Below are 114,207 nucleotides of genomic sequence, written 5' to 3' on the forward strand. Positions count from 1 at the left end.
GGCGGCGGACTCGATATGCTCGACCCGGCCACCGGTAAGTTCCGCAATTTCCGCCATGTGCCGGGCGATGTTTCCTCGCTCAGCCACGACAACGTGTTTGCGCTGCACGAGGACGCCCAGGGCCGCATGTGGGTCAGCACGGCCAAGGGCCTGCACGAAATCGTCAGCGGCCCATCCGGAGCCATCCGCTTCCGCAGCTATCCGATCGATACCGGCGCCGATGCGCTGACGCCGCACTCGATCCTGCACGACGAGTCGGGCAAGCTGTGGATCGGCACCGTGCCCGGCCTGATCCGTCTCGATCCAGAGTCCGGCCGGTATGACCGCTATACCGCCACCGACGGGCTGACCGCCGGCTTCGGGCTAGGTGCGGCGTGGCGCGCGGCGGATGGCATCCTGTACTTCGGCGGCACCAAGGGCCTGACCGGCGTGGAGCCGGCCAGGGTGCGCGCCGTGTCGGTCGCGCCGCAGGTGGCGATCACCGATATCAGCGTGCTGAACCAGTCGCTCACGACCAGGCGCGGCGGCAGTGTCCTGGAGGGCAGCGTCAACGCCCCGCGTTCGCTCACGCTGACTGCGCAGGACCTGGTGTTCTCGGTCGAATTCTCCGCCCTGCACTACACCAATCCGCTGGCCAATACCTATGCCTACCGGCTGGTCGGCTTCGACAGCGACTGGGTGTACACCGGCGCGGAGCACCGGCTCGCCACCTATACCAACCTCAATCCAGGCCGCTATCGCTTTGAAGTGAAGGCCGCGAATGACCGCGGCGTCTGGAGCGCGCGCGCCGCGTCCTTCGACGTGGTGATCCTGCCGCCGTTCTGGGCGACCTGGTGGTTCCGCGCGGTGGCAGGCTTCGGCACGTTCGCGCTGCTGGCAAGCGTGTACGGACTGCGCGTGCGCAGCCTGAAGCGGCAGCAGGCGCGCCTGCGCGACCTGGTCGCAGAACGCACCCGCGAGCTCGAACTGACGAATGCGAAGCTGGAAGAGCTGACCACCACCGATGCGCTGACCGGCGTGACCAACCGCCGCGGCTTCGACCATGCACTGCAGCGCGAATGGCGGCGCGCGACGCGCACCAGCGGCAAGGTCGCGCTGGCAATGCTGGACGTGGACCATTTCAAGAGCTACAACGACCGCTATGGCCACCAGGCCGGGGACCAGGCGCTAAAGGCCGTGGCGGCGGTGATTTCAGCGCATGCGCGCCGCACCACCGACCTGGTGGCGCGTTACGGCGGCGAAGAGTTTGCGCTGCTGGCGCCGTCCGCCAACCTGGTGCAGGTCATGAAGATGGCGAACGATATCTGCGCCGCGCTGCGCGAGCTGGCGCTGCCGCATGGCGGTTCGCCGGAAGGCATCATCACGGTCAGCGTGGGCGTGGCCGCCATGGTGCCGTCCCCGGACGACAAGCCCGAGGCGCTGGTCGAACGCGCCGACCGCGCGCTGTACCGCGCCAAGCTTGGCGGCCGCAACCGCGCGGTATGCGAGCAGGATGCGCGCAGCACCACCACTCCTGCCTGACCCGCCAGGGGTCCTCTTCGCAAACGCTAGTGCTGCCAGTTCTTCCTGGCGGCGGCTTGCTCCTGTGTGGCGTTGAGCGGGTCGCCCTCGATGCGCTCGTCGATGGCTTCGAGCACGGCGGGCGGCATCTCCGTGCCGGCCTGTCGGTAATCGCCGCCAGCCGCGCCGCCCTCGGCGACGACCGGCAACGTCCAGCGCCCGCCCTCGCGGCAGGCCAGGCCGGCCGTCTGCTGGTGGGTGAAGCTGCGGCAGTAGGCGCCGTTTTTGGAAACGAAGGTGACGCCGATGCGCGTGCCGCCCTGCCCGCTGCTGGCCAGCTTGTTCGACAGGGCATCCTCCAGGCCGGCCTGGGCGACCAGCACGCCATTGCTGCTGGCGATGTCGGACTCCGGCGCGCTCTCCCGGCCGGCCATCACGCCGATCAGCGCGGCGGCGGCGATGCCGCCAAGCTGCATCCAGCTGCGCCGCTGCGGCGGCGGTTGCCGCTTCGCTTCGCGGGCCGCGCGTGCCAGGTCGATCGGCGTGACTTCCGGCGGCAGCTCCGTGCGTGGACGCGCTGCCTGCTGGAGCCGCTGCGGCACCGGCTCGTCCACCACCGGCGCGAACGCGGCAAAGACGTTGTCGCGCAAGGCGCGGTGCTGCTCGACGCGCGCCGCGATGGACTGGTCCGCGCGCATCGCCTGTTCGATGCCGGCACGGGTGGCCTCATCCAGTTCCCCGTCGGCGTACGCCATCAGGATTTCGTCGCTGTACTTCATGCTGTGTCCTTCGTTGGTCCGGCCAGGATCGCCTGCAGTGCCTCGCGCGCTCGCGCCAGGCGGCTGGTCAGCGTACCGACCGGGATGTCCAGTGCCTCCGCGGCCTCCTTGTACGGCAGGCCGTCGACCAGCACCAGGCCAATCACCATGCGGTGGTCTTCCGACAGCATGCTGATGGCCTTCTGCACCGCGATCCTCTGCTGGTGCGCTTCCGCCGATTCGTCCCCGACGTGCTCCCCCGCTTCCTCGGGCGCGAACACGCGGTCGCGCCGGATGCGGCTGCGCACCTCGTCGATCCACGCGTTCTTCACGATCCGGAACATCCAGCTGTCCAGGCGCGTGCCCGGCTCCCACTGCTCGCTGCGGGTGAGCGCGCGTTCCAGCGCCACCTGCACCAGGTCGTCCGCATCCTCGCGGTTGTAGGTCACGGTCCGCGCGAAACGGCGCAGCCGTGGCAGCAGCTCGGCGAGTTGGCGGTGGAAGGCGGCAGCGTGGTTGGACATGGCGTTACAGGTAAAACGCGCGGCGGATGGATTTTCTTCCGTGTCCCGTTCGTTTTATTTACATGGACTGCTTATATTATCATCGGACAATGAAACGAATCCGCACCCTACTTGCCCTCACCGCCCTGCTGGCGGCCTCGCACGCGCAGGCCCAGCTTGGCCTGCCGCGGGTGCAGCTGCCGCTGCCGTCGCAGGTGGGGCCGATCGACACGGGCCGCCTGCGAGAACCGCTGCAGGCGCCGCTCGACATCGTGCGCGACGTGTCGCGCCTGCGCCTCGATACCGTGACCGGCCTGCTGCAACGCCACCGCGATGTGCTGGAGGCGGACCCGCGCGGCGAACCCGTCGTGCGCCGCGAGATCCTCGCGTTTGCGCCCTCTCCGGCCGGACTGGCGGCGGCCGCCTCGCTTGGCATGGCCGTGGTACGCGAAACATCGTTCGGCGCCGGCGGCGAGCAGATGGTCGTGCTGGGCGCGCCCGCATCGCTGTCCACGGCGGAGGCGCTGGAACGCCTGCGCGCGCTCGACCCGGAGGGCATCTACGACTTCAATCATATCTATACAGGCAGCGGCGCGCCGGGCGAGCTGGCGCAGCCCGCGGCCGGTGCCGCGCCGGCGGCCGCTGCGGACGCTCCTGCGGTGGGCCTGGTCGACAGCGGCGTGGATGCAAGCCACATCACGCTGCGCGACGCGGCGATCCAGCGCTGGGGATGCAATGGCGAGGCCAGGCCGGCGACGCACGGCACGGCCGTCGCTGCGCTGATGGTCGGTTCCGCGCAGCGCTTTCGCGGCGTGCTGCCGCGCGGGCGCCTGTACGCCGCCGACATCTACTGCGACAGCCCGACCGGCGGCTCGGCCGAGCGCATCGCGGGCGCGCTCGCGTGGATGTCGCGCGAACGGGTCGGCGTCGTCAACCTGAGCCTCGTCGGGCCGCACAACAAGCTGCTGGAGCAGGTGGTGCGCCTGATGGTCCGGCGCGGCCACCTGATCGTGGCGGCGGTCGGCAACGACGGTCCGGCCGCGCCGCCGCTCTACCCTGCCAGCTATCCGGGCGTGGTGGGCGTGACCGCGGTGGACAAGCGCGGCAAGCCGTTGCCGGAAGCTGCGCGCGGGCCGCAGGTCATGTTCGCTGCGCCCGGAAATAATATGGTCAGCGCGGATGCCGGGAATGACGGCTTCCGCCAGGTGCGCGGCACCTCGTTCGCCGCCCCCATCGTGGCGGCAATGCTGGCCACCGATGCGCAGCGGCCCGATCCCCAGGTGGCCAGGCTGGCGCTTGCGCGCCTGACAGCGCGCGCCGTGCGGCCCGATACCGCCAGCGTGTCGAACGCGCTTGGCTACGGCATCGTCGGCGCCGATTACCGGGTCGATCCCGCCCGTTTTCGCTAATTTGAAAAAAATTTTCAAACCGATGGATTAAACCCCGGATGCGGTTCGTTTTCCTTGCATCGGCAGCGGATTGTCCGCGCCAGTTAAGGAGAACAGAACATGAAACACGCATTCGTCATCAAGCAAATCGCTTTCGCAGCTTCCCTCGTCATCGCTTCGTCCGCACATGCGCAGCTGCTTGGCGGCGGCGGCCTTGGCGGCGCGCTCGGTGGCCACGGCGCCATCGGCGGTTCGCTGTCCGGCATGGGCGGCCTGAACGCTCCTGCCATGACCCGCCCCGACCTGCAGATCGACCGCACCGCCGGCCGCCTCGAACGCGTCCGCCGCGACACGACGGCACAGGCCGAAGCCGCGGCAAACGCGGCGCGGCGCAATGCGGGCCAGGTGAACGGCTCGGCGAACGGATCCGGCAGCGGCAGCCTGGCGGGTGCCGTGGACGTGCCGGCTGGCCCGTCCGGCTCGGCCAGCGGCGATGCGCAGCGCACTGGCAGTGCCGGCATCGGCAAGTCGGTGGGCGGCCAGTTGCTGGGCAGCGCCAGCACTGCCGGCAGCGGCGCAGCCGATGCAGCGGGCAACGGCGACATGCAGAAAAGCGGCGGCCTGGCGCTCGGCAAGTCGGTGACCGGTGCAGCGGAAGCGGCGGGTAACGGCAGCGCGGAAAAGCGCGGCGGACTGGCGCTCGGCAAATCGGTGACCGGTGCAGCGGAAGCGGCAGGTAGCGGCAGCGCAGAGAAGCGCGGTGGACTGGCGCTCGGCAAATCGGTGACCGGTGCCGCGGATGCGGCGGGTAACGGCGGCGCGGAAAAGCGCGGCGGACTGGCGCTCGGCAAATCGGTGACCGGTGCAGCGGAAGCGGCAGGTAGCGGCAGCGCAGAGAAGCGCGGTGGCCTGGCGCTCGGCAAGACCCTGAATGGCGCCGGCAGCGCGGAAGGCTCGGCACAGAAGACTGGCGGCCTCGCTCTCGGCAAGTCGGCCACGGGCCAGGGCGGTGCCGAAGGCGGCGCGCAAAAATCCGGCGGCCTCTCTCTGGGCAAGTCGGTCAGCGGCGAAGCGAGTGGCGAAGCAAACGGCGAGGCTGCGGTGAGCGGCGGCCGTGGTGCGCTGCGCGGCATCGCGCAAGGCGCGGCGTCCGGTGCGCGCAACCAGGCGAATGCGGCACGCGAATTCGGCCAGGCGACTGCGGCCAATGCGCGTACGACGGGCAAAGCGACTGGCGAGGCAGCGCGTCGCGGCGCCGGCAGCATGGGCGGCAGCGCAAGCGTGTCGGCCAGCGGCAGCGGCAAGGCGTCCGGTTCGGCTAAGGGCGGCAAGGGCCAGGGCGAGTAACGCAAGCGCGGGGACGCACGTCGCGCTGGCGCGCAGGTGCGGTCCCTGCTGCCATTTTCTGTGTGTGGTGGGCGGGGCTGTCCGATGGGCAGTCCCGCTTTTTTCATGGAGTGCTGTGCGCCGGACGTGGGCGCGCAAACAGCTTATGAAGGGATGAGCCCGTGTTCGTCGAGCAGGTCGTGCATCAGTTCCAGCCGGATCAGGGGATTGTCGAGCGTGAGCATGTCGTGCTTCTGCTGGTTCGACAATGGCAGCAGGTCGCACCAGCGGTTCGACACCCAGCCGCAGTCCGCGAGCAGGAATGGCGGCAGCAAGGGCCAGCGGTCTTCGGCGATGCCGGCCAGCGAGACGATGACGCGTTCGAGCGCATCCGCGGCGCCTTGCAGCTCGGACGGAATCCGGACGGGGCGGTCGTCTTCCATGGTCTCGACTTCCGCGTACCACAGCCCCGCGGTGCGCTGTTCGGAGGACACGATGTTGAAGCGCGAACCGCCGCGGCACACGATGCGCAACAGCCCCGGCGTGTCCGAGACCGAGTGCGTGACGGTGGCCAGCGTGCCTGAGTGCACGAAGCGCTCCAGCACGTCCGGCTTGCGGATTTCCGAGCCCTGCGTGAGCAGCACCACGCCGAAGGGCTTATCCTCCAACATGCAGCGGGCGATCATGTCCAGGTAGCGAACCTCGAAGATCTGCAACCGTAAGGTCCCGCCCGGAAACAAGACTGTATTCAGGGGAAATAACGGGATGGAAAGCCGCTCGCTCATGGCCCTCATGATGACAGAATCGCGGACGGTATCGCGCACCGTAGATGTGCGTTTACCGCCACGGCGGCCGCGAGCATGGGCGTCCCAGTGGCGGGCCCGCCCGCTGCGCGCCAGCCGAAAAATGGGTAAGCTGTGTCCAGTCGGGTTCGCAACGGCGCCCAGCCAGACCTGGTGGTGCAGGATGAACAAGTTCTTTCAAGAGGTACTGCGGCCCGATGCCCTGGACCGCGAACTGGTCCATAAACACGAGGCCGACATCGAATTCATGCTGCCCCGCGTGGGCGCAGTATTCGGACTGTGCATCGTGGCGTTCGCCGGCTGGGACTTCATCGTCGAACCCGCGATCGCAATCCAGTCGCTGGCGATCCGCACAGTGGCGGTACTGCTCGCATTCCTCATTTTCTTGCCGTCGGCGAAGCGTTTCGGGCCCGAGCAGCGCGCCGGCTTCATGTTCGCCGTCTATCTATGCGGGGTGATGCTGGCGGAAGTGCGCAGCACCCTTCCCTCCAGCATCGCCGGCGTGACCGCGTGCCTGGCCACCGTGTGGCTGGTATCGATCCGCATTCGTACCTTCGTGGCGATGGTGGCGATTCCCTCGGTCCTGTTCACGGTGCTGGTGTTCACCCGGCTGCCGATGATGGAAGCGCTGAATGCGCTGATGATGTACGTGGTGTCGCTCATCATCGCGCTGCTGGTGATGGTGACGGCGCGCCAGTTCCGCCGGCGATCGGCCGCCCTGCGCGCCCAGCTGCTAAGCACCGCGCGCTACGACAGCCTGACCGGTGTCTGCAACCGCGGCTACATCCTCGAACTGGCCCTGCGCGAACTGGAGCTGGCGCGGCGCCACGCGCGTCCTCTGGCCGTGGCCATGCTCGATATCGACTACTTCAAGCGCATCAACGACACCTACGGGCACGATGTCGGCGACAAGGTGATTCGCGAAGTGGCACGCGCCTGCGTCGAGCACCTGCGCGCGACCGACCACTTCGGCCGCTTCGGCGGCGAGGAGTTCATCGCCGTGCTGCCCGAGATGGACGCCGCTGCGGCCGTGCAGTGCGCCGAGCGGCTGCGCGCGGCGATCGCGGCGGTGGCGGTGCCCACGCCGCAGGGAGAGGTGCACGCCAATGCCAGCATCGGCGTGGCGCTGCTGCCGCCGGGCGGCACGGCCGACTGGCAGGCCCTGCTCAAGCAGGCGGACGTGGCGCTGTACCGCGCCAAGGCGGGCGGCCGCAACCGCGTGGTGCTGAACGAAGACGCGATCGCTCCGCGGTGATACTCCCCCCGGGTATGCCGCACACGGCAACGGCAGCAAAAAAAGAGGGGGGGTATGCCGGCAAACCGCGTTCCGGGCCGCATACCCCCCCTGCATGGGAAGGCGATGGCCGCAAGCGCGTTCCGCAGGGAGGACTGCAGCCGCCAGGCAATCTCTGGTAACCTGCCCCCATTCATGAAAACCGCCCTCATCATCATCGGCGCGATCTCGGTCGTACTGGCAGTCCTGGGACTGTTCCTGCCGCTGCTGCCGACCACGCCGTTCCTGCTGCTCGCGTCGGCCTGCTTTGCGCGCGGCTCGGACAAGATGCACAAATGGCTGCTCAACCACGGCCTGTTCGGCGCCTACCTGCGCAGCTACGAGGAAGGCAAGGGCATCCCCTTGCGCGGCAAGATCGTCGCCATCACCCTGCTATGGGTATCGATGACGGTGTCGATGGCGATGGTGGGACAGCTTGCGCTGCGCCTGCTGCTGGCCGCGATCGGGCTGGCAGTCACCATCTACCTCTGGAAATTCGTCCCCACCCGCATCGGCTCCCCGGCGCCCTGAACGGCAGCGCCGTCGGCATCAGCGGCGCCGCAGGATCGAGCCGAGGATGCCGCGGATGATCTCGCGTCCCACCTGCGAGCCAATGCTGCGCGCCGCGGACTTGACCATGGATTCGACCGGCGTTTCGCGGCGGCGGCTGCCGCTGCTGCCGCCCAGCATGCCATCGAACATGCCTGGTTCGCGCGCCGGCTCGGGCTGCGCGCGCGGGCGCGCTTTCGGCGCCGGCGCTTCCTGTTCCTCGACGCGGCGCGACAGGATCTCGTGCGCCGATTCGCGGTCGACCGTCTTCTCGTAGACGCCGGCGACCAGCGACTGCGCCATTACTTCGGCGCGTTCCGCCGCGCCGATCGGGCCGATCTGCGATGCGGGCGGCAGGATGAACGCGCGCTCCACCATGCGCGGACTGCCCTTCTCGTCGAGGAAGGACACCAGCGCCTCGCCCACGCCCAGTTCGGTGATCACTTGCGCCGTATCGAGCGCCGGATTGGGTCGGAAGGTCTCGGCGGCGGCCTTCACCGCTTTCTGGTCGCGCGGCGTGTAGGCGCGCAACGCATGCTGAACGCGGTTGCCCAGCTGTCCCAGCACCGTGTCCGGGATGTCGAGCGGATTCTGGGTGATGAAGAACACGCCCACGCCTTTCGAGCGGATCAGGCGCACCACCTGTTCGATCTTCTGCAGCAGGGCCTTGGGCGCATCGGCGAACAGCAGGTGCGCTTCGTCGAAGAAGAACACCAGCTTGGGCTTGTCCAGGTCGCCCACTTCCGGCAGGTTCTCGAACAGTTCGGCGAGCATCCACAGCAGGAACACGGAGTAGAGCTGCGGCGCGTGCAGCAGTTTGTCGGCGGCGAGGATGTTGACCACGCCCTTGCCGCGCGCGTCCGTCTGCAGCAGGTCGTCGATGTTGAGCATCGGCTCGCCGAAGAAGCGGTCGCCGCCCTGCTCTTCGATCGCCACCAGGCCGCGCTGGATCGCGCCGATGCTGGCCGGCGAGATGTTCCCGTAGGTGGTGCGGAATTCGGCAGCATTGTCGCCGACGTGACGAAGCATGGCACGCAGGTCGGCCAGGTCGAGCAGCAGCAGGCCGTTGTCGTCGGCGATCTTGAAGACCAGCTGCAGCACGCCTTCCTGCGTGTCGTTCAGGTTCAGCATGCGCGCCAGCAGCAGCGGGCCGAGGTCCGAGATGGTCGCACGGACCGGGTGGCCCGCTTCGCCAAACACATCCCAGAAGGTGACCGGGCAGGCCGACCACGCCGGCGCATCCAGGCCCAGCTTCTGAAGCCGCGCCGCCATCTTCTCCGATGGCTGGCCAGGCTTGGCCATGCCGGACAGGTCGCCCTTCACGTCCGCCATGAACACCGGCACGCCGATGTCGGAAAGCGCCTGCGCGATCACCTGCAGCGTGACGGTCTTGCCGGTGCCGGTCGCGCCAGTAATGCATCCGTGGCGGTTGACGAGGTTCGACAGCAGTTCGAGGACGGCCGGCGGCTGGGTGGCTTGGGCGATGGGAAGCGCTTTTGGCATGGGATTCTCGCGGTGGTGGCCGGACCATCCGGCTCATGCACGTGAGTCTACAACGAAGTGCGCAGCGCGCGCCGCGTCAGGGGAGCGTCCCCGGCTTTCAGGCGCGCGGGGCCGGCGACTAAGGACCGGGCTTGCCTGCCCTGCGCCGCCATTCGGCCACCTGCTCGCCCGCCGTGGCCAGGTCGACGTGGCGCAGGCCGGGCAGCGAGCAGCGCGCCAGGCCCACCGCCGTTCCGCCGCACCACAGTTCGACGCCGGGCGGCCGCGTCGCGGACAGCTCGGACAGGCCGGCGAGCATCTGCTGCGTATTGCTCGCGATCGAGAACGACAGGGCCACGACGTCGGCCTGCCCGGCGGCGCGGGCGATGTCGGCGACCGGCAGGCTGACGCCCAGCGGGACGCAGTGCGCGCCTTCCAGCGTGAATATGGCTTCGGCCATCAGCAGGCCGATGCTGTGCTGCTCCTGCGGGAAAGTGGTCAGCACGATGACCGGGCCGCTGTGCCCGGACGCCGGGATGCCGGCGATCCCGACGCGCAGCACGTTCTGGAGCACTTCGGTGAACAGGTGCTCCTCGTAGACCTGGAAGGTGCCGCGCTCCCAGCAATCGCCCACCGCGGTCACCAGCGGCGCTGCGATCTCCAGGACGAAGTCGCGCAGGCCGCGCCGGGCCATGGCTTCCATCAGGCCGGTGCGCAGCGACACGATGCGGTGCAGGCGGCAGTCTTCCAGATAGGCCGACAGCTCTTCGGTATGCACGCCGCGGCTCCACGGGCCCTGCCCTTCGAAGGCACGTTCGGAGAGCGCCGCCAGTTCCTCGCTGCCCAGCGCCAGCAGCTTGCCGGGGCGGTGGCCCTTGTCCATCAGGCGCTTGATATGGCGCAGCCGCGCCACCTGGTCGGCCGGGTAGAGGCGGTCGCCGTTGGCATCGCGCAGGGGCCGGGGAAAACCGTAGCGGCGCTCCCAGACCCGCAAGGTGTCCTTGCCCAATCCGGTATCGCGTTCGACTGCCGCGATGGGCAGGTTGATCATGTTGTTGGTGGCGCTCATAGCGGTGCGAATTGTACCCTCAAATTTGTCCTAGACAAATGTTGACATCAGGAAATAAACGTTTTAGTATGCACATCTTTCATTGACCGGTTACGTGATCCGCCATGCAAACTGCCCTGCGCACTGCCCTCCTGACCCTCCTGCTGGCCACGGCCGCCGTGCATGCCGCCCCGTCCGTGCCCAAGGCCGGTCCAGCCGACCAGGAATGGAAGCTCGGCAAGGCGCTGCCTCACCCAGCGGACAACGCCGCCACGCCGGCCCGGGTAGCGCTGGGCAAGGCGCTGTTCTTCGATCCGCGCCTGTCGGGCAACGGCACCGTGTCCTGCGCCAGCTGCCACCACCCTGGGCTGGGCTGGTCTGACGGCCAGAAGAAGTCGATCGGCATCAACGGCCAGCGCCTGGATCGCGCGGCGCCCACCATCGTCAACGTGGCCTTCAACACCCAGTTCATGTGGGACGGACGCGCCAGGTCGCTGGAGGACCAGGCCACCGGCCCGCTCGCCTCGCCGCAGGAGATGTCGACCGACTTCCAGCACATGAAGCTGATGCTTGCCTCGCTCGAGGGCTACCGCACGATGTTCGCCGCCGCCTACCCCGGCGAAGCGGTATCGGAGCGGACCGTGGCGAAGGCGCTTGCGGCGTTCCAGCGCACGGTGGTCTCGCGCGACTCGCGCTTCGACCAGTGGCTGGGCGGGAAGCGCGGCGCGATCACGCAGCAGGAGTACCGCGGCTACCAGCTCTTCAAGGGCAAGGCCAACTGCGCTGCCTGCCACTCGGGACCGAACTTCACCGACAACGGCTTCCATAACATTGGCGTGGCGCAGGGCGGGCATGAGGATGTGGGCCGCTACAAGCTGCGCGCGCTGCCTTCCATGAAAGGCGCGTTCAAGACGCCCACGCTGCGCGACGTCGCCCTCACCGCGCCGTACTTCCGCGACGGTTCCGCCGCCACGCTGCGCGAGGTGGTCGAGCACTACAACGCGGGCGGCGCGCAGCCGGCTCCGGCCAACCTGTCGCCGGAAGTCCGGCCGCTGCAACTGACTCCCGCCGAAGTCGACGACCTGGTCGCATTCATGAAGACGCTGACCGGCCGCCAGAAGCCGGTCACGGTTCCCGTATTGCCGCAATAACGCACCCTCTCCCCACCAGCAAAGGAATCACCATGAACATCCGCGTTCCCGCCCTCGCCGTCGTCGCATGCCTGCTCGCGCACACCGCCCACGCCGGTGAACATATCGTGTCTCAAAAGGGCAAGGCCTTCTCGCAGCCGACCATCAAGGTCAAGGCCGGCGAGTCGGTCAAGTTCGTCAACGACGACGCCTTCTCGCACAATGTGTTCTCGCTGTCCGAGGCCAAGAGCTTCGACCTGGGCACCTACGCCAAGGGCGCATCCAAGAGCGTCACCTTCGACAAGCCGGGCAAGGTGGAAGTCGAGTGCGCGATCCATCCGGACATGCGCATGACGGTCGAGGTCAGCAAGTGATCACGCGCGCCGCACTGGCGGCCGCCACACTGCTCTGCATGGCCGGAGCGGGCGCTTCGTCCCCGCAGGCCCCCGCGGCCCAGCCGGGCGCGCAGACGGGCGCACTGCTGCCGCGCGACAGCCGCGACGCGGCGGTGTTTCGCGGCGGCCTGGTGTACAGCAGCTATTGCGTGACCTGCCACGGCATCAACGCAGACGGCAACGGCCGCGCGGCCCGGCTGTACACGCCGCGCCCGGCCAACCTGCGCACCACCGACAAGAACGATGCCTATGTCGAACTGATCGTCCGGAAAGGCGGCGAAGCGATCGGCCGCTCCGCCAAGATGCCTCCATGGGAAGAAGAGCTCACCAATGAACAAGTTCGCGATGTCGTTGCCTTTATCCGTTCCATCAACGCGCAGTAAGGCGGCCGCGCCGGCGCGCGATCCGCTACTGTTCGCGCCCGGCGTGCGGCTGTTCCGCCGTCTTGATTTCGGCGCCAAGGCGCTGCTGATCTCGGCGGTGCTGGCGCTGCCTGCGCTGCTGCTGGGCGCCAGCCTGGTGCGTTCCAGCGCACAGGAACTGGCGCATATGCAGGATGAGCTGGACGGCCTGCGGGTGGTTGACGCCCTGCTGCCCCTGATCGAGACGACCAGTGCCCAGCGTGACCTGGCCATGCAGGCCGCACGCGGCGGCGCAGCCGGAGAGGACAGAGCCCAGGCCTACGCCGGCCATCACGCCAGGGTGCTCGCAGCGCTGGCCTCAACCAGCCGCCCTTTCGCCGATCGGGAAACGGTGGAGCGCATTCCGGCCCTCCTGCCTGCCCTGCCGCAGCCCGGCACCGATCCGGTGGAGGCGCTGGAAATCCACTCGCAACTGGTCGCCGACCAGCTGGCCCTGCTGAAGGCGGTGCGCTCGGCTGCACACCTGGCGGAGGACAGCGACGGCGTCAACCGCGCACTGCTGCACGCGGCGCTGGCCGGCGTGCCGGAGCTGAACGACCGCATCGCCTTCGTCCGCTCGCTCGGCATGCATGCGATGCAGGCCGGCGCCATCGATCCCGCGCAGCAGCGCATGCTCACCGACCGCCTGCCGCTGCTGGAATACCTGGAAGCGGAGCTGTATGAGGATGCGCAAGTCGCGCTGACGGCCGACCCCGCGCTGGCCGCACGCCTGGGCAAGGAACTGCCAAGCGCCTCCGAACTGCGTGCACTGGCGCGGCGCTACCTGCTGGGCGACGTTGTCAGCGGCGACCCGGCACGCATCGACCGCGCTGCGGGCCGCGCCATCGACGGCTTCCTGTCGCTGCAGCGCACGGCACTGGCGATCGCGAGCGCGCGGCTGGAACAGCGCGCGGACAAGGTAGCCGGCCAGCGCAACCTGCTGTTCGGCGTGGTCGCCGGCAGCTTCCTGCTGGCCGCCTACCTGTTCTGGTCCTTCTACCTGGTGACGGGCGGAGGACTGAACCTGGTGAAGCTGCACCTGCGCGAAATGGCGGCCGGCGACCTGCGCCACCGGCCGGCGGAACCGGCCGGCACCGACGAAGCGGCCCAGGTTATGCGCGACCTGCGCAAGGCGCACGCGGCGATCCGCAAGCTCATTCTCAGCGTGCACGACTCGGCGGACCAGCTCACTGCAACCAGCGCCGAAATCGCGGGAGCGGCCAACGACCTGAACGACCGCACCCACGAATCGGCGACGCAGCTGGAAGACCAAGCCGCATCGATGGAGCAGATCCGCTCCCAGGTCAGCGGCAATGCCGAGCGTGCGCAGGCCGCCGCCGTGTTCGCGGGCGAGAACGCGGCAGTCGCGGCGCGCGGCGGCGCGGCCATCGGCGGCGTGGTGGCGACCATGCGCGACATCCAGGCCGCCTCCGCGCGCATCGGCGACATCGTCAGCGTCATCGACGGCATCGCGTTCCAGACCAACCTGCTGGCGCTCAATGCCGCGGTCGAAGCGGCGCGGGCCGGCGAGGCGGGCCGCGGCTTCGCCGTGGTGGCGGCGGAGGTGCGCGGCCTGGCGCAACGCAGCGCGCAGGCTGCCAAGCAGATCGAAGTGCTGGTGCGCGACACGGTGGCGCGGATCGATGCCGGCGCGCGCGCAGCCGGGGAAGCCGGGCAGACGATGGAATCGGTGGTCGGCAATGCCGACAAGATCACGCACTTCATGGGCGAGATCGTGACCGCCGCGCGCGAGCAGTCGATCGGCGTGGCGCGCGCCGGCCGGGCAGCGGCGGAACTGGACGACAACACGCGCCAGAACCTGGCGCTGGTGGAGCGCACCAGCGCCACCGCGGAGTCGCTGCTCGAACAGGCGGACCAACTGCAACTGCATTTAAGCCACTTCAAGTTCGTGGCCTGATCCTTTTGCCGCAGGCTGCACAAGCGCGGGTAATTCGTTTACGCTGGGAGTTTTTAACCAGGAGTAGTGGACATGAAGAAGATCATGGCGATGGCGGTGCTGGCAGCTGGTTTCCTCGGTGCGGGCGCCGCGCTCGCGCGCTCGGATGCGGACAAGGCCACGGCGCAGGACGTGGCGACCACCTGGGTGGCGATGACCGATGCCGCCAAATACGGCGACAGCTGGGACAAGGGCGGCGCAATGATGCAGTCGATGGTGACCAAGGAGCAGTGGGAAGCCGCGCTGACGCAGGTGCGCTCGCCGCTGGGCGCGGTCAAGTCGCGCACGCTCAAGTCGGCGGACTACACCACCACGCTGCCCGGCGCGCCGCAGGGCGAGTACGTCGTCATCAAGTATGCGACCTCGTTCGAGAACAAGCCGGACATGACCGAGACCATCATCCCCATGAAGGACAAGGACGGCGCCTGGCGCGTCTCCGGCTACTTTATCAAGTAAGAGTGCCGCGGCTTGCGGGCCCGCTCGTGCGGACCGCAAGCCCGGAACGGCGCGCGGTCAGCGCGCGTGGATGCTGTCGATGGTGTAGCTCCACTTCATCTGCCCGCGCACGGTCGGCGACGCCTTGTCGAAGGCCACCAGCTCATCGAAGTCGCGTGCATGACCCGGCGGGACCGTGGGGGCGATGCGGGCGCTGCCCTCCCCGATCGTCACGCAGGTGGGCGCGGCGGGAGCCATCGTGCAGTCCTCGACCTTGACCGTGAAGGCGATGCCAGTCAGCGTGTGCCGGGGCGACCGGTTCACCACCCGGCCGGACAATCGGTATGAGTTCGCGTAGCCCGGCTTGAGCGACACGTCCGACATCTGCAGCTCCGACGGCTTGATCCGGGTCAGCGACTCCTCCGTCTCCTTGCGCGTCTCCATCTGCTCGAACACGATCAGCACGATCGCGCCTGCGATCAGCAAGCCCGCAACGATGCGGAACGCGACCGACTTGATGAGGATCGCGGCGATCACGAGACCGATGAGGATACCGAAAAACAGAGCCATGAATTATTCCTGGGCCGACGGGAAAAGGAACATTCTACTCATGCGGCATGGATAGCGGGTGACTATCCGGCCCTGTCACTGCACTTTGAGCTGCGTGAGCGCGAAGCCGATCTGCTCGATCGCATCGACCGCCTTGTCCAGGCTGCGGAAGATGCACGGCTGGAGCGTCTGGACATCGAGCAGCATGCCCGCGTCGCCGCGCGCGCCGGCCAGGCGCAGGGTCCATTCGTTCTTGCTCATCGGGACGCGCACCAGCAGTGCGCCAGTCAGGAGGCCCAGCGAAAAGTCGCGGCGGGCCTGTTCCATCGTTCGATTACATTCAACCATGTGCGGGATCCGGGTGCCAAAAGCGCCCCATCATATCCGCCCGGGCAGGACTGCGGAAGGCCTTCGACCGCAGGATTCGACGTCGCCATGGCACGTTCGTTATGCGCCCAGCCTCTCCAGCGCCGCCGCCGCATCCGCGGCTCCCATCGTCCTCGCATAGTCCAGGGCCGTCATTCCCCGCGCATCGGCCGCATCGAGCCGGGCGCCGCGACGCACCAGCAGCTCCACGATTTCCACGCGGTTGAACATCGCTGCGAACATCAGCGCCGTCTTCCCGTCCGGTCCCGGGCTCTCGACGTCGGCGCCATGGTCCAGCAGCGCCAGCACCATCGGCACATTGCCCTTGAAGGCGGCGCCTGCCATCGGCGTCTGCCCCATATCGTTCGGCACCGAGGGATCGGCGCCATGGTCCAGCAGCAGGTTCGCCGTCTCCAGGTGGCCGTGGTAGCTCGCCAGCATGATCAGGCTGTCGCCGCGCTGGTTGCGGAAGTTGGTCGGTGCGCCCTTTTCGATCAGGGGCCGCAGCGTGCGCGCGTCGCCCGCGCGCACCAGTTCGAACATGTCCTGGATGAATTCCAAGGTTTCGCTGTCCATGGACCTGCCGCCTGCGGCGGATGTCGTTTCGCTGTGCACATATCCTCCCTGCAATAAAGCTGAGCTGAAAGTGTACGTGAGCACAGCCGATAGAGACGCACAATCAAACTCACCAGTCCAATTAACTTCCGCACCTTGATTGCAGCGTCGCGCGATCGGCAATGCGATGCGAGCAGGCCGCTACAGGATAAGTACGCCTGCGTCATCGCACGTTGTCCCAACGTGGCTAACCGAACCGTACGATCCGGCGCCGCCGCGCATACTGGAGCCTGTCTGATGGCAGATGGACCCGTATGCGATTACTGTTCTCCTACCTGCGGCCGCACTGGCGGCTCGCCCTGCTGGCACTGGTGCTCGCCGCGGCCAGCCAGGTGCTGGCACTGGTCGACCCGATCATCTTCGGCAAGATCATCGACGGCTATGCGATCAACCGCGGCGGCAAGAGCGACGATGAACTCGTGCGCGGCGTGCTTGGCCTGCTCGGGCTGGCGGTGCTGGTGGCGGTGCTGTCGCGGCTGGCGAAAGCGCTGCAGGAGTACGTGACGCGCCTGGTCGTGCAGAAGCTGGGCACGCAGATCTTCAACGACGGCCTGCGCCACCTGCTGCGGCTGCGCTTCCAGGAATTTGAGGACCTGCGCAGCGGCGAGAGCCTGTCGCTGCTGCAGAAGGTGCGCGCGGACAGCGAGCGCTTCATCAATTCCTTCATCAATACCGTGTTCGCAGCGACCGTGGGCATGGCCTTCCTGGTCTGGTACGCGGTGACCAAACACTGGCTGCTGGTGCCCGTGTTCGTGATCGGCGTGGTGGTGCTGGGCGGGCTGACCGGCCTGCTGAGCCGCGAGATCAAGTCGCAGCAGCGTTCGATCACGCGCGAGACGAACCGCAATTCAGGGTTCATCACCGAGTCGCTGCGCAATATCGAGTTGATCAAGAGCCTGGGCCTGACCTTCCCCGAGATCCGGCGCCTGCAGGCGCAGACCGAGCAGATCTTCGCGCTGGAAATGCAGAAGGTGAAGCGCGTACGCATGCTCTCGTTCCTGCAGGGCGTCACGCTGAGCGCGCTCAAGCTGGGCGTGCTTTTTGCGCTGTTGTGGCTGATCTTCCGCGACGTGCTCAGTCCGGGCGAGCTGATTGCGATGCAGTTCATCTCGGTGGCGATTTTCGCGCCGCTGCAGGAGCTGGGGAACATCATCCTCGCATACCGCGAGGTCGATGCCTCCATGCTGAACTTCCAGGCGCTGATGCAGCGGCCGATCGAGCGCGGACCGAAGTCGCCGGTCGAGATCGGGCCGGTAACGCACGTGCGCTTTGCGGACGTGACCTTCCGCCACAAGAACGCGGCGGAAGACGCGCTGCACGAGGTGTCGTTCTCGGCATCGCTGGGCGAGACCATCGCGTTCGTGGGACCGTCCGGATCGGGCAAGTCGACGCTGGTCAAGCTGCTGGTGGGGCTGTACACGCCCAACAGCGGCGAGGTCTATTACAACGATATCTCGACGAAGGACATGCGCTTCAATCCCGCGCGCCGGCAGATCGGGCTGGTGACGCAGGACACGCACCTGTTCGCGGGGACGATCCGCGCGAACATCGAGTTCGTGAAGCCGGATGCGACGGACAAGGAAATCGTGGAGGCGATGGAGCAGGCGTCGTGCGCCTACCTTCTTGAGAAATCGCCCGAGGGGCTCGACACGGCCATCGGCGAAAGCGGCGTGAAGCTGTCGGGCGGCGAGAAGCAGCGGCTGTCGATTGCGCGTGCGCTGATACGTCGCCCGCGGCTCATGATCTTCGACGAGGCCACGTCGGCGCTCGATTCGATCACGGAGGAGCAGATTACCGATACGGTGCGCGCGATCTCGCACAAGGGGACGCAGATCACGATCCTGATCGCGCACAGGCTGTCCACCATCATGCACGCCGATACGATCTTTGTGCTGGAGAAGGGCCGGATCGTGGAGAGCGGGAGCCACGCGGAGCTACTGGAGCGCAAGCAGCTGTATTACGCGCTGTGGCGGCAGCAGATCGGCGAGCGGCCGCACTGAGGGGCGGCCCCTGCGGAGACGGTCCCCGGCTGGCCGCGCGTCAGCGGTAGAAGGGCTCGACCTTGCCTTTGAGCTTGATGAGCAGCGGATTGCCCTTGCGGTCGCGCGTCTTGCCGGCGGCGACCTTGATCCAGCCTTCGCTGATGCAGTATTCCTCGACGTCGTGCCGCTCGCGGTCGTTGAAGCGGATGCCAACGTCGTGCTGGAACACCGACGCGTCATGGAATGGGCTGCGTGGATCGATCGACAGGCGATCAGGGAATGCGGGGAGAGAGGTGGTATCGTTCATAGGCGACAATTATCCTCCATGAACCGGCTGGGGACAACTGGCCCATCAAAGGGGACAGTCCGTCGGGACCGTCCCCCCCTGGACATCAGACTGCGGGTTTCGGTACGACGGGCGCCTCAACGTCAGCCGGCACTGCTTCGGCCTTGTCCTTCCTGTCGGCGACGCGCTTGACCCAGTAGTCGGCGTTCTCGATACCCAGCGCTACCGGATCAAACTCCGGATCCTTGCCCGCGGCTTTTTGCGCTTCGTAGTCACGCAGGCACTTGAACGCCACTTTGTGCAGCATGACGATCGCGATCAGGTTCAGCCACGCCATCAGGCCGACCCCGATGTCGCCCAGGCCCCATGCCACATCGGCCGTTTTTACGGAACCGTAGACCGTTGCTGCCATGATGGCCAGCTTGAGCATGAAGCTCAGCCAGGGGCGTCCGACCTTGCGGTTGATGTACGCGATATTGGTTTCGGCGATGTAGTAGTACGCGACCAGGGTGGTGAACGCAAAGAACAGCAGCGCCAGGGCGATGAAGATGGACCCGAAGCCCGGCATCGCGTTTTCGAGCGCGGTCTGGACGTAGCCCGGACCCGCCGCCACACCTTGCACGCCGGTATACAGCGCGCTGCCGTCCGGCGCCTGCACATTGTATTGGCCGGTGATGAGCAGCATGAACGCGGTCGCGGAGCAGACCAGCAGGGTATCGACGTACACCGAGAAGCCCTGCACCAGGCCCTGCTTGGCAGGGTGGGAGACTTCCGCTGCCGACGATGCGTGCGGGCCGGTGCCCTGGCCGGCTTCGTTCGAGTAGATGCCGCGCTTGACGCCCCACTGGATCGCCAGGCCGAGGACGGCGCCGAAGCCCGCTTCCATGCCAAAGGCGGAGCTGAAGATCAGGCGGATCACTTCAGGCAGCTGGTGGATGTTCAGGAATACCACTACGGCAGCGACGATGATGTAGCCCAGCGCCATGAACGGGACCACGATTTCGGCGAAGGTGGCGATGCGCTTGACGCCGCCGAAGATGATGAAGCCGAGCGCGATCGCCAGGCAGGCGGCGGTCACGTTCGGGTCGACGCCCATCGCGGTGTTCAGGCTTTCGGCAATCGAGTTCGCCTGGACGCCGGGCAGCAGCAGGCCGCAGGCGAAGATCGTGGCGATCGCGAAGGTCCATGCGTACCATTTCATGCCCAGGCCACGCTCGATGTAGAACGCGGGGCCGCCGCGGAACTGGCCGTTCAGCGATTCCTTGTACACCTGGCCCAGCGTCGATTCCACGAATGCCGAGCTGGCGCCGAGGAAGGCGACCATCCACATCCAGAATACTGCGCCCGGGCCGCCGAAGGTGATGGCGGTTGCGACGCCGGCGATGTTGCCGGTGCCGACACGGCCGGCCAGCGTCATGGTCAGCGCCTGGAAGGACGACACGCCCTGCTCCGAGCTCTTCCCTTCCATCATCAGGCGGAGCATCTCGCGGAAATGGCGCAACTGCAGGAAACGCGAGCGCACCGAGAAATACAGGCCGACGCCAAGGCATAGTGCGATCAGCGCAGGGCTCCAGACAACCGCATTGACGGCGGTAACAAACTCATTCATTTACAAAGTCCCCGTGAAATGGACGGCAACGGCGGCCGACTCGATGTTATTAAGCATGTCGGGCATGCTTGCAGGCTAGAAAACAAGAAGATACAACAAGCTCCGGCGCTTGACTAACGTTTATTGAGGGGGAGGCATTAGGCGACCGTCCCCCGCCGGGCACGGAGCCCGGCTTTTCAGGGGGACGGCATGGGACGGAACTGCCGCCCTGGCGCTTCCAGGGGCAGCCCCGTCCGTTGCGGGCTAGTTCGGGGCGCGCTGGCGGAACCGGATCATGGCGGGGTCGCGCGGCGGCCCGATAATCGGGCCGAACAGGCTGCAGCCGTGCGCGTTGCCCTCGCTGTCCGTACAGCTGCCGCTGCACGAGGGATGCTCGGGATTGTCGTTGGTCGTGACGCAGGAACTGGTCGTTGCGCCAATACAACCGCAGGACATGTAGCCGCCCACGCCGCCATTCTGCCGCAGCAGGATCATGCCGCACTTGGTACCGCCCGGACCTTCGACCACCTTGAGCTTCACGCCGGGGGCGAGCCGCACGCTGGTCGGGCTCGTCACCTCGTACAGGTCGGTCTTTTCCCCGACCACTGCCGGATACATCGGCACCTCTTCCGCGGGCGGCGGCGTCCTGCAGCCGCTGGTCGCGATCACAGCCAAAAGCATCATCACCCTCATCAGCCAGTTCATACTCACCTCCTTCGCTGAAATGTCCAGTGCGTCCTTCCAAGATACGTTCCCCGGACGGAAGGCGCCGCTGGACGAGCGCGGCGTGTGACCTCGCTCAATCGCTACCGCTCATCACGTTCCATTGCCGTTCATCACGGAAACCTGCCACTCGTTTCTCATCCGTAGCGGCGCCTGGGAACGCTGACTAGTCTTGTAAGCAGGAATCATCCAACAACAAGAAACCTCAGGAGTTCGCGCATGCTTTCGATCAGACAGCTCAACAAGACCTACGCCAACGGCGTCCATGCCCTCAACGACATCAGCCTGGAGATTCCGGCCGGGATGTTCGGCCTGCTCGGCCCGAACGGCGCCGGCAAGTCCTCGCTGATGCGCACCATCGCCACGCTGCAGGCGCCGGACAGCGGCTCCATCCACTTCGACGGAACCGATGTGCTGGCGGAGAAGGAGGCGCTGCGCCGCCAGCTGGGCTACCTGCCGCAGGACTTCGGCGTGTACCCGAAAGTGAGCGCGCTCGAACTCCTGGACCATTTCGCCGTCCTCAAGGGTCTGACCGCGCGCGGCGAGCGCAAGGAGATGGTGGAAGGCCTGCTGCACCAGACCAACCTGTGGGAGGCGCGCAAGCGCGCTGTCGCCAGTTTCTCGGGCGGGATGCGCCAGCGCTTCGGCATTGCGCAGGCGCTGCTTGGCGCGCCGCGGCTGGTGATCGTGGACGAACCCACGGCCGGGCTGGACCCGCAGGAGCGCAACCGCTTCCTGAACCTCCTGGCGCGGATCGGCGAGGATGTGGTGGTGATCCTGTCCACCCACATCGTCGAGGACGTAACCGACCTGTGCCCGCGCATGGCCATGATCGCCGGCGGCAGGGTGCTGGTGGAAGGCCGGCCGCAGGACAGCATCGAGCAGATGCACGGGCGAGTGTGGCAGCGCGTTGTCGACGACACGGCGCTGGCCGAATACCAGCAGCGCCTGTGCGTGCTGTCCACGCGGCTGGTTGCGGGCAAGCCGCAGATCAACGTGTTCGCCGATGTCCAGCCCGATGCCGGCTTTATCAATGTCGCCCCGGACCTGGAGGATGTCTACTTCCTGCAGCTGCGGGCCACGCAACGCAACGCGGCTCACGCCTGAGGAACCGGCCATGTGGATTGAATTTTTCAGGTTCGACCTGCGGCACCAGCTGCGCCAGCCGCTCCTGTGGGCGGTCACGGTAGCGCTGGTGCTGGTCGCATTCATGACCGCCGGGAGCGAGTCCTTCCGGATCGGCGGCGAGATCGGCAACATGCACCTGAACGCGCCGGTCGTCATCGCGCGCCAGCTCAGCATCCTGACGATGATCGCCATGTTCCTGGTGACCGTGTTCATCGCCGGCGCCATCCTGCGCGACAATGAAGTGGGCATCGCCGACCTGCTGTTCGCGACGCCGATGCGCAAGACGAACTACCTGTTCGGCCGCTTCCTGGCCGGCTTTGCCGTCTGCGTGGCGCTGTTCGCGCTGATCACCCTTGCCATGATGGGCGGTTCCGCCATGGCGTCGGCCGACCCGGAGCGCATGGGCGCGTTCTCGCTCCACCCGTACGCGTGGAGCTTCGCCGTCTTTGTGGTGCCGAACCTGCTGTTCATTGCGGCGCTGCTCATGCTGCTGGCGGCCACGACACGCTCTATGATCATGGTGTACGTGGGCGTGCTGGCGTTCACGGTGCTGTGGGGGATGGGATTCACGCTGGGCCAGGGAAGCAACGGCGAATCGCTGGCAGTGCTGCTCGATCCCTTCGGCATCCGCGCGCTGATGCAGCTGACCCGCTACTTCACGGCCGCGCAGGCGAACAGCCAATTGCCGCCGCTCGCCGGCGTGCTTCTCCTGAACCGGCTGATCTGGATGGGCGCAGCGCTGGCGATGGTGGCGGCCACCGTCGCCCTCTTCAAGCCGCAGCGCGCGGGTACCGGCAAGCGCTGGTTCGGCGCGGCCAGCGCCGCCAGCCCGGCAACCCCGGCTGCGCGCGTGCCGGCGGTGCGCCGCATTGCGCCCCGCTTCGACGCATGGACTGCGGTGGCGCAGTGGTGGCAGGTGCTCTGTTTCGATGCGCGCGGCGTCATCCGCAGCCTGCCCTTCCTCATCATGCTGCTGCTCGCGCTTGCGAACTTCTTCACCAACTACGCCGTGGGCGGCATGCGCTTCGACAGCATCCCGTATCCGCTCACGCGCATCATGCTGGAGGAACTGAGCGGCAGCATCAATGCGATGCTGGTGATCGTCCTCATCTTCTTCAGCGGCGAACTGGTTTTCCGCGAGCGACAGGTGCGCATCGCCGGCCTGAACGACGCGATGCCGGTGCCGGACTGGGTGCCGCTGGCGGCGAAGGCCGGCGCCCTGGTGGCCGTGGTCTTCGTCTTCCTGGGCGTGGGCGCGCTGGCGGGCGTCGCGATCCAGCTGGCGGTGGGCGGCGCGCCGGTCGAGGGCCTGCTGTACGTGAAAGGCACGCTAATTAACTCGATCTACTTCGTACTGATGGGATGTGCGGCGATCTCCGTCCAGGTGATCACAAATAACAAGTACCTCGGCTATCTGGTCGCAATTGCGCTGATGTTGGCCGAAACGCTGCTATCCGGGCTGAACGTCGAGCATCGCCTCGCCAGCTTCGCGTCGCTGCCTCCGCTGGTGTATTCCGACCTGAATGGCTATGGCCACTACCTGGCCGGCTGGAGCTGGTTCGCGCTGTACTGGGGCCTGGCCGCGCTGGCACTCCTGATCGTTGCGCAGGCATTCACGGTGCGCGGCCTGGCGCCGCGCCTCCGCGGACGTACCCTGCTCGCCGTGCGCGCAATGAAAGGCAGGAAAGGCGCGGCGCTCGCCCTCTGCGTGGCGGGATGGATGGCGACCGGCGGCTGGATCTGGTACAACACCACCGTCCTGCGGCCCTACGAGCCGGCCGGCCTCGCGCTCGACCTGCGCGCGGACTACGAAAAGCTGTACCGCAAATACCTCGCGCAGCCCGACCCGAGCATCACCGCAGTCCGCGCCGACGTCGACATCTACCCCGACCAGCGCAGCGTGGACATCAGGGGCCACTACGTCGCGCAGAACAAGACCGGCGCAGCGATGGACAGCCTGCGCATCCAGACCGACCGGACCGCCGAGACCATCTTCCACAACCTGCCTGCCCATACGGTCGTGCTGGACGACAGGCGTCTCTGCTTCATGGTCATCGCGTTGCGCGAACCGCTGGCGGCTGGCGCCAGCATGGCGGTCGACTTTACGGTGCGTGTGCGCAACCCCGGCTTTAGCAACAGCGGCGCTCCCGAACTGATCAACGGGAACGGCTCCATGTTCACGTCCGAGAACTTCTTCCCCAAGTTCGGCTATGCACAGCACAACGAGATCGAGGAGCGCCACGAGCGCCGCGCACGCGGGCTGGGTGAACCGCATCGGCTCAATGACCTCGACGACAAGGCCGCGCACGCGCGCAACTTCTGGAAAGTGATGGGTTGGGACGCGGACCTGATGGACTTCGAGACCACCGTGTCCACCAGCGCCGACCAGGTCGCGATCTCGCCGGGCTACCTGCTCAGGAGCTGGGAGAAGGATGGGCGCCGCTACTTCCACTACAAGATGGACAAGCAGATCCTGCCGTTCTTCTCGTACCAGTCGGGCCGCTGGGAGGTGACGAAGGCTGCCTGGCGCGGCATGCCGATCGAGGTGTACCACGATCCGAAGCACACCTACAACATCGACCGCATGGTGAAAGGCACCCAGCGCGCGCTCGACTACTTCAGCGAGCATTTCGGACCGTACCAGCACAAGCAGGTGCGCATCACCGAGTTCCCGCTGTACCAGCAGTACGCGCGCAGCTTCCCGAATACGATCCCGTTCTCCGAATCGCTCGGCTTCATCAACGACCTGCGCAATCCGGACGGCGTGGACCACGTGTTCTACGTGACGGCGCACGAGATCGCCCACCAATGGTGGGGTGACCAGGTCATCGCCGCCAACGTGCAGGGCAATCCGATGATTACCGAGTCGCTGGCCGAGTATTCCGCACTGATGGCTCTCGAAAAGGAATATGGCGCCGCGAAGACGCGCCACATCCTGCGCTGGGACCTGGACAAGTACTTTGAGGGCCGTGCCAAGGAGCTGGTGGAGGAGCGTCCCCTGTTCCGTGATGAGGGGCAGGACTACATCCACTACCGCAAGGGCAGCCTGGCCTTCTACCGCCTGCGCGAAGAGATCGGCGAAGCAGCGCTGAACGGCGCGTTGAAGCGCTTCCGCGACGAGAACCTGTACAAGACGGCGCCGTATGTGACCAGCCGCGACCTGCTGCGCTACCTCCGCGCCGCGGCGCCGGCAGACAAGCAGGAGCTGATCACCGACCTGTTCGAGCGCATCGTCTTCTATGACAACCGCCTGGCCGAAGCGAGCGCGAAGAAGCGCAAGGATGGCCGCTGGGATGTCACGATGACAGTGCGCCTGGCGAAGCTGCAGGCCGACGGCAAGGGCAAGGAAACGGCGCGGGCATACGACGAGGCGGTCGACATCGCCGTCCTGGCTGGCGAGCGCGTGCTGTTCCGCGAGAAGCGCATGCTGCCGGGCGGCGAGTCCACGCTCACGGTCACGGTCAACGAGAAGCCGTCCGAAGCCGGCGTCGATCCCTACAATATCCTTATCGACCGCGTGGCGAGCGACAACCGCAAGCCAATCGCAGTGGAATAGTCAGCAGCACAAAGGGGACTGTCCCTACGGGGCTGTCCCCGGACTTTCGCTGCGAAGCGGCCTGCTCACGCAAAGACTGGGGACAGTCCCGTAGGGACAGTCCCCTTCCGTTTCAAAGACCGTTCATCTGCTTGAACTGCGCGGCACGCCGGCGCGACATGGGCACCTTGAGGTCATCCTTCAGCGTCAGCACCATGCCACCCGCGGCCGATGGCGCTATCCCCACCACGAAATCCATATTCACGATCTGCCTGCGGCTCACCCGCACGAACTTCTCGGGATCCAGCCGCGCTTCCAGCTGATTGAGCGAGCGCAGCAACATCGGCCGGTTCTGGTCGAAGTACACCCGCGTGTAGTTCCCTTCCGACTCGAACAGCACGATCTGCTCCATCGCCACGAACCAGCACTTGTCGCCGTCCTTGATGAACACCCTGGCGTCGGCGGGCTGCAGCTTGTCCCTGGCCGCTTCCGGCTCGCGGTGCAGCTTCCTGAGCGCGTGCGCGAGACGCGCCGGATCGATCGGCTTGAGCAGGTAGTCCAGCGCGCTGACGTCGAAGGCCTTGATCGCATACTGGTCGAACGCTGTCGTGAAGATGACCGGCGGCGGATCGTCCAGCGACGCCAGCAGATCGAATCCGGTCCCGCCGGGCATTTGCACGTCGAGGAAGACGACATCCGGCGCCAGCTCCTCGATCAGCTGCCGCGCTTCGAGCGCGTTGGCCGCTTCGCCCACCACGCGCAGCTCCGGATGCGCTGCCAGCAGGCGCCGCAGCTCGCCGCGCGCCAGGCGCTCGTCGTCGACGATGAGCGCCTTCATGCCTGCACCTGCGGCAGCGTGATCGTCGCGATCACCCAGCCGTCCTGCTCGGCCAGCGTACACGTCGCGCCCGGGCCGAACAGCAGCGCCAGCCGCTTGCTGGTGTTGGCCAGTCCGAGCCGCGTGGAGGCGCTGGCTTCGGCCAGCCAGCCCTGGTTCGCAACGCTCAGCACGACATGTTCGCCGTCGCGGCGTGCGGCGATCCGGATCTCGCACACCCCCATGCTCGGCTCGACGCCGTGCTTGACGGCGTTCTCCACCAGCGTCTGCAGGGCCATCGGCGGCAGCGCGACGTCGTCCAGACCCGGCTCGATCCCGATGGTCAGGTGCAGCCGGCTCTCGAAGCGGATCGTCTCCATGCCGAGGTAGGCATTCACCGCCGCCATCTCGTCGGCCAGCCGAACGGTGGACACCTGCCCGGCGCGCAGGCTGTGGCGCATGATCCCACCAAGCTGGCTCACCGCCTTGGCGGCGGCATCGGCGTCCTGGTAGATCAGCGCGCGGATGCTGTTCAGGCTATTGAAGAAGAAGTGCGGGTTCACCTGCGCCTGCAGGGCGCGCAGCTCGGCGTCCTTGATGCTGACTTCCAGCTCCAGCTTTTCCAGCTCGAAGCGCAGCGCGCGGCGGCGCGACAGCACCATCGCATAGCACAGGGTCCACACCATGAAGATCGCGAACCACAGCAGGACCAGGAACGGAAGCAGGAACCAGATCTCCGGATCGGTGAGCAGCGCACCGTGCCGGAAAACGATGTCCGCTACCACGAGAAAGCCGGTCTGGACCACGCTGATGACGGCCAGTGCGCCGAGGATTTGCCGGACCGGGAAAGCGCCGTTGCGGTCGATCCAGCCCCGGCGCAGCAGGAATTGCCGCCACAGGTGCGACAGGAACAAGCCGCTCACCATGCAGCTGGTCTTGGCCAGTGCGAAGCGGAAGGCCTCTTCGTTCATATCCTGGATGGACGTGAGCACGCTGAACACGGCAAGGCCGCCCCACCCCGCCAACTGGCAAAGCCAGTAGTCGCGGTTGGACGCGCCGGCCGGCCTGCGATGGGAGGCGCTGGCGCGGACTGCCTGGGATGGGACGGGCTGTGAATCGAGGACGGTGCTGGGCGATGAGCTCATTCGGTCGGCTGCTTGTGCGTTACCATGTTGGAACGACAAGATACCTCAACCCTTCCGTTATTCCCACCGTTAAGTGGCGGATTTCTCTTCCGTCCGGGCGCCATCGTGCCAGCAGATCATCCGCTGACGATGCTGAGGATATTCCCGTCGATGTCCTTGAACCAGGCGACCTTCATGCCGCCGCCGACGTGCAGGTCGCCCTCCACGGTGAGCCCGGGCAGGTCGTAATGCTCGAAGCGCACGCCGCGCGCCTTCAACCGGGCCGCAATCGAGTCGATCTCGTCGCCCACGTCCCACATCACGCAGGTGGCCTTGTTGGTGCCGGCAAATTCGGAATGGTACACATTGATTTTGGATGAGCCGCTCCGGTAAGTGATCACCTCGTCGCCTTCCGTCGACAGCTTGACCAGTCCGAGCGTGCCTTCGTAGAACTCAGCGGCAGCGTTGATGTCCTTCACTGCGATCATGGCGATCGCTTCCTTGTCGGCTAGCATGGCTACTCCCTGGGTTGTCGTTACTGACACAGAAGAGGGTAAATCCCGGCGGGGCCAGCGACCGTTCGGTGGCACACGCTAGCCGTCGCCGTGCGTCACTGCACGGGTATCCAATCAAGCAGATCGGTGACGCCGATGTCGACTCCCGATTGGGACAGCAGCGTACTCACCTGTCCACGGTGGTGCGTGTGATGATTGAAAAAGTGGAGGAGCAGCGCGCCGAAGTTCCTGCGCTGATCGCCACGGGAGTTTCTATACGAGAGCGGCTGTGCCAGATCCGAATCCGATAACTCTGCCGCCAGGGCGCTGATGATCGAGTCCAGCCGAGTCCGATGGATCAGGAGCGCGTCCAGGTCATCACTATAAATATGAGCGAGGCCCGTCGGAGCCGCAATATCTGCCATCGCCTTCAGTGCACGAAAATCGGACGGATGCGCCATGAAGCGGCGCAGCCAGATGGTGTCACCGGCGACGATATGATTCAACGTGCCGATGACTGATCCGAAGAACGCTCCGCGGTCTGCGGTCAGCGCTTCCTTTGGCAACCCTGCGGCGGCTGCGTACAGCTTCGTATTCATTGATGCGTTATACGATGCAAACAGGAGGACATCTTCGCGAGTCGGCATTTTTTTCCGGGCTTGTATGTTTAGGATTCGGTTACAGGCCGAGCTGGGCGAGGATGGCTTCCTTCATCTGCTGCATCGCGGGGCTCGACACCTTGCGCGGGTGCGGCTCGTTGACGATGAACTCGGCCTGGATGCGCGTCGGGCGCGGCGACAGCACCATGATGCGGTCTGCCAGGTGCAGCGCTTCCTCGACATCGTGCGTGATCAGCACCACCGTATGGCGCTCTTCCTCCAGCACGCGCAGCAGCTCGTTGCGCATGCGCAGGTTCATCAGCGCATCGAGCGCGGAGAACGGTTCGTCCATGTACAGCACCTCGGGCTTGACCACCAGCGCCCGCGCGATTTCCGCGCGCTTGAGCATGCCGCCCGACAGCTCGTGCGGATAGCTCTTCTCGAAGCCTTTCAGTCCCACCATCTCCGCATAGTGATCGGCCAGCGCCGCCTTGTCCGCCTGGTTGTCGCCCGCAAGGCCGAACATCAGGTTCTCCTGCACGGTGAGCCACGGGAAGACGGAGCCGTGCTGCGAGATGACGATGGCCTTTTTGGTCGGCCGCGTGATGCGTTCGCCGTCCAGCGCGACCGAGCCGCTGTCGGGCTGCACGAAGCCGGCGATCATCTTCATCAGCGTGGACTTGCCGCAGCCGGACGGGCCGACGATGGCGACGAACTCGCCGTCCGCGATCGACAGCGAGACGCCATCGACGACCGGCAGGCCGTTATAGTCTTTTTTGAGTCCGTCGATGACGATCTTAGCGTCCATAGCGCCACCTGATAGATTTGAGACGCTCGAGGCGGCGCATGCCGGTATCGAGCAACAGGCCGATCAAACCGATGATGATCATCACGCCAATCACGAGGTCGTAGCGGCTGCCCGCGTTGCGCGAATCGATGATGAGGTAGCCCAGGCCGGACACCGGCGCGATCATCTCCGCCGCTACCACCACCAGCCACGCCACGCCCAGGCCGACGCGCATGCCGACCAGGATCTCCGGCAGCACGGCCGGGAAGATCACCTGCCGCAGCAGCACCGCACGCGAGACGCCGAAGTTTTCGGCGGCGCGCAGGTAGCGCTGCTCGATCGTGTGCACGCCCGCGGAGGTTTGCACGATGAGAGGGAACACGGACGCGAGGAAGATCAGGAAGACGGGCGACGTGTTCCCCACCCCGAACCACAGGATGGTCAGTGGAATCCACGCGATCGGCGAGATCGGGCGCAGTATCTGGAACAGCGGATTGAGCGTGCGGTACACGCCCTCCACCCTGCCCATCCACAAGCCCATCGGCACGCCGATCAGCACGGCCATGATGAAGCCCGTGGCCACGCGCAGCAGCGATGCGCCGATATGCTTCCACAGGCTGCCGTCCTGCGCCAGCTGGAGCATGCCGGTAAAGACTTCGAGCGGCGTTGGAAAGATCAGGCTCTGCGTCTGTTCGACGACGATCCACCACAATGCAAGCAGGCCAACCATGACCGCCGACGGATACAGGATGTTCTTCAGTTTATTCATGCCGGAAGCAGTGAGCGGAGTGCGGAGCGCGCGCGCCATGACAGGCGCGGCCAGCCGGGTGTGGGTTCGGGATCGACGATGACCAGCATTTGCCCGGTGCTGTGCGCGGTGCAGTCGAACTGCGTCTCCGCCGCCACTTCGAATGGCAGCTTGAAGTCCTGGCCCGGCATGATGAGCACCGGTCCGAACATCTGCGGCACCGTATCGCGGTTCCGCAGCCGCAGGACATCGTTCACGCCCAGCGTCAGGCGAATGGTGGACGGAAGGATATCGACCTTATCGCCGGCCATGCGCCGCGCCCACGTCCCTTCGGGAATCTCGAACAGCTCCTCGCGCGTATCCACCTGGACAGGCATGAACGCCCCGGCGGCCGCCGCAAGCAAAAGCAGTCCTGCCACGACGAGCGCGCACCGCATCCACAAAGGTCTTCTTCCACCCCAAGACTTAGCCAGTCCCATTACCGCCCCATCAGGATCTCAAAGTCATGCACGATATCCGCCGGCGAATGCCCGAACGGCATCAGCGCCCTAAGCTTCCCCTGCGGATCGATCAGGTACAGGAAGGTCGAGTGACTGATCACATAATCGTTCTTCCCCGCGCCCAGCGGATGGCTCTTGGCCTGGATCCCGTACGCATTGCGAATCGCCGCCATCTGCTGCTCCGTCCCGGTGATCCCGATGAAGCTCTTGTCGAAATTGGCCAGGTACTCCCTGAGCGCTTGCGGCGTATCCCGCTCCGGGTCCACGCTGACGAATACCACCTGCAGCTTGTCCGCGCGGTCTCCCAGCTTCCTGCGCGCCTGCGCCAGCATGCCCGCCGTGACCGGGCACACGTCGCCGCACGCCGTGTAGCCGAACACCAGCACGACCACCTTGCCGCGGTGGCGATCCAGCGAAAACTGAGTGCCATCCACGGCGCGCATGGAGATGGGCGGCGCAGCGCGCGGAGGATCGAAAACGCCGGCCTTCATGCGCGAGGTATCCGCGGCGGCAGCCGTGCCAACCGCAAGGGCAAACAGGAATGGAGCGAAGTGGCGCAGCATCATAGTTGAATGGGAACCGGGGAGACAGCCTTGACGAAGCTCTCGTCCGCATATTGTTCAAACAGCGCGGGACGCTTGAGTGTCTTTGCCTGCAGCGACAAGTGCATCAGCTCGTCGAATTCCGCGGGCAGCATGCGCAGGTCGCCATACGTGACGCGGTCGGCCGGATTCTCCATCACGAACTGCAGCACCTTGGGATCCTGATTGAAGAACTGGCGCGACGCTGCGATGTTGGCAGCCTTGGTGCGGTTTGCCGGGCTGGCATCGAGCCAGTCGCCGGCCGACTGGATATGGTTGACGAGGTCCTGCACCACTTCGCGGCGCTGGTCGATCAGGTCCTGGCGCACGGTGAGCACGCAGCAGATGTAGTTGGGCCACTCGTCGCGCGTCATCGACAGCGGCCGCGCGTAGCCTGCGCGCTGTGCCGCGGAGCCAAACGGCTCGCCGGTGCAGTAGGCGTCCACTGCGTCCGCATACAACGCGGCCGGCATCTCGGGCGGCGCCATCTCGTAGATGGTGAGGTCGTCCGGCGTCATGCCCTCGCGCGCGAGCATCTTGCGCAGGAAGATGTAGTCGACCGCAAAGCGGCTCGGTATCGCGACGCGCTTGCCGCGCAGGTCCGCGAAGCGCCTGAACGGCGAATCGGTGCGCACCATGATCACCGCGCCCGAGCGATGGCCCAGCGAGACGACCTTGAGCGGGATACTGGCGTTGGTGAGGTCCATTACGAGCGGCGCCAGCATGTACGCGGCCTGCACGCGGCCGGCCATCAGCGACTCTTTCAGCTCCGGCCAGCCACCGTATTTGGCATAGCGGAATGCGGTGGGTGCGCCCTGCCCCTTGGCCAGCGAGGCCGACTTGGCGGAGCATGCAATCGGGAGGGTGAGGTTGCAGGTGACGGGCAAGCCGCCGATCACCAGTTCATCCTTCCGTTCGGGCGTATCGCACGCGCCCAGCAACGGGACCAGCGGAGCCGCCAGCGCAGTGCGCAGGAGGCTGCGGCGATGGTGGAAGTGCGCGGATGGAGGCTGAAGGAGCAAAGACATGAAACGCCACGGGAAAGAGCTGCGGCGATTGTATCATTGGCCTTCTTGCATGTAGTAAATGCGAGCCTGACTTGACCTTGCCGCTGTTGGAAGGTTTATGCTCTAACCACGAATTCATACTCAACCAAAGCAGTCCAAAGAACTGCTGTGGAAGTTCAACGAGGACAGTCGATGTAGCGTGCCTGCTGTCTGGCCACCTTGAAGCAGGAATGGCCGGGCAGGTCATCGTGACGAAGGAGTGACCATGCCGCCAAACGAGCATACCGAAGCCGGCCACCACGGCCATCATCATCACCATGCGCACCCAGCCCACGGCAGCGAGCCCGCGCCGGCGGCGGACGTGCAAGGCGTGGCCGCGATGGCGGAGGCACCTGAGGGCACGATCTACACCTGCCCGATGCATCCGGAGATCCGCGAACCCAAGCCTGGCAACTGCCCCAAGTGCGGCATGACGCTCGAACCGGTGATGCCGTCGCTTGAGGACGAAGAGAATCCGGAACTGGCCGACTTTCGCCGCCGCTTCTGGTGGACGCTGCCGCTGACCGTCATCGTCACCGTGCTTGCGATGGTCGGCCACCGGATCTTCCCGGAGGGCCTGGCTGCGCAGAGCTGGATCGAACTGGCGCTGAGCACACCGGTCATCCTGTATGCGGGTTGGCCGTTCTTCGTGCGCTGGGCCCAATCGATCGCGCGGCGCAGCCCGAACATGTGGACGCTGATCGGCACCGGAACCGGCGCGGCGTATGGATACAGCCTGGTGGCGACGATCGCGCCCGACCTGTTCCCGCCCACATTCCAGATGCACGGCCGTGTCGGCGTGTACTACGAAGCGGCTGCCGTCATCATCTCGCTGACGCTCCTGGGCCAGATCCTCGAACTGCGCGCGCGCTCGCAAACCTCCGCCGCGATCAAGTCGCTGCTTGGGCTGGCGCCCAAGACCGCCCGGCGCATCCGGGACGACGGGACGGAGGAAGACATCCCGCTGTCCCACGTCCACATCGGCGACACGCTGCGGGTTCGTCCAGGTGAAAAGGTCCCCGTCGACGGCGAAGTGCTCGAGGGCGAGAGCGCCATCGACGAATCCATGCTGACCGGCGAACCCGTGCCGGTGACCAAGCGCGCCGGCGACAAGATCGTCGGCGCGGCCATCAACACGAGCGGAAGCCTGGTGATGCGCGCCGAGAAGGTGGGGTCGCAGACCATGCTTGCCCAGATCGTGCAGATGGTCGCCAACGCGCAGCGCTCGCGCGCGCCGATGCAGCGGCTGGCGGACGTGGTGGCAGGCTACTTCGTCGTCATCGTCGTGGTCATTGCGGTCCTGACGCTGTTTGGCTGGGGGATCTTCGGGCCGGAGCCGAGCTGGGTGTATGGCTTCGTCAACGCGGTGGCGGTGCTGATCATTGCCTGCCCTTGCGCCCTTGGACTGGCGACGCCGATGTCGATCATGGCCGCCACTGGCCGCGCGGCCACGCAGGGCATCCTGTTCCGCGATGCCGCAGCGATCGAAGCGATGCGCAAGATCGACACGCTCATCGTCGACAAGACCGGCACCCTCACCGAAGGAAAGCCTGCTTTCGACAGCGTGCGCGCGGCGGAGGGCTTTACCGAAGAGGACGTGCTGCAGATAGCAGCGAGCATCGACCAGGGAAGCGAGCATCCGCTGGCGCATGCGATTGTGGCAGAGGCGCGCGAGCGCGGCATCGTGCTGGACAAGCCGGAGACATTCGAGTCAGCCAGCGGGATCGGCGTGCGCGGGACGGTTGCGGGGCATCGCATCGCGCTCGGGAATACCACGCTCATGGAACAGGAAGGCATCGATTGGAAAGCGCTGGCGCAGGAGGCCGAAGCGCTGCGCGGTGAAGGCGCCAGCGTGATGTACCTGGCGGTGGACGGCCGGCTTGCGGGCCTGCTTGCGGTATCCGATCCGGTCAAGAGCACCACGCAGGAAGCGCTGCACGTGCTCAGGGAAGCGGGCCTGGCCGTCGTCATGGCCACCGGCGATGGCGTCACGACGGCGCGGTCGGTGGCCAGGCGGCTCGGCATCGACAAAGTACATGGCGAGGTAAAGCCGCAGGACAAACTGGTCCTCGTCGAGCGCCTGCAAGCGCAGGGAAAGATGGTTGCCATGGCCGGTGACGGCATCAACGATGCGCCTGCCCTGGCCAAGTCGAACGTCGGCATCGCCATGGGCACGGGTACCGACGTGGCGATCAACAGCGCGCACGTGACGCTGGTGAAGGGCGATCTGCGCGCGATTGCGCGGGCGCGCACCTTGTCGGAGGAGACTGTCCGGAATATGCGGCAGAACCTCGGGTTCGCCTTTATCTATAACGCGCTCGGGATACCACTGGCGGCTGGGTTGCTCTATCCGGTGACGGGGCAACTGTTGTCGCCAATGATTGCGGCGCTTGCGATGAGCCTCAGTTCAGTATCCGTGATCGCAAACGCGCTGCGGCTGCGAAACAGAGACGCGCACGGATAGACCACAAGTTGAGCTTCGCTCCCTGGCCTTCCGATGTGGCCGATCGTGGCGCTGAGCCCGGTCGCGCAACAGTTCGTCTGGTCGATCATCCGTGCCCTCTGCCAATCAAGCTCATGAACTGTTGAACCTCAACAACATCCCTGATTTCTACATCAAAAATAGCTAACGGATTATCGGTAGAACTCGATAAAGAACATTTCCACTAGAGAGTCACCCGACCAGCCTAGGGAAAATAGAATGTCAGTAGCGCCCAGCCGGTAGCAAGTAATGCGGATAGGCAGAGCAGTCCCGCCGCCCCATTGGGCCGCAATGCACCGACGTAGCTCAACATGACGGTGGTCGCGTTCTTCTTGTTTGCGTTCTGTCCGCGCCAGGACGCAAAAATCTTCAAGAGCGCGAAAAGACCCGTTCCAGCTCCCGTCGAAAGAAGAACCACTCTGAACACCGAAAATACGTCGAGTTCGTGAAGGTTGATCTTTCGATAGATGATACCGATCGCAGCCATGGTCATCGCTGCGGCAATCGAGATGCATACGTTCAGGTATAAAGTCTTGCGACTTCGGACAGCCGCGTCTTCCAGTTCGACCTTAAACCGCTCGATTTTCTCGATCACCAACTCGGAAGCTTCGCGACGCGCGACTCGCAGACGTTCGTCTACTGTTGCAGCAATCTTCAAAGCAGCGTAATCAATTAATGATGTGATGTCTTCTTTCGTTACGCTCCGCTGTTGGTGAAGTTCGTCCGAAATGAGCTTAACGTTGGATTGCAACTGCTCACTAGCATCGCGCACAGACGCCGAAAATTGACGGCCCGCTAGTTGGATAGCGTCGCTGATCATCGGACTGAGCTGTTCGTCGACGATCTCCCCAACCAAGTCTTTGACCTGGTCCAGTTCGCCCCTTAGATCGGTGGTAAACAGTGCCATCTCATCTCCACACTCTGTATCTACGAGGCGATTATGCCTTGCCCGAAATTCGCTCGACTAATGCCTGAGCAATGTTGATGTTAGCTGGCGCCTTCCCGCCAATTAGCGCAACCGCACGCTCTGCCGCGTCAGTCGCACGCTGGATCAACATATTCAAATTGTCCTCATTGAACTTCTTTGCAGTTTCTTTCGATTCCGGGATGTGGTGTGGCTGAAACGCCGGAACCCCGTTCACCATAAGCTGATACTGGTAACCCGTCTCTATGTCAAAAGTCGCGTTAAAGTAGCCCTCATCTTTGACGATTCGAACATACGGGCGCACAGAAATGGAAAACAACGATGCTTGCAACTCAAAGTCTCTTCGGGCTTGCTCGCGAGCTGCAAGAGCCGCTCTGTCCCGCTCCTGTTGCAAGACACTGTTGTGTTCAATACGTGCAAGCGACAGTTTCTCTCGCTCTGCCGATAGCGCCGCATAGTGTTCCGACTCAAGCGCATTTTTCTCGGCCAGAAAATTCCGTTGATTCGTGTGGAGGCTTAGCTCCAGCTCCCGGATGCGCTGCTCATCAACCGACGCCTGCCGCTTGATCTTTCGAACTGAAATCGTATGAACACCAAGCGACGTCAGAGCGATCAAGACGCAACTTACACCGGCGAAATAGATGGGATCCATGCGTCTCGCATTATTATCTTTCGAAGAAGCAATATACAACTAGAATCTACTGGCAGCAATACACCGACCGGATATTCGAACGTACGTTTCGGGCTGCTGAGTGTCCGCTACAATTGCGCGATGCAAAAATGATCTCCCATCTTCCCCGGCCCGATGACTGCCCGCAGCGCGGTGCTCACCGTCCTGCTTTCCGACGCAGATCAGAACCGGGGGCGGAACTGATGCGCGGACGGGTCACACTTGCGGCGATCATCCGTGCCCTCAAGCGCAAATATCATTGGCCGATCGAAACCGAAAGCTTTCCGTCAAATGCCGCTGACGGCCGGGCTACGTAGGCCACGGTTTACAGCCGTCCTACTGTCGTCATCACGGCGGCGTTGAACGCAGGCGGCCGGGAATGGCTGAGGAGCAGGACGTTAGTAAAAAGTCAAGATTGGCAAATGTTCGAGCGCTAGCATTGCCGTTCTCCGCCGCATATGCTTTTCAGCTTGCCGGTCTGTCGCCTTCACCACTATTTCAACTGCAGGTGAGAAAATTGGACCCGCCCGACACCTGGAATGCAGGTTCAGGCCTGCGAATCCGGTATCTCGGTGCCGATAAAGCCAGCCGATAAGGCCCGATGCCCCCCGGTGGTACCATGTCAACTGACCAAATGAACGGGGACAGCATGGATGCGCGAAACCTTTACCGATATCTTGAACGTGAGTTCGCAGGGAAGCTATCCCGGGCTGAGCTGGAAAATGGCGTAGCCTATTATTGGGAACGCAAGCGTGTTAATCCATCGAGTCGACTGATTAGGATTACTGAGCGGGCAGACGGAGGAATCGCAGAGATCAAATTGGCGCAGTCATCTCTTCGCGGCCCAGATGTCATGATGCCTATGCCTGTTACTTATGACGGGGTAGCGCAGGCGATGCGCAGCGAGTTACGGAAACTCCATAATGAATCCTAAAGAAGCTTCGAACCATTACCTACGAGGCGCTGGGCCGCGCACGCCTGTCGCAGAAAGGCTCGGATACCGCCGCATCGGGTGAAAGTCAGTCGGTCAGAAGACACCTGCATGACTACTTTCGGGTACTATTTCCTTATCACAATCAAGAGTAAGCAAGCGGAAATGTCCGGAACCAAGATACCGTCATCAGTGGCGCGCTCGCCCGCCTCCACCTTGCCGTACTTCTCCCACCCCGTGCGTACGCCGCAGTGACCGATTAAGGGGTATTGATGAGCTCATTCCTGAATCGATATCTCACCGAATTCGATGAAAACCTATCTGGCGACTCCTATATCGATCCGATCGGCACGCTGATCATCTGGTCCGCCTTCGGCCGTCAGGTTTTCAGCAACAGGATCAATTCGATCTCGAACGATGTGCGCAATTACACGCTGAATCTGTTCCACCACTACCTCATCAGGAAACTAGTTAACGATGATTCGGTCCTGCTCAGCAAATCGTTGAAAAACAAGTACCACGGCAAGGACACGCTGCATTTCAAGCAGGCCTGCCTGATCCTGCTCGAAAACCTGTTCGTGTATTCCATACTTCGCCACGAGAATACGGGCGAGGTGTCGCCTGGCGGGATCCTTGGCATATCCAAGGCTCGCCGGAGCTGGGAAAAGGATAGTGGCAAGCCGACGCTCAGGCTCACCCATGAGCCCGACGGACACATCTTGGTCCGTCAGCTCGGCCTGGGCGTGAGCGGCCGCTACAAGACGCCGCTGATGGAGATCGGCTTCTTCGACAGCAGCTACAACTACAACAAGCCGTTGTCGCACCAACGCTGGGCTGCCGCCGAACAATTCATCACCGGCCGCGAGAACAAGCTGCTCGCCAAGCTCGCGCTCGAGGTCTATCCCTTCCTTAGGGAATGCGTGACCACGCGCAGCCACCGGGCCAGGCTCAGTTTTTCGGACGAGGTTCCGGTCGACCTGTCGAAAGCGTATAGCGGCGCGTTCGCATCGCCGGCCGTAGTGGGCGCCTACGCACGCAGCTTTTGGCTGGCGCAGACCGGGCTGGACAGTGGCGCCGCCGGCTCGCTGCTACAGGTGCTGGAAGCGGACCAGGATGACGAGCTCGATGCGCGGGAATTGCTGGAGCAGGCCCTCGAGCAGACGCTGCATCCCACCGACCAAGCCAAGCTGCAGGAAATCTCGCAGCTGGAACCGTTCCTTTCCGACTGCGCCCTCCTGTTCAACCTGATGGCGGCGGAGAGGACGCACACCGTCGCGGACGTTGCGGCTCACTGGCAGCGATTCGGGCGCGACGAGACTCGATTGGAGCAACTCGCACTGAACGTGTCGGAGCATGCCCGCCTCCCTGCGGTGAAAGGGAGTGCAGCCGCACAACGCCTCATGCAGTTGCAGCGTGTGGCGAGCGCAAAAGACCTCGACCAGCAGATCCGCCTGCTGTCGGAGTACCACAAGTGGGTCATGCAGGTGCGTCGCCAGCAGCCGTGGCTGTCGGTCGACGCCAACGGCACGATCAAGGTTAGCGCGCGCACCTTGCCGCGACCCGCCCCGGCAGACTGGCCACCGGGTGCCTGGTATAACCAGTACTACCTGCCGCAGTTCAAAAACTTCGTGAGCGGCATGAAGGGAGCCATGGAATGAAGCTCCTCACCGAACTGCAGAAACAGGTGAGCCGCATGGGCACGCTCCGTCACGCCTGGTTCACCAGCTTTAATGCCGACATCGAATTCATCGAGACCTACGTTCTCCCCGTTACGATCGGTGCGAACGTGCCGCGCAACGGACTCGAGTACGAACAGCTGCAGCAGGCGCTGATCGATGCGGACATCGACTTTCGAGTGTTCTGCGACCCTCGCTTCCTCGAAACCAGCCGGGTGAAACGGACCTGCATTCCGGTCCACGGGGTGCGGCCGGCGCGCACGGCAAACGTGTTTTCCGATACCAGCCTGTTCCATGCGAAGGTCATCTACCTGGAAGACAATGAAGGCAAGCGTGTCATCGGCACGGGCAGCGCGAACCTGACCGTGAGCGGCTGGGGGCGCAACCTTGAAGCATTCACGTTTTTGGATATCAACACCTTCAAGAACTACCGCGAGATTCGTAAATTCTTCACGCAGCTTTGCCTTGCCGCAGACATCGAGTGCACGTTGAAGGAGCGTCCGCGATTCGAGGAAAAGACCGACAACTGGCACTTCGTCCACAGTTACCAGGATCAATCGTTCGCGGAACAACTGCTTGCCGATGCGGACGGAAGCGACCTGGTAGTCTGGTCACCCTACCTGCCACGCGACCTTGTGGGTTTCATCGGGAACCTGAAGGCTGCCGCCGGAATCGAGGATCTCGAGATCCACCTGGTACCCGACCGGCTCAAGGGGCAATACCTGCGCACGGAGTGGAATGAAGACCTGGGGCGGATGCTGGCCACCGGGCGCCTGACGGTCTACGAAAACCCGGCCCCACGCCATCCAAATACCGAGCTGTGCCACGCCAAATTGTGGAAGCTCCAGGGCCGGCTCGCGATCGGATCATGGAACTTCACGGGTCCGGGTTCCAACTGCATGCGCGACGCCGATGGCACTCGGGGCCTGGACAACAATGTGGAGGCCGGATTCATCATCGAAGACAGGCACGACATGTGGGAAGCCTGCGGCCGCAAACTCAGCCCCGGCGCCAACGATTTCGCTTCGCCCGCCCAACTGGACGAGGAAAGCCTCGAGGTGAAGCCGTTGCCGCCTTTCGACCTGCACGTTACCTTCGACTGGCTCGGACAAGGGTACAGCTTCGAGGGGAAATGGCTGGGGAATGGGCAACGGGGCGGATTCTCGGTGCGCCTTCCTGGCGTGACCGAACGGGTGCCGCTGGAATGGAACAGTGACCACCAACCCCAGCAGCCCGGCGAGCTGGAAGTCGACGATCGCGCTCTGCTGCGCGACCGCATCTGCATCGTGTATCGCGGCGATCAGGAAATCCACAAGGAGCTGCTGAAGGAAAAGCATGTACACTCGCGCCGTGCGCAGGCGTTCGAGTCGCTGCAGGATCTTCTGGAAGCCTTCGTTCAGGACGAGGACACAAAGGCCCTCCCCGACCTGCCACTTCGCGCGCCTGTCGAAGAAGACCCGCCGGCCCCGCCCGACAATCCGCCTGCCGATCTGGATGCGCCGCCCGACGCCGACCCGCGCAACCAGGGTGACATCAGTTACTTCAGGCTGTTTCATGCAATGCATGTGTACCGCCAGAAGCTGTCCGGGCTACATACCCTCAAGGAACTGGACAGCCATGTCTTTGCGTTGCCGGGTTGCCTGCTGGAGCTGGTCGACAAGATGCGGGAGCAAATTGGTTATCCAGGGCGCGAAGTATTCAACTGGTTCCTCGCGAATGAAGTGCGCTCGCTGTGCGAATTTGCCCAAGCGCTGCGCCGCCGGTTAATCCGCGGCCTGTCCGAACGCGAGGGCGACTATACGCCGGTTCCTGTGTCGCGCTGGCGCAAACTCAGCACCGAGCTGCCGCTGCCACCGCCACCCGCCGGTGTGCACAAAGATTACCTGAACCTGCTCAGGGAGCAGTGCGAGTATGAGTAAGCAATGGGGCGGACTGAGGCCCGACCAGGTATCGAAGGCTATCAACTTCGACGACAGCGACGCGGACTGGAACTACGTTGCCGGCGCAGCGCCGAGCATTGCCTCGCGTCAGGTCGAGGGGGTTGCACGCTTGTGGAACCTGTTGTCGACGCACCGCGTGGCTTTGCTTGCGGACGAAGTCGGAATGGGCAAGACCTTCCAGGCACTTGGGGTTGCTACGCTTCTGTGGCGCATGAAGCCGGACGCGAAAATACTCGTGATGGCGCCGAACCGCAACATCTGCGACCACTGGCTGATCGAGTTCGAAACCTTTGTCGAACGACACTACCGCCACGCCGACGATCGCGTTAAATGCCGCAAAAACGGCGAAGCGGTACCGCGTGTGGGCGTGCATTACCAGCTCGAAGGGCTGGCCGAGGCGATCGAAACGCGCGCGGAACAGCAGCGCCCTCCTCAGCTGTATGTTACGACTATTCACTCGCTCAGTGGACTCGTTGGCGACGCCAATGAGAAGGACAAGACCGGAGCCGCCTCCCGGGCAGCCGCACGCGTGCACCGGCGCATCCTGACTGCGCTCGATGGCGCCGGTTTCGACCTGGTGATCGTCGATGAAGCACACTATTTCCGTAACAAATACGGCGGTTCGCAGCGCGCGGCCGCGGCAGAAGCCTTTTTCGGGCACACGTACAGCCGCATCGGGCAGCGCACGCTGGTACTCACTGCCACGCCAAGCCATACCCATCTCGGCGACGTCTCCAACATCCTTGGCTATTTCACGGACCTGGGAGAACCGGAGCACCAGCCGCCAGCCGAAAAGCTGATGCAAAAGTATGCGGTGCGGCGCTTCCGCATCATGGCCGGCACTGACGCCGGATACACCAAGCACCAATATCGCCGCGAAATCGCTACCGCCTGCGACTTCTCGAACCGCCCCCAAGCGGAGGCGTTTTTTGCCATGTACCAGCGCAAGCTCATTCACGAACTCGGGGTGCTCAGTGAAGGGCGCCGCGTACTCTACGGTTTTCTCGAGGGATTCGAGTCATCAGGTCCGGACGAACACGCCCAAACGAACACAAACGGGAATGCCGAACCGTCCGATCACGAACGGTCGGAAGACTTTTTAGTGGCGCGAGATACCCAGCTGCTACGCGATATGAGCCGGGAATATCGCGCGATCTTCGGCTGTGCGCCAGACCATCCCAAATACGGCGGAATGGTTGAGCAGTGTGCGCCCGATGGACTGTTCGCGGCAGACGCCGGTCGCCCGCTGCATGAGGACAAGCACCTCGTCTTCGTGCGTCGCATCCCGTCCGTGCGGGAGCTGACCAAACGTGTGAATGAGCGTTACGACCGGCTGTTTGCGCAGCAGCTCTGTGCAGCATGGGACCTGGACGCGAATGATCCACGCGTACTGCACTGGGGCAGCAAGCACCACTGGTCACGCGACGGGTTCAACGAACTGGTCGGTGACAACAAGGCCGGCCTGGGCGATCTCGACGCGGATATGGGCGGCGATGGCGATGACGATGGGGGCGGTTCGGAGGCTATCGATCATGCTCAAGACTCGTACCTGGGCTCGAAGATCACCGACCTGTTCGTAACAAAAAAGGTCAAGGACAAGACAACACCACCGCCACCTACGGACTGCTCCCGCTTCAGTTTATCGCTGCGCAGGTCGAGCAGCATCCACGCGATGTTCATGGAACCCGCTTCCGACTATCTTGCCGGTGGCTATACAGAATACTACACGGTACGTCATGGCGACAAGCCACGCCCCGATTACACGAAAGCGGCGCGGGCCCGGCGCCTGTCGACGCACGGGCTGATCAGCGAAAAGGAACGCGAAGCGTTGCATCCTGCCGATGCGGTGACGCAAAGCTACGATGACCAAGTCGAGATCGAGACGCTGTGGTCACTGGTCTTCCCGCACCTGAACGACGCGCAGCAAGCAACGCTGCGCCGCTGGGCTGAAAGCCAGCCGGCGATCGCAGAGAATTTCAGCAACTATATCCAGGCCGGCTTCCTATTCGCCAGCCCCGTCATCGTGGAACTTTACTGTTGGCATACCCGCTTTCAGCGCACGCTACCTGCCAGTAAACAGCATAACAACGTGCAGCAGCGCTATCAGGATTTCGTAGCCTGGGTACGGAAACGGATCGCCTGCTCATTACTGCTGAAGTATTTCGCTGCGGCGCTGGACACCTTTGAACAGCTGTGCAGCAAGATCGTGAAACACAAGGCCAACGACTGGAGAAAGGGATGGCGTACGCTTACCACCTTGTCCAATCCCGCGTCGCATGCGAGTGGGGAATCCAGTCATCGGCACCACCTGATCCTCGGCTTTAACAGCCCGTTCTACCCCAACACGCTGGTAGCCACTTCTGTGTTCCAAGAAGGTATCAACCTGCATCTGCAATGTCGCAAAGTGCATCACTACGGCATCGCCTGGACGCCGGGCGACAATGAGCAGCGCGTCGGGCGAATCGATCGGCTGTTCGGTAAGGTGAGCCAGCTGCTCCGGGAACAACATGCAGGCACCGGAACGGCTTCTCTCGACATCAACTACCCTTACCTGAAAAACTCCTTTGACGAGGATCAGGTCGGCTCGTTTATGGAGCGCAAGCACGCCGTCGAAGAGCAGATAGACAGGTGCGTTCACGGGGATTTTGACAAGCATGTGCATCTGATGCGGCCGGGCTGGCAGGAATTCCTGCGCCGGCCGGTCACGGAATCTTCGCTCGATGATCCCTACCCTGCCGTGTTCGAAAGCGGCGATGTTCCGACACGGGATTACCCGGGCTCCTTGTAAAAGATTTCAGACGTCCAGAGATCGAGGCCCGGCGCGGGGTAAGTCAACCTCGACATGGCACCCGAACGCTGTCATTTCAAGGCTTGCAGATCTTTCCTCGCCGATCCTGCTGCAGACCTGCTCATGGGGAAAGCGATTACCAAAACAAAGCTGGAGTTCATGTAGATATCCGTCCGCTTCGCAAGGACGGGGCGTGAGGAACCGGTGACTTGGCAAGAGCACTACGACCTCACACGGACGGCAAGGTTAAGTTAGCGGCGAATTGCGGCTAGTTTGGTGCCGAGGTTGATGGGGAATACTCCAGGACAAGCTTTCTGAACTTCAAGAAGTAGGTCTATGCATGGATCCGGCTTGTCCTTCTGTAATGCTTGAAACAAGCCGTCGGGGACCGCCAACACGGGTGGAATCATGTGTGCGCGATTTAATGCTTGCACAGCATCCAACTGATCGTGAGTACCCTGCATTGCACAAGCCTTCACGCCAGCTTCCTGAAGATAGCGGACACGAGACGACGCTAGTTGGCATTGTAACGGGTGAAGGCGGGCGAAGACCTCGACACCTTCCGCCAAAACCTCCGTTCGCCCAGTTTGAAATAGTCGATTCTCGCCAAAAACGGCAACTAGGCCCAGCGCGCCGACGAAAGTGAAGCCAGTGACAATTGCCGGGTATCTGGCATGCGATGAACCACCTAGGGCAATAAGGATGCCGGTTAACGCTCCGGCTACGACGTAAACTGCCGCGCTAATCCAGTGATGCTGAATTAGCTGCAAAATCGACAACCCGATTCCACACAGTACAACCGTTCCCGCCACGACTGTCCGTAACATATAACTTCCTTATAAAGCTGAACTGCCCGACGAAAAAAGGCGAGGCAAATTCCGCAAACGGACAACTGAGAGCCTAAGCGCCGATGAGCACGCGACGTAAACTTGCACCAGCGCGCGGTGCCTTCGCGCAGCCGCAATCTTTTTTGGATCACATTTCGCGCAGTGACCTGGGCCAATACGTAGCCTATGCCCTTGCTTTTCACACGGGGAACCGATCGCTAGCACTGCGGCACGACTTCGCATCAAGTTGTTTCTGGCCGGCTTGCTCAGACCACGCGCATCTACGACTTGGGACACTGTTATCTGATGACGAGCGAGGAAGTCACGTTCAGCGTTCGATAGCAGGGCTTCAACGGAATTCATTTCTTTCGACTCTTTACCGTTCGTTTTTAGTGAGTGAGGGCATTGAAAGGGCGTAGAAGATGTGCCACCACCATCCTGTGCGAGTCTCAGCCTTGGCAATGCATTTCAGATCCGGCGACAGTCCAGGTGTGGACCCAGGACACATGCCCATCGAGAGTGCGTAACGCTAGTTTTTCACCGGACAAGCGCAGAACCCAGAGTCAGAACGACAAAGCACGAGCACAACTTCTTTTCCGATCAATCTAAGTGTTCGAGCAGCTTAACTCTAACCATCCCGTCGCCTGTGTTGACGTAGGCGCCGACAGTAAGAACAGAGGCCCGTAGGGGCGTGAACTTACAGAATTCGGGCGGATAGTCGCGCGTCCTTTCGTATCCGGGTTTTGGCGTTTCTCTGGGCGGGTGCGTGCGAATAAACACTGTATCGTCACGTGCAAGTTCCTGCTGCGCCCCATTGTCGAACGTTACTCTTAACCGCATGCTATTTCCTTTGTTCTCACTTGTCACAGCTCTCGCCAGTCTCTGGCGAAGATTTCGTCACCCTATTGAAGTAGAACCAGATTATTGCTGAGATGGCAATCACCAGATACGAAAATAAGTTCCACTTCGATAGAATGGCGCGGTAAATACCATAAAGACCACCGGCGAACCATAGCGATATGAAAAGAAAGGCAACCTTTCCGCTCCAAACCTCCCTGAGTGTGGCAAGCAGGCCCGCAGCGGCAAAAAGCAGAAGAAACGCGCAGAAAACCGCCCCGAGAAGTGAACTGATACCCATCAAAATGTAGCGGCCGATATCGAGGAGCATAGTGTTTCCTATACCTGCACGAGCCGTCCCTCAGGCGGCCGCGCGGAGTGTGAATCGGACGCTACTATCGGCGTTCCCTGCGGATCTACGTCCTCGTCGTCGATAACGTAGAGCATGCTTTTCTCGTTAGAAATTGGTCAGTCTAGCGGGGCAGTGCTGTAACGGAAAATTTCTCGCCAGGAGCGAGGCGATCGACAGCTAAGCCGTAAATGCAGTTGAACCGAGGATGCTCGTAAATTTGGAGGTCCACCAGCCCTATCGATTCAAGAAACTTGTAGACGGATCGCATCTCAATATTGCCGTCGCCATCAATGGCACGATAGACATTTTTTGCACCATCAAGGTGCGCTAGGATGCCTACCCGCAATGGCGGCCCGCCAAAGTCGTGAGGGTCGGGTGTCCAGTTTTCAAGCCATGCGACAATCTTCAGGTCGAATGCCGGCGCCGGAAAGGTTTTGTCAAAGTGTGTTTTCATTTATTTTCCGGTTTAGTTTTGTTCGTCACTGGCCGCGGCCCAGGCGTCGACCTCGGCCAACTCGTCTTCATAACTCATCGCCGCGTTCGCCGCGCGCTCAGCACGTTTGCGTGTCGTTGAGCCCCGCCAGATATGGCGGCCGATAATCTCCCCGTCCTCGCCCCAACAAAATGCTCGAATGAGCTAATAAGTTCGGACAGCCATTTTGCGTTGATCAACGTTGCGTCTTCGGCTCTATCTAGACGAGATCACGAGCCGTATTGCCGATTGTGTAATCACGGGGACCGAGGGCTACATCCATGTTGATTATTTTGACGGCACAATCGACCGGAGCGCGTGGTACCAACCGAAGCCACATCGCCGATTTATCCGCCTGATAGCGCACCTCCGAAATATTGAAGATGGACGACATCGAGCAAAGACCCGTGCGCACATCTTTCAAAACCCCGATCATCGGGAGGGCATCCTTGACGGCGAGCTCGATCGCATTCCAATGCGCTACGTGCGTCTTGCGCGCATCCTTTCCTGGTCGAGGTACCATGTACCACAGGCTGCCTTCTCGGCCATCGCGACAAATCGCAATTTCGGTTGGCACGCGTTTACCGCTCACGAATTTGCTGTGATGATTCCAGACAGTCGTAACGAAAAGCTTTGCTTTGCCTGCCCGAGCGTCCGGGCGGAGCGTATCGAACGAAGACCACTGCTGACCTGGAGCGAGAGCGCCCAGTGCTTCAAATGCTTCGTTGTGTTTGACATTGAACGTCATTATTTTCTTATAACTCCTGGACGTAGCGCGCTAGCGAAAGACGATCGGTTTTCCGACCTCGGTCTGTAAGTCGTCTAACCGCTTGTTAAGTTGGACCGATGCATAGCGCTCGACGTGGTCATGCACCAAGCGCCATCGCGGGAATTCATCGTTGGGAATTGCCATTGTAAATGTATGCTTGATTTGGAGGTGGGTCTCGTTATCTCGCACCAAGATGTCTGCCCGAAGCAAGTCCCCAATATCGTTGTGTGCAAATGTGTTGTGCCGAAGCTTCATGATCCGATCATGCGTTGCTCGGAGGGGATCTTCACCCTTGAACACCGTGTTGGCGTCGAGTTTGATAAGCCCAGATCCAACACTCGTAAAGCACTTTCCATATTGGAGAATGAAGGAGTGAAGCAACGCGATTTGCAAAAGGCTGCTATCGAGATCTCGCAATTTTGAATCGAATGCTTCGAGTCGTCCAAGGGAATGCCCAGAAGTGCTGAGCTGAAGCAGAACACGGCTCCACGCTGCAAGCTTATTGAATGGATGCGGATTGATTTTGAAGCCTTGCTCAGCCAGCTTGTCGATGTGGCTGGACAGGCCAGAGTCGTCTATCTCTTGCATCCTACGTTGTCCTTATTTCCCGAGAGCGGCTTCCAACAGCAGCTGGGTGTTTTGGTGGCACTAAATTGATTTCGTAGTGCAATTTTATAACCGGGTATATGTCTGGTCCATGAAAAGTTGACGAGATTCTACTTGCCGATCGCAACCGTATGGCCGTTGGTTGCGATGCGAGCGTTGTGATGCATACTCTGCCGTCAAAAGACGTTCGTGAACAACTATGGGATGGTACGGTGGCAATGAAGCAACTTCTACGGGCGTTATCGCAACAATCTTATGTGCCGGTGTCGCAGGGTGCGCGCCTAAAACCCGACTCTGAGCGAAGACCGGCTAGCGGATGAGAAGCGCAAAAATTTCTGCATGTCACTTTTAGTTGAGGCTGGGGCAAAGTGGTATCAAGGTGATCAAGTCGGCAGGATCAGTGAACTCTTCTGTCGCGCAGCTCGGGCATTGTAGGATTTCGTCGCTCCTGCGCAGCTAATCCCTTCTCGCCTAGCAAGCCCGTGATCGACTGAATGCCGCTGAGGAAAAGACCAAGGCCTTTGCTATCGCGGACCAACCCCCTGCATGGGTCAACGCTGGTTCCTGGACGCCACCGAAGGCTCGTACCTAACGTTGGTAGAACGGTTCCTCCTAAGCAGGGTTGAGCACGTCCAAGCCTGGTCGGGTTGGAGGCACCAAAATTCTCCAATTGTCCTCGTGTGCGGCGAAACGCAGCGCGAGGGCCTTCTGACTCATGGTTAAAGTGCGAGCGTGTCCACGCGCCTCGTTCGGAGCGGAAAGCATGTTGTCGAGCTCGGCCTGGTCGAAAACGAAAAACCGGCTGCGAGGATTGGGCCGGTCGAGCAGGACGATGACAAGATAGTCGAAGTCTGAAAAATTCCCGTTCACGGCGAGCTGCTTGGGCCAGTCGATAGTTTTGACTTGGACACGCTTAATACTGGTACCGGTGAAGATCGCGAGATCCCAGCTTTTCTGCGTTGCCCCGTGTGCCAAGTATGCCTCGACGTTTCGCTTCAATAGCTCACCCAAGACGAGGTGCTCGCCAATTGCGGCTGATACAGAACGGTTGTTTTTCACGTTAGAAGATTTTGACTTTAGGCTAACACCAGGCGAGGGATCGCACATGAAGTCGATCCGTACTTCGTCGAGACGTCGGCGGCCAACTCCGGGTAATCGCAGAAGTTGGCGATCTCGTCGTCCGTATAACCACGCAGCCGCGAGAACGCCTTCCAGTGGTCGCTCTTGCGCGTTCTTCCCCGCTCCGGTCCTCGTGACGGCTGATCTTCTCAGCGCGCGTGGCCCGATCGCAAAGCTCGATTAAGCACACGATCAGTGGGTCAGCAGGGTGTTCGTTACGCAACGCCAGGCTGTCGATATCGAGCTCGGGCATTTTGTACCCGTAGCGTGGGACCGGATGCCGATCGATTACTGGCCGGTCGCGCACTGGGTCATTAGTTCGTCGACGTTTGCATCTGGATACGCGGCCTGTAGCCGGTCGCGCACATCGGCAGGTTGCGGCCGCACCTCCGGGGTGTGCGTGTCGCTATTACACTTGCGGCATGTGACCTTGGACTGGCCGCGGGCACCTGATGTTTCCCACCACGATCCAAAGCGCTGATATCGAGGATTGGCGTTGGTGATTACCTCGGCATTGCCACATTGGCAGAATAGCCCAGAGATTCCGGTATAGATGAACGCAACGTTTTTGCTCATGGGGTGGACTGTTTCCTAAATGATGAAGACCGGATGAGATATCTTACTGAGCCTAATCAGATATCTTACCACCCAGCGGATCGGCGGGCAGGCGGCAGGCGGCGCGCGGGCAGCGATCGAAACCGTTGAGCGGCCTTTGTTTTCGATTAGAACCTCTTTTTCGATAAAAGCCGCAGGTTTTTCCAATTAAAAGATTAAAGAGTTTTGCTTTTTGAGCTTTTCCTCGAGGCCATTGAACTCGGATGATCGGAACCGGGGTTTTATGCTATCAACCCACATTCGGCAGTATCTGTTGCAGCCTACGGCCACCTAGCGGAGGGAGATGAAGCGCAGAGTTGATTAGGACAGCCGAGCTCGTAGAAATCACCCTGCTCACGCGGGCAGCGTTCGAGCAGGACCGCGCGGTGCGCTACGCCAGCATCGCCACGATCTGATTGAAGAGTTTTTCTCGGTCACCTGGCACTGCCAGGTCGAGCGACACCGACGACTCAGCAGCTGCTCCTGCCGATCGCCGAAAGCGCCCAAGGATTAGCCGGCGCCGCCCAGCGGCAGGGCAGTGCCTGCTAGGCCGCCGTCGAGCTCGGCTACCGCGCACGCGCCCATGGCACTCCCGTGTGTTTGCACGTTTGCGGACCCCAAAAATGTAGCCCCTGAGCGGGAAGTATCCTTCCTCCACCGGGATAATCCGCTCCAGGTGCCGTGGTCCCCATTCTTGTTGTTTGTGCTTTGGTGACGATCACCGTAGTGTCGTGCTCGAAGAAGAACTTGATGAAGGTATCGCGTTCCAGCACCTTCGATTTTTCCCCGAACAGTTTCCCGTAGCGTCTCTCCCTCGGGTACCAGCGGCCACGCTGCTGTGTCGCGTCCTCTTGCCAGCTGCCGCGATCTCGCGCAGCGCCTCTTCGCTGATCCGGATGAAGCGGACGAGTTCCAATGCGAGCTGGCGTGCCCACTTCGAGATTGACGTCGGCGCCGTCCTCAGCAGCAGGTAGTTCTTATAGAGGAAGTCAGCGGTCGCTTCATCGGGTGTGGGAAGGCGATTGATGTCTTGCATGAGTAGCTCGTTGGGTAATGGGGTAGTGTAAGAGGGCCGTAGCGGACCAGTAACTGGTAGCCGCGGCCGCGTCGCCCGCCAGGCGGAAAAGCTCCGTCAAGGTTAGCTGTGAACGAACAGTAAAGTTCGCAACAAGCTTTCTTACGAGACTCGTTGATTCCAGCACGCTTCGCATAAGAACAATGCTTGCCACAAAACATCGGCGTAGCATCTTGCGCTATCGCGTGCAAAAAAAAAGTTCGCCACAGGCGGAAAAAAGGTAGGCCCCGGAGTTAGGGCAGTTCCGCCGCTTAAGGCAAGTGGTACACCAGTAAACACGATGGCTGCCGCTCTCCACGAACCGACGGCCGAATACAACGTCGCGCGCCGCATAGTGGCTTCGCGAGAATTATGGCCTTTTGCTCGACGCAGCATCGCCTCTCGTTTCTGCTGCGCGATCTACCGCGCAGCGAACCGCGTTGGAGGCAACCGCTTGACTCTCGGTGCCAAGCAATTCCTCTACGCTTCTTGATATGAATAGTTCTCAAATCGGCTGTAATTCCCCCGCCAGATCGTTTGTATCGCTCCGAGCGGTCCGTTTCTCTGCTTGCCGATAGCTTCGGCTGTTCCCCTATCAGGCGAATTCGGGTTATAAACCTCGTCACGATATACAAAGATGACGACGTCGGCGTCGTCTCAATTGCGTCTGCGTCACGCAGATCAGGCAGAAGAGGACACTTGTTCGGCCGACTTTCCACCGCGCGGTTTACCTGCGCCAGGGCTACGCGTCGGCCAGTGGGTCATTTGCAGGAATCTCGGCCTCAGCATTCTCCAGCAGCGCCGTGACGTGTCCATTTTGGGTCTCGTAGGCGCTGTTGCAGATATCATTTGCCGCGTGATGAGTTCGCGCAAGACACGACGGTTGCGGACGATATCGGCATGCCGGGCGATGTTCGCTGTCTAGTCGATGGCTCGGGCTAGCGTATCGATATAATCGAGGCTTGGCGCTTCTCCCGATTTGTGTGGCTTGTCCATCTGCTTAAAAACCGTCAAGACGTAAGCAGGTTTGTCGACGCAGGGCAGAGGTACAAGCACGACGACTTTGGGAGCGTCCAGGAGGTCATGGTGGCTTCCCACCGAGCCAGGAGCTAGCGCAACCGTTACTAAAGAGTGCCGTAATGAGCATGGATTGAGCAGGCATTGAGCAAAGTCTTCAAGGACCAGTTCAGCACAACCGAAGAGGGGGCAAGGAGGTGTGGGGGCCTTTGCTTCTAAGTGCATCACAGTTCAAGAATATCTTCTGAAAATTCATGCATTCAGGGTTGCACAACCCATCAGACTATAGATAGACCTGCCAGTGCAACAAAAGTTACAACATGGAACGAACCTGCGGTATGCTTGTGCTTTAGTTAATACTTGAGCATTCATCATGAGCAAAGCCAACGGGACAACGAGACAGTATGCGACTCTAATCAAGGTACTTGACTCGCTAAGAGATGAAGCACCAGTCGAGGATGTGATTTATCACCCTCCAGTCAGTAACAATGACGCCATGGTTCAAGCCCGATCAAGAGCACTGCTACACTTATTTTTGAAAGCAAGGTTTGGGCTTACAGAGTTCAAAGATCGTATCAAATACGTCACTGATGGCCCTAATGATGGCGGAATTGACGCATTCTATATTGATAAGGCAAACAAGCGAATTTACGTCCTTCAGTCGAAGTTCCGAGCAACGGCAGCCAATTTTTCCAGCGTTAACATGAGCGTTAATGACCTGTTAAAGATGGATGTCAAGGATATTCTCAACGGGAAAACCAAAGATGAAAATGGGGTGCCATATAACTCCCAGATCAAACAATCTTTACAACGTAGTATAAAACAACTTCCCGACGTTGGCAGCTATGAAACCCATGTCATCCTTCTAGGAAATAGCAAAGCATTTAGCGCAAAGGATCTACAAAAACTCGCAAGCGGGTATAAGGTAGACCAGTACCATCATGAACGGATATTCAAGGAACTGCTTTTTCCTGTAATTCACGGCACGTACTTTACCGACCCCGATCTTAGAATCGAGATAAGCTTAGCCAACACTCAGCGTGATTCGCACCTTGACTATAACGTTGTTTCCGCAAAACAAAAAGCAAACATTAAGCTCTTGTTTGTCCCCACTATTGAAATTGGTCGGATTTTACATACTTACAAGAATTCAATTCTTCAATATAACCCTCGCAGTTTTCTTGACCTCGATAAGAACCCGGTAAATCAAGAGATCGCGGCGTCGATTGAGAACGTTACAGGAAATGAATTCGCACTATACAATAACGGCATTACTATTGTGTCAGAGGGCACTCAAGTCAGCTCTGATACTGCCAAGTTGGCTACAGCACAGGTAGTAATTAGAAATCCTCAATTAATCAATGGCGGACAGACCGCCTATACCTTAAGCCGCATCTATCAAAAGTGCATAACATCTGGGGACTTCTCTGTTTTCAAAGGGAAAGAAGTATTATTGAAGGTAATTAGTTTTGTTGGCAAACCCAAGCCAGCGAACCTTATGGACCGCCTTGAACTGATCACCTCTATATCTAAAGCCAGTAACTCTCAGACAAAGATTGAAGAATCTGATCGTCGCTCCAATGACCCGATCCAACTTGAACTTCAAAGAGAATTCTTTGAAAGCTACGGCCTATTCTACGAGCGGAAACGTGGAGAGTTTAGCGATGGAATTCACGCGAAATACATCAATAGTGGCCTAATAGTTAACCGAGAAAACTTGGTACGCGTAGCCCTCGCAAGCGAGTACCGTGTAAATGAAGCTAAGTCGAGCATCCAGAAAGTCTTCGGTGGTGATGCCTTGACAAAGACTTTGATTATTCAAGACGTCTCGAAGTACGCATATGGTTATGAAATACTACGACTTATCGAAGAAACCCTAAAAACCGGCAAAAAAGGTCAAGGCGATAGATACAACACAGCTGCTTTTGGTCAAGCCTTACGTTATGGTCAGTTTGCCGTGATAGCCGTTTGCATTAATCGCGGGATGAACTCCAAAAAGAGCGAAAGAGAGGTTTTAAACTCAATTCTTTCTCAATGGAAGAATTTTGAGGCTTCCGTAATGGCGAAGCCATCCAATATTGCTTACGCATCCAGTGGATCGTTCTCCTTTGTTAACTACTACAAAGGTGCAACTGTTAACTCCGACTTGAAAACCTATGCCTTTAAAGCATAAATATTGAACTCATTTCACCACCAATCGCTATCTCTTATTAAGATTTAGGGTAGGTGGTGATGAGTTGGTATCACATTCTCATCCATATTGAAAACGCGCTCAACACAACCGCTGCTGAGCTTTTTAGTGACGCTGGACTGTAACGCATACCCTCATCCATACCGTATATAGAAGTACTAGCAAGGGTTATACAGGAGTCATCCTAGGGTTGCAGCTTGAGGATGCATCGACTCCAAGACCCGCATGAACACTAGGTTTCGGTCGGTTGGAGATGAATAATTGCTTAAAATGTATAGCCGTTCATCCGTATAAATTAGAAACTATGGGGAGACAACGAGGAGATGTCTTCCTGCGTTCAGAGATATCTGCGCTCATCAAGCCAGTAGGTCCTTTCACTATCATTCGTGGTGTGCCCTACTCTCCCCTTTGGTGAGAGCAGGTGTGATTCATTGCTGAGCATGTCTGGCTATACGAGCGTCCATTCCTGGTCTTTCCTATAAGGTGAAGCTCTTGAAACCCGCATGGTTACTAGGTTTCAGCACGATACTGGGAAGGGTTTCTTCCCAGCTCAATAGCTGACCATGGCACAGCAAGAATTAACTTTCTAACCAGTTCTGGAATAATGAAACCATCCTTGGACTGGCAATGTGAAGCTTCACTTTAGGCCCATTAGGTATGCGAATAGCAGTCCTGAAAAACCACTGTATCAGTTCTGCAAAATTATCTTGATCCATGCGTCCACCTTGCTCTTCTAAGTACCGTACTACGGCAGGGTGAGGGTATCGATTGTAGACATGGATTGCTGACGTTTTGTGCACGTAGTCGTTCGTCGCTCTAGCTCCCTTGTGCAAGAAACAATTCTGCGGACTGACCCCCTTCACTTTTTGAGTACCTTGCCACTCTTGAGCCACTTATCACCTCTCTTCCCAGCGACAGTGCTAGGTAAGGTGTAAAGCAGGTTTTCGGGTTTGGCATCCATCTGACGCGCTACGTTTCGGACATAATTGCCTAATAATTTCACTTGATCTTTCGTCGCATTCCTATACCAAGTTGCGCTAAAGACGCTGTTTTTCCTTTTGGCGGCCAAGTCATCAACTGGCACCTTAAGCGACCGTAGTAGCTTATCGCTTGTGCTAGAGCAATCAAGCACTACTCGCTCCCGGATAGCAGTCTTCAACTTTGCTTCATTCCGGATCTGCAGGCCATCAAATTCGAACGGCTTGTGAGTGATTCCTTTGATCTTCAGGAATGCTTCGAGCACGCTGCCTTCGAACATACACGTTACAATAATCACCTGTTTGGACGCCGTTACTCGCTCGATAGGCAGTTGAACATTGAAGAACGTCCCGTCCTGTGTGCTGTAAAGACTCCCGTCCTCAGCCATCTTCCTAACCTAAGCGAAAGCAGAAGCCCCACTGCCCCACGCTTGGTTGTTCCAGACTACTTTCCCTCCGCATTAGTCATGACTACCTTCTCTTGAACCAGGACCTTTCTGTCTCCTTTCGCTAACTGACCGTCATTTAGGGGTTCAATCATGCCTAACTCTTCGCCTAGGATTGTCGTATAGCCGAAGCGTGCGATTGACGTTTGTCCTGCCAGTCCTAAACCTAGGTACAAAGCATGGGTACAGATCGTATTCTTACCCTCGGCCAACAGGGCGAGAAGATGATCACCTTTTGTTCGGAAGCCCTCCCCTGTCGGCTCCTCGAAAACGACACCACACTCGTCGAACTTTGCGAGCTCCTCAGCCGGGCGAGTAGAGACCTCACTGAGCATTGGTGTGACGTACAGGTAGTGTTCAGTAGGTTTAGATGCAGCACGGTGCCTGTCATGGATGGCCTATGAGGCTGTTAACTAGCTAATACTCAGATTTTTGAGTTTACTCGACATTTATTTTTAAGATTTTGCTATCCCAGCCGTTGAGCTAGGTCCTCAGCCCTCAGGTGGGTGTACCGCTGGAGCATCTGTAGGCTCTTGTGCCCTGATATTGAGGCCACTTCCATAGTGTTGAACTGGCGCTCAAATAGCCGGGAGACCGCCTCATGTCTAAGGTCGTGGAATCGCAGGCCTATAATCCCGGCACGCTGTGTGGCTCGTTTAAAGGCATTGGAGATGGTGTACGAGGCAGAGACAGCAAATACGGTGTCGCCTGTTCGCTCGATACTGTTCAGGACAGCTAGCGCTTTGGATGATAGCGGCACGCTCCCCGTTCTTAGTGTCCGGCAGAAGCGCAGTCCTCTTATCGAAGTTAATGTTGTCCCATCTGAGGGATAGAAGCTCGCCTGCACGCATTGCGGTCTCAACAGCTAACAGGATGAGCGAGTGGAGGAAAGTTCCCTTTGTAGCTGCTAGCAAGGCATCAAGCTCCCCTTCTTCAAGGCGACGTTCCCTACCGCGTGATGGCGGTGGCCGTTTGATGCCGCCCAAAGGGTTGGAGAGCAACGCATAGCCCCATTCATGCTTGGCGCACTTGTATACGGCAGAGAGCAAGGAAAGTTCAATCCTGATGGATGCGTTCGCCTTCCCTGCCTTGATCTGCTGGTTACGGTACTGGGCAATCTCTGCTGGTTTAATTGAGGCAGCATCCCTACTTGCGAACGAGTGCCTGAGCCAGGAATTGATGCGGGACACTTCTTGCTTATGCCCCTTCTTTAAGGGAGAGACAGAGGTCAGGTAACGCTGGAGGAGCGTAGAGAGGAGAACGGTCTCGCGTCCAAGTGCTTCACCTCGCTCAAGCTTGAGTTCAGTGTTCTTCGCCCACGTTTGAGCGTCTTTGAGCAGACTGAAAGACTTGCAGACAGTAGGATGGTCTTTCCTACAGATGCGTACGTGCCACTTGTCGCCACGCTTGCCGATTGATGCCATTTGATTCCCCTTGAGCATACGTTGAGCAGGAGGGATAAGGCAGAGAGATAGGGAGGTGATGAGAGTCACCTAACCCATTGAATACACAGCATAAATATTGGTAGGCCTCCCCGGAGTCGAACCGGGCACCAACGGATTATGAGTCCGCTGCTCTAACCAAGCATGAGCTAGAGGCCCTTTGAGGTGTGTCGTTATCCCAGGCGCTGGATGGAATCACACTGTGCGGCTTCGGGTGCTCAGTATGGATTCCAGCCTGCGCTGGAATGACGGCATTGCGGCGGCGCTGGCGGCACGATGTCGCCAGCGCTTGTGATGCAGGACGGGGAGGATAGGCGCTGCTGCCCTGCCCCGTCAAGTGTTAGTTGCCTTCGAGGAAGCTCTTGAGCTTGTCGGAGCGCGACGGGTGGCGCAGCTTGCGCAGCGCTTTCGCCTCGATCTGACGGATGCGCTCGCGCGTCACGTCGAACTGCTTGCCCACTTCTTCCAGCGTGTGGTCGGTCGACATTTCGATGCCGAAGCGCATGCGCAGCACCTTGGCTTCGCGCGGCGTCAGCGAGTCGAGCACGTCCTTGACCACGCCGCGCATCGAGGCGTGCAGCGCAGCGTCCGACGGCGCCAGCGTGTTGTTGTCCTCGATGAAGTCGCCCAGGTGCGAATCGTCGTCGTCGCCAATCGGCGTCTCCATCGAAATCGGTTCCTTGGCGATCTTCATGATCTTGCGGATCTTGTCTTCCGGCATTTCCATCTTGATCGCCAGCGTTGCCGGATCGGGCTCGGCGCCGGTTTCCTGCAGGATCTGGCGCGAGATGCGGTTCATCTTGTTGATCGTTTCGATCATGTGCACCGGAATACGGATCGTGCGCGCCTGGTCGGCGATGGATCGGGTGATCGCCTGACGGATCCACCACGTTGCATACGTGGAGAACTTGTAGCCGCGGCGGTACTCGAACTTGTCAACCGCCTTCATCAGGCCGATGTTGCCTTCCTGGATCAGGTCGAGGAATTGCAGGCCGCGGTTGGTGTACTTCTTGGCGATGGAAATCACCAGGCGCAGGTTGGCCTCGGTCATTTCGCGCTTGGCCTTTCGCGCCTTCATTTCACCGGCCGCCATCTGGCGGTTGATGTTGCGCAGGTCCGGCAGCGGCAGCACCACGCGCGCCTGCAGGTCGATCAGGCGCTGCTGCAGTTCCTTGATGGTCGGGATGTTGCGCGACAGGATCTGCGAGTACGCGTGCCCTGCGGCCACTTCCTGGTCCACCCATTCAAGATTGGTTTCGTTGCCCGGGAAGACTTTGATGAAGTGGGCGCGCGGCATGCCGCAGCGGTTCACGGCCACGTCCAGGATCTGGCGTTCGATGGTGCGCACTTCGTCCACCTGGCCGCGCAGCGTGTCGCACAGCTTCTCGACCACTTTGGCGGTAAAGCGAATGCCCAGCAGTTCGTTGGAGATGCACTCCTGCGCCTTGATGTAGGCCTTGGAGTTGTAGCCGTCCTTTTCGTAGGCGCGGCGCATCTTGTCGAACTGCTGCTGGATGATGTCGAACTTTTCCAGCGCGGCCTGTTTCAGCGCTTCCAGCTGCTCCGCGGAGTAGCCTGCCGCGCCGCCGGCCGCAGCCGGTTCTTCTTCTTCCTCTTCCTCTTCTTCCTCGGCCTCTTCGTCGTCGACTTCTTCGTCGGACGCGGCGGCCGCAGGGGCTTCGGTTTCGGTCTCGTCCACCATGCCATCGACGATCTCGTCGATCTTGATCTCGTCGTTCTGGATGCGGATCGCGGCGCCGATGATTTCGGCGATGGTCACGGGGCACGCCGAGATGGCCTGGATCATGTCCTTGAGGCCGTCTTCGATGCGCTTGGCGATTTCGATTTCGCCTTCGCGCGTGAGCAGCTCGACCGAGCCCATCTCGCGCATGTACATGCGCACCGGGTCGGTGGTGCGGCCGAAGTCGGAGTCGACGGTGGACAGCGCCGCTTCGGCGGCAGCTTCCGCCTCGTCGTCGCTGGTGACGGTGGCGACGTTATCGGACAGCAGCAGCGTTTCGGCGTCGGGCGCGTGCTCGTACACGGCAATGCCCATGTCGTTGAACGTGCCGATGATGCCTTCGATCGCTTCCGGGTCGACGATGTTGTCGGGCAGGTGGTCGTTGATCTCGGCGTACGTGAGGAAGCCGCGTTCCTTGCCGAACTTGATCAGGGTCTTGAGCTTCTGGCGGCGGCGCTCGAGTTCTTCTTCCGAGGCGTCGGTGTCGGCCGAGAACGCGTCCTTGAGCAGCGCCTTTTCCTTGGCTTTGCGGTCCTTGGCCTTGGCCTTGTCCGCCGCCTTCAGTTCGGCGCGCTCGACCGCGTTGAGCGCGGCGACTTCTTCGTTCTCTGGCTGGAATTCTTTTGGCTTGCGCCCACGGCGGCCCGGCACTTTGACGGACGGCAGGACATAGCCGGAGGTGTCGATGGCGGCAAGGGCCGCGGCATCGGTCGTCTGGCTGACGGCGGGAGCTGCGCTAGCGGCCCGCGCTTCGACTGGTGCGAGCGCTTTGTCCGCTTTGGCGGAGACTTTGGTCGGCTTCTTTTCAGCCGCTTTGGGTTCTGGTTTCTTGGTTGGCACAGGCGCTTTCGATGTCACTACGACGAGCTAGGTTGAACAAACAACTTCTGTACAAATACAACTTCGAACTACACCTCACGGGCCGTAAAGCTCTGTTATAAACAATGCAAGACTTAGCGTTTTATTATAGCATGCACCCCTGCATTTTCCAGTTGTGCATTGTGTGCGCTTTGACAACTGTTCCCTATGGGGACTGTCCCTATGGGACTGTCCCCGGACTTTGATACGTTGCCGATTTGCTCGCTTAAAGTCGGGGGACAGTCCCGTAGGGACAGTCCCCGGCGCTGCCTTACTTCACGGACATCTCTTCCTGGGCTTCGCGGATCAGCTGTTCTTGCAGGGCGTTAATTTCCCGGTAGCGAATTCCCATCTGATCTGAGGTCAGTCCGGAAGAAAACAATGTCTTCAGCTCATTTTTGAGCATATCCATTTTGATCTGGCGCACGAAGCTGCGGAACTCCAGCCGCACGCTGTCGAAATCGGACTCGGGCATCGAGGCGATTTCGCCGATCAGGACGTCGAACTCATCCGTGATGAGCTTGAGCTGCTGCGACATCGCGGCGAAGTTGGCGCCCTCGCCCAGCGCGTGGCCGGTCACGACCATCAGCGACAGGCGCTCGTGCGATTCCGGGCCAAGCGATTCGAATGCCAGCAAGGCGGGCTCGTCGATCTCCAGCGTCAGTTGCGGATGCGCGATCAGGTGGCGCAGGAGCTTGAGCTCGAGCCCCACCGGCTCCGGGCGGCCCTGGCGCGGCGGCGCCTTGCGCGACTGCGCTACGGGTTTGGACAGTTCGAACAGCGTTTCGATCTCCGCCGGCGTGCTTTGCGTGAGCGAGGCCAGGCCGCGCACGATCTGCAGGCGCAGCGAGGACGGCGTCATCGACTGCAGCAGCGGCTTGGCGTCGAACTGCACGCGCGCGCGCCCTTCCGGCTCGTCGATGTTGTGGTCAGCGCTCACTTCGCGCAGGAGGAACTGGGACAGCGGCATCGCCTCGTCGATCTCCTGGGCGAAGGCGTCGGGGCCGCGCTCGCGGATAAAGCTGTCCGGGTCGTGTTCCTGGGGCAGGAACAGGAACTTGATGGTCTTGTTGTCGGTCACAAGGGGCAGGCAGGCTTCCAGCGCGCGGCGGGCGGCGCGGCGGCCGGCCTTGTCGCCGTCAAAGCTGAACACGACCATGTCGGTCTGGCGCAGCAGCTTCTGCACGTGCGTCGCGGTGCAGGCGGTGCCGAGCGTGGCAACGGCCTGCGGGAAGCCGAGCTGGGCCAGCGCCACCACGTCCATATAGCCCTCCGTCACCAGCACGTAGCCGGCGTCGCGGATGGCCTGGCGCGCCTCGAACAGGCCGTACAGCTCGTTCCCCTTCTGGAACAGCGGGGTTTCGGGCGAGTTCAGGTACTTCGGCTCGCCGCCGTCCAGCACCCGGCCGCCAAAGCCGATCACCTGGCCCTTGGTATTCCGGATCGGGAACATGATGCGCTCGCGGAAGCGGTCGTAGCGCTTGTGCTTGTTGCCTTCCTCGTCGACCTTGTCGATCACCAGGCCGGATTCGACCAGCGCCAGCGCGTCGTAGTCGGGGAACACGGAGCGCAGGTTGTCCCAGCCGCCGGGCGCGTAGCCCATGGCGAAGCGGGCCGCCACCTCGCCGGTCAGGCCGCGGTTCTTCAGGTAGGCGATGGCGTTCTGGGCGGTGCGCAGCTGGGCGCGGTAATAGTCGCTTGCCTTGGTCAGCGCTTCGGTCAGGGCCATCGACTGGGCCTGCTGCTGGGCGCGCTGGGCGGGCGGGATCTTGTCGTCCTGGTCAGGGACCACCATGCCCACGTTCTGGGCCAGTTCCTTGACCGCGTCCACGAAGCCCATGCCGGAGTACTCGATCAGGAAGCCGATCGAGGTGCCGTGCGCGCCGCAGCCAAAGCAGTGGTAGAACTGCTTGGTCGGGCTGACCGTAAAGCTGGGGGACTTTTCGTTATGGAAGGGGCACAGGCCCTGGAAGTTGGCGCCGCCCTTCTTCAGCTGGACGTACTTGCCGACCACGTCGACGATGTCCACGCGGTTCAGCAGGTCGGTGATAAAGCTTTGTGGGATCACGTTGGATGAACAGTCTTTGTCTCAGGTCAGACTATACTGCCTTGGCCGATTCTACTTGACCAGAATCAACACCGTCATCGTCATCCCAGCGAAGGCTGGGATCCATACTGAGCGTGCGGATAGCGTACGCTTCCGGCAGCCGGACACTCAGCATGGACCCCAGCCTTCGCTGGGGCGACGGTGCTAATGCTCAGGCGCCGGTCAGGGCCTTCTTGACCAGGGCGGAGACGGCGGTCATGTCCGCGCGGCCAGCCAGCTTCGGCTTGAGCACGCCCATCACCTTGCCCATGTCCGCAGGACCGGCAGCGCCGGTCGAGGCGACGGCAGCGGCCACTTCGGCCGCGATCTCCTCGTCCGACAGGCCGGCCGGCATGTACTGCACCAGCACCGCCAGCTCCGCCTTTTCGATGTCCGCCAGGTCCTGGCGGCCGCCCGCTTCGAATTGGCTGATCGAATCCTTGCGCTGCTTGATCATCTTTTCGATGATGGCCAGCGTCTGGGTGTCGTCCAGCGTGATCTGCTCGTCCACTTCCTTGCGCTTGATGTCGGCAAGGATCAGGCGCACCGTGGCCAGCTTGCCCGCATCCTTGGCGCGCATCGCGGTCTTCATGTCTTCGGTGATCTGGTCTTTGAGGCTCATCGTTGGCTCGCTTTCGTATGGTGGAAATAGCAAAACCCGCTGCGGTGAACCGGAGCGGGTCGGCGACTCTCGTCAACGCCGGCAGCTCGGATTCGCTCCGCGCCGGCACTGGTGACGTCTAGTCTTAGAAGAGTTTCTTAGGCAGTTGCTGGCTGCGGATGCGCTTGTAGTGACGCTTCACGGCAGCTGCCAGCTTGCGCTTGCGCTCTGCAGTCGGCTTCTCGTAGAACTCGCGTGCGCGCAGTTCGGTCAGCAGGCCGGTTTTTTCGATGGTGCGTTTAAAGCGGCGCATGGCCACTTCGAACGGCTCGTTTTCTTTAAGGCGAATAGTGGTCATGTAAAAATCAAACCGTTGGAATTAGGGAAGAACGAGATTCTAACAGCAAATCGCATCCGATTGGAAGTATTTGTCCAGCTTGGTGTTTCGCAAAGGCGACACCGCCCGAAATGGGGTCTGTCCCCATTTCGGAAATGGGGACAGACCCCATTTTTCAGGCGGCGGACGCCAGCGCCTGGCCGGCAGCCACGCCGGATGCCCATGCCCACTGGAAATTATACCCGCCCAGCCAGCCGGTCACGTCGACCGCCTCGCCGATGAAGTACAGCCCCGGCACCTTCTGCGCCATCATGGTCTGCTGCGACAGTTCGCGAGTATCCACGCCGCCCAGCGTCACTTCGGCCTTGCGGTAGCCTTCCGACCCGGTCGGCACGATCGACCAGCGGTTCACCGCGTCGCCCAGCGCGCGCAGCTTCGCGTCCGGCATGTCGGCCAGGCGTGCGTCCGCCGGCAGGCCGGTGGCCGCCAGCAGGCCCTCGGCCAGGCGCGCGGGCATCCACTGCGACAGGATGTTCCCGAGCTGCTTCTTGACGGTGGACTTGGCCTCGATCAGCTCTTGCGCCACGTCGACTTCCGGCAGCAGGTTGATCGTGATCGGCGTGCCCGGCTCCCAGTAGCTGGAGATCTGCAGGATCGCCGGCCCGGACAGGCCGCGGTGCGTGAACAGCAGGTCTTCGCGGAAGTGCCCGTAATTGCCGGCCTTCTTGCCCTTGGCCTTGCGGCTGCCCGTTTCCACATCCACTTCCAGCGCGATGCCGGCCAGCGGCACGAACGGCGCCCAGCCCGGCCCATCGAAGGTCAGCGGCACCAGGCCCGGCCTCGGCTCGACGATGTTCAGGCCAAACTGCTTCGCCACGCGGTACGCGAAATCGGTCGCCCCGATCTTCGGGATCGACAGCGCCCCCGTCGCTATCACGACAGCCTGCGCCTCGATCTCGCCCAGGCTAGTTTGCAGAAGGAAGGGGACTGCCCCTTCAGGGGACTGTCCCCCGCCTTTGACCGACTCGACCGCACACGGCATCCGCCAATGCACACTGCCCGCCGCGCACTCCGCCTTCAGCATCTGGATGATCTGCTCCGACGACTCATCGCAGAACAGCTGCCCCTTGTGCTTCTCGTGATACGAGATGCGGTGCTTCTTGACGAGGGCGAGGAAGTCCTGCGGCGTATAGCGCGACAGCGCGCTCTTGCAGAAATGCGGATTCTCGGACAGGAAGTTCGCCGGCCCCGCATTCATATTAGTGAAGTTGCAGCGCCCGCCGCCAGAGATGCGGATCTTCTCCGCCAGCTTCTCGGCGTGATCGATCAGCACCACGCGCTTGCCGCCTTGCGCCGCGACCGCCGCGCACATCATGCCGGCTGCGCCCGCGCCGATTACTGCCACATCAAACTTTTCCGCCATACCCGCCCCTCATTATCAGGCCGCGATTGTACATGCGTTGGGGGCTGTCGCTGCCAGGGGACCGCCCCCCTGATCTTCAGCATGCACAGAAGATGGCAGAGGATGGGCCGTGATCTCAGCAGTTAGGCGCAGATAACACCAAAACGGCGCAGTTGGCGTGGGTACGGGCTAGAGATCGGGGGACGGTCCACCGGGGACAGTACCCAGTGCCTGCGCGGCCATCACGATTTGTTCCACCTGCTGCGCGATCGGGGACGGCACGGGCTCGGCGCCGTCGAGCACGCGTGCGATCCACGCGGCCGTGGACGCTGCGTCGCGGCCCTCGGGCAAGCGCGCCACCTCGTCGGTCGGCGGGTCGCGCTCCACCAGCACGGTGCGCGCGCCCTGCCGAAACCAGTCGATCTGCTGCCCGCGGTTCGGGTTCGCTACCGTCTCGCCTTCCGTGCCGCGCATCAGGAACGCGTCTCCGCGCGCCGCCGCATACGGTCGCACGAAGAACTCGCCCAGCGTCTCCAGGTACTCGGGATGGGTGTACGACACCAGCCGCAGCGCCGGCCCGTCGAACGGCTGCAGGATCTTGACCAGCGTGTGCGTCGAGTTGCGCACGCCGAGCACGCTGCGCAGCGCCAGCAGCCGCGCCAGCTTTGGCGCGAGCACATCGATCCGCATAAAGGCCGGACGTCCTTCCGCCCACGCCTCGAGCACGCTAGCAGCATCGTCAGACGCATCCAGCCCCATCGCCGCCATGATCTCGAACGTCGTCACGCGGCCCGGATCGGCCGTGACGCCGTGCACCAGCACGGGCGCGCCCCGCCGCGCCAGCAGCGCAGCGAGCAGCGGCGTCAGGTTGGGCAGCTTGCGCGAGCCGTTATAGCTGGGGACCAGGACCGGCGCTAGGTCCCCGCGCGGCGCGGGCAGCAGCGGGAACGATGCCTCCGCCGCGGACAGGAAGCCCTCCAGCTCGTCCGGCGATTCGCCCTTGATGCGCATCGCCATGACGATCGCGCCCATCTCCAGGTCGGAGACCCGCCCGTCCAGCATGGCGGCATAGAGCTCGTGCGCATCGTCGCGCGACATCGCACGCGCGCCTTTGACGCCGCGGCCGATCTCCTTGATGAAGCGCGCGGCCGGGAAGTGTTCAAGATTCATGCGCTTAGCTTACACGAATGGCTTTTTGGCACCTCGCCAGCACACGCGCGCGTTTGGCGCTACACTGAAACGTCCCGCCGAAGCAACGCAGAGACGAAGTACATGATCACCCCAGATATCGAGAACATCAACATCACCTCGATGGCGCCCATGCCATCGCCGCAGGACCTGCACAACAAGCTCCCGCTGACCGAAAAAGCGTTCGACACCGTGATGAAGGGACGCGCCGACCTGCGCAATATCCTGGACCGCAAGGACAAGCGCATCTTCGTCGTGGTCGGCCCCTGCTCCATCCACGATCCCGTCGCCGGCCTCGATTACGCGCGCCGGCTGAAGGCGCTGCAGGAGGAAGTCAGGGACACCATGCTGCTCGTGATGCGCGTGTACTTCGAAAAGCCGCGCACCACCACCGGCTGGAAGGGCTACATTAACGATCCGTTCATGGACGACTCGTTCCAGGTCGACGCCGGCATGGAAAAGGCACGCCAGTTCCTGCTGGACGTGTGCGAACTCGGCCTGCCGACGGCGACCGAGGCGCTCGACCCGATCTCGCCGCAGTACCTGGGCGACCTGATTGCATGGACCGCCATCGGCGCGCGCACCACCGAATCGCAGACCCACCGCGAGATGTCGTCCGGCCTGTCCACACCGGTCGGCTTCAAGAACGGCACCGACGGTGACATTGGCATCGCCATCAACGCGATCCTGTCGTCGGCGCACCCGCACTCCTTCCTCGGCATCGACACCAACGGCAACGCGGCCATCATCCGCACCCGCGGCAACGCCTACGGCCACGTGGTGCTGCGCGGCGGCGGCGACCGGCCCAACTACGATTCCGTCTCCATCAAGATCGCAGAACTGGCGCTGGCCAAGCAGGGCCTGCCGCCGAACCTGGTGGTGGACTGCTCGCACGCCAACAGCTACAAGAAGCCCGAGCTGCAACCGCTGGTAATGCAGGACGTGATCCAGCAGATCAAGCACGGCAACCGCTCGCTGGTCGGCGTCATGATCGAATCGAACATCGTCGGCGGGCGCCAGGAGATCCCGCGCGACCTGTCGCAGCTGATCTACGGCTGCTCGGTGACGGATGGCTGCATCGGCTGGGAAGACACCGTCGAGATGCTGCGCGCCGCACACGCCGACCTCCTCCACCGCCCGTAGTTACTTGCCCCGTCATCCCCGCGCGCACGGGGACGACGCGGGGATTGCGCATGCACCGCCGCGAGCGCTGGTTTACAATGGCGGGTTACTTTTTGATGGCAGTTGGTGTTCCATGATCGTTCTAGGCGTTGAATCTTCTTGCGACGAAACCGGCCTCGCGTTGTACGACACACAACGCGGCCTGCTCTCGCACGCCCTGCACTCGCAGGTCGCCATGCACGAGGAATACGGCGGCGTAGTGCCGGAACTCGCCTCGCGCGACCACATTCGCCGCGCCATCCCGCTGCTCGAACAGGTGCTCGGCCAGGCTAAAGTCGACATGAAAGACGTCGACGCCATCGCCTACACCCAGGGTCCCGGCCTGGCCGGCGCGCTGCTGGTCGGCTCCTCGATCGCCTGCAGCCTCGGCCTCGCCGCCGACAAGCCGGTGCTCGGCGTGCACCACCTGGAAGGCCACCTGCTCTCCCCGCTGCTCGCCAAGGAACCGCCCGAGTTCCCGTTCATCGCCCTGCTCGTCTCCGGCGGCCACACGCAGCTGATGCGCGTGGACGGCATCGGCCAGTACACCCTGCTCGGCGAAACACTCGACGATGCAGCCGGCGAAGCCTTCGACAAATCGGCCAAGCTGCTCGGCCTGGGCTACCCCGGCGGTCCCGCGATCTCGCGCCTGGCCGAGTTTGGCGACCCGAACGCCTACAAGCTCCCGCGCCCGATGCTGCATTCGAAAGACTTCAACTTCAGCTTCTCGGGATTGAAGACCGCCGTGCTGACGGTGGTGAAAAACCACCCCGCCAATATCTGCGACCAGGACAAGGCCAACATCGCGCGCGGCTTCGTCGATGCGATCGTGGATGTGCTGACGGCGAAATGCGTGAGCGCCTTGAAGCACACTGGCCTCAAGCGCCTGGTGATCGCTGGCGGCGTCGGCGCCAACACGCAGCTGCGCGAGTCGCTCAACGCGGCGGCTGCGAAGAAGCGCTTCAAGGTCTACTACCCGGAGCTCGAGTTCTGCACCGATAACGGCGCGATGATCGCCTTTGCCGGCGCCATGCGCATGCAGATCAACCCCAACGCCGCGAAGAAGGATTACTCCTTCAACGTCCTGCCCCGCTGGCCGCTGGACGACATCCGCGTGGTGTAAACGTCAGGGGACAATCCCCTCCGCTATTCATGCGTGGCGATTTGCAGGAGCGCCTGCTCGAACACTTCCGGCGGCTGCCCGCCGCTGATCAGGTGGCGGTCGTTGATGATCACCGCCGGCACGGAGTTGATACCAGCGCGGTGGTAGAACGCCTGCCGCTCGCGCACTTCTTTCGCGAATTCGTCCGACGCCAGGATCGACTTCACGCGCTCCCCGTCCAGCCCCGCCTCGCGCGCCACGCGCTCCAGCACCTCATGCGACCCCGGATCCTCGCCCTTGGTGAAGTAGGCTTCGAACAGCTTCAGCTCCATCTCATGCTGTTTTCCTTCCAGCCCCGCCCAATGCAGGACGCGGTGCGCGTCGAAGGTGTTGTAGATGCGCGAGCGCTTGTCCATGTTGAACGTGAACCCTAGCGCCTCCCCGCGCGCGCGGATCGCCTCGCGGTTCTGCGCGCCCTGCGCCTCCGTCATGCCGTATTTCTGCATCAGGTGTTCGCCAACGTCCTGCCCGCCCGGCCCCATGTCCGGATTGAGTTCGAAGGGCTGGAAGTGCAAGTCCGCCGCGATCTGGCCGTGAAGGCGCCCGAGCGCCTGCTCCAGGGACTTGAGGCCGATGATGCACCACGGGCACGACACATCGGAGACGAAATCGATTTTTAGCTGCTTCATGCGACCTCCTGCAAAAACACCACGATAACAAAAAACCGGGGCGAGCCTCGTCACCCCCGCGAAAGCGGGGGCCCATACTGCGTGTGAGGGGAGCTTGAGCGTGCTGGCTTCGGTCGCTCAGCATGGGTCCCCGCAAAGGCGGCCGCGATCGGCCGGGGACGACGGGGTGGCGGGACCGCCACCTCCTGGATTACTTCTTCTTGGCGCCGGCGGCCTTGCTGCCGATACGGCTTTCCTTGCCGGCCAGCAGATTCGAGATATTGCCGGCATGGCGATACACGAGCAGCATGCTCATCACCACGACCGCGACGAATGGCTCGTCCACGCCATACATCAGGCCGTAGAAGAACGGTGCGAATATCGCCGAGATCAGCGCCGCCAGCGAGGAATAACGTGTCGCATACGCGATGATCAGCCAGGTCGCCAGCGTCGCCAGTCCGAGCCACACGTTCAGGCCGAGCAGCACGCCCAACGCCGTCGCCACGCCCTTGCCGCCCTTGAAGCGGAAAAAGACCGGATACAGGTGGCCCACGAAGACCGCGATGCACACCAGCGCGATGGTGCCGTCGCCCACGCCATACTGGTCGGCCAGGCGGATCGCCAGCCACACCGCGAACCAGCCCTTGACCGCATCGCCCAGCAAGGTCGCGATCGCCGCCTTCTTGTTACCGCTGCGCAGCACATTGGTCGCGCCAGGATTCTTGGAGCCATAGGTACGCGGATCGGACAAGCCCATCAGCTTGCTCACCACCACCGCGAACGAAATCGAGCCAATCAGGTACGCCACGACCGTAAACACAAGTGTCGTCATCTTTCATCCCTCTTCTTATAAGTATGAGCGCCCCGAAAAAAGGGGCTGCTGAATATACACTATTCTTCCAGCGCGCAGCTAACCGCTTTTGCCTTCAATAAATCCACAATGATGCCCGGCGCGATGCCGACCAGGTAGCCCCGGCGTCCGCCGTTGATGTAAATCCTGGGCAGCGCGAGGATGCTCTCTTCCACATACACCGGCAGCGCCTTGCGCGTCCCGAACGGCGAGGTGCCGCCGATCATGTAGCCGGAATGGCGCTGCGCCACGTCCGGCTTGCACGGCTCGACCGACTTGCACGGAATCGCACGCGCCAGGTTCTTCAGCGACACCTTGCGGTCGCCGTGCATGAGGATGACCAGCGGGCGCGCCGCCTCGTCCTGCATCACCAGCGTCTTGACCACGTCATGCTCCGGCACGCCCAGTTCGCGCGAGGACACGCTGGTGCCGCCGTGCTCTTCGTACTCATAAGGATGTTCGGTGAATGCGACACCGTGCTTGCGCAGGAATTGCGTGGCAGGTGTCTCGGAGACGTGCTCTTTCTTTGCCATTGCGTGTTACGCTAACCGTTCATTGAGGAGTTTCTTATTATGCAGGAAGAAATTCGCTTTGCCACCTTCAATGCGTTCAACCTGGCCCCGGCGGGAGCCCGCCTGTACGAGGGCCTCGCGCCCTGCACGCAGGAGCAGTACGAGGCGAAGATCGCGTGGACCGCGCACCAGATCGATGCGCTGGACGCGGACGTGATCGGCTTCCAGGAAATCTTCTCGCAGCAGTCGCTGTCCGAGGTGCTGTCCCGCACCGAGCGCTACCGCGACGCCTTCCACGTGGGGTTCGACCCCGATCCACGACTCGAAAAGCTGACGCCATCGGTGGCGCTGGTCTCGCGCCTGCCTCTGGCGGAAGAGGCGTTCGCACAGCCGCTGTTCCCGGCCGGCGTGACGCTGCCGGACGGGCACCGCGACGCGGGGCGCTTTGCGCGGCCTGTGCTGCAGGTGGCGCTCACGGTCGCGCCTGGGCTGGTGGTGGACGTGGTGGTGGTCCACCTCAAGTCGCAGCGGCCGGACTACCGGGTCGGAGACACGTTCGACGATCCGCACAGCTACGCGCTGGGCTGCCTGCGTTCGCTGATGCGGCGCGGGACGGAGGCGGTGGCGCTGCGCGTGATGCTCAGCGACCTGCGCCGCGAAACCGGGCGGCCGAGCGTGGTGCTGGGCGACTTTAACGATACCGTCGACGCGGTAACGACCAGCATCGTGATGGGCGTGGGCGCGAAGCCGCAGGAGCGGTTCTACGACGCGAACGAGATCCGGATGCGGATTCACGGGTCGCGCAATCTGGGATTCTCGACCGTGCACGATGGGCGGTACAGCACCATCGATCATGTACTGGTGTCGCCGGAGTTCAATCCGGCGCTGCCGGGAGCGATCGGGGAAGTGGTGGATGTGGCTTACCTCAACGATCACCTGACGCTGGGGATGGAAGGGGCGTCGGATCACGGGCAGGTGGTGGCGAGAGTCAGGTTGTTCGATCGACGGCAGGCAGGGTAGCGGGAACGGTCCCGTCAGGGACAGTCGCCTATCCGGCGCGGGGCTGGCCGGCGATGATGGCGGCGTAGTGGCCCTGGAACTCGTCGCAGCCCTGCTGTCGCAGGTACTGCAGTTCGCGTTCGTTTTCGACGCCCTCCGCCACGACCTTCAGGTTCATGCTGCGTGCCAGCGCGATGATGGCGGGGATGATTTCGCCGTGCGGCCCCTCGGCGCCGATCTCTTCGATGAAGCTGCGGTCGATCTTGAGCTTGGATACCGCCAGCTGCCGCATTCCGCCCAGGCTCGAGTAGCCCGTTCCGAAATCGTCGATGGTGATGTGCACGCCGCGGCCTCGCAGGGCGCGGATGGTGTCCATCGCAGCCTGGTTGCCTTTCATGATGACGCCTTCGGTGATTTCCAGCTCCAGGAATTCGGGAGCCAGCCCCGCATTTTCCAGCGCAGCGTCCACATTGCGCAGCAAATCCGGATGCAGGAATTGCAGCCCTGACAGGTTGACGGATACCGCCACCGGATAGCCCGCGTCGTGCCACGCGCGCGCCTGCCTGCACGCCAGCTGCAATACCCATTCGCCAATCGGCACCGACAGGCCGGTCTCCTCGGCCGCCGCCAGGAACTGATCCGGCATCAGCAAGCCGCGCTCCGGATGCCGCCAGCGGATCAGCGCCTCCAGCGCGATGGTCCGGCTGCTGGCGATGTCCACGTCCGGCTGGAACTCCAGTTCGAACTCGCCATTCTGCAGCGCCTTGCGCAAGCTGTTTTCCATCTCGATGCGCTCGCTCACATGCTCGTTCATCTGCGGCGAGAAGAAGCGGTAGCCGTTGCGGCCGCCCTCTTTGGCGTGGTACATGGCTACGTCGGCATGCTTGAACAGGGTGTCAATGTCCGGCCCGTCCACCGGATACAGCGCAATGCCGATCGACACCGACAGTGCCACGTCCACCCCGCCCGCCTGGGTCACGGCGAGCACGGATTTCATCATGGTCGAGGCCACGTGCGCCGCGTGCTCGGCGCTGCCGATATCGGCCAGCATGACGACGAACTCGTCCCCGCCCTGGCGGCTCACGGTGTCCACGCTGCGCACGCAGCGGGCCAGGCGGGCCGCCACTTCGCGCAGCACGATGTCGCCCACCGCGTGGCCGTGCGTGTCGTTGATTTCCTTGAAGCGGTCCAGGTCCATGTACAGCACGGCCACCTGCGACATCTTGCGGCGCGCCGTCGCCAGCGCCTGTTGCAGGCGGTCGCGGAACAGCACGCGGTTGGGCAGGCCGGTCAGGTAGTCGTGTTCGGCCAGGTGGCGCGTCTCTTCCTCCAGGCGCTTGCGCTCGGTGATGTCGGACATGATCGCCATGTAGCTGTTGACGGCCCCGTGCCCGTCGCGGATCGCGGTGACGGTCATCGCCAGCGGCAGCGGCGTGCCGTCGCGCCGCCGGCTCCACAACTCGCCGCTCCAGTGGCCGTGGTGCGCGACGTGCTCGCGGATCTGCTCCACCAGCGCGTGGTCGCGCAGTCCGTCGTTGTAGGCCTGGGCCTCCTGGCCCGCCACTTCCAGTGCGGTAAAGCCGGTGATGTCGGTGAAGGCGCCGTTGACCGTGACGATGCGGTACTGCGCGTCGGTGATCATGATGGCATCGCGGCTGTGTTCGAACACCTGGGCGGACAGCAACAGGTTGCGTTCGCTGGCCTTGCGGCCCGTGATGTCGTAGTCCATGCAGAACACGTGATCCACGCGGCCATCGCGGATCAGGGGGAACGCGGTGCCGGAGATCCAGCGTGTGGAACCGTCGCGCAGCCCAATCTGCCAGTCGGCCACGCGGGTGGCTTCGCCGGTGCTGAAGATGCGCTGCAGGTGGGCCACGTAGTCGCCGTCATGGCCGGGATGGGAGAACAGGCTGCTGACGGGCTGGCCCAGCGCCTCGCGCGCGGGCACGCCGAACAACTCGGCGCACCTGTTGTTCCAGTAGGTGACCCTGCCGTCGCGGCCGATGCCATGGATCGCGACACCGGGTGTCAGCTCCATGGCGGAGACCAGTGTGCAAACCAGGTCGAGTGCTGCTGAAGGTGTAACAGCGGTCATGGCGCGTCTCTTGCCCCCTTGAGCGGCCATTGTGGGGGGCGGGTCGCCGGGTTCGCTTGCGCGCGCTCAAGGACAGAGGGCGCGCGGCGCGCTTAGCTTTCGTCCTGCGTGGTCGGCTCCTGCACGTTGTCGCTGTCCCCGTACTGCTCCCCGCTGCCCGGATTGGCCTTGGCTTCCTGCTTCTTGCGGGCCTTTTCTTCGGCCTTGCGCTTCTTTTCCAGCTCGCGCTGGCGCTTCTCGTACTGGAAATTAGTTTTTGCCATGAAGCACCTCACAGGATTTGATGAACAAGTCCCATTATGACCCAGTTGGGGCCGGGTGATGTTGCTTAAGCGCGGGGATGGTGCGCGGCGTGCAGGTGCTTGAGTCGCTCCCGCGCAACGTGCGTGTAGATCTGGGTGGTAGAAATATCGGAATGCCCGAGCAGCAGCTGCACCACCCGCAGGTCGGCGCCGTTGTTGAGCAAATGGGTGGCGAATGCATGGCGCAGCGTGTGCGGCGACAGTTGCGCGCGGATGCCGGCCTTCTGCGCATGGCGCTTGATGATGACCCAGAACATCTGGCGCGTCATCGCCCCGCCGCGCGCGGTGACGAACAGCGCGTCGTCCACCTGGCCGTCGAGGATGATGCCGCGTGCGTCCTTCAGGTAGCGCTCGAGCCAGCCGCGCGCCTCCTGGCCGAACGGCACCAGCCGGGTCTTGGCGCCCTTGCCGGTGATGCGCAGCACGCCGTCGTTCATCGACAGCTCCACCAGCTTGAGCGCGACCAGTTCGGACACCCGCAGGCCGCTGGCATACATCAGCTCCAGCATGGTGCGCTCGCGCAGGCCGAGCGGCGTGGAGACATCCGGCGCGGCGAGCAGCGCCTCCACCTGCGCTTCGCTGAGCGTGTGCACGAAGCGGACGGGCTGCCTGGCCGAGACCAGCTGCAGGCAGGGATCCTTGTCGACGTGGCGATTGCGCACTGCAAGCTGGTAGAAGCGCTTGAGGACCGACAGGCGGCGGTTGGCGGAACTGGCCTTGGTCTGGTCGTGGCGGTCGGCGAAATACGCTTCGAGGTCGTGGCTGGCGACGTCATACAGCGACGCCGCCGGACGCTTGACCTCCAGCCAGCGCGCGAACATCTTCATGTCGCGCCGGTACGCATCCAGCGAATTTTTTGCGAGTCCGTGCTCCAGCCAGAGGTTGTCGCAGAACTCGTCGATCAGAACAGAATTGGCTGCTGCTGCCATGGTGCTCCGGCGCCGGCCGCACCCTCGTGGGCGAGCAGCCAGCGCTTGACGTTGAGGTGAAAACCGTTCTGGTCGTCGTGGTTCGAGAATCCGCCCAGGCCACCGGACGCGGTGACGCGGTGGCACGGGATCACGAGCGGGAAATAGTTGGCGCCGCAGGCCTGCCCTACCGCGCGCGGCGCGGAGCCGACGTGCCTGGCCACCTGGCCGTAGGTGCGCACGCTGCCCAGCGGGATGGCGCTGATCGCGTCCCACACCTTGCGCTGGAATTCGCTGCCGACGCGCGCCAGCGGGAGATCGAAACGGAAGCCGGGATCGGCGAAGTAGCGCTGCACCTGGCCGGCTGTGGCTTCGGCAACGGCGTCCTGCGCGTCCTTTTCCTCGAAATGGAGCGGCAGGTACACCAGTTCGCACAGCACGCCGCCGCTGGTGCGGATGCCCATGGCGCCGAACGGTGCGGCCACGATGGCGGAGAAGATCTCGCTGCCTTGCTGTGGAGTATTCATCGCGCCATCATACAACACGCTCGCCGCCCCTCGCCAAGGCGGCGCCCGGCCGGGACGACGCGCAAAAAAAAACGCACCCGCAGGCGCGTTTTAAGTTCGGCACGTCCAACTGCTTAAGCAGTTTATTGTTGTTCGGACGCGGGTCTCCTCATTTATCTCCGGTATGGAACTACCGTGGTTTTCTTGTACTCCCCACAAGATTCGATTCTTGTATCGGACGACGCGAGGCCGTCCAAAGCGGTGCCATCATAGCTTACTCAAAATTAAACAATGTGGTTTTTTTAGCACGTCCGAAAAATATTTCAGTTGAAAATTAAATCGTGCGGCCGTATGTGCCGCCGTCCGCGCGGTGCCGCGCGAGCGCCCATTCCACATGCTCGCGCACCAGCGGCGACGGGTGCGCGCGGCGTGCCTCCAGCGCCGCCACGATGGCCGCGTCACCGTGCGCGGACTCGGCTGCATTGCCCAGCGCCACCGCGATATTGCGCAGCCAGCGTTCATGCCCGATGCGCCGGATCGGACTGCCTTCCATGCGGCGGTTGAACTCCTCCTCGTCCCACGCGAACAGCGCCAGCAGCGAGGCCGAGCCCAGTTCGTTGCGCTCGTCGAAGTCCGGGATCACCGCGCGCTGCGCGAACTTGTTCCACGGGCAGACGGTCTGGCAGTCGTCGCAGCCGTAGATGCGGTTGCCCAGCAGCGGCCGCATCTCTTCGGGGATCGCGCTTTTCAGTTCGATGGTCAGGTACGAGATGCAGCGCCGCGCGTCCAGCCTGCCCGGACCGAGGATGGCCTGGGTTGGGCATACGTCGATGCACGCGCTGCACTGGCCGCAGTGGCCGCTGGTCTTCTCGTCCACCGGCAGCGGAATGTCGACCAGGATCTCGCCGATGAAAAAGGTGGAACCGGCCTCGCGGTTGAGCAGCAGCGTGTGCTTGCCGCGCCAGCCCATGCCGGATTTTTCCGCCAGCGGCAGCTCCATCACGGGCGCCGAATCGGTAAACACGCGGTAGCCGAATTCGCCGGCATGCTCGCGGATGCGGTCGGCCAGCTGCTGCAGCCGGGCGCGCAGCACCTTGTGATAGTCGCGCCCCCGTGCGTACACGGAGACCACGGCGGCATGCGGGTCGCGCAGGCGCGCCGCCTCGCGCTCGCGCCAGTCCGCGGCCGTCCCCTGCGGCAGGTAGTCCATGCGCGCGCTGATCACGCGCAGCGTGCCCGGCACCAGCTCGGCGGGGCGCGCGCGCTTCATGCCGTGCGCGGCCATGTAGTCCATCTCGCCATGGCTGCCCGCGTCGAGCCAGGCCTGCAGCCCGGCCTCGTGCAGCGACAGGTCCGGGTCGGTGATGCGCACGTCGGCGAACCCCAGCTGCGCGCCCCATTCCCGGATCGCGCGCGCGAGGTCGGCAAGGTCAGGGGTGGAAAGCGGCATGGGCGGTAGAATACGGGTCGGGACAATCCACCATTTTATGCGATGCAGCACTACCAGGCCTACCTCAAAGACGAAGCCGCAACCGCCGCGCTCGGGCTCCAGCTGGCCCACGCGATGGCGCCGGGCATGGCGATCTACCTGCACGGCGACCTCGGCGCTGGCAAGACCGCCCTCACCCGCTCGCTGCTGCATGCGGCCGGCCACCAGGGCCACGTCAAGAGCCCCACGTACACGTTGTCCGAACCGTACCGTGTCACGGTGGGCGGGCGCGAAATCGGCGTGATCCATTTCGACCTGTACCGCATGTCCAGTCCGGAGGAATTCCTGGACGCCGGATTCCGCGAAGACTTCAATGATGACAACATCTGCATCGTCGAGTGGCCGGAGAAGGCGGAAGGTGTGTTGCCAAAACCCGATTTAGCAATCTATCTGCGCGTAAATGGCGACGGTCGTGATGTAGAATTGCAAGCGTTTTCCGACCTCGGCCAGTTATGCCTCGACCGCCTGCACTTCGCACCACACCTGGGGTAGACCGCCCGGCACGCCGCACGATCCTCAAGGCAGGCGGCACGCTGCTGCTATCCGTCTTCGCCCCCGCGTCGGCGATGGCCGCGCAGATCCTCGCGGTGCGGGTCTGGCCCGCCGCCGACTACACCCGCGTGACGCTGGAAAATGACAGCGACCTCAAAACCACGCACTTCCTGGTTACCGATCCGCACCGACTGGTGGTGGACATCGAGGGACTCGAGCTCAATCCCACGCTCAAGGGCCTGGTCGCCAAGATCCAGTCCAACGATCCCTACATCCAGCAGGTACGCGTCGGCCAGAACAAGCCCAACGTGGTGCGGCTGGTGTTCGACCTGAAGGAAGCGGTGACGCCGCAGGTGTTCACGCTGGAACCGGTGGGCACCTACCAGCACCGCCTGATCTTCGACCTGTACCCGGTGCGCCAGATCGACCCGATCGCGGCGATGATCGAAAAGGGCGACTGGAGCCCGCAGACGCCCGCGACCGTGGCCGACGTGCCCGCGCCGGCGGACGATCCGATCGCGCAGATCGCGGCAGGCATGCAGCCGCCACCGGCCGGTGTGCCGGAACTGGCAAAGAGCGGCCCCGTCACGCCTGAACCCGGATCGGAGGTCAGGACCGAAGTCAAGCTGCAGGCCGCGCCGGCGCAGCAGGTCACGCGCATGATTACCGTGGCGCTCGACCCGGGGCACGGCGGCGAGGACCCGGGCGCCATCGGCGCGAACGGCTCGCGTGAAAAAGACATCGTGCTGGCGATCGCCAAGCGCCTCAAGGCGCAGCTGGAAAAGCTTCCCAACGTGCGCGTGATGCTCACGCGCGACGGCGACTATTTCGTACCGCTTGGCATGCGCGTGCAGAAAGCGCGGCGCGTGCAGGCCGACCTGTTCGTGTCGATCCACGCGGACGCATTCATCCGGCCGACCGCGCGCGGCTCCTCGGTGTTCGTGCTGTCTGAAAAAGGCGCATCGTCCACCGCAGCGCGCTGGCTGGCCAACAAGGAAAACCTCGCCGACTCGATCGGCGGGGTGAACATCAAGACGCGCGACCGGCAGCTGGCCAGCGTGCTGCTCGACCTCTCCACCACCGCCCAGATCAGCGACAGCCTCAGGCTGGGCAAGGCGGTGCTGGGCGAGATCGGCGGCATCAACCGGCTGCACAAGGCGTCGGTGGAACAGGCAGGATTCGCGGTGCTCAAGGCGCCCGACATCCCGTCGATCCTGGTCGAGACGGCATTCATCTCGAACCCGGAAGAAGAAGCAAAACTGAACGACAATGGCTACCAGGACCAGATCGCGGCCGCGATCACGAAGGGCATCAAGAGCTACTTCGCGAAGCATCCGCCGATGGCCAAGAGCCGCATGACTTAGACATGACCATAACTAAAACGACTTACGGAAAACTCCCAGCGATTCAAATCAATAGCCCCGACGGCGCACAAGCGATAGTCACCTTGTACGGGGCGCACCTGGTCTCCTGGAAGACCAGGGACGGCAAGGAAAGAATCTTCGTCAGCAGTCAATCCAGCCTGGACGGCAGCCGTGCCATCCGCGGCGGGGTACCGGTGATCTTCCCGCAGTTCGCGGAACGCGGCGACGGGATGCGGCACGGCTTCGCGCGCGTGTCGCACTGGCGCGAAGGCGCCTCGCGCACCATCGGCGGCGATGCCTACTGCGAGTTCGACCTGGATGCGGGCGATTTGCCGCCCGGGATCGCGGCAGCCTGGCCATACGGGTTCGCGCTCACGCTGCGCGTGACGGTCGGCGCGGAATCGCTGCAGCTGTCGCTGGACGTGCGCAACACCGGCAACGAACGCTTCGATTTCGCGGCTGCGCTGCACACCTACTACCTGGTGGAAGAAGGCGCGGGAGCCAAGGTCACGGGACTGGAAGCGACGCCGCTGGTGGTGGGCGACAAGATCGACCGCATCTACCGCCATATCGGCGCGCCGATCGGCCTGAACGGCATGAAGCTCGAACAGGCTGGCTTCCGCGACGCGGTACTGTGGAATCCGGGACCGGCCGATGCCGCCAAACTGGCCGACCTGGGCGACGACGAGTGGCGCCGCTTCGTGTGCATCGAGCCGGCGACGGTGGACCAGATGCCGCTGCTGCCGGGCGAAACGTGGTCCGGCCGGCATACCATCACCGCCTGAAGCGAGGGGGCTGCGCCCCCTTCCTTTGATTACAGCGATTCTTTGATAATGCGGCCGCCGCTGGCCTGGACCGGGCGGGCGTTGAGGGGATACATGCGGGCGAACAGCGCCATCTGCGCGGGCGACGCCTGCAGCGGCTGCTTCATGACGATCCATTGCACGCCTTCGGTGCACGGCGGCGTGGTCAGCGATCCCATATAGGTGTAGTACTCGCGCCTCTGCGGCAGCAGTTCGGCCGGGTCGAGCACCACCGACGGCGCGATGACATCGTGCTTTTCCAGCGGCAGGTTGTTCAACACGGTCTGCATCGGCGCCAGCGCGGCGCCGCGTTCCAGCAGCACTGCCAGCACGGCCAGCCTGCCTTCCGGATCCTTGTGCACCAGGTGCACCACCATTTCGAAGCCCTTGCCGTCGATGCGTTCTTCCGATGGCCGGTGGAAGTGGAACTGCTGCAGCTCGTAGGTGCGGTTGCCGACACTGATGAAATTGCCACCGGCGATACCGGTTTCGATCGTGTGCCCGGTGTCGGTCACCGTGAACGAGGATGGCTTGTAGTCGAAGGTGACCGCTTCCAGGTCGACCTTGAAGCCGTTGCGGATGTCGATCGGGGACTGGCGCTTGCCGCTGCCGCACGCGGTCCAGTCGATATTGATCTGTGACCAGTTGGCCGGGCCGTACTCGCCCTCGTAGCTCCAGTGCGTGCCGCGGGCCGGCGGAGGCGGTTTGGCGGCCAGCTTGGCGGCTTCCTTCTTGCGGGCTTCGGCGACGCGGCGCGCACGTGCATTCGCCTCGGCGCGAGCCGCCTGCTGCGCGCGCATGGTCGCCAGGCGCTGCGCGATCTTGGCGCTCAGGTCGGCCTGCTCTTCTTCTTCCGAGACCGCCGGGGCCGGGCGCGCAGGCAGCTTGATGAGCGGCGCGGCAGCCGGCGCAGCCTTTGCCGCGGCGGGCGCAGGAGCTGTGGCGGCTGGACCGGCGGCGCTTGCGTCAGCGATGGCCAATCCGCAAACGAGCAAGGCGATCTGGGTGCGCATGGAGTGTCCGGAGAAGATGGGTACTGCCTGTATATCGGCAGCCTGCCGGGAAAACTTGAGGTACTACTGTCGTCCCCGTGCAGGCGGGGACCGATTGCCTGTTCGGCGATGCGAGGCGGGCGCCTTTACGGCAGCCCGGCAAGGTCCCGGCCGTCGCCGGGACGCAGGCATGTCATCCGCGGCTCATGACGCGGCGGCCGAACTTGTACAGGCCGCCCAGCACCACCGGCACCGTCGCTGCGGCCACGCCCAGCAGCACGATCGCGGTCAGGTTATCGCGGATGATCGGGATGTTGCCGAAGAAGTAACCTGCCGTGACCAGGCTGATCACCCAGGAGGCCGCGCCCACCACGTTAAACAGCTGGAAGCGCGTGAACGTCATCCCCGACACGCCCGCCACGAACGGTGCGAACGTACGCACCACCGGCAGGAAGCGCGCCAGGATGATGGTCTTGCCACCGTGCTTTTCGAAGAAGTTGTGGGTCTTGTGCAGCGCCTCGCGGTTGATCCAGCGGTAGTCGTGCGTAAATACCTTCTGGCCGATCTTGGAGCCGATCCAGTAGTTCAGCGTATTGCCCAGCACCGCCGCCGCGATCAGCAAGGCCATCAGCAGCACGTAGTTCATCTGGCCGGTCGCGCAGAATGCGCCCGCGATGAACAGCAGCGTGTCGCCGGGGAAGAAGAAAAACACCACCAGGCCCGTTTCGGCAAAGATGATGAAGAACAGCACCGCATATACGTATACACCGTATTCCGCGAGCAAGAAACCAAGAGTTTTGTCGACATGCACCAGCATGTCGAGGAGTTGCACAAAGTCCATAATTTTCCCAAGAACAGGCTGGCATCATACCACCTCCATCCGGCCGGGAAAGGCGCGAAAACCGCCTTCCATCCTGATTGGGATAAAATTTCATTACAACAACTAGACGGAGACACCAGATGCAACTCAACTACATGACGGGAGCGCTTGTCGCGCTGGCCCTGGCCACCCAATGCGCCACGGCGGCCGACCTGCCGCCGAAGCCGACGGTGTCGGACATCGTGAAGGAATCCAAGCCGGGCGACTGGCGCGCGCTCGACCCGGAGAACACCCTGTACATGGACCTGCCGTCCGGCCGCGTGGTGATCGAGATGGCGCCCGACTTCGCGCCGCAGACCGCCGCCAACATCCGCGCGCTGGCGCGCGAGAAGTACTACGACGGCCTGTACATCATCCGCTCGCAAGACAACTACGTGGTCCAGTGGGGCGACCCGGACGAGGAGAAGCCGCGCCCGTTCAAGGCGAAGGAAAAAGTGACCGCCGAGTTCACCGCACCGGTCGCCAGCGACAAGCGCTTCGTGCGCATGAAGGACATCGACGGCTACGCGGCGCAGGTCGGCCATTCGAACGGCTTCCCGTCGGCGCGCGACCCCAAGACGGGCCGCGCGTGGCTGACGCACTGCTACGCGATGGTGGGCGTCGCGCGCGGTAACGAGACCGACAGCGGCAACGGTTCGCAGCTGTACGTCGTGTCCGGCCACGCGCCGCGCCACCTGGACCAGAACATCACCGTGGTGGGCCGCGTGGTCGCGGGCATGCCGCTGCTGAGCGTGATGCCGCGCGGGACCGGGCCGCTGGGCTTCTACGAGAAGGCCGAAGAACGCACCCAGATCAAATCGGTGCGCATCGCCGCGGACGTTCCGGAGGCCGAACGCAGCCAGTATGAGGTCATGCGTACCGAGTCGCCGATCTACCAGCGCGTGGTGGAAGCGGCGCGCAACCGCGGCGGCCCGTGGACCAAGGTGTCGCCGAACCACGTCGAGCTCTGCAACGCCCCGATCCCCGTCCGCAAGAAGTAACGAAGCGGGACCCTCCCCGCATTTTGGCGGATTCGGCTAATTCATGGCCGATTCCGCCAAACCGCGCAGGCCGGGGAGTCCGCCGGGACCGCCCCCCCCCACCGCCCCGGCGCTTCGGTTTAACCTGGATTATGGTTTCGCGTTTTCCACCACGCCGGCGCCGATTATTGTTTTGAGCAGCAGGGCCGCCAGCTATAATCCTGCGGATGAATGCGCCCGTCCCCACTGCTCCCCGCCCCATCCAGGCCCTCCCCGACCAGCTCATCTCCCAGATCGCCGCAGGCGAAGTGGTCGAGCGTCCGTCCGCGGTGGTCAAGGAGCTGCTGGAGAACGCACTGGACGCCGGCTCGACCCAGATCAACGTGCGCCTCGAGGAAGGCGGCGTCAAGCGCATCGCCATCACCGACAACGGCCGCGGCATCCCGCCCGAACAGCTGCCGCTCGCGCTGGCCCGCCACGCGACGTCGAAGATCGCATCGCTGCACGACCTGGAGAACGTGTCGACGCTGGGCTTTCGCGGCGAGGCGCTGGCCTCGATCGCCGCGGTCGCCGCGGTCTCGGTGACCACCCGCACGGCCGACGCGCCGCACGCCTGGCAGATCGTCGGCTCGCACCTGGGCACCGTGACGCCATCGTCCGGCGCGCTCGGCACCACCATCGACGTGCAGGACCTGTACTACAACACGCCCGCGCGCCGCAAATTCCTCAAGTCCGAACAGACCGAATACGGCCATTGCGCCGAAGTCGTGCGCCGCATCGCGCTGGCGCGTCCGGACGTCGCCTTCACGCTGTCGCACAACGGCAAGACCGTCGACCACTGGAACGTGAGCGATCTCGCAAAGCGCTGCGCCCACATCGTCGGCAACGACTTCGCCGAAGCGCGCCTGCCGGTCGACGAAGCCGGCGGCCCGCTGCGCCTGCACGGCTTTGTCGGCCTGCCAACCGCGTCGAAGGCACGCGCGGACGGCCAGTTCTTCTACGTGAACGGCCGCTTCGTGCGCGACAAGCTGCTGGTGCACGCCGTCAAAGCCGCCTACCAGGACGTGCTGCACGGAGACCGCTTCCCGTCCTATGTGCTGGCGCTCGAACTCGATCCGGCGCTGGTGGACGTGAACGTCCACCCATCCAAGATCGAAGTGCGCTTCCGCGACAGCCGCGCCGTGCACCAGTTCGTGTTCCACGCGGTCCAGCGCACGCTGGCGCAAACGTCCGCCACCAGCTTCGGCAGCGCGCCCGCGCCGCAGCCGGCCGCCATGATGGCCGCGCCAGCCGACAGCATGTGGCGCCCGCAGCAGGCATCGTTCGGCGCGCAGCTGTCCGGCACCTTCTCGCCGTCGCCCTACCCTGCCGGCAGCCGCTGGGACACCCCCGGCGTGGCCCAGCGCCCGGAGTCTTACGGCGCACTGTTCGCCGATAGCGACAAGGGCACTGGTCCTGCGGCCTTCGGCACCGAAGCCAACAGCCCAAAGCCTGCACCGTTCATCATGCCGCCCAGCGGCGGTCCCGATGAAGAATTCCCGCTCGGCTTCGCGCTGGCCCAGCTCCACGGCATCTACATCCTCGCGCAGAACGCCCGCGGCCTGGTGCTGGTCGACATGCACGCCGCGCACGAACGCATCCTGTACGAGCAGCTGAAGAACGCGCTCGACGCCAGCGTCGACGGCCAGCAGATGCAGGTCCAGCCGCTGCTGATCCCGGTGACCTTCTTCGCCGACGCGGTGGAAGTCGGCACCGCCACCGAACACCGCGACACGCTCGAGCAGCTCGGCTTCGACATCGCCGCGCTGTCGCCGACCACGCTGGCCGTGCGCTCGATTCCGACCCTGCTCAAATCCGCGGACGCCCAGACGCTGGCGCGCGACGTGCTGCGCGACGTGCGCGAATACGGCGGCTCGCGCGTGCTGATCGAGCGCCGCAACGAACTGCTCGGCACCCTCGCCTGCCACACGGCGGTGCGCGCCAACCGCATCCTGTCCATCGCCGAAATGAACGCGCTGCTGCGCCAGATGGAAAGCACCGAGCGCGCCGACCAGTGCAACCACGGCCGCCCGACCTGGGTGCAGCTCGACATCTCCTCGCTCGACAAGCTGTTCCTGCGCGGCCAGTAAGCAAGCCATGTCCATCACCAAGCCGCTGCCGCAATACGCGCAGGTGCCACTGCTCCCGCTGATCATCGCGTTCCTGATGCTGCAGCCGCTGTCGACCGACCTGTACCTGGCGTCGCTGCCCGGCCTGGCCACCGTGTTCGCAGTCCCTGCCTCGACCGTGCAGCTGACGCTGTCGATGTTCGTGATCGGCTTCGGCGGCGCGCAGCTTGTCGCGGGCCCCTTGTCCGACCGCTTCGGGCGCAAGCCCGTATTGGCGTGGGGCGTCGGCCTGTACGTGCTCGCCAGCCTGCTGTGCGCAGCGGCGCCCGGCATCGATCTGCTGATCGCCGCACGCTTCCTGCAGTCGCTGGGCTGCTGCGCCGCCATCATCGTCGCGCGCGCCATCGTGCGCGACGCGTGGCCGGCAGAAGCGGCGCCGCACGTGATCGCCAAGGCCAGCACCTATCTGTCGTTCGCGCCGCTGCTCGGGCCGATCGCGGGCTCCTACCTGCAGGTGACGTTTGGCTGGCGCGCCGCATTCGTCGCGCTGTCGGTCATGTCCGCGGTGTTGCTGCTATTCGTGCTGCTGCGCCTCCCCGAGACCAACCACCACAAGAATCCGCATGCGACCGATCCGCGCGGCCTGATGGCGAGCTACCGGCTGGTCCTGGGCTCGCGCGAGTTCTGGGCCCATGCACTGCCGGGCGCCCTGTCGTACGGCTCCATCTTCGCCTTCATTTCCGGCTCCTCGCTGGTGCTGATCAAGGTGCTGGGCGTGCCGACCGCGATGTTCGGCTACTGCTTCGCCTTCGGCGTGTCCGGCTACCTGCTGGGCACCATCGTATGCCGCCGCCTGCTGGCGCGCTTTGGCGCCGCCACCACGCTGCGCATCGGCAGCGCCGGTTCGCTCGCCGCCGGCGTCCTGTTCCTGGCGCTGGTCTCGCTGGGCGTGTCGCACTGGGCGGCGGTGGTGGGCGCAATGTTCCTGACCATGGGCGCGCACGGCATCAACTTCCCGGTATCGCAGTCCGGTTCCGTGACGCCGTTTCCGCACAACGCCGGCACCGCCGCAGGCCTGATGGGCGCGCTGGCGATGAGTGTCGCGTTCCTGGTCGGCAGCGTGGTCGGCGCGACGTTCGACGGCACCGTGCTACCGCTGGCGGCGACCGCGTGCACGCTGGGCGCGCTGATCTTCGTCTCGATGCGTGTGCTGGCCGTGCGTCCGCAGGAGGCAGCGGCATGAAGCCACGCGCCATCGCCATCATGGGCCCGACCGCGTCCGGCAAGACGGCGGCAGCGCTGGCCATCGCGCGCGAGATCCCGTCCGAGATCATCTCCGTCGATTCGGCGCTGGTGTACCGCGGCATGGACATCGGCACCGCCAAGCCGAGCGCCGACGAGCTGGCCGCTGTGCCGCACCACCTGATCGACATCATCGAGCCCACCGGCGTGTATTCGGTCGCCCAGTTCCGTGACGACACGCTGCGGCTGGTCGCAGAGATTGCGGCGCGCGGCAAGCTGCCCCTGCTGGTGGGCGGCACGATGATGTACTACAAGGGGCTGACCGAAGGACTGGACGACCTGCCGAAGGCCGATGCCGCCGTCCGCGAGCGCATCGAGGCCGAAGCGGCGGCAGTCGGCTGGCCGGAGATGCACAAGCGCCTGCGTTCGCTCGATCCGGAGACCGCCGAGCGGCTCAAGCCGAACGACGCGCAGCGCATCAACCGCGCGCTGGAGATCATCGAACTGACCGGCAAGCCGATGTCCGCCCTGCTGACCGGCCGCCCGAAGCTGGAGCTGCCGTTCGAACTGGTGCCGGTCGGGCTGGAACCGAGCGACCGCGCCGTGCTGCACGAGCGGATCGCCACGCGCTTCGACCAGATGCTCGGGACGTCCGACGACAGCGGCATCGTGGCCGAAGTGGCGGGCCTGCGCGCACGCGGCGACCTGGATCCATCGATGCCGTCCATGCGCTGCGTGGGCTACCGGCAGACATGGGATTACCTGGATGGTAAAATAGACCGCACGACGCTGAGGGAAACCGGGATCGTCGCCACGCGCCAGCTGGCAAAACGCCAACTCACGTGGCTGCGCGCGATGCCGGAACGGACCGTCGTCGACTGCCTCGAAAGCGGTATCGCGGACAAGATTTTGATGATCGCGAACAGCAGAGGCACTTGACAGGCCGGGTTCGAAGCCTCATAATGCGTGGCTCTGGTGATATAGCTCAGTTGGTTAGAGCATAGCATTCATAATGCTAGGGTCGGTGGTTCAAGTCCACCTATCACCACCAAGAACACATTGCCAAAGGCCTAGCTCGAAAGAGCCAGGCCTTTTGTGTTTCTGCCTCCGGTTTTCCCTTCCCCCTCCCCGCACGATTTGACGGACTTTACAAGCGCCCGGGACAGGATCAACATCGGGCGTATGCGTGCACGGAGCGCGGCTGGCATGCTGCGGGGGAATCCATGTATGACTACATCATTGTAGGCGGAGGTTCCGCGGGCTGCGTGCTCGCCGCCCGCCTGTCGGCGCATCCCGGCCTGCGCGTATGCCTGCTCGAAGCCGGCCCGCCCGACAGCAGCCCGTTCATCCGCGTCCCGCTCGGCATCGTGCACCTGATGATGAGCAAAAAGCTCAACTGGCAGTACTTCACCGAGCCGCAGCCCGAACTGGGCAACCGGCGCATGTTTTGCCCGCGCGGTAAGACCCTGGGCGGCAGCAGCGCCACCAATGCCATGATCTACACCCGCGGCAACCGTGCCGACTACGATCACTGGGCGGCGCTCGGCAACCCCGGCTGGGCGTTCGACGACGTGCTGCCGCTGTTCCGGCGCAGCGAGCACCACGAGGCCGGCGGCTCCGCCTACCACGGCATTGGCGGGCCGCTGAACGTCGCGCCGCTGCGCTCGCCCAATCCGCTTTCCCATGCGTTCGTGCAGGCCGCGATGGAAGCGGGATTCCCGTTCAGCGAGGATTTCAACGGGCCGGACCAGGAAGGCGTGAACTGCTACGAGGTCACCCAGAAGAACGGCGAGCGCTGGAGCGCGGCGCGCGCGTTCCTGCATCCTGCGCTTGGCCGGCCCAACCTGACGGTGCTGACCGGCGCGCACGCGGAGCGGGTGCTGTTCGATGGCCGCCGCGCGGCAGGCGTCGCGTTCCGTCGCGGCGGCGCCAGCGACAGCATCACTGCCCGCCGCGAAGTCGTGCTGGCCGGCGGCGCGATCAACTCGCCGCAGCTGCTGATGCTGTCCGGGATCGGCGAACCGGAACAGCTGGCGCGCCACGGCATCGCGCTGCGCCACGCCCTGCCCGGCGTCGGCCGCAACCTGCAGGACCATCTCGACGTGCTGGTGGTGCAGCACTGCCGGCGCCCGGTCTCGCTCGGCATCTCGCTGCGCACGCTGCCCGCCCAGGTCAGGCGCCTGTACGACTACATCGCGCACCGCAGCGGCGCGCTCACCAGCAATTCGGCCGAAGCGGGCGGCTTCGTCAGGAGCAGCGCGGAGCAAAGCCTTCCGGACATCCAGTTTCATTTCACGCCGGCGCGCCTGGACGGGCACGCGCGCACGCTGCGCAGCGCCGCCTTCACCCTGTGGGGCCACGGCTACGCCCTGCACGCGTGCCCGCTGCGTCCCGCGAGCCGCGGCCAAGTGTCATTGCGCAGCGCCGATCCGCTCGATCCGCCGCGGATCGATCCGCACTACCTGTCCGACCGCGCCGACCTGCAGGCGATGATCGCGTGCGTGCGCTCCGCCCGCCGGGTGCTGGCCTCCGCGCCGTTCGCGCCGTACCGCGGCGCCGAGATCTTTCCGGGCGACGCGGTGCAGAGCGATGCCGAGATCGAAGCCTTCATCCGGCGCAAGGCCGAGACCATCTACCATCCCGCCGGCACCTGCAAGATGGGGCACGACCCGCTGGCGGTGGTGGACCACCGCCTCCGCGTGCACGGAGTCGAGGCCCTGCGCGTGATCGACGCCTCGATCATGCCGACCCTGATCGCGGGGAACACCAATGCGCCCACCATCATGATCGCGGAAAAAGGCGCCGACATGATCCTGGAGGACGCCCGCGTGCAGCCGGCAGGAACGGAGGCGGCCGCGGCGGCTCCGCACTGATTCGGAGGACTGACACCATGCGATATTTCGTCACGGGGGCGACCGGCTTCATTGGCAAGCGGCTGGTGCGCAAGCTGCTGGCCACGCCCGGCAACAGCGTCTGGTTCCTGGTGCGCGAAGGCAGCGCCGGCTCGCTCGCGGCGGCGCAGGCCTACTGGGGCGCCGACGCTGCGCGCACCACGCCGGTCACGGGCGACCTGCTGCAACCGCTGCTCGGTGTCGCGGAGGCCGTGCGCCAGGAGCTGTCCGGCCAGGTCGACCACTTCTTCCACCTGGCCGCCATCTACGACCTGCGCGCCGGCGCTGCGCCGCAGGTCGCGGCCAACGTGGATGGCACCCGCAATGCGGTCGAGCTGGCGGCGGCGCTGAAGGCCGGCTGCTTCCACCATATCAGTTCGGTCGCCGCCGCTGGCATGTACGACGGCACCTTCCGCGAAGACATGTTCGACGAGGCCGAACAGCTGTGGCATCCCTACTTCGCCACCAAGCACGCGGGCGAGAAAGTGGTGCGCGATGCCTGCACCGTCCCCTGGCGCGTGTATCGCCCCGGCCTGGTGATGGGCGATTCGCACAGCGGCGAAACCGACAAGGCGGACGGGCCTTACTATTTCTTCAAGCTGATCCAGCGCATCCGCGGCCTGCTGCCGCCGTGGATGCCGGCCGTCGGCATCGAGGGCGGCCGGGTCAACATCGTGCCGGTCGATTACGTGGTCGATGCGCTGGCCTGGATCTCTCATCAGCCGGGACTCGACCGCCAGTGCTTCCACCTGACCGAGCCGGTCTCGCGGCGCGTGGGCGAAGTGCTGGACATCTTTGCGCGCGCCGCGCACGCGCCGCCGATGCGCCTGCGCGTGAACGCCGCGCTGCTCGGGCTGCTGCCGGGGTGGCTGCGCAACGGCATCGCCGCACTGCAGCCGGTGCACCGGCTGCGCAAGGCGCTGATGGAGGACCTGGGCCTGCCCGAGGGCATCCTGAACCTGGTGAACTGGCCCACGCGCTTTGATAACCGCGCTGCCGCCGCCGCGCTGCAGGGCAGCGGCATCAGCTGCCCGCCGCTGGAGCAGTACGCCGCGCCGGTGTGGGACTACTGGGAGCGCCACCTCGACCCTTCGCTCCACATCGACCGCACGCTGCGCGGGCGGGTGGCGGGCAAGGTGGTGCTGGTCACGGGCGGCTCGTCCGGCATCGGACTGGCCACGGTGCACCGGCTGGCCGCGGCCGGCGCCACCACGCTGATCTGCGGGCGCGACGAGGCCCGGCTGGCAGAAGCCCGGGCGCAGGTGCAGTCGCGCGGCTTCGACCTGACCGCCTACCAGGCCGACCTGGCCGACGCCGAGGACTGCGCGCGCTTCGTGCAGCTGCTCCTGGCCGAGCACGGGCGGGTGGATATCCTGGTCAACAATGCGGGCCGCTCGATCCGCCGCCCGATCGAGGAAAGCTACGACCGCCTGCACGATTTCGAACGCATGATGCAGCTAAATTATTTTGGCGCGCTGCGCGTGACGATGGGGCTGCTGCCGGCGATGGCCGCGCACGGCGCCGGGCACGTCGTCAATATCTCCTCGATCGGGGTGCTGACCAATGCGCCGCGCTTTTCCGGCTACGTGGCGTCCAAGGCCGCGCTGGAGGCCTGGTCCTACTGCGCCGCCGCCGAGTTCGCGGATGCGGGGATCTCCTTCACCACCATCAACATGCCGCTGGTGCGCACGCGCATGATCGCGCCGACCAAAGCCTACCGGGACGCGCCGGCGCTGACGCCCGACCAGGCAGCGGAGCTGGTGGTGGAAGCGATCGTGAACGCGCCGGCACGCATCGCCACCGACGTGGGCATGCTGGGCCTGGGCGTGCAGCTGGCCGCGCCGCATATGGGCCAGATCATCATGAACACGGCCTACCGCCTGTCCGCCGAACAGGATGCCGCGCCGGCCGACGGCGCCGCCCCGGTTTCGCCGGAACTGCGCGCCATGCAGCACCTGCTGCATGGCGTCCACCTCTGATGGCGCGCGAGCCGCTGTCCACGGTCGATGCGGCATGGCTGCGCATGGACCGTCCCGCCAACCTGATGATGATCTGCGGGATGATGCGCTTCGAGCGCCCGGTCGGGCTGGATGCCCTGCGCGCGGCGATCGGCACGCGCATGCTGTGCTTTCACCGCTTCCGCCAGCGCGTGGCCGGCCCGGCCGAGGCGCCGTACTGGGAAGACGATCCGCAGTTCGACCTCGCCTGGCACGTGCGCAGCGCGGTGCTGCCGGCAGGCCCGCAGGCGCTGGAGAACTGGGCCGGCGGCCTGGCCAGCACCGCACTCGACCGGCACCGGCCGATGTGGCAATTCCACCTTGCCAGGGAGGGCCACGGCAGCGCGGTTTTCATGCGCATGCACCACTGCTACGGCGACGGCTTTGCGCTGCTGCACGTGATGGACGCGCTCACCGACGCCGACCCGACGCACCCGCACGCGCCGCCACAGGACCTGGCGCCGCCGGCGCGCCCGCACAGCGCATGGGAACGCCTGCTCGGACCGGTGACCGAAGCGGCAGGAGACGCCGTGCGCAGCGCGCTGCATGCCGCCGGCGCAGGCGCCGCCGTGCTGGCCTCGCCGCGCCATGCGCTGGCCCTGGCCGCGCGCGCCGCGGACCTGGTGCAGCAAGGCGCCATCATTGCTGCCATGACGCCCGACTCGGCCACCAGCCTGAAAGGCGAACTGGGCACCGCCAAGCGGATCGCGTGGACCGACCCGCTGCCGCTGGACGAGGTCAAGGCGGTGGCGCGCGTGCTCAGCTGCAGCATCAACGACTTGCTGGTCGCCTGCATCGCCGGCGCGCTGCGCTCCTGGCTGCTGGAGCGCGGCGAAGCGGTGGAAGGAGTCGAGCTGCGCGCGCTGGTGCCGGTCAACCTGCGCCCGCCCGGACCGGTGACGGAACTGGGCAACCATTTCGGCCTGGTGTTCCTGTCCCTGCCGGTCGGCATCGAGGATCCGCTGCAGCGCCTGGACGAGGTGCGGCGCCGCATGGCCGCGCTGAAGACCTCGCAGCAGCCGCTGGTAGCGCTCGGCATCCTCGCCGGCATGGGCATGGCGCCGGAATTCCTGAAAGAGCGCGTGCTCGACGTGCTGGCCGCGAACGCCAGCGTGGTGGTCACCAACGTGCGCGGGCCCGCCACGCCGCGCTACCTGGCGGGGCAGCGCATCGCGCACCAGATCTTCTGGGTGCCGCAATCGGGCGGCATCGGGCTCGGCGTCAGCATCTTCAGCTATGCCGGCCAGGTCGGGTTTGGCGTCATGGCCGACGCGCGCCTGGGCGACCCGCACGCGCTGCCGCCGCGTTATGCGGAAGAGTTCGAGGCGCTGCTGCTGCACGCGCTGATGCTGCCATGGCCGGATTTTTGACCGAGATCAAAAGCTATGGACCGTGCGCGCGGTAGTATTTAGAAACGGGCCTGTTCGTGCGCTGCGATTTGTATTTGCGCCAGCGGACCGGACCGCTGCTTCTGTTCCAGAGAGGTCCGGTATGCAAGCACCCTGGCTCAACAGCTATCCCCCCGGCGTCCCCCCGACCGTCGATGTCGACCGGTTCGCCTCGTTTAACGAACTGCTCGACTGGATCGTCGCCCGTTACGGCGCCCAGCCGGCCTTCACCAACCTCGGCGCCACGCTCAGCTGGACACAGCTGGGCGACCAGTCGGCACAGTTTGGCGCCTACCTGCAGCAGGTACTCAAGCTCGGCCGCGGCGACCGCATCGCGCTGATGCTGCCGAACGTGCTGCAGTACCCGGTCGCGCTGTTCGGCGCATTCCGCGCCGGCTGCACCGTGGTCAACGTCAATCCGCAGTACACGCCGCGCGAGCTGGAGTACCAGCTCAACGATGCCGGCGCCAGCGCCATCGTGGTGCTGGAGAACTTTGCGCATACGCTGGAGGAAGTGCTGCGCAACACGCCGGTGCGGCACGTCATCACCACCGCACTGGGCGACCTGCTGCCGTTCCCGAAAGGCCAGATCGTCGACCTGGTGGTCCGGCATGTGCGCCACATGGTGCCGAAATGGCATATCGACGGCGCGCTGCCGTTCGACGAGGTGCTGGACAAGGGCAGGCACCTGCCGCTGGCGCCGGTGCAGCTGGAGGGCGGCGACGTCGCGTTCCTGCAGTACACCGGCGGCACCACCGGCCGGCCCAAGGGCGCCATCCTCACGCACCGCAACGTGCTGGCCAACATCGAGCAGACCACCGCGTGGGTGGCCGGCTTCCTGGCCGAGGGGAAGGAGACCGCCATCATCCCGCTGCCGCTGTACCACGTGTTCGCGCTCACCGCCACGCTCACCTTCTGCCGCCTTGGCGCGCATGTGGTACTGATCACCGATCCGCGCGACATGCACGGCATGATCAAGCAGCTGCAGCACACCCCGTTCAGCGTGATGATCGGCGTGAACACGCTGTTCGACGCCATGCTGGACGCACCCGACATCGCGCGCCTGCATCCGCACGGCATGAAGCTCACCGTGGCCGGCGGCATGGCCGTGCAGCGCAAGGTGGCCGAGCGCTGGCAGGAGACGTTCGGCGTCCCGCTCATCGAGGGCTACGGGCTGACCGAGACTTCGCCGATCGTGTGCGCCAATCCGCTCGACCTGCGCGAATTCTCGGGCGCGGTGGGGCTGCCGCTGCCGTCGACCGAAGTGGCGATCATGGACGATGCCGGCCGGGAGCTGCCGCAGGGCGAGAGCGGCGAGGTGTGCGTGCGCGGCCCGCAGGTGATGAAGGGCTACTGGAACATGCCGGAGGAAACCGCGCGCGTGCTGGGCAGCGATGGCTGGCTGCGCACCGGCGACATCGGCCTCATGGACGAACGCGGCTACGTCAAGCTGATCGACCGCAAGAAGGACATGATCATCGTCTCCGGGTTCAAGGTGTACCCGAGCGAAGTGGAGGAAGTGGTGGGGGCGCACCCCGGCGTGGCCGAAGTGGCCGCGATCCGCGCGCCGGATGAGCACTCCGACGAGGTGGTCAAGATCGTCGTGGTGCGGCGCGACCCGAACCTGACGGCGGACGAGCTGCTGGTGCATTCCAGGAAGCTGCTGAGCGCCTACAAGGTGCCGAAGTACGTGGTGTTCCGCGACGAGCCGCTGCCGAAGTCGAATATCGGCAAGATCTTGCGGCGCGTGGTGGCAGACGAAGAGGCGCAGCGCAGCGCCGGCCCGGTGGCGGCCGCGTGATCGCAGGCGCCGCAGTATCAACCCGTCAATCAAGGAGTACGACATGGTCAGGAAAATTACCGACATGCCCGCAGAGGAGCAGCATGCGATGGTCTCGGCAGTGCTGGGTTCTGCACAGGACATCTGGCAAGCGGGACTGGGCGCATTCGCCCGGGCGCAGCAGGAAGGCGGCGACCTGTTCGACAAGCTGGTCCACGATGGCCTGGACCTGCACCAGCTGACCCAGAAAATGGCAGGCGGCAAGGTGTTCGGCGTGGCCGACCGCGCCGGCCAGCTCGCCGAGAGCGTCGGCCGCCAGGCCAGCGTCTCCTGGGACAAGCTCGAGAAGCTGTTCGAGGAGCGCGTGGCGCGCGCGATGCGGGCCCTCGGCGTGCCCTCGCACGACGAACTGGACGCGCTGCGGCGCGAGCTGGCGGACCTGAAGGCGGCGTTCGAGGCGGGTGCACCGGCAGCCGTGGCGGCGCCGGCCCGGCGCAAGGGCGCGGCCAAGCCGGCCGCCTCCGCCTCCAAGTCCGCGGCCAAGAGCGTCGCCGCCAAGGCGCAGGTGCGCGCGGCCCCGAAAAAGCAGGCCAAGGCCAGCGCACGCCATCACTAGCGGCCGGAGTCCGGCGGATCGGGCATTGCCATGGCGTGGAAGCCGTTTCCCTATCCGAGCGCGGACTACGAGTATTCGAGCGCCACCCTGAAGCGCGCCTGGCCGGCGCTGCACGCGGGCGACGCGGAACCGTGGCCGCGCAGCGCGGCGCTGGTGGGCGCGTGGATCGACTTCCATGCCGGCCGCTTCGAGCAGGCGGCGCAGGCGGGGCTGGAACGCGGCCTGGCCGGCTATTCGGTGGCCAACAAGGCCAGCTGCATGCAGGCGGTGTACCTGTCCGACCGGACGCGCAAGTGCGCGCTGCTGCTGGAAGTGGCCGAACGCTGCACGCACCAGCAGAAGGAGCAGCCCGACAGCGCCGCGGCCTTCTATTGGCACGCGTTCGCGCTGGGCCGCCACGCCCAGGAGATCTCGGTGCTGGAAGCGCTGGCGCGCGGAGTCGCCGGCCAGGTGCGCTCCAGCCTGGATACCACCTTGCGGCTGGAGCCACGCCATGCGGACGCGCATATCGCGCTGGGGGTCTATCACGCCGAGATCATCGACAAGGTCGGCGCGCTCGTCGGCGCCCTCACGTACGGCGCCAGCCGGGACGAGGCGCTGCGCCACTTCCGCCGGGCGCTGGAGCTGATCCCCGGCTCGGCGATCGCGCGTGTCGAGTACGCGCGCGGCCTGCAGCTGATCGACGGGCGCGCCGGGGCCGCGCAGGCGCGGGAACTGCGCGAGCAAGCCGCCGCCAGCACGGCGCACGATGCAATGGAAAGGCTGGACATTGAACGCGCACGCCAGGAAATCGCGGCCTGAACCGCCCGCCCGCCATTTGCATCCGGCCGACCTGCACGGGGCCGGCCGCCTGCTGCTGCTGGCGGCCGAAGTGCTGGTCGACCAGATCGACGCGCTGCACCTGAAGCTGCTGGGGCAGTCGCTCGAACAGCCCGGCTCGGGCGGCGTCACCGGCTTCGTGTACCGGCGCGCGAAATGGTCCGTCACGTTCACCGGCCGCTGGCTCGACAGCTGGGCCGGCGCCGCCACCGGGCCGCGCCGCTCGACTGCGCAGCGCGAGGCGGTGTTGGCGGCGCTGAACGGCGTGTTCGGCGACCTGCTGGAACGCGCCGGCAATCCGCTGGCCATCCCGATGCGCCTGCGTTCCGGCGGCAAGCCGGTGGCGATGGACCGGGACGCGCTGGCGGCGCTGGATGGCGGAGAGCATGCGAAGCTGCTGATCCTGGTGCACGGCCTGTGCCGCAGCGACCTGCAGTGGCGCAGCGCCAACCACGACCATGGCGCCGCGCTGGCGCGCGACCTCGGCTACGTGCCGCTCTACCTGCACTACAACAGCGGCCGCCACATCTCGGCCAACGGCCGCGACCTGGCCGCCCTGCTCGACGAACTGGTCGCGCACTGGCCCGGCCACATCGGCGAGATCGCGATCCTCACGCACAGCATGGGCGGCCTGGTCGCGCGCAGCGCCTGCCATTACGGCGAAGAGGCAGGACATCCCTGGCGCGCGGCGCTGCGGCACCTGGTCTTCCTTGGCACCCCGCATCACGGCGCGCCGCTGGAACGCCATGGCAACTGGCTGACCGCGGTGCTGGGACGCAGCCGCGCCACAGCGCCGTTTGCCCGGCTGGGCCGGCTGCGCAGCGCCGGCATCACGGACCTGCGCTATGGGAACCTGGTGGATGAGGACTGGCACGGGCTGGACCGCTTCCACCATGCCGAAAGGCTCCCGCGCCCGCTGCCCCTGCCGAAGGGCGTGCGCTGCTATACGATTGCCGCCACCACCGGCAGCCGCCTGGGCGACATCCGCGACCGGCTGCTGGGCGACGGGCTGGTGCCGCTGGACACGGCGCTCGGGCGCCATCCCGATCCGGCCCGCACGCTGGCGTTTCCGGCCTCGCACCAGTGGATCGGCTTCGGCATGCACCACCTGGAACTGCTCAGCCGCGCGGAAGTGTACGAGCAGCTGCGGCACTGGCTGGCCCCGCGCACGCGGAGGCGGAAGGCGCTGCGTCAGGGCTGACGGGGCATGCGCATCACGCGCTCGTGCAGGCGGCCGAACGGCGGATACAGCCAGCCCACGGGGCTGAGCCGCCCCTGCCGGAACACCGGCTTGAGATGGCTGAAATTGCGGAAGCCCTCCTCGCCATGGTAGCTGCCCATGCCCGACGCGCCGACCCCGCCGAACGGCAGGCTGTCCTGCGCCACGTGCAGCAGGGTGTCGTTGACCGTGACGCCGCCCGATACCGTGTGCTCGACCACGCGCCGGATCGTCGCGCGGTCGGTCTCGAACAGGTACAGCGCCAGCGGCCGCGGGCGCGCATTGATCCAGGCCAGCGCCTCGTCCAGCGTGTCGTACGCCAGCACCGGCAGGATCGGGCCGAAGATCTCCTCCTCCAGCACCCGGCTGCCGGGTGCGCAGTCGAACAGCAGCACCGGCGGGAACAGGCGCCGCGCGGGATCGGCGCGCATGTCGGTCAGCGGCACGGCGCGGGCGCCGCGCGCCAGCGCATCGTCCAGCAGGGCCTGCAGCCGATCGGCGTGGCGCTGCGAGACGATGCTGGTGTAGTCGCGCGTATCGCCGGAGGGGTAGAACGCGGAGGCGGCGCGGCGGGCCGCTTCGGCAAACCGCTCCAGGCGCGCGCGCGGCACGAACGCGTAATCGGGCGCGATGCAGGTCTGGCCCGCGTTCAGCGTCTTGCCTACCACCAGGCGTTGCACCAGCCGGTCGAAAAGGGTGTCCGGCATGGCGCCGGGTCCCACGATGGCCGGAGACTTGCCGCCCAGTTCGAGCGTCACCGGGGTCAGGTGTTCGCTGGCCGCGCGCATCACGTCGCGCCCGACCGCGGTCGAACCGGTAAACAGCAGGTGGTCGAACGGCAGGGAGCAAAAGCGCCGCGCGAAGTCCGGACCGCCGTTGAAGATGCGCAGCTCGTCCTCGCCGAAACGCCCGGCGACCAGGCCGGCCAGCAGCTCGCCCAGGCGCGGCGTGAGTTCCGACATCTTGACCATCACGCGGTTTCCCGCCACCAAGGCCGAATTGAGCGGCCCGAGCGAGAGCGACAGGGGATAGTTCCACGGCACCACAATGCCGCAGGCGCCCAGCGGCTGCGGTTCCAGCGACGCCCTGCCCGGCCAGTACTTGATGCCGACCGGGCGCTGGCGCGCATCCATCCAGGCTTTTCCGTGGCGCAGCGAGTAGTGGATACCGTCGAGCAGGGGATTAATTTCGAGCAGTTCGGTCTCGTGGCGCGAACGCTGGCCGAAGTCGGCGCTGATGGCGGCGGCCAGCGCGCCGCGCTGGTCGAGCAGCAGCTGGCGCAGGCGCTGCAGGCGGTCGGCGCGCACGTCCCACGCGACGGGACCGATGGCGCGCGAGGCGTCGCGCTGGGCGGCGAAGGTGGCGGACAGGGCCTGTTCATCTGGGGCCATAATCTTATTGTACGTTAGCGTTCGCCGTGCCGCATCTGGACTTGATCGCCCATCCGGAGCATGATTCACATCAGGACAAATCGTTTCTGGCGGGGAGGTGGTATGCAATGGCGAAACAGCGCGTCGCAGTACGGCTGGTTGTCTGCCGGGCTGCACTGGTTGATGTTGCTGCTGCTGGCAGCAGTGTACGCGACCATGGAACTGGAAGACCTCGCTGGGGAAGGAAGCGCCGCCCGCGAAGCGATGGAGACCTGGCACTACATGCTCGGCCTGTCCGTACTGGCGCTGTTGGCGCTGCGCCTGGCGGTGCGCCTGGCCAGCCCGGTGCCGGCCATCACGCCCGCGCCGTCGCTGTGGCAACACCGCGCCGCCACGGTCGTGCATATAGCGCTGTACCTGTTCATGCTCGGCATGCCCTTGCTGGGCTGGGGGATCCTGAGCGCCGAGGGCGAGCCTATTCCGTTCGGCCTGCCGCCACTCACCGGCGTGAGCGAATCGCTGGAAGACTGGCTCGAAGAGCTCCATGAAATCGGCGCCACGATCGGATATATCCTGATCGGACTGCATGCGGCGGCGGCGCTGTTCCACCACTACGTCATGCACGACGACACGCTGCGCAGGATCCTGCCGCGCTGGCGCTAGCGCGTCGCCACAACGGGAGCGTCAGGAGCCGGCCCAGGGCGTGCCGAACACGCCGACCGCCAGTTCCGCCCAGGTGAAGAAGAACACCAGGAACAGCACCACGCCGACCGCAATCCGCTGCCCCGTGGTCTTCACCATGCGCGACCCGGCCACGTACAGCAGGCCGATGGTCGACAGCAGGATGCCCATGACGATGAAGTCGGTTTCGTCCCAGTTGACTTCCGTGTTGAACTGCATCGCGACCAGCGGGATGAGCAGGAGCAGCCCCGTGACAAGGAAAACCGTCAGGATGCTCCTGCCGAGGGGTGGTTTCACGTTGAGTTCACGGTCGCCGTTCATGGTTGCCATTGTTGTTCTCCTTGCAGTGAGTAGTGTGTCAGTGCGCTCACTGTAGCGCTGCAATGTGAAGGCACGATGCACCCGGCGTGAAGCCGTCCGCCCTGGCCTACTTCTTCTGGATCTTGTTGTGGATGTCGTTCACCGCCATCACGGCGGCAGAACCATAGAACTTGTGATATTCGGCCACCATCTCGCCATTGATGATCACCGGGTCGGTCGCGACCCAGGTTTTGGCCGTCTCGATATCCGGCGTGTTGAAGACGAAGATGCCACGGCGCCCTTCGACACCATCCAGCGGCCCGGCCAGCACCAGCTTCTTCTCCCCCGCCAGCCGCTCCATGTTGGCGAAGTGGCCCTTGAACATCTGCGCGCGGGCGTCCTTGTCCGCCACCTTGTTCGGGCCGGTCTTGAGGATCACCAGCACGTACTGGCGCATGCCGCGCTCGTCGCCGCCGAGCGACTTTGCCAGTTCGGCGTCATACGCGGCGGCAGGCGCTGCGGCGGGCGGGGTTTGCGCCGCAGCGGACGCCATTGCACAGGACAGGGACATGCAGACAGCGAGGGCCGACTTCTGCCACATAGGATTCTCCGGAGAGGGTTGGTATGGACGTCGAGTGTAGCAGGCCGATGTCGGCACAACAACGCGCCCCGCGCAGCCGAGTGTGGCGGAATCGGCCCATTCATGGCCGATTCCGCCAACCGCCCTGACACCGGAACCCGGCTCAGGCCCGGTCGGGGCTGGCGGCCGCCGCATGGATTGGCGAATTCTTGCGGTAGCGCGACAGGAACACCAGCGCCCCCAGCGGAAGCGAGAACGCCAGGATGGTCGGTCCGGCCAGGTGGAAGAAATAGCTCGCGCTCAGGATCTGGAACGCGACGGGCGACACGTCCAGCTGGCCCGTGTGCCAATTGAGGCTGATCTTGCCCACGCCGACGAGGATGGCAATGATCCAGAGCCATTTCCTGCGCAGCCCCTTGGTGCGCACGCACTTGACCAGCGCGACCAACGACACCAGGAAGGCCGCAACGGTGGCGGCGAGGACCGTCCACTGGAGCGCGCCGGCGCCTTCGATCGTGAGTCCGCCCTGTTCTTCCAGCGGGACCTGCTGCGGATGGACATAGAGGCCGACGATCTTGCGGACGCCGTCGCGCTCATCCACCGACACCGTCACGACGATCGATTTGCCGCCGATGATGTATTCGAACAGCGAGCCGTCGCTGGTCACGCCGTTCTGCATCCGCCTCTGGTACTGCACCAGGTGGACCGAATCCGGCTCACCGGGCGGGATCGCATCGGCCATTTGCGCAAGCGTCTTCCGGCCCAGCGCCTTGCCCTTCAGCGAATCGTCCAGCTCCGCTTCCAGCGCAGCGAAGTCGCGGCTGCGCAGCTTGGCGATATGGCTTTTCGCCTCCGCCTGCACTTCGGCAGGCGCGAGCTTCTCGACCATCGCGTATTTGTCGCACCCGCCCAGGATCAAGGCGAACAGCATCAGTCCAAGAAAGCGCATCTCCCACCCCCGTTATGATTGTGTTACCAAATCATAACAGCGTCAGCGACTGGCGGTTACCCTGGGGGCGCCGGAGCGGAAGGCTTACTCGGGACGGTCGTCCTGCGCGATGTACAGCGCCTGCTCCAGTCCCAGCGCAAAGCCGGCAATGGTCGCGGCCTGGTCGGTGCCGTTGATGACGCGGCGCGCCTCCAGGTAGTCCGTCTCGTCGGGGTTGATGAAGGTGCCGAGCCGCCGCCCGGTGAACAGCCCTTCGCGCATCCCGATCGACATGATGCGGTAGGCCGTCAGCGGATCGAGCGCGCGGTCGGGCTCATCGAGCAGGCCGTCGCCCAGCCCGAGCCGGCGGCCGAGGTTGTAGTAGTTGGTGCGCCCGGTGATCTGCACGTAGCCGCGCCCCTTGTAGCGCTTGCCGTCGCCCGGCACCACGTTGCCGAGCCTCGCACCCAGCGGCGTGTTCGGCTCGTACTTGAAGAAGTAGCCGTCGTTGCCGTACTCGGCGACCGGCATCCACACGTCCGCGCACTCATGCTTGACGGTGGCCAGCATGTACGCGGCGATGCGGATGTCGTCGATGGCGGGATCGAGCTGGATATAGCCGAGCAGGACGTCGAGGCCGCTGCGCTTGGGCGCGGCGAGCGGCCCGAAACGCTCTTCGTAGGCGAGGAAGAAGCTCTGGTGGTGGAACCACATGATGGCCTCCATCGTTGGCTGGCACATCCTGAGCTTAGGCTTGCGACCCCCGTCGCCGTTGATTTATCTAAACAATTTGCGGAATGGACGCAGCGTTTCTTGCGATCCGTCGCGTTTGACGCTCACCTTCGCGGCGCGATGACTCCGCGCCCGGCGAAAGCGTCGATGCGCTCGCCGGACAGGCCCCAGGCGCGCAGCACGTCGGCGGGACTGGCCGGATTCCCGGCAGCCCTGGGCATGTCCGCGGCAGTGCGGCTGAAGCGCGGCGCGGGCGCAGGCTGCACGACCCCATCGATATCGACGTAGGTGCCGCGCGCGTGGTTGTGCGCATGCTGCGGCGCCTCGTCGATGTCGAGCACCGGCGCGAAGCAGGCGTCCGATCCTTCCAGCAGCGCGCACCACTCATCGCGCGTGCGCTGGCGCATCAGCGCCGCCAGCTTGTCGCGCAGCGCCGGCCACATGACCGGATCGTTCTGCCGCGCGAAGGCGGGATCGTCGATGCCGGCCGCTTCCAGCAGGCGCCGGTAGAACTGCGGTTCGATCGCGCCGATGGCGACAAATTTGCCGTCTGCGCAGGCGTAGGTGCCGTAGAAGTGCGCGCCGCCGTCGAGCATGTTGGCGCCACGCTCGCGGCTCCAGGCGCCGGCCGCGCGCATGCCGTACACCATGGCGCCCAGCGTGGCGGCGCCATCGACCATCGCGGCATCGACCACCTGGCCTTTGCCGGACGCCTTTGCTTCGAGCGCGGCGCAGACGACGCCGAATGCGAGCATCATCCCGCCTCCGCCGAAGTCCCCCAGCAGGTTCAGGGGCGGATCGGGGGGCGTGCCGGGACGGCCCATCGCCGCCAGCATCCCGCTCAGCGCGATGTAGTTGATATCGTGGCCGGCCGCCTGCGACAGCGGACCTTCCTGGCCCCATCCGGTGACGCGGCCATACACCAGGCGCGGATTGCGGCCGAGGCACACATCGGGGCCAAGGCCGAGCCGCTCCATCACGCCCGGCCTGAAACCTTCGACCAGGATGTCGGCGCCGGCCACGAGTTCGAGCACCAGTTCGCGCGCGCCCTCCTGCTTGAGGTCCAGCGCCAGCGTGTCACGGCTGCGCGCCATGACATCGAACTTCGTGCCAAGGATGGGAAACGGGTTAGGCGCGCCGGGTGTGGCCTGGCGGTCGATGCGGATCACGTGCGCGCCCATATCCGCAAGCATCATGGCCGCGAACGGGCACGGGCCGATACCCACCATTTCCACGACCCTGATTCCCGCCAGCGGACCCGCCATGCCAACTCCTAGAGTGAACGCGCGATGATCTCTTTCATGATCTCGTTCGCGCCACCGTAGATGCGCTGCACGCGCGCGTCAACGTACATCTGCGCGATCGGATACTCGAGCATGTAGCCGTAGCCGCCGAACAGCTGCACGCACTGGTCCACCACCTTGCACTGCAGGTCGGAGATCCAGTACTTGGCCATGGAGGCCTGCACGGTATCCATGCGGCCCGCCAGCATGTCTTCGACGCAGCGGTCGATGAAGATGCGCGCAATGGTGGCCTCGGTCTTGATCTCGGCGAGCACGAAGCGGGTGTTCTGCAGTTCGATCAGCGGCTGCCCGAACACCTTGCGTTCGCGCGTGTGTTCCAGCGTCAGGCGCAGGGCTCGCTCGATGGAGGCGACGCCGCACACGCCGAGGATGGTGCGCTCGTACGGCAGCTCCTGCATCAGCTGCGCAAAGCCCTTTCCTTCCACGCCGCCCAGCAGGTTCTCGCGCGGCACGCGGGCGCCGTCGAAGAACAGCTCGCAGGTGTCCTGCCCTTTCTGTCCGACTTTTTCCAGGATTCGGCCGACGCGGAAACCACCGCCGCAATTCTTCGTTTCCAGCAGCAGCAGCGAAATGCCCTTGCCGCCCGCGGCCGGATCGGTCTTGGCGACGACCAGGATCAGGTCGGCCAGGTAGCCGTTGGAGATGAAGGTCTTCGAGCCGTCGACGACGTAATGGTCGCCAGACAGGCGCGCAGTGGTGCGCACGCCTTTGAGGTCGGAGCCGGCGCCCGGTTCGGACATCGCAATCGCCGCGACCATCTCGCCGCTTGCCAGCTTGGGCAGGTAGTGGCGCTTCTGCTCCTCCGTGCCCTGGTTAAGGATGTAGTGCGCGACGATCGCATGCACGTGGATGCCGAACGCCGTGTCGCCCGCATCGCTCAGTTCCTCGAACACGATGGCCTGGTGCGCGAAGCTGCCGCCCGATCCGCCATATTCGTCCGGGATATCGGCCAGCAGCATGCCCATCTCGCCTGCCTTGTTCCAAAGCGCGCGGTCGACGTGCTGCTGCTCGCGCCAGCGCTCCTGGTGCGGCACGATTTCTGCGTCGATGAAGCGCCGTACCGCGGTGCGGAAGCCGTGCAGCTCCTCATTCATCCATGGGGACGCGGTTTGCATTGCGCGGCTCCTTACACCGACTGGTACATCGTCACGACACAGGCGCCGCCCAGCCCCAGGTTGTGCTGGAGCGCGGTGCGCGCGCCTGCCACCTGGCGCGCGTCCGCGCTGCCGCGCAGCTGGTGCGTCAGCTCGTAGCACTGCGCAAGGCCGGTGGCGCCGAGCGGATGGCCTTTCGACAGCAGCCCGCCGGAAGGATTGGTGACGACCGTGCCGCCATAGGTGTTGCCGCCTTCGGTGATGAACTTGTCGGCGCCGCCTTCCGGGCACAGGCCCAGCGCTTCATAGGTGATCAGCTCATTGTGCGCAAAGCAGTCATGGAGCTCAACCACGTCCAGGTCCTGCGGACCGATGCCGGTCTGCTCGTAGACCTGCTGCGCGGCGGCGCGGCTCATGTCGTAGCCGACCACCCGCATCATGTCGTTCGAGTCGAAGGTGCCGGGGCGGTCGGTGGTCATGGCCTGGCCAGCGATGACCACGTCGGCGCGCAGCTTGTGCTTGCGCGCGAATGCTTCGGACACCAGTACCGCGGCGGCCGCGCCGCAGGTGGGCGGGCATGCCATCAGGCGCGTCATCACGCCCGGCCAGATCGTGGGCGCGTTCATCACGTCTTCCGTGCTGACCTCCTTGCGGAACAGCGCCAGCGGATTGTTCACCGCATGGCGGCTGGCCTTGGCGCGCACCTTTGCGAACGCTTCCAGCGGGGTGCCGTACTTTTCCATGTGTGCCAATCCCGCGCCGCCGAAGTAGCGCAGCGCCAGCGGGATCCCGGGCATGCCGACCAGGCGGTCGGTGACCTCGTCGAACGGGTCGAACGGGCTCGGACGGTCGGTGAACACGGAGGCAAGCGCGCCGGGGCTCATCTGCTCGAAGCCGAGCACCAGCACGCAGTCGGCCGCGCCGCTTTCCACGGCCTGGCGGGCGAGGAACAGCGCGGTGGAACCGGTGGAGCAGTTGTTGTTGACGTTGAAGACCGGGATGCCGGTCATGCCCACCTTGTACAGCGCCTTCTGGCCGCTGGTGGAGTCGCCGTACACATAGCCGCAGTAGGCCTGCTGCACGTCGTCATAGCCGATGCCGGCATCGTCCAGCGCCGCGCGGGCGGCGATCGAGCCCATCTCGTCGTACGGCGCGCTGGCGCCCGGCTTGGCGAACGGGATCATCCCGACGCCGCTGACAAAGACTTTGCTGCCCATTGCTTTCCTCCGCGATGACCCGGCCGGTGCGGCCCTGCGTCCGATTATAGGCTGGCGCCTGGGGCCATTTTGGCAATTAATTAGAGGAACTCTTCTTGTCCCGGCGGGGCGTTCCAAGCGGCGCCCCGCCACCGGCGAAGCGACACACGTCAATAAAGGGATGTCAGCTCCGCAATTTCATGTCATAATGCGAATCATTCTCATTATCGTTTGTCTTCAAACTGAAAGGTCTTCATGTTCAGCTCGCAACCACGCCGCCCCGCAGGCCGCTTCCAACCCCGCCCACTGGTTTCCGCCCTCCGCATCATGCTGCTGGCATTGCCCGCCGGCGCCGCGCCACTGGCGTTTGCGGACGACGTCCCGCAGGAAGTACGCATTGTCGGAACCGCGGAAGGCACCTATGGCGTGAAAGCGACCACCACGGCCACCAGGACCGACACTCCCCTGCTCGATACGCCGCAGTCGGTCACGGTGATCACGAAGGAACTCATCGAAGACCAGGCGATGCTGAGCATCTCCGACGCCATCCGCTACGTCCCGGGCATCGTGCCGGCGCAAGGCGAAGGGAACCGCGACACTGCCGTCTTCCGGGGCAATAGCTCCACGTCCGACTTCTATGTCGACGGCATGCGCGACGACGTGCAGTACTACCGCGACTTCTACAACATCGACAGCCTGGAAGCGCTGAAGGGATCGAATGCGATGATCTTCGGCCGCGGCGGCTCGGGCGGCGTGATCAACCGCGTCACCAAGACCCCGCAATGGCGCCATATCGGGCAGGCGTCCGTGACGCTCGGGTCCTACCGCAACCGCCGGGCGACCGTCGACGTGGGCGACGCCATTAACGAAGACGTCGCGTTCCGCGTCAACGCGCTGGCCGAGGACTCCGGCAGCTATCGCGACCAGGTCGGCATCCGCCGCTTCGGCATCAACCCGACGCTCGCCTTCCGCATCGGCGAGCGCACCAGCGCGGTCATCGGCTACGAGCATTTCAAGGACGAGCGCGTGGCCGACCGTGGCATTCCATCGTTCCAGAACAGGCCGGTCGACACCGATGTGTCGACCTTCTTCGGCAGCGCCGAGGGCAGCCCGACCTGGGCCGACGTCGACGCTTTCAGCGCGTTGGTCGAGCATGATTTCGGCAACGGCGTCTCCCTGCGCAACCGGACCCGCCACGCCGACTACGACAAGTTCTACCAGAATATCTTCCCGGGCGCGGTGAATGGCGCGGGCACGATGGTGTCGATCTCCGCGTACAGCAATGCCACGCAGCGCAAGAACTTCTTCAACCAGACCGACCTGACGTTCGACCTCCAGACCGGGAAGGTCAGGCACACGCTGCTGGCCGGCGTGGAGCTGGGCAGCCAGGAGTCGGACAACAAGCGCCTCACCGGCTACTTCCTCGGCCTGGGGCCGACCGTTACGTCGGCCAGCGTACCGGTGTCGAACCCGGTGCCGACGCAGCCTGTCACGTTCAAGCCATCGGCAACGGACGCCGACAACCACGGCAAGGCCACGGTGGCATCCGTGTACCTGCAGGACCAGATCGAACTGAGCCCGCAGTGGCTGGCGGTGCTCGGCCTGCGCTATGACCGCTTCAAGGTCGACTTCCTCAACAACCGTACCGGCGCCACGATCGAGCAGACCGACACCCCGGTGTCGCCGCGCGCTGGCCTGGTGTACAAGCCGCTGCCAACGGTGTCGCTCTACGGCAGCTACAGCGTGGCTTACGTGCCGCGCGCAGGCGAGCAGCTGTCGTCCCTGACCGCCACCAACAAGGCCTTCGATCCGGAGGAATTCAGGAATGTCGAATTCGGCGTCAAGTGGGATGCCGCGCCGAACCTCGCGCTGACCGCAGCGGTGTACCGGCTCGATCGCAGCAACGTGGTGATTACCGATCCGGCCGACGCCACCCGCTCGATCCTGGTCGACGGCCAGCGCTCCAAAGGCCTCGAACTGGGCATCAGCGGCAATGTCACGCGCGCATGGAGCGTGATGGGCGGCTATGCGTACCAGGACGCGACGATCACCACCAGCCAGTCGGCGACGGCGAAGGCCGGTGCGCGCCTGGCGCAGGTGCCGGAACATTCGCTCTCGCTGTGGAACCGGTACGATTTCACGCCGGCCTTCGGCGCGGCGCTGGGCGTGGTGTACCGCGGCGACATCTTCGCCTCGACCAGCAATACGACCAGCCTGCCCGCATTCACGCGCGTTGACGCTGCGCTGTACTACAAGGTCAGCGACGCGCTGCGCCTGCAGCTGAACGTGGAAAATGCATTCGACAGGAAGTACTACGCGTCCGCCCACAGCAACGACAACATCACGCCGGGTTCGCCGCGCGCGGCGCGTCTCGGCCTGACCGGCAATTTCTAAGATGACCGGGCTGCGGCGTCACTCGGGGACGTCGCCGTCCGGCAGCGCAAACTCGCCGCGCTCGAAGGCGGCAATCACGGCTTTCGCTTCGTCGATGTAGTTGTGGGGGACGAGGATGCGCACGCCGCCGACAGCGGCAGTCCATAAGGTATTGGTCTGCACCAGCTGGTCGTCGGCGATGGCTGCCGGGATGCCCGACGCGGCCAGGCAGCCCTGCATGATGTGCGCCTGGGTGGGATCAAGATAGACGGCGACCGTGAACAGGTCCCGCGCCGGCAGCGCCTCGGCCTCGCGTCCGCATTCGCCGGCGATGGTGGAGAATCCTGTGGCGTGACTGTGGCTCATTTCGCACTCCTCGACGTTGTACTGCCGAGTACATCTTACCGATTTTCACTACCGGTGCGCGCGCAGGACAGGTAAGCCGCACGCCGCTCACGCACCTACCGATTTACCAGGCAAAAAAAACGCACGCTTCATCGCGTGCGTTTTTCCTTGCCCCGTTCTGCCTTATGCGGCGCCGGCGGTGTTCTCGCACAGCGTCAGCTGCGCGCGGCGGATCGGGCAGCTCGCCGCCGCCAGCAGCTCGCGCCGCTCTGCCAGCAGTTCGAACACGGCGTCCTTCGACAGCACATAGCGTTCCAGCAGCGTGTCCTTGAGCGACTCGATCACGCCCTTGTAGTCGCGGATCGCGGACAGCGTGTAGCTGTACAGCTCATCGGCCTTCTCTTCCACCTGGCGCAGCGTGCTGTCGCCGGCCGCCTCGCTCTTGAGCTGCGAGTAGTCGATCTTCGAACGCGAGTACATCGACAGGCGGTTGACCATCAGGTTCAGCATCTTGGTCGCCTTTTCGATGTCGTTCTGGCTGCCCACCGAGATGCCGCGCGCACCATAGAACAGCTCTTCGGTCGCCACGCCGCCGTACAGGCCGATCACGTCGCGCTCCAGCTCTTCCAGCGTCTTGAGCGACGCGTCGTCGCCCGACTGCAGCACATAACCCAGCGCGCCGATCTTCGAGACCGATTCGGTCGAGATCTTCAGCAGGTGCGACTTCTCCTTCACCTCTTCCAGCGACAGGCCTTCGCGCAGGTACGGGTCGATCTGCATGAAGAAATGGCCCAACTCGTGCAGCGCCACGCGCTCGCGCTGCTTCTCCTTGTCGGCCGAGGTGGCGCGGTCGGTCAGGCCGATCGTGGCGCGCTCGTAGGCGCGGAACATCACGTCGGTGTTGATCACCAGCTTGTCCTGGATCGAGATCATGCTCGCGCGCTCGACCACGGTTTCCAGCAGCGCCGGGCTGAGGTTCGCCGTGATCTCGGCCACCTGGTTCAGGTCCAGGTCGTCCCAGTCGACGATGCCCTTCTCCTTGCGCGACAGGAAGCTCTTGATCAGCTCCGCGCGCTCGCTCTTGTTCGGCAGGCGGAAGTTGATCTTCACCGAGAAGCGGCGCAGCATCGCTTCGTCCATCTCGCTGTTGGCATCGTCGAAGTTCGACGCGACCACCCAGATCACGCCCTGGCCCTTGTCGCTCTTGACGCCGTCCAGCAGGCCAAGCAGCGTGTTGGCGGTGTCGTCTTCCCATTTCTTCTCGCCGCGGCCGCGCGGCACGAACAGCGTCTGCGCTTCGTCCAGGAAGATGATGCAATTGCCCTTGGCGCAGGCCTTGCGGTACAGCGCGTTGAGCGCCTTGGAGCCGCCGCCGACGTAGCCCGATTCGAGCGCCGAGCCGGACGCCGAAATCAGCGGCATGTTCAGGCGCTTGGCCAGGTAGCCCACCAGCTTGGTCTTGCCGGTACCGGCAGGACCGGACAGCATCACGTTGAACGGCTTGTCGATGTTGTGCGACTTGTACAGCGCACGGTTGCGGATCATGTCTTCCAGGTGCAGCACTTCGGTCTTGATGTCGTCCATGCCGATCAGGTCGTCCATCGAGCCTTTCAGCTTGTCCGGCGAAATCACGTTGGCGCTCATGCCCATGCCCGGCACGCCGAACTTCAGCACGTACAGGATCAGGGTGATCAGGAAGATCTCGAATGCATAGCGCTTGAGGAACGACAGTGCCGCCTTGGCCGTGGTCTCGGTGCCGTCCTGCAGCACCGCCTTGTGCGATTCAAGGTAGTCGTCCTTGGCGATCGAGTACGGGATCGCGTTGCGCAGCAGGACCTCGCGCTCCAGCGACAGGTGCGAGGTGCTTGGCACTTTCACCACGTGCAGCTCCGGCGCGCCCTTGTACTTGTAGATGTAGCGCGGCGACTCCGACAGCGGCTTGGCCACCATCAGGTATTCCAGCTTGTCCTTTTGCGTCGCCAGCAAGGTGATCTCGGAGATGTCCTGCGAATACACGATGGGGTTGTCGGCTTGCGGGACGTGGTTCTTGTAGACCAGCACCCCGATCGCGAGTGCGGCAAGCAGCACCACAGCTGCGCGCACATACACGTTCTTGAGGGCGATCTGAAGTTTGGCAAAAGTCGGCATACGTAATCTTTATCTCTCAGGCGTAATCGTCGGCTTGGGGATAGCGCGGCGCTTAACTTTTTGCACACGGGATGTGCGGCCGGGCATACGAAATCTGATATCGACCTAATGCCCCAAGGCAAGAGGGATATGGGCACTATACCGTCAAAAAAAAGCTGCGTGTATACGAATGTGTGAAAAAGTTTTCCCGCACCACAAAACATTAGAAAGCCTGCAACGACGGGCTTTATGCTTAGCAAACATATGATGGGAAACTGCCAATTTCTATCGAGTATCGCGCTGTTTTGACGACAGGGAACATGATACCGGACGCAGAAAATTCGCGTACGGTGTCGCACAATTTGTTACCTCTTCCGCACGCTGCAGCCTGGCTGCCACCGTCGCGGCCGTTGACAGTCGGGGTGCTACTATTGCAGGCCTGACATCTCCGTGGAGCCCTCAGTGATTCCAAGACACGCAGCGCCGTTCCTGGCCGCCAGCCTGCTCGCCTCTGCCGCCGTCGCCGCGCCACAGCTTGACCAGAATATCCGCGAATCGCTGCAAAGCCGCGTCGATACCGGCGGGCTTGCCAGTGTGGTAGTCGGCCTCGTGGAAGGCGGCGAAACATCGATCCACGTGTTCCGCAAAAGCAGCGCCACGCTTCCGGATGAGCATTCCGTGTTCGAGATCGGGGACGTCTCGAAGACCTTTACCGCGCTGCTGCTGGCGCAGGCGGCCAAAACGGGCAGCGTGCGCCTGGAGCAGCCCGTCGCTACCCTCCTGCCCGGCTACAGCATTCCTTCCTACCAGGGCGCCCCGATCACGCTGCTGGACCTGGCCACGCACGCGTCGGGCCTGCCACGGCAACCCGGCAACATGCCGCTGGAACGGCCGCTCGATCCGTATTCCGATTATCAGCTGTCCGGAATGCGCGCCTTCCTGGCCGGACATCAGCTGACCCGCAAGCCGGGCGCCGTGTACGAATATTCGCACCTGGGGTACGGGCTGCTGGGATCGGCGCTTGCCGCGCAGGCGAAGCTGCCGTTCCCGCAACTGGTGCGCGACCGCATCACGGGGCCGCTGGGCATGGACTCCACCGGCTTGGCGCTGGCGCCCGCGCTGCGGGACCGCGTCATGCCCGGTTTTATGCCCTCCGGCCAGGTCTCTCCCAACTGGACCATGGATGCGATGGCGGGCACGAGCGCGATCAGCTCGACCGTGCCTGACATGCTCCGCTATCTCAGCGCCATGATGCGTGCGGAAAAAGGCTCGCCCTATGCCATGACCGTGCAGCCACGGCGCGCGGTCGACGCCGTCGGCACGCAGAGCGGACTGGCATGGAAGCTGGCGACACTGCGAGGCGCGCGCATCGCGTGGCACGAAGGCAGGACCGGCGGATATGGAAGCTTCGCGGGATTCACGCTGGATGGCCGCCGCGGTGTCGTCATCCTCACTAACACGGCGGCCGCGATGGAAGAGGTGGGGCTGAATGCGCTCGTCCCTGGAGGGAAGCCGGAACGGGTCCTGTTGCGGCAGTCCCCGGCGGCGCTTGCTGCCTACGCCGGCCGCTATGAACTCACGCCCGGCGTCATCGTCACCTTGCGCCCGTCACGGGGAGGAGGCCTGATCGAGCACACCACAGGCCAGGGAAAAGGCCTGGTTTTCGCGATTGGCGAGGACCGCTTCGGCACAGTTGGCTCGGACAAGGAATTGGTTTTCCAGCGGGATGCCGCTGGAACGGTCCACGCGCTGATTTTGCGCCATCCCGAGCTGGAAGACCGGATAGCGAAGAAGCTCCCGAACGAACAACGCGCCAGCGTCTCACTGCCGCTCAGGACGCTCAGGGAGTACGCCGGTCGCTTCCGGGTGGACGGCGGAATCATGGCCATCTTCAGCGTGAAAGACCGCCAGCTGCATGTGCAATGGGGCCAGGAGCGGTTCACGCTGACGCCCGCCGCCGAAGATGAATTCTTCAATACCGAGCGCGGCCTCGAGCTGCGCTTCAAACGCAATCCCGCGTTGAAAGTCTATGGACTGAGCGCGCGCGAGGACGGCCAGGTGATCAGCGGCTTCTTCGTGTCGGAGCGTTGAGCCGCCTGGTGACTTTTGTAGAGAAACCGGCGATGGCATTCTGCTACGCTTGCGCGACTTCGTCTTCCTGGAGCCTGTCAGTGATCAAAAGAAAATCCGTCGTGTTCGTGCTGGCCATATCGGCCGCGTCCTGCGTATTCGCCGCCCCCCAGCTCGACGACGACCTGCGCGCGGCGCTGCAGGCACGTGTGGACACCGGCGAACTGGCCAGCGTCGTCGTGGGCATCATCGACAGCGGCGAAAGCGCGATCCACACGTTCGGCAAGCCGGGCGCTGTTCCGACCGGGCAGACGGTGTATGAAATCGGCTCTGTCTCGAAGACGTTCACGGGCCTGTTGCTCGCGCAGGCCGCGAGGTCGGGCGCGGTGAGGCTGGAACAGCCCGTTGCGGAGCTGCTGCCCGGCTACCGGGTGCCCGATTTCGCGGGCAAGCACATCACGCTGCTCGACCTGGCGACGCAAAGCTCCGGGCTGCCGCGCCTGCCGAACAATATGCGCCCGGCGCGCATGGACAACCCCTATGCCGGCTACCGTGCGGCCGAGCTGCAGGCATTCCTTGCCGCGCACAAGCTGGCGCGGGAGCCAGGCAAATCGTACGAATACTCCAACCTCGGCTTCGGCCTGCTCGGCTTCGCGCTCGCCCGCCATGCCGGTACATCGTACGACGAACTGGTTCGCACGCGGATTGCCGCGCCGCTGGGGATGGAGTCCACGGCAGTCGTGCTGACGCCGTCGATGCGCGCGCGGCTCGCAACGGGCCATGATGCGGAAGGCAGGCCGGTGGCCAACTGGGACATGGACACCATGGCCGGCGCCGGCGCCATTCGATCGAACGCGCACGACATGGTCCGTTATGTGCAGGCGATGATGACGGCCGCTGCCGACAGTCCGTATGCGCTGGCGCGGCAGCCCGTGCGCCCGGCGGCAGGCAAGGACGTGCGCATCGGGTTGGGATGGCACGTCAACGCGGTGCGCGGCACGCCCGTGGTCTGGCACAACGGGATGACGGGCGGTTACGCGAGCTTCGCCGGCTTTACCGCAGACGGCAAGCGCGGCGTTGTGGTGCTGACGAATAGTGCGGTCGCGGTCGACAGCGTCGCATTGGCAGTGCTGGCGCCGGGCGCTGCGCCCGAACCGAAGCAGGTGGCGCTGCCCGCTGACGTCATGGCCGCCTACACGGGGCGCTACCAGCTCGCGCCAGACTTCGTCTTGCGCGTTCGCCCCGCTGCCAACGGCGGGCTGATGACGCAGGCAACCGGACAGGGGTGGATCCCGGCGTTTGCGACGGCACGCGACGAATTCTTCGTGCGCGGCGCCGGTGCGCGCCTGAGCTTCCAGCGCGATGCCTCGGGCGCCGTGCACAGCGTGGTGCTGCACCAGCACGGACGCAAGATGCCCGCGCCGAAGCTGGCGGCCGCGAAGCGCACGACGGTGCAGCTGGATGCGGCGACCATGGAACAGTACCGCGGCACGTACATGCTCGACATCGGGCTGGCGCTGGAAGTCACGCTGGAGGGCGGGCAGCTGTACGGGCAGGCGGCGGGACAGGAGCGCTTTCCGCTGCTGGCAGCGGCGAAGGACGAACTGTTCTACGAAGATGACGGGATCGAAGTGGCATTCCGGCGGAACGCGAGCGGCGCGGTGGACCACCTGGTGCTGCGGCAGAACGGCGGGCAGGCGCTGCGGGGCGCGCGCCAGAAGTGACACCGGCAAGGTCGCAGGCAGCACTCCCCGCTTGACGGCGCAGGAACGGTCCCCGGCTTACGCGGCGGCGGCGGCCTTGACGGTCTCGCACAGGGCGTGGAGCTTGAGGACGGTGGACCAGTTGCGCGACGTGGTGGCGTCGCCAAGCTCGGTGCCGACGGCGGCGCCGGCGCGGCATTGCAGGATCCCGGCCGGACAGCAGATGTAGGCCGCGCGCCTGCCCAGCGCGAGCTGTTCGTCGCCCCAGTCCTTCGCCGGCAAGGGTTCGAGGAGCGCATGGTCGCGCGGGCGCGTGAGGAAGAACACCAGCAGGCGCGAATGGTCGTCGGCGCTGTCCGCCAGCGGATTGTCGGCCACCACCTGCGCCAGTTCCTCGCTGTCGAGAACGGTGACGCGCGACGGCACGCCGAGCTTCATGACCAGCGCTTCCTCGATCGCGCGGCGCACTTCCTTGTGCGTCGCCTTCGGGCCCATGAACACCACGTTGCCGCTGTTGAGCAGGCTGCGCACCTCGGTAAAACCGAGGTCGCCGATCACCTTGCGCAAGTCGGCCATGGCGATGCGCTTGGCACGCCCCACATTGATACCCCTGAGCAGGGCGACGTAGCAACGGGTGTTCATGAGATCGAATCGTACCGTTACTCGTCGAAGGCGGGCGCGTGCTTGATGGTTGACGGTCGCGTTCTGCGCAAACCGTCCTCGAGAAGGCGACGGCAGCGATGGCCGTGAGCGACCTCGACTTGTCGTCGTTAGATTACGGCTTCGCCGGATGACAAGAATACAACAGCATGGGGGATGTTGCCGGCTTGCAGCGACCAGCCTGAGCACGCCATCCGGTGCGTGCTAAGATCGTCTGCAATACAGGAGGTCCGCATGCTTTCCAGCCACAGGTTTCTTCCACTTGCCAGGGTCGAGGCGGGCATGGTCCTGTCCGACGAGGTGCTCGACGGACAAGGCCAGGTGCTGCTGCCGGCCGGCACCGTGATCACAGCCGACCTCCTTGCGCGCCTGCCGGCGCATGGAGTGGACGCGCTGCCGATCGCCGTTCCGCCTGCCGCATCCGGGGAGCCGCTCGACCGCGACGCCATCCAGCGCCGCATCGCGCAGGTGTTCCGCCGCATCGATCCCGCCGATCCCGCACACGCCGCATCGCTGCAGCTGCGCCACGCCGTGGAGGCATACCGCCTGGGCGAGGTGCTGCCATGAGCGCGGTCTTGCCGGAACAGCTGGCCGGGGCGATGGACGACCTGCCATCGCTGCCAGTGGTGGTGATGGAGCTCTTGAACAGCATCGAGCAGGAAGATGTGGACATCGCCGTGCTGGCGAAGAAGGTGTCGCACGACCAGGCGCTGACCGCCAAGACGCTGCGCCTGGCCAATTCGTCCGCCTTCGGCCTGCAGCTGAAGGTCACCACGATCCAGCAGGCCATCACTTACCTGGGATTCCAGGCCACGCGCAACCTGATCACGGCAGCCGCGCTGACCGGCTGCTTTGCCGAGAACCGCTGCGCAGGCTTCGACCACAAGGCGTTCTGGCGCCATTCGATCGCCACGGCGGCCTGCGCGCGCATCCTGGCGCGGCAGATGCGCCTGAACCAGGACATCGCGTTCACGGCCGGGCTGCTGCACGACATCGGACGGCTGGTGCTGGTGAGCTCCTTCCCCGATAAGTACGCGCAGGCGATCGAGTACCGCAAGCGCACGGACTGCACGCTGCTGGAAGCGGAACGCGCCGTGCTCGGCGCCGACCATATGACGGCCGGCGCCGCGCTGGCGCGCCACTGGAATTTTTCGGAAACGATGACCCTGCCGATTGCGCTCCATCACGAGCCGGAGTCGAAGGGAGCGGGATTCCTGACGGCGATCGTGCATGTCGCCGATGCGATGGTGCACGCGCTCGATATCGGCGGTGACAAGGATGAAATCGCGCCGGCCGTCTCCCCTGTTGCCTGGGCGGCACTAGCCCTCAACGAGGAGACCTGCCTGCACGTGTTCCGCGAAACGGAACTGCAGTTTGCCGAAATCAGCGAACTGCTGCTGATGGGCTGACCTGCAGGGCCCGACAGGCGCCGACGTATCGCTACGCCGGGCATGGCGCCGTGCTGGCGCACATCGCCGGGCGCGCAGGTCAGTGTGCGTAGTTGCCCGAGCCGCCGCCGCTGCCGCCTTCGCCTTTTGCCGAGGTATCGGAGCTACCCTGCGGCTGCTGGGACTGGCCCTGTGCTGCCTGGGCTGCCTGCTGCGCTGCCTTCTCTTCTGGCTTTGGGCGGCCTTGTGCGTCGGACAGGCGGTACTTGGTCCGGCGATCGCCCATCAGGTCACGCAGGTCGCGGATGCTCATGCCGGTCACTTCGTGCATGCGGATCAGCAGCGAAGCGCCAACCGGCAGGCGGTGGTGGCGAATCTTGCTGATGACGGGTGGCGCAACCTCGAGCATGCGCGACAGGGCCGCGTCGTTCTTCAGTTGCATCTTCCCCAACAGGATGTCCAGCAGGTGA

The 114,207-nt window shown here is 64.0% G+C and carries 99 protein-coding genes, 2 tRNA genes and 2 pseudogenes (2 of these 103 cut by a window edge); 42 read left to right on the plus strand and 61 right to left on the minus strand.

What is annotated here, in order from left to right; genetic code table 11:
• Positions 1-1,521, plus strand: partial view of a diguanylate cyclase gene (locus ACFSQR_RS09190; protein WP_377729433.1) — the end only. 1,593 nt of this gene lie to the left of the window's left edge; 1,521 of the gene's 3,114 nt are visible here — the last part of the coding sequence; the start codon falls outside the window, past its left edge; it ends in the stop codon at positions 1,519-1,521.
• A 26-nt stretch (positions 1,522-1,547) separates the two neighbouring features.
• On the opposite strand, the gene ACFSQR_RS09195 is transcribed toward ACFSQR_RS09190, so the two are convergent.
• Together ACFSQR_RS09195 and ACFSQR_RS09200 are read right to left on the minus strand one after the other, a co-directional pair.
• Positions 1,548-2,279 (minus strand): anti-sigma factor family protein, encoded by a 732-nt coding sequence (locus ACFSQR_RS09195; protein ID WP_377729434.1) that lies wholly within the window; start codon positions 2,277-2,279, stop codon positions 1,548-1,550.
• The gene (locus tag ACFSQR_RS09200) at positions 2,276-2,782 is read right to left on the minus strand and encodes an RNA polymerase sigma factor (RefSeq protein WP_377729435.1); all 507 of its coding nucleotides are present in this window, start codon (positions 2,780-2,782) and stop codon (positions 2,276-2,278) included. The genes ACFSQR_RS09195 and ACFSQR_RS09200 overlap by 4 nt, the downstream gene beginning before the upstream one ends.
• A gap of 89 nt (positions 2,783-2,871) precedes the next feature.
• On the opposite strand from ACFSQR_RS09200, the gene ACFSQR_RS09205 reads away from it, so the two are divergent.
• Positions 2,872-4,170 carry a S8 family serine peptidase gene (locus ACFSQR_RS09205; protein ID WP_377729438.1) on the plus strand — a complete coding sequence of 433 codons (1,299 nt, stop codon included), beginning with the start codon at positions 2,872-2,874 and terminating at the stop codon, positions 4,168-4,170.
• 99 nt (positions 4,171-4,269) lie between these two features.
• Positions 4,270-5,496 carry a hypothetical protein gene (locus tag ACFSQR_RS09210; RefSeq protein ID WP_377729440.1) on the plus strand — a complete coding sequence of 409 codons (1,227 nt, stop codon included), beginning with the start codon at positions 4,270-4,272 and terminating at the stop codon, positions 5,494-5,496.
• Between the two features lie 143 nt (positions 5,497-5,639).
• Here ACFSQR_RS09210 and ACFSQR_RS09215 read toward each other — a convergent pair whose 3' ends face one another.
• Positions 5,640-6,260 (minus strand): LON peptidase substrate-binding domain-containing protein, encoded by a 621-nt coding sequence (locus ACFSQR_RS09215; RefSeq protein ID WP_377729955.1) that lies wholly within the window; start codon positions 6,258-6,260, stop codon positions 5,640-5,642.
• Between the two features lie 181 nt (positions 6,261-6,441).
• Between ACFSQR_RS09215 and ACFSQR_RS09220 the strand changes: the two genes are divergently transcribed.
• A complete protein-coding gene (locus ACFSQR_RS09220) occupies positions 6,442-7,533 on the plus strand; it encodes a diguanylate cyclase (protein WP_377729442.1) in 1,092 nt (363 codons plus the stop codon).
• Positions 7,534-7,707: 174 nt separating this feature from the next.
• Positions 7,708-8,082 (plus strand): YbaN family protein, encoded by a 375-nt coding sequence (locus tag ACFSQR_RS09225; protein ID WP_377729443.1) that lies wholly within the window; start codon positions 7,708-7,710, stop codon positions 8,080-8,082.
• Positions 8,083-8,100: 18 nt separating this feature from the next.
• On the opposite strand, the gene ACFSQR_RS09230 is transcribed toward ACFSQR_RS09225, so the two are convergent.
• Together ACFSQR_RS09230 and ACFSQR_RS09235 are read right to left on the minus strand one after the other, a co-directional pair.
• The gene (locus tag ACFSQR_RS09230; RefSeq protein WP_377729444.1) at positions 8,101-9,603 is read right to left on the minus strand and encodes a helicase HerA-like C-terminal domain-containing protein; all 1,503 of its coding nucleotides are present in this window, start codon (positions 9,601-9,603) and stop codon (positions 8,101-8,103) included.
• 118 nt (positions 9,604-9,721) lie between these two features.
• Positions 9,722-10,651 carry a MerR family transcriptional regulator gene (locus tag ACFSQR_RS09235; protein ID WP_377729445.1) on the minus strand — a complete coding sequence of 310 codons (930 nt, stop codon included), beginning with the start codon at positions 10,649-10,651 and terminating at the stop codon, positions 9,722-9,724.
• Between the two features lie 104 nt (positions 10,652-10,755).
• Between ACFSQR_RS09235 and ACFSQR_RS09240 the strand changes: the two genes are divergently transcribed.
• The 5 genes from ACFSQR_RS09240 (at position 10,756) to ACFSQR_RS09260 (ending at position 14,969) form a co-directional block, all read left to right on the plus strand.
• Positions 10,756-11,781 carry a cytochrome-c peroxidase gene (locus ACFSQR_RS09240; RefSeq protein ID WP_377729446.1) on the plus strand — a complete coding sequence of 342 codons (1,026 nt, stop codon included), beginning with the start codon at positions 10,756-10,758 and terminating at the stop codon, positions 11,779-11,781.
• A 32-nt stretch (positions 11,782-11,813) separates the two neighbouring features.
• On the plus strand, positions 11,814-12,134 hold the full coding sequence (locus tag ACFSQR_RS09245; RefSeq protein ID WP_377729447.1) for a plastocyanin/azurin family copper-binding protein: 321 nt from the start codon (positions 11,814-11,816) through the stop codon (positions 12,132-12,134).
• Positions 12,131-12,538 carry a c-type cytochrome gene (locus tag ACFSQR_RS09250; protein ID WP_377729448.1) on the plus strand — a complete coding sequence of 136 codons (408 nt, stop codon included), beginning with the start codon at positions 12,131-12,133 and terminating at the stop codon, positions 12,536-12,538. Before ACFSQR_RS09245 ends, ACFSQR_RS09250 begins: the two co-directional genes overlap by 4 nt.
• The gene (locus ACFSQR_RS09255; RefSeq protein WP_377729449.1) at positions 12,486-14,474 is read left to right on the plus strand and encodes a methyl-accepting chemotaxis protein; all 1,989 of its coding nucleotides are present in this window, start codon (positions 12,486-12,488) and stop codon (positions 14,472-14,474) included. The genes ACFSQR_RS09250 and ACFSQR_RS09255 overlap by 53 nt, the downstream gene beginning before the upstream one ends.
• 72 nt (positions 14,475-14,546) lie before the next feature.
• Positions 14,547-14,969 (plus strand): DUF4019 domain-containing protein, encoded by a 423-nt coding sequence (locus ACFSQR_RS09260; RefSeq protein ID WP_377729450.1) that lies wholly within the window; start codon positions 14,547-14,549, stop codon positions 14,967-14,969.
• 57 nt (positions 14,970-15,026) lie between these two features.
• Here the strand turns inward: ACFSQR_RS09260 and ACFSQR_RS09265 are convergent, their stop codons facing one another.
• From ACFSQR_RS09265 to ACFSQR_RS09275, 3 genes are all read right to left on the minus strand, one after another.
• Positions 15,027-15,518 carry a hypothetical protein gene (locus tag ACFSQR_RS09265; RefSeq protein WP_377729452.1) on the minus strand — a complete coding sequence of 164 codons (492 nt, stop codon included), beginning with the start codon at positions 15,516-15,518 and terminating at the stop codon, positions 15,027-15,029.
• A 75-nt stretch (positions 15,519-15,593) separates the two neighbouring features.
• Positions 15,594-15,845 (minus strand): hypothetical protein, encoded by a 252-nt coding sequence (locus ACFSQR_RS09270; RefSeq protein ID WP_377729453.1) that lies wholly within the window; start codon positions 15,843-15,845, stop codon positions 15,594-15,596.
• A 99-nt stretch (positions 15,846-15,944) separates the two neighbouring features.
• The gene (locus tag ACFSQR_RS09275; RefSeq protein WP_377729454.1) at positions 15,945-16,439 is read right to left on the minus strand and encodes an ankyrin repeat domain-containing protein; all 495 of its coding nucleotides are present in this window, start codon (positions 16,437-16,439) and stop codon (positions 15,945-15,947) included.
• A 293-nt stretch (positions 16,440-16,732) separates the two neighbouring features.
• Here ACFSQR_RS09275 and ACFSQR_RS09280 point away from each other — a divergent pair, with 293 nt between their 5' ends.
• A complete protein-coding gene (locus ACFSQR_RS09280) occupies positions 16,733-18,478 on the plus strand; it encodes an ABC transporter ATP-binding protein (RefSeq protein WP_377729456.1) in 1,746 nt (581 codons plus the stop codon).
• Positions 18,479-18,518: 40 nt separating this feature from the next.
• Here ACFSQR_RS09280 and ACFSQR_RS09285 read toward each other — a convergent pair whose 3' ends face one another.
• The 3 genes from ACFSQR_RS09285 to ACFSQR_RS09295 all read right to left on the minus strand — a co-directional run bounded on the left by ACFSQR_RS09285 (position 18,519) and on the right by ACFSQR_RS09295 (position 21,039).
• Positions 18,519-18,767 (minus strand): DUF3297 family protein, encoded by a 249-nt coding sequence (locus ACFSQR_RS09285; RefSeq protein ID WP_377729457.1) that lies wholly within the window; start codon positions 18,765-18,767, stop codon positions 18,519-18,521.
• Between the two features lie 85 nt (positions 18,768-18,852).
• Positions 18,853-20,355: an alanine/glycine:cation symporter family protein gene (locus ACFSQR_RS09290; RefSeq protein WP_377729458.1), complete on the minus strand. Its 1,503-nt coding sequence runs from the start codon at positions 20,353-20,355 to the stop codon at positions 18,853-18,855.
• Between the two features lie 243 nt (positions 20,356-20,598).
• Positions 20,599-21,039: a hypothetical protein gene (locus tag ACFSQR_RS09295; protein ID WP_377729459.1), complete on the minus strand. Its 441-nt coding sequence runs from the start codon at positions 21,037-21,039 to the stop codon at positions 20,599-20,601.
• A gap of 237 nt (positions 21,040-21,276) precedes the next feature.
• On the opposite strand from ACFSQR_RS09295, the gene ACFSQR_RS09300 reads away from it, so the two are divergent.
• Together ACFSQR_RS09300 and ACFSQR_RS09305 are read left to right on the plus strand one after the other, a co-directional pair.
• Positions 21,277-22,164 carry an ABC transporter ATP-binding protein gene (locus tag ACFSQR_RS09300; protein ID WP_377729460.1) on the plus strand — a complete coding sequence of 296 codons (888 nt, stop codon included), beginning with the start codon at positions 21,277-21,279 and terminating at the stop codon, positions 22,162-22,164.
• A gap of 10 nt (positions 22,165-22,174) precedes the next feature.
• Positions 22,175-25,741, plus strand: a complete 3,567-nt coding sequence (locus ACFSQR_RS09305) for an ABC transporter permease/M1 family aminopeptidase (protein ID WP_377729461.1) — start codon at positions 22,175-22,177, stop codon at positions 25,739-25,741.
• A 112-nt stretch (positions 25,742-25,853) separates the two neighbouring features.
• Here ACFSQR_RS09305 and ACFSQR_RS09310 read toward each other — a convergent pair whose 3' ends face one another.
• The 9 genes from ACFSQR_RS09310 to ACFSQR_RS09350 form a co-directional block, all read right to left on the minus strand.
• Positions 25,854-26,558, minus strand: coding sequence for a LytR/AlgR family response regulator transcription factor (locus tag ACFSQR_RS09310; protein ID WP_377729463.1), 705 nt, complete (start codon positions 26,556-26,558; stop codon positions 25,854-25,856).
• Positions 26,555-27,682, minus strand: coding sequence for a sensor histidine kinase (locus ACFSQR_RS09315; protein ID WP_377729464.1), 1,128 nt, complete (start codon positions 27,680-27,682; stop codon positions 26,555-26,557). Before ACFSQR_RS09315 ends, ACFSQR_RS09310 begins: the two co-directional genes overlap by 4 nt.
• 116 nt (positions 27,683-27,798) lie before the next feature.
• A complete protein-coding gene (locus ACFSQR_RS09320) occupies positions 27,799-28,176 on the minus strand; it encodes a VOC family protein (protein WP_377729466.1) in 378 nt (125 codons plus the stop codon).
• Between the two features lie 95 nt (positions 28,177-28,271).
• The gene (locus tag ACFSQR_RS09325) at positions 28,272-28,802 is read right to left on the minus strand and encodes a DinB family protein (protein WP_377729467.1); all 531 of its coding nucleotides are present in this window, start codon (positions 28,800-28,802) and stop codon (positions 28,272-28,274) included.
• 31 nt (positions 28,803-28,833) lie between these two features.
• Complete coding sequence (locus ACFSQR_RS09330; protein ID WP_377729469.1) at positions 28,834-29,562, minus strand: ABC transporter ATP-binding protein; 729 nt, start codon at positions 29,560-29,562, stop codon at positions 28,834-28,836.
• The gene (locus ACFSQR_RS09335; protein WP_377729471.1) at positions 29,552-30,310 is read right to left on the minus strand and encodes an ABC transporter permease; all 759 of its coding nucleotides are present in this window, start codon (positions 30,308-30,310) and stop codon (positions 29,552-29,554) included. Before ACFSQR_RS09335 ends, ACFSQR_RS09330 begins: the two co-directional genes overlap by 11 nt.
• Positions 30,307-30,666: a hypothetical protein gene (locus ACFSQR_RS09340; protein ID WP_377729473.1), complete on the minus strand. Its 360-nt coding sequence runs from the start codon at positions 30,664-30,666 to the stop codon at positions 30,307-30,309. Before ACFSQR_RS09340 ends, ACFSQR_RS09335 begins: the two co-directional genes overlap by 4 nt.
• A gap of 101 nt (positions 30,667-30,767) precedes the next feature.
• On the minus strand, positions 30,768-31,355 hold the full coding sequence (locus ACFSQR_RS09345) for an SCO family protein (protein WP_377729474.1): 588 nt from the start codon (positions 31,353-31,355) through the stop codon (positions 30,768-30,770).
• Positions 31,352-32,398 carry an ABC transporter substrate-binding protein gene (locus tag ACFSQR_RS09350; protein ID WP_377729475.1) on the minus strand — a complete coding sequence of 349 codons (1,047 nt, stop codon included), beginning with the start codon at positions 32,396-32,398 and terminating at the stop codon, positions 31,352-31,354. Before ACFSQR_RS09350 ends, ACFSQR_RS09345 begins: the two co-directional genes overlap by 4 nt.
• 358 nt (positions 32,399-32,756) lie before the next feature.
• Between ACFSQR_RS09350 and ACFSQR_RS09355 the strand changes: the two genes are divergently transcribed.
• Positions 32,757-34,880: a copper-transporting P-type ATPase gene (locus tag ACFSQR_RS09355; RefSeq protein WP_377729956.1), complete on the plus strand. Its 2,124-nt coding sequence runs from the start codon at positions 32,757-32,759 to the stop codon at positions 34,878-34,880.
• Between the two features lie 223 nt (positions 34,881-35,103).
• Here ACFSQR_RS09355 and ACFSQR_RS09360 read toward each other — a convergent pair whose 3' ends face one another.
• Both ACFSQR_RS09360 and ACFSQR_RS09365 read right to left on the minus strand, forming a co-directional pair.
• Positions 35,104-35,805, minus strand: a complete 702-nt coding sequence (locus tag ACFSQR_RS09360) for a hypothetical protein (RefSeq protein ID WP_377729476.1) — start codon at positions 35,803-35,805, stop codon at positions 35,104-35,106.
• A 31-nt stretch (positions 35,806-35,836) separates the two neighbouring features.
• Positions 35,837-36,475 (minus strand): hypothetical protein, encoded by a 639-nt coding sequence (locus tag ACFSQR_RS09365; RefSeq protein ID WP_377729477.1) that lies wholly within the window; start codon positions 36,473-36,475, stop codon positions 35,837-35,839.
• Between the two features lie 1,221 nt (positions 36,476-37,696).
• On the opposite strand from ACFSQR_RS09365, the gene ACFSQR_RS09370 reads away from it, so the two are divergent.
• From ACFSQR_RS09370 to ACFSQR_RS09380, 3 genes are read left to right on the plus strand one after another with little or no spacing between them, the layout of a single operon-like run.
• Positions 37,697-39,082 (plus strand): hypothetical protein, encoded by a 1,386-nt coding sequence (locus ACFSQR_RS09370; RefSeq protein ID WP_377729478.1) that lies wholly within the window; start codon positions 37,697-37,699, stop codon positions 39,080-39,082.
• The gene (locus ACFSQR_RS09375; RefSeq protein WP_377729479.1) at positions 39,079-41,019 is read left to right on the plus strand and encodes a phospholipase D family protein; all 1,941 of its coding nucleotides are present in this window, start codon (positions 39,079-39,081) and stop codon (positions 41,017-41,019) included. The genes ACFSQR_RS09370 and ACFSQR_RS09375 overlap by 4 nt, the downstream gene beginning before the upstream one ends.
• Positions 41,012-43,828, plus strand: coding sequence for a DEAD/DEAH box helicase (locus tag ACFSQR_RS09380; protein ID WP_377729480.1), 2,817 nt, complete (start codon positions 41,012-41,014; stop codon positions 43,826-43,828). Before ACFSQR_RS09375 ends, ACFSQR_RS09380 begins: the two co-directional genes overlap by 8 nt.
• A 251-nt stretch (positions 43,829-44,079) precedes the next feature.
• On the opposite strand, the gene ACFSQR_RS09385 is transcribed toward ACFSQR_RS09380, so the two are convergent.
• From ACFSQR_RS09385 to ACFSQR_RS09420, 8 genes and pseudogenes are all read right to left on the minus strand, one after another.
• Entirely contained in the window at positions 44,080-44,655 is a 576-nt protein-coding gene (locus tag ACFSQR_RS09385) for a hypothetical protein (protein WP_377729481.1), read from the minus strand.
• An 856-nt stretch (positions 44,656-45,511) separates the two neighbouring features.
• Positions 45,512-45,823: a hypothetical protein gene (locus ACFSQR_RS09390; protein WP_377729482.1), complete on the minus strand. Its 312-nt coding sequence runs from the start codon at positions 45,821-45,823 to the stop codon at positions 45,512-45,514.
• Between the two features lie 142 nt (positions 45,824-45,965).
• Entirely contained in the window at positions 45,966-46,298 is a 333-nt protein-coding gene (locus ACFSQR_RS09395; RefSeq protein WP_377729483.1) for a hypothetical protein, read from the minus strand.
• Between the two features lie 238 nt (positions 46,299-46,536).
• Positions 46,537-47,064: a hypothetical protein gene (locus ACFSQR_RS09400; protein ID WP_377729484.1), complete on the minus strand. Its 528-nt coding sequence runs from the start codon at positions 47,062-47,064 to the stop codon at positions 46,537-46,539.
• A 30-nt stretch (positions 47,065-47,094) separates the two neighbouring features.
• Entirely contained in the window at positions 47,095-47,673 is a 579-nt protein-coding gene (locus ACFSQR_RS09405; protein WP_377729486.1) for a hypothetical protein, read from the minus strand.
• 630 nt (positions 47,674-48,303) lie between these two features.
• Positions 48,304-48,750 (minus strand): hypothetical protein, encoded by a 447-nt coding sequence (locus ACFSQR_RS09410; protein ID WP_377729488.1) that lies wholly within the window; start codon positions 48,748-48,750, stop codon positions 48,304-48,306.
• 348 nt (positions 48,751-49,098) lie between these two features.
• A complete protein-coding gene (locus tag ACFSQR_RS09415) occupies positions 49,099-49,386 on the minus strand; it encodes a hypothetical protein (protein ID WP_377729490.1) in 288 nt (95 codons plus the stop codon).
• A 1,552-nt stretch (positions 49,387-50,938) separates the two neighbouring features.
• Positions 50,939-51,204: pseudogene (locus tag ACFSQR_RS09420) on the minus strand (DnaB-like helicase C-terminal domain-containing protein); the annotation flags it as partial.
• 644 nt (positions 51,205-51,848) lie between these two features.
• Here ACFSQR_RS09420 and ACFSQR_RS09425 point away from each other — a divergent pair.
• The gene (locus tag ACFSQR_RS09425; RefSeq protein WP_377729492.1) at positions 51,849-53,648 is read left to right on the plus strand and encodes an AIPR family protein; all 1,800 of its coding nucleotides are present in this window, start codon (positions 51,849-51,851) and stop codon (positions 53,646-53,648) included.
• An 877-nt stretch (positions 53,649-54,525) separates the two neighbouring features.
• On the opposite strand, the gene ACFSQR_RS09430 is transcribed toward ACFSQR_RS09425, so the two are convergent.
• The 9 genes and pseudogenes from ACFSQR_RS09430 to ybiB all read right to left on the minus strand — a co-directional run bounded on the left by ACFSQR_RS09430 (position 54,526) and on the right by ybiB (position 64,726).
• Entirely contained in the window at positions 54,526-55,032 is a 507-nt protein-coding gene (locus tag ACFSQR_RS09430) for a hypothetical protein (protein ID WP_377729494.1), read from the minus strand.
• Between the two features lie 523 nt (positions 55,033-55,555).
• Positions 55,556-56,531, minus strand: a pseudogene (locus ACFSQR_RS09435) (site-specific integrase).
• 80 nt (positions 56,532-56,611) lie between these two features.
• Positions 56,612-56,690, minus strand: a tRNA-Ile gene (locus tag ACFSQR_RS09440).
• 181 nt (positions 56,691-56,871) lie between these two features.
• Positions 56,872-59,112: an RNA polymerase sigma factor RpoD gene (rpoD, locus tag ACFSQR_RS09445; RefSeq protein ID WP_377729501.1), complete on the minus strand. Its 2,241-nt coding sequence runs from the start codon at positions 59,110-59,112 to the stop codon at positions 56,872-56,874.
• A 289-nt stretch (positions 59,113-59,401) separates the two neighbouring features.
• Positions 59,402-61,198, minus strand: a complete 1,797-nt coding sequence (dnaG, locus tag ACFSQR_RS09450) for a DNA primase (RefSeq protein ID WP_377729502.1) — start codon at positions 61,196-61,198, stop codon at positions 59,402-59,404.
• A gap of 190 nt (positions 61,199-61,388) precedes the next feature.
• Positions 61,389-61,838 (minus strand): GatB/YqeY domain-containing protein, encoded by a 450-nt coding sequence (locus ACFSQR_RS09455; protein WP_377729503.1) that lies wholly within the window; start codon positions 61,836-61,838, stop codon positions 61,389-61,391.
• 124 nt (positions 61,839-61,962) lie between these two features.
• Positions 61,963-62,175, minus strand: coding sequence for a 30S ribosomal protein S21 (gene rpsU / locus ACFSQR_RS09460; protein ID WP_008451879.1), 213 nt, complete (start codon positions 62,173-62,175; stop codon positions 61,963-61,965).
• A 154-nt stretch (positions 62,176-62,329) separates the two neighbouring features.
• On the minus strand, positions 62,330-63,577 hold the full coding sequence (locus tag ACFSQR_RS09465; protein ID WP_377729504.1) for an NAD(P)/FAD-dependent oxidoreductase: 1,248 nt from the start codon (positions 63,575-63,577) through the stop codon (positions 62,330-62,332).
• 168 nt (positions 63,578-63,745) lie between these two features.
• A complete protein-coding gene (gene ybiB, locus ACFSQR_RS09470; protein ID WP_377729505.1) occupies positions 63,746-64,726 on the minus strand; it encodes a DNA-binding protein YbiB in 981 nt (326 codons plus the stop codon).
• Between the two features lie 102 nt (positions 64,727-64,828).
• Here ybiB and ACFSQR_RS09475 point away from each other — a divergent pair, with 102 nt between their 5' ends.
• Together ACFSQR_RS09475 and tsaD are read left to right on the plus strand one after the other, a co-directional pair.
• Positions 64,829-65,887, plus strand: coding sequence for a 3-deoxy-7-phosphoheptulonate synthase (locus ACFSQR_RS09475; RefSeq protein ID WP_377729506.1), 1,059 nt, complete (start codon positions 64,829-64,831; stop codon positions 65,885-65,887).
• A 112-nt stretch (positions 65,888-65,999) separates the two neighbouring features.
• Positions 66,000-67,028, plus strand: a complete 1,029-nt coding sequence (gene tsaD, locus ACFSQR_RS09480) for a tRNA (adenosine(37)-N6)-threonylcarbamoyltransferase complex transferase subunit TsaD (protein WP_377729507.1) — start codon at positions 66,000-66,002, stop codon at positions 67,026-67,028.
• Between the two features lie 23 nt (positions 67,029-67,051).
• On the opposite strand, the gene ACFSQR_RS09485 is transcribed toward tsaD, so the two are convergent.
• The 3 genes from ACFSQR_RS09485 to ybaK all read right to left on the minus strand — a co-directional run bounded on the left by ACFSQR_RS09485 (position 67,052) and on the right by ybaK (position 69,058).
• Positions 67,052-67,696 carry a DsbA family oxidoreductase gene (locus tag ACFSQR_RS09485; RefSeq protein ID WP_377729508.1) on the minus strand — a complete coding sequence of 215 codons (645 nt, stop codon included), beginning with the start codon at positions 67,694-67,696 and terminating at the stop codon, positions 67,052-67,054.
• Positions 67,697-67,886: 190 nt separating this feature from the next.
• A complete protein-coding gene (plsY, locus tag ACFSQR_RS09490; RefSeq protein WP_377729509.1) occupies positions 67,887-68,507 on the minus strand; it encodes a glycerol-3-phosphate 1-O-acyltransferase PlsY in 621 nt (206 codons plus the stop codon).
• A 59-nt stretch (positions 68,508-68,566) separates the two neighbouring features.
• A complete protein-coding gene (gene ybaK, locus ACFSQR_RS09495; protein WP_377729510.1) occupies positions 68,567-69,058 on the minus strand; it encodes a Cys-tRNA(Pro) deacylase in 492 nt (163 codons plus the stop codon).
• Between the two features lie 39 nt (positions 69,059-69,097).
• Between ybaK and ACFSQR_RS09500 the strand changes: the two genes are divergently transcribed.
• A complete protein-coding gene (locus ACFSQR_RS09500; RefSeq protein WP_377729511.1) occupies positions 69,098-70,057 on the plus strand; it encodes an endonuclease/exonuclease/phosphatase family protein in 960 nt (319 codons plus the stop codon).
• Positions 70,058-70,085: 28 nt separating this feature from the next.
• Here the strand turns inward: ACFSQR_RS09500 and ACFSQR_RS09505 are convergent, their stop codons facing one another.
• From ACFSQR_RS09505 to queG, 5 genes are all read right to left on the minus strand, one after another.
• Positions 70,086-72,131, minus strand: a complete 2,046-nt coding sequence (locus ACFSQR_RS09505) for a putative bifunctional diguanylate cyclase/phosphodiesterase (RefSeq protein WP_377729512.1) — start codon at positions 72,129-72,131, stop codon at positions 70,086-70,088.
• Positions 72,132-72,223: 92 nt separating this feature from the next.
• The gene (locus ACFSQR_RS09510; protein ID WP_377729513.1) at positions 72,224-72,394 is read right to left on the minus strand and encodes a hypothetical protein; all 171 of its coding nucleotides are present in this window, start codon (positions 72,392-72,394) and stop codon (positions 72,224-72,226) included.
• Between the two features lie 65 nt (positions 72,395-72,459).
• Positions 72,460-73,362, minus strand: coding sequence for a site-specific tyrosine recombinase XerD (xerD, locus tag ACFSQR_RS09515; RefSeq protein WP_377729514.1), 903 nt, complete (start codon positions 73,360-73,362; stop codon positions 72,460-72,462).
• On the minus strand, positions 73,335-73,868 hold the full coding sequence (locus ACFSQR_RS09520) for a methylated-DNA--[protein]-cysteine S-methyltransferase (RefSeq protein WP_377729515.1): 534 nt from the start codon (positions 73,866-73,868) through the stop codon (positions 73,335-73,337). The genes xerD and ACFSQR_RS09520 overlap by 28 nt, the downstream gene beginning before the upstream one ends.
• A gap of 313 nt (positions 73,869-74,181) precedes the next feature.
• Positions 74,182-75,297 (minus strand): tRNA epoxyqueuosine(34) reductase QueG, encoded by a 1,116-nt coding sequence (gene queG / locus ACFSQR_RS09525; RefSeq protein WP_377729516.1) that lies wholly within the window; start codon positions 75,295-75,297, stop codon positions 74,182-74,184.
• Between the two features lie 42 nt (positions 75,298-75,339).
• Here queG and tsaE point away from each other — a divergent pair, with 42 nt between their 5' ends.
• The 3 genes from tsaE to ACFSQR_RS09540 are packed head-to-tail and all read left to right on the plus strand — an operon-like array spanning position 75,340 to position 77,977.
• On the plus strand, positions 75,340-75,828 hold the full coding sequence (tsaE, locus tag ACFSQR_RS09530) for a tRNA (adenosine(37)-N6)-threonylcarbamoyltransferase complex ATPase subunit type 1 TsaE (protein ID WP_377729518.1): 489 nt from the start codon (positions 75,340-75,342) through the stop codon (positions 75,826-75,828).
• On the plus strand, positions 75,789-77,192 hold the full coding sequence (locus tag ACFSQR_RS09535; protein WP_377729519.1) for an N-acetylmuramoyl-L-alanine amidase: 1,404 nt from the start codon (positions 75,789-75,791) through the stop codon (positions 77,190-77,192). The genes tsaE and ACFSQR_RS09535 overlap by 40 nt, the downstream gene beginning before the upstream one ends.
• A gap of 2 nt (positions 77,193-77,194) precedes the next feature.
• On the plus strand, positions 77,195-77,977 hold the full coding sequence (locus ACFSQR_RS09540; RefSeq protein WP_377729520.1) for a D-hexose-6-phosphate mutarotase: 783 nt from the start codon (positions 77,195-77,197) through the stop codon (positions 77,975-77,977).
• 29 nt (positions 77,978-78,006) lie between these two features.
• Here ACFSQR_RS09540 and ACFSQR_RS09545 read toward each other — a convergent pair whose 3' ends face one another.
• Positions 78,007-79,008 (minus strand): carbonic anhydrase, encoded by a 1,002-nt coding sequence (locus tag ACFSQR_RS09545; RefSeq protein ID WP_377729521.1) that lies wholly within the window; start codon positions 79,006-79,008, stop codon positions 78,007-78,009.
• 172 nt (positions 79,009-79,180) lie between these two features.
• Positions 79,181-79,828, minus strand: a complete 648-nt coding sequence (locus ACFSQR_RS09550) for a VTT domain-containing protein (RefSeq protein WP_377729522.1) — start codon at positions 79,826-79,828, stop codon at positions 79,181-79,183.
• Positions 79,829-79,947: 119 nt separating this feature from the next.
• On the opposite strand from ACFSQR_RS09550, the gene ACFSQR_RS09555 reads away from it, so the two are divergent.
• The 12 genes from ACFSQR_RS09555 (at position 79,948) to ACFSQR_RS09610 (ending at position 94,868) form a co-directional block, all read left to right on the plus strand.
• On the plus strand, positions 79,948-80,847 hold the full coding sequence (locus ACFSQR_RS09555; RefSeq protein ID WP_377729523.1) for a peptidylprolyl isomerase: 900 nt from the start codon (positions 79,948-79,950) through the stop codon (positions 80,845-80,847).
• A 206-nt stretch (positions 80,848-81,053) separates the two neighbouring features.
• Positions 81,054-82,955 (plus strand): DNA mismatch repair endonuclease MutL, encoded by a 1,902-nt coding sequence (gene mutL, locus ACFSQR_RS09560; RefSeq protein WP_377729524.1) that lies wholly within the window; start codon positions 81,054-81,056, stop codon positions 82,953-82,955.
• A 7-nt stretch (positions 82,956-82,962) separates the two neighbouring features.
• Complete coding sequence (locus ACFSQR_RS09565; RefSeq protein ID WP_377729526.1) at positions 82,963-84,177, plus strand: multidrug effflux MFS transporter; 1,215 nt, start codon at positions 82,963-82,965, stop codon at positions 84,175-84,177.
• A complete protein-coding gene (gene miaA, locus ACFSQR_RS09570; protein ID WP_377729527.1) occupies positions 84,174-85,115 on the plus strand; it encodes a tRNA (adenosine(37)-N6)-dimethylallyltransferase MiaA in 942 nt (313 codons plus the stop codon). Before ACFSQR_RS09565 ends, miaA begins: the two co-directional genes overlap by 4 nt.
• Positions 85,116-85,150: 35 nt before the next feature.
• Positions 85,151-85,227, plus strand: a tRNA-Met gene (locus ACFSQR_RS09575).
• Positions 85,228-85,399: 172 nt separating this feature from the next.
• On the plus strand, positions 85,400-87,049 hold the full coding sequence (locus ACFSQR_RS09580; RefSeq protein WP_377729528.1) for a GMC family oxidoreductase: 1,650 nt from the start codon (positions 85,400-85,402) through the stop codon (positions 87,047-87,049).
• 17 nt (positions 87,050-87,066) lie between these two features.
• On the plus strand, positions 87,067-89,046 hold the full coding sequence (locus ACFSQR_RS09585) for an SDR family oxidoreductase (RefSeq protein WP_377729529.1): 1,980 nt from the start codon (positions 87,067-87,069) through the stop codon (positions 89,044-89,046).
• Positions 89,046-90,434: a wax ester/triacylglycerol synthase family O-acyltransferase gene (locus tag ACFSQR_RS09590; protein WP_377729530.1), complete on the plus strand. Its 1,389-nt coding sequence runs from the start codon at positions 89,046-89,048 to the stop codon at positions 90,432-90,434. The genes ACFSQR_RS09585 and ACFSQR_RS09590 overlap by 1 nt, the downstream gene beginning before the upstream one ends.
• Positions 90,435-90,555: 121 nt before the next feature.
• Entirely contained in the window at positions 90,556-92,253 is a 1,698-nt protein-coding gene (locus ACFSQR_RS09595) for an AMP-binding protein (RefSeq protein WP_377729531.1), read from the plus strand.
• 43 nt (positions 92,254-92,296) lie between these two features.
• Complete coding sequence (locus ACFSQR_RS09600) at positions 92,297-92,848, plus strand: phasin family protein (protein WP_377729532.1); 552 nt, start codon at positions 92,297-92,299, stop codon at positions 92,846-92,848.
• Positions 92,849-92,878: 30 nt separating this feature from the next.
• The gene (locus tag ACFSQR_RS09605) at positions 92,879-93,649 is read left to right on the plus strand and encodes a hypothetical protein (RefSeq protein WP_377729533.1); all 771 of its coding nucleotides are present in this window, start codon (positions 92,879-92,881) and stop codon (positions 93,647-93,649) included.
• The gene (locus tag ACFSQR_RS09610) at positions 93,597-94,868 is read left to right on the plus strand and encodes an esterase/lipase family protein (RefSeq protein ID WP_377729534.1); all 1,272 of its coding nucleotides are present in this window, start codon (positions 93,597-93,599) and stop codon (positions 94,866-94,868) included. Before ACFSQR_RS09605 ends, ACFSQR_RS09610 begins: the two co-directional genes overlap by 53 nt.
• Here ACFSQR_RS09610 and ACFSQR_RS09615 read toward each other — a convergent pair.
• Positions 94,859-96,277 carry a coniferyl aldehyde dehydrogenase gene (locus ACFSQR_RS09615; RefSeq protein WP_377729535.1) on the minus strand — a complete coding sequence of 473 codons (1,419 nt, stop codon included), beginning with the start codon at positions 96,275-96,277 and terminating at the stop codon, positions 94,859-94,861. The genes ACFSQR_RS09610 and ACFSQR_RS09615 overlap by 10 nt on opposite strands.
• 102 nt (positions 96,278-96,379) lie before the next feature.
• On the opposite strand from ACFSQR_RS09615, the gene ACFSQR_RS09620 reads away from it, so the two are divergent.
• A complete protein-coding gene (locus ACFSQR_RS09620; protein WP_377729536.1) occupies positions 96,380-96,919 on the plus strand; it encodes a cytochrome b in 540 nt (179 codons plus the stop codon).
• Between the two features lie 21 nt (positions 96,920-96,940).
• Here ACFSQR_RS09620 and ACFSQR_RS09625 read toward each other — a convergent pair whose 3' ends face one another.
• The 7 genes from ACFSQR_RS09625 to ACFSQR_RS09655 form a co-directional block, all read right to left on the minus strand.
• Positions 96,941-97,267, minus strand: a complete 327-nt coding sequence (locus tag ACFSQR_RS09625; protein WP_377729537.1) for a hypothetical protein — start codon at positions 97,265-97,267, stop codon at positions 96,941-96,943.
• A gap of 97 nt (positions 97,268-97,364) precedes the next feature.
• A complete protein-coding gene (locus ACFSQR_RS09630; RefSeq protein ID WP_377729538.1) occupies positions 97,365-97,838 on the minus strand; it encodes a YciI family protein in 474 nt (157 codons plus the stop codon).
• Positions 97,839-97,980: 142 nt separating this feature from the next.
• Positions 97,981-98,766, minus strand: a complete 786-nt coding sequence (locus ACFSQR_RS09635; protein WP_377729539.1) for a hypothetical protein — start codon at positions 98,764-98,766, stop codon at positions 97,981-97,983.
• A gap of 84 nt (positions 98,767-98,850) precedes the next feature.
• Positions 98,851-99,459 (minus strand): glycoside hydrolase family 19 protein, encoded by a 609-nt coding sequence (locus tag ACFSQR_RS09640; protein ID WP_377729540.1) that lies wholly within the window; start codon positions 99,457-99,459, stop codon positions 98,851-98,853.
• A 122-nt stretch (positions 99,460-99,581) separates the two neighbouring features.
• Positions 99,582-100,742 carry a CaiB/BaiF CoA transferase family protein gene (locus ACFSQR_RS09645; protein WP_377729541.1) on the minus strand — a complete coding sequence of 387 codons (1,161 nt, stop codon included), beginning with the start codon at positions 100,740-100,742 and terminating at the stop codon, positions 99,582-99,584.
• A gap of 8 nt (positions 100,743-100,750) precedes the next feature.
• Positions 100,751-101,896, minus strand: a complete 1,146-nt coding sequence (locus tag ACFSQR_RS09650; RefSeq protein ID WP_377729542.1) for an acyl-CoA dehydrogenase family protein — start codon at positions 101,894-101,896, stop codon at positions 100,751-100,753.
• Between the two features lie 11 nt (positions 101,897-101,907).
• Positions 101,908-103,092: a lipid-transfer protein gene (locus ACFSQR_RS09655; protein WP_377729543.1), complete on the minus strand. Its 1,185-nt coding sequence runs from the start codon at positions 103,090-103,092 to the stop codon at positions 101,908-101,910.
• Positions 103,093-103,326: 234 nt separating this feature from the next.
• Between ACFSQR_RS09655 and ACFSQR_RS09660 the strand changes: the two genes are divergently transcribed.
• A complete protein-coding gene (locus ACFSQR_RS09660) occupies positions 103,327-105,465 on the plus strand; it encodes a TonB-dependent receptor (RefSeq protein WP_377729544.1) in 2,139 nt (712 codons plus the stop codon).
• An 18-nt stretch (positions 105,466-105,483) separates the two neighbouring features.
• Here the strand turns inward: ACFSQR_RS09660 and ACFSQR_RS09665 are convergent, their stop codons facing one another.
• Both ACFSQR_RS09665 and ACFSQR_RS09670 read right to left on the minus strand, forming a co-directional pair.
• The gene (locus ACFSQR_RS09665) at positions 105,484-105,810 is read right to left on the minus strand and encodes a hypothetical protein (RefSeq protein WP_377729545.1); all 327 of its coding nucleotides are present in this window, start codon (positions 105,808-105,810) and stop codon (positions 105,484-105,486) included.
• 162 nt (positions 105,811-105,972) lie between these two features.
• Positions 105,973-107,937 (minus strand): AAA family ATPase, encoded by a 1,965-nt coding sequence (locus ACFSQR_RS09670; RefSeq protein WP_377729546.1) that lies wholly within the window; start codon positions 107,935-107,937, stop codon positions 105,973-105,975.
• A 441-nt stretch (positions 107,938-108,378) separates the two neighbouring features.
• Here ACFSQR_RS09670 and ACFSQR_RS09675 point away from each other — a divergent pair, with 441 nt between their 5' ends.
• Both ACFSQR_RS09675 and ACFSQR_RS09680 read left to right on the plus strand, forming a co-directional pair.
• On the plus strand, positions 108,379-110,007 hold the full coding sequence (locus ACFSQR_RS09675; protein ID WP_377729547.1) for a serine hydrolase: 1,629 nt from the start codon (positions 108,379-108,381) through the stop codon (positions 110,005-110,007).
• 80 nt (positions 110,008-110,087) lie between these two features.
• Entirely contained in the window at positions 110,088-111,710 is a 1,623-nt protein-coding gene (locus ACFSQR_RS09680) for a serine hydrolase (RefSeq protein WP_377729548.1), read from the plus strand.
• 57 nt (positions 111,711-111,767) lie between these two features.
• On the opposite strand, the gene ACFSQR_RS09685 is transcribed toward ACFSQR_RS09680, so the two are convergent.
• Entirely contained in the window at positions 111,768-112,331 is a 564-nt protein-coding gene (locus tag ACFSQR_RS09685) for a DUF1697 domain-containing protein (protein ID WP_377729549.1), read from the minus strand.
• Positions 112,332-112,583: 252 nt separating this feature from the next.
• Between ACFSQR_RS09685 and ACFSQR_RS09690 the strand changes: the two genes are divergently transcribed.
• Together ACFSQR_RS09690 and ACFSQR_RS09695 are read left to right on the plus strand one after the other, a co-directional pair.
• Entirely contained in the window at positions 112,584-112,916 is a 333-nt protein-coding gene (locus ACFSQR_RS09690) for a hypothetical protein (protein ID WP_377729550.1), read from the plus strand.
• The gene (locus ACFSQR_RS09695) at positions 112,913-113,758 is read left to right on the plus strand and encodes an HDOD domain-containing protein (protein WP_377729551.1); all 846 of its coding nucleotides are present in this window, start codon (positions 112,913-112,915) and stop codon (positions 113,756-113,758) included. The genes ACFSQR_RS09690 and ACFSQR_RS09695 overlap by 4 nt, the downstream gene beginning before the upstream one ends.
• A 79-nt stretch (positions 113,759-113,837) precedes the next feature.
• Here the strand turns inward: ACFSQR_RS09695 and ACFSQR_RS09700 are convergent, their stop codons facing one another.
• A protein-coding gene (locus ACFSQR_RS09700; protein WP_377729552.1) for a hypothetical protein crosses the window boundary here: on the minus strand, positions 113,838-114,207 show its 3' portion. Its footprint extends 44 nt past the window's final position; the window shows 370 of its 414 coding nt (coding positions 45-414); its start codon lies off the right edge, out of view — the gene reads right to left on this strand; its stop codon occupies positions 113,838-113,840.

It is taken from the genome of Pseudoduganella sp. GCM10020061 (genome assembly GCF_042683405.1).
Lineage (GTDB): Bacteria > Pseudomonadota > Gammaproteobacteria > Burkholderiales > Burkholderiaceae_D > Telluria.

Bases quoted from the DNA above. Each gene is read 5' to 3' on its own strand.
- ACFSQR_RS09200 (WP_377729435.1), bottom strand. From the start codon at position 2,782: ATGTCCAACCACGCTGCCGCCTTCCACCGCCAACTCGCCGAGCTGCTG.
- ACFSQR_RS09305 (WP_377729461.1), top strand. From the start codon at position 22,175: ATGTGGATTGAATTTTTCAGGTTCGACCTGCGGCACCAGCTGCGCCAG.
- ACFSQR_RS09385 (WP_377729481.1), bottom strand. From the start codon at position 44,655: ATGTTACGGACAGTCGTGGCGGGAACGGTTGTACTGTGTGGAATCGGG.
- ACFSQR_RS09395 (WP_377729483.1), bottom strand. From the start codon at position 46,298: ATGAAAACACACTTTGACAAAACCTTTCCGGCGCCGGCATTCGACCTG.
- ACFSQR_RS09660 (WP_377729544.1), top strand. From the start codon at position 103,327: ATGTTCAGCTCGCAACCACGCCGCCCCGCAGGCCGCTTCCAACCCCGC.
- ACFSQR_RS09290 (WP_377729458.1), bottom strand. From the start codon at position 20,355: ATGAATGAGTTTGTTACCGCCGTCAATGCGGTTGTCTGGAGCCCTGCG.
- ACFSQR_RS09280 (WP_377729456.1), top strand. From the start codon at position 16,733: ATGCGATTACTGTTCTCCTACCTGCGGCCGCACTGGCGGCTCGCCCTG.
- ACFSQR_RS09695 (WP_377729551.1), top strand. From the start codon at position 112,913: ATGAGCGCGGTCTTGCCGGAACAGCTGGCCGGGGCGATGGACGACCTG.
- ACFSQR_RS09685 (WP_377729549.1), bottom strand. From the start codon at position 112,331: ATGAACACCCGTTGCTACGTCGCCCTGCTCAGGGGTATCAATGTGGGG.
- ACFSQR_RS09255 (WP_377729449.1), top strand. From the start codon at position 12,486: ATGAACAAGTTCGCGATGTCGTTGCCTTTATCCGTTCCATCAACGCGC.
- plsY (WP_377729509.1), bottom strand. From the start codon at position 68,507: ATGACGACACTTGTGTTTACGGTCGTGGCGTACCTGATTGGCTCGATT.
- ACFSQR_RS09625 (WP_377729537.1), bottom strand. From the start codon at position 97,267: ATGGCAACCATGAACGGCGACCGTGAACTCAACGTGAAACCACCCCTC.
- ACFSQR_RS09315 (WP_377729464.1), bottom strand. From the start codon at position 27,682: ATGAGCTCATCGCCCAGCACCGTCCTCGATTCACAGCCCGTCCCATCC.
- ACFSQR_RS09195 (WP_377729434.1), bottom strand. From the start codon at position 2,279: ATGAAGTACAGCGACGAAATCCTGATGGCGTACGCCGACGGGGAACTG.
- ybaK (WP_377729510.1), bottom strand. From the start codon at position 69,058: ATGGCAAAGAAAGAGCACGTCTCCGAGACACCTGCCACGCAATTCCTG.
- ACFSQR_RS09485 (WP_377729508.1), bottom strand. From the start codon at position 67,696: ATGAAGCAGCTAAAAATCGATTTCGTCTCCGATGTGTCGTGCCCGTGG.
- ACFSQR_RS09265 (WP_377729452.1), bottom strand. From the start codon at position 15,518: ATGGCTCTGTTTTTCGGTATCCTCATCGGTCTCGTGATCGCCGCGATC.
- ACFSQR_RS09375 (WP_377729479.1), top strand. From the start codon at position 39,079: ATGAAGCTCCTCACCGAACTGCAGAAACAGGTGAGCCGCATGGGCACG.
- ACFSQR_RS09590 (WP_377729530.1), top strand. From the start codon at position 89,046: ATGGCGCGCGAGCCGCTGTCCACGGTCGATGCGGCATGGCTGCGCATG.
- ybiB (WP_377729505.1), bottom strand. From the start codon at position 64,726: ATGAATCTTGAACACTTCCCGGCCGCGCGCTTCATCAAGGAGATCGGC.
- ACFSQR_RS09400 (WP_377729484.1), bottom strand. From the start codon at position 47,064: ATGACGTTCAATGTCAAACACAACGAAGCATTTGAAGCACTGGGCGCT.
- ACFSQR_RS09645 (WP_377729541.1), bottom strand. From the start codon at position 100,742: ATGGCGGGTCCGCTGGCGGGAATCAGGGTCGTGGAAATGGTGGGTATC.
- ACFSQR_RS09415 (WP_377729490.1), bottom strand. From the start codon at position 49,386: ATGAGCAAAAACGTTGCGTTCATCTATACCGGAATCTCTGGGCTATTC.
- ACFSQR_RS09215 (WP_377729955.1), bottom strand. From the start codon at position 6,260: ATGAGCGAGCGGCTTTCCATCCCGTTATTTCCCCTGAATACAGTCTTG.
- ACFSQR_RS09655 (WP_377729543.1), bottom strand. From the start codon at position 103,092: ATGGGCAGCAAAGTCTTTGTCAGCGGCGTCGGGATGATCCCGTTCGCC.
- ACFSQR_RS09260 (WP_377729450.1), top strand. From the start codon at position 14,547: ATGAAGAAGATCATGGCGATGGCGGTGCTGGCAGCTGGTTTCCTCGGT.
- ACFSQR_RS09295 (WP_377729459.1), bottom strand. From the start codon at position 21,039: ATGAACTGGCTGATGAGGGTGATGATGCTTTTGGCTGTGATCGCGACC.
- ACFSQR_RS09285 (WP_377729457.1), bottom strand. From the start codon at position 18,767: ATGAACGATACCACCTCTCTCCCCGCATTCCCTGATCGCCTGTCGATC.
- ACFSQR_RS09380 (WP_377729480.1), top strand. From the start codon at position 41,012: ATGAGTAAGCAATGGGGCGGACTGAGGCCCGACCAGGTATCGAAGGCT.
- ACFSQR_RS09245 (WP_377729447.1), top strand. From the start codon at position 11,814: ATGAACATCCGCGTTCCCGCCCTCGCCGTCGTCGCATGCCTGCTCGCG.
- ACFSQR_RS09205 (WP_377729438.1), top strand. From the start codon at position 2,872: ATGAAACGAATCCGCACCCTACTTGCCCTCACCGCCCTGCTGGCGGCC.
- ACFSQR_RS09615 (WP_377729535.1), bottom strand. From the start codon at position 96,277: ATGGCCCCAGATGAACAGGCCCTGTCCGCCACCTTCGCCGCCCAGCGC.
- ACFSQR_RS09365 (WP_377729477.1), bottom strand. From the start codon at position 36,475: ATGGATCCCATCTATTTCGCCGGTGTAAGTTGCGTCTTGATCGCTCTG.
- ACFSQR_RS09670 (WP_377729546.1), bottom strand. From the start codon at position 107,937: ATGCCGACTTTTGCCAAACTTCAGATCGCCCTCAAGAACGTGTATGTG.
- ACFSQR_RS09650 (WP_377729542.1), bottom strand. From the start codon at position 101,896: ATGCAAACCGCGTCCCCATGGATGAATGAGGAGCTGCACGGCTTCCGC.
- ACFSQR_RS09500 (WP_377729511.1), top strand. From the start codon at position 69,098: ATGCAGGAAGAAATTCGCTTTGCCACCTTCAATGCGTTCAACCTGGCC.
- ACFSQR_RS09240 (WP_377729446.1), top strand. From the start codon at position 10,756: ATGCAAACTGCCCTGCGCACTGCCCTCCTGACCCTCCTGCTGGCCACG.
- tsaD (WP_377729507.1), top strand. From the start codon at position 66,000: ATGATCGTTCTAGGCGTTGAATCTTCTTGCGACGAAACCGGCCTCGCG.
- ACFSQR_RS09600 (WP_377729532.1), top strand. From the start codon at position 92,297: ATGGTCAGGAAAATTACCGACATGCCCGCAGAGGAGCAGCATGCGATG.
- ACFSQR_RS09300 (WP_377729460.1), top strand. From the start codon at position 21,277: ATGCTTTCGATCAGACAGCTCAACAAGACCTACGCCAACGGCGTCCAT.
- ACFSQR_RS09610 (WP_377729534.1), top strand. From the start codon at position 93,597: ATGCAATGGAAAGGCTGGACATTGAACGCGCACGCCAGGAAATCGCGG.
- miaA (WP_377729527.1), top strand. From the start codon at position 84,174: ATGAAGCCACGCGCCATCGCCATCATGGGCCCGACCGCGTCCGGCAAG.
- ACFSQR_RS09505 (WP_377729512.1), bottom strand. From the start codon at position 72,131: ATGACCGCTGTTACACCTTCAGCAGCACTCGACCTGGTTTGCACACTG.
- ACFSQR_RS09545 (WP_377729521.1), bottom strand. From the start codon at position 79,008: ATGCGCACCCAGATCGCCTTGCTCGTTTGCGGATTGGCCATCGCTGAC.
- ACFSQR_RS09640 (WP_377729540.1), bottom strand. From the start codon at position 99,459: ATGTGGTTCCACCACCAGAGCTTCTTCCTCGCCTACGAAGAGCGTTTC.
- ACFSQR_RS09565 (WP_377729526.1), top strand. From the start codon at position 82,963: ATGTCCATCACCAAGCCGCTGCCGCAATACGCGCAGGTGCCACTGCTC.
- ACFSQR_RS09595 (WP_377729531.1), top strand. From the start codon at position 90,556: ATGCAAGCACCCTGGCTCAACAGCTATCCCCCCGGCGTCCCCCCGACC.
- ACFSQR_RS09325 (WP_377729467.1), bottom strand. From the start codon at position 28,802: ATGCCGACTCGCGAAGATGTCCTCCTGTTTGCATCGTATAACGCATCA.
- ACFSQR_RS09320 (WP_377729466.1), bottom strand. From the start codon at position 28,176: ATGCTAGCCGACAAGGAAGCGATCGCCATGATCGCAGTGAAGGACATC.
- ACFSQR_RS09540 (WP_377729520.1), top strand. From the start codon at position 77,195: ATGACCATAACTAAAACGACTTACGGAAAACTCCCAGCGATTCAAATC.
- ACFSQR_RS09230 (WP_377729444.1), bottom strand. From the start codon at position 9,603: ATGCCAAAAGCGCTTCCCATCGCCCAAGCCACCCAGCCGCCGGCCGTC.
- mutL (WP_377729524.1), top strand. From the start codon at position 81,054: ATGAATGCGCCCGTCCCCACTGCTCCCCGCCCCATCCAGGCCCTCCCC.
- ACFSQR_RS09620 (WP_377729536.1), top strand. From the start codon at position 96,380: ATGCAATGGCGAAACAGCGCGTCGCAGTACGGCTGGTTGTCTGCCGGG.
- ACFSQR_RS09390 (WP_377729482.1), bottom strand. From the start codon at position 45,823: ATGCTCCTCGATATCGGCCGCTACATTTTGATGGGTATCAGTTCACTT.
- ACFSQR_RS09535 (WP_377729519.1), top strand. From the start codon at position 75,789: ATGCCTCGACCGCCTGCACTTCGCACCACACCTGGGGTAGACCGCCCG.
- ACFSQR_RS09630 (WP_377729538.1), bottom strand. From the start codon at position 97,838: ATGTGGCAGAAGTCGGCCCTCGCTGTCTGCATGTCCCTGTCCTGTGCA.
- rpsU (WP_008451879.1), bottom strand. From the start codon at position 62,175: ATGACCACTATTCGCCTTAAAGAAAACGAGCCGTTCGAAGTGGCCATG.
- ACFSQR_RS09550 (WP_377729522.1), bottom strand. From the start codon at position 79,828: ATGGACTTTGTGCAACTCCTCGACATGCTGGTGCATGTCGACAAAACT.
- ACFSQR_RS09370 (WP_377729478.1), top strand. From the start codon at position 37,697: ATGAGCTCATTCCTGAATCGATATCTCACCGAATTCGATGAAAACCTA.
- ACFSQR_RS09235 (WP_377729445.1), bottom strand. From the start codon at position 10,651: ATGAGCGCCACCAACAACATGATCAACCTGCCCATCGCGGCAGTCGAA.
- xerD (WP_377729514.1), bottom strand. From the start codon at position 73,362: ATGGCAGCAGCAGCCAATTCTGTTCTGATCGACGAGTTCTGCGACAAC.
- ACFSQR_RS09425 (WP_377729492.1), top strand. From the start codon at position 51,849: ATGAGCAAAGCCAACGGGACAACGAGACAGTATGCGACTCTAATCAAG.
- ACFSQR_RS09690 (WP_377729550.1), top strand. From the start codon at position 112,584: ATGCTTTCCAGCCACAGGTTTCTTCCACTTGCCAGGGTCGAGGCGGGC.
- ACFSQR_RS09465 (WP_377729504.1), bottom strand. From the start codon at position 63,577: ATGGCGGAAAAGTTTGATGTGGCAGTAATCGGCGCGGGCGCAGCCGGC.
- ACFSQR_RS09430 (WP_377729494.1), bottom strand. From the start codon at position 55,032: ATGGCTGAGGACGGGAGTCTTTACAGCACACAGGACGGGACGTTCTTC.
- ACFSQR_RS09510 (WP_377729513.1), bottom strand. From the start codon at position 72,394: ATGGCAAAAACTAATTTCCAGTACGAGAAGCGCCAGCGCGAGCTGGAA.
- ACFSQR_RS09350 (WP_377729475.1), bottom strand. From the start codon at position 32,398: ATGTCTTTGCTCCTTCAGCCTCCATCCGCGCACTTCCACCATCGCCGC.
- ACFSQR_RS09340 (WP_377729473.1), bottom strand. From the start codon at position 30,666: ATGCCTGTCCAGGTGGATACGCGCGAGGAGCTGTTCGAGATTCCCGAA.
- ACFSQR_RS09330 (WP_377729469.1), bottom strand. From the start codon at position 29,562: ATGGACGCTAAGATCGTCATCGACGGACTCAAAAAAGACTATAACGGC.
- ACFSQR_RS09665 (WP_377729545.1), bottom strand. From the start codon at position 105,810: ATGAGCCACAGTCACGCCACAGGATTCTCCACCATCGCCGGCGAATGC.
- ACFSQR_RS09310 (WP_377729463.1), bottom strand. From the start codon at position 26,558: ATGAAGGCGCTCATCGTCGACGACGAGCGCCTGGCGCGCGGCGAGCTG.
- ACFSQR_RS09585 (WP_377729529.1), top strand. From the start codon at position 87,067: ATGCGATATTTCGTCACGGGGGCGACCGGCTTCATTGGCAAGCGGCTG.
- ACFSQR_RS09555 (WP_377729523.1), top strand. From the start codon at position 79,948: ATGCAACTCAACTACATGACGGGAGCGCTTGTCGCGCTGGCCCTGGCC.
- ACFSQR_RS09455 (WP_377729503.1), bottom strand. From the start codon at position 61,838: ATGAGCCTCAAAGACCAGATCACCGAAGACATGAAGACCGCGATGCGC.
- ACFSQR_RS09345 (WP_377729474.1), bottom strand. From the start codon at position 31,355: ATGATGCTGCGCCACTTCGCTCCATTCCTGTTTGCCCTTGCGGTTGGC.
- ACFSQR_RS09355 (WP_377729956.1), top strand. From the start codon at position 32,757: ATGGCGGAGGCACCTGAGGGCACGATCTACACCTGCCCGATGCATCCG.
- ACFSQR_RS09405 (WP_377729486.1), bottom strand. From the start codon at position 47,673: ATGCAAGAGATAGACGACTCTGGCCTGTCCAGCCACATCGACAAGCTG.
- ACFSQR_RS09635 (WP_377729539.1), bottom strand. From the start codon at position 98,766: ATGCGCTTTCTTGGACTGATGCTGTTCGCCTTGATCCTGGGCGGGTGC.
- ACFSQR_RS09580 (WP_377729528.1), top strand. From the start codon at position 85,400: ATGTATGACTACATCATTGTAGGCGGAGGTTCCGCGGGCTGCGTGCTC.
- ACFSQR_RS09605 (WP_377729533.1), top strand. From the start codon at position 92,879: ATGGCGTGGAAGCCGTTTCCCTATCCGAGCGCGGACTACGAGTATTCG.
- ACFSQR_RS09275 (WP_377729454.1), bottom strand. From the start codon at position 16,439: ATGGACAGCGAAACCTTGGAATTCATCCAGGACATGTTCGAACTGGTG.
- ACFSQR_RS09520 (WP_377729515.1), bottom strand. From the start codon at position 73,868: ATGAATACTCCACAGCAAGGCAGCGAGATCTTCTCCGCCATCGTGGCC.
- queG (WP_377729516.1), bottom strand. From the start codon at position 75,297: ATGCCGCTTTCCACCCCTGACCTTGCCGACCTCGCGCGCGCGATCCGG.
- ACFSQR_RS09225 (WP_377729443.1), top strand. From the start codon at position 7,708: ATGAAAACCGCCCTCATCATCATCGGCGCGATCTCGGTCGTACTGGCA.
- ACFSQR_RS09270 (WP_377729453.1), bottom strand. From the start codon at position 15,845: ATGGTTGAATGTAATCGAACGATGGAACAGGCCCGCCGCGACTTTTCG.
- ACFSQR_RS09475 (WP_377729506.1), top strand. From the start codon at position 64,829: ATGATCACCCCAGATATCGAGAACATCAACATCACCTCGATGGCGCCC.
- tsaE (WP_377729518.1), top strand. From the start codon at position 75,340: ATGCAGCACTACCAGGCCTACCTCAAAGACGAAGCCGCAACCGCCGCG.
- ACFSQR_RS09210 (WP_377729440.1), top strand. From the start codon at position 4,270: ATGAAACACGCATTCGTCATCAAGCAAATCGCTTTCGCAGCTTCCCTC.
- ACFSQR_RS09335 (WP_377729471.1), bottom strand. From the start codon at position 30,310: ATGAATAAACTGAAGAACATCCTGTATCCGTCGGCGGTCATGGTTGGC.
- ACFSQR_RS09220 (WP_377729442.1), top strand. From the start codon at position 6,442: ATGAACAAGTTCTTTCAAGAGGTACTGCGGCCCGATGCCCTGGACCGC.
- ACFSQR_RS09360 (WP_377729476.1), bottom strand. From the start codon at position 35,805: ATGGCACTGTTTACCACCGATCTAAGGGGCGAACTGGACCAGGTCAAA.